Origin of the sequence: Streptomyces sp. GbtcB6, from assembly GCF_019091475.1 — a bacterium.
GTDB classification, from domain to species: Bacteria; Actinomycetota; Actinomycetes; order Streptomycetales; family Streptomycetaceae; genus Streptomyces; species Streptomyces hyaluromycini.
Map to the genome: position 1 here is coordinate 227,928 of NZ_JAGXJL010000007.1, position 97,977 is coordinate 325,904.

90 protein-coding genes, 2 pseudogenes and 1 riboswitch (1 of these 93 cut by a window edge) are annotated in these 97,977 nt (G+C 70.7%); of the genes and pseudogenes, 34 read left to right on the forward strand and 58 right to left on the reverse strand.

What is annotated here, in order from left to right; all coding sequences use genetic code 11:
• Positions 1–690, forward strand: partial view of an SDR family NAD(P)-dependent oxidoreductase gene (locus tag KVT45_RS14865; protein WP_217547625.1) — the 3' portion only. 93 nt of this gene lie to the left of the window's left edge; the window shows 690 of its 783 coding nt (coding positions 94–783); the start codon falls outside the window, past its left edge; the stop codon is at positions 688–690.
• Positions 691–862: 172 nt separating this feature from the next.
• Here the strand turns inward: KVT45_RS14865 and KVT45_RS14870 are convergent, their stop codons facing one another.
• From KVT45_RS14870 to KVT45_RS14905, 8 genes are all read right to left on the reverse strand, one after another.
• On the reverse strand, positions 863–2,890 hold the full coding sequence (locus KVT45_RS14870; protein ID WP_217547627.1) for a hypothetical protein: 2,028 nt from the start codon (positions 2,888–2,890) through the stop codon (positions 863–865).
• A gap of 136 nt (positions 2,891–3,026) precedes the next feature.
• Positions 3,027–3,836 carry an ABC transporter ATP-binding protein gene (locus KVT45_RS14875; RefSeq protein ID WP_217547629.1) on the reverse strand — a complete coding sequence of 270 codons (810 nt, stop codon included), beginning with the start codon at positions 3,834–3,836 and terminating at the stop codon, positions 3,027–3,029.
• Positions 3,833–4,672: an ABC transporter permease gene (locus tag KVT45_RS14880; RefSeq protein ID WP_217547630.1), complete on the reverse strand. Its 840-nt coding sequence runs from the start codon at positions 4,670–4,672 to the stop codon at positions 3,833–3,835. The genes KVT45_RS14875 and KVT45_RS14880 overlap by 4 nt, the downstream gene beginning before the upstream one ends.
• On the reverse strand, positions 4,669–5,445 hold the full coding sequence (locus tag KVT45_RS14885; RefSeq protein WP_217547632.1) for an ABC transporter permease: 777 nt from the start codon (positions 5,443–5,445) through the stop codon (positions 4,669–4,671). Before KVT45_RS14885 ends, KVT45_RS14880 begins: the two co-directional genes overlap by 4 nt.
• Complete coding sequence (locus tag KVT45_RS14890; RefSeq protein WP_217547634.1) at positions 5,442–6,449, reverse strand: ABC transporter substrate-binding protein; 1,008 nt, start codon at positions 6,447–6,449, stop codon at positions 5,442–5,444. The genes KVT45_RS14885 and KVT45_RS14890 overlap by 4 nt, the downstream gene beginning before the upstream one ends.
• A gap of 25 nt (positions 6,450–6,474) precedes the next feature.
• Positions 6,475–7,845: an FAD-binding oxidoreductase gene (locus tag KVT45_RS14895; protein WP_217547636.1), complete on the reverse strand. Its 1,371-nt coding sequence runs from the start codon at positions 7,843–7,845 to the stop codon at positions 6,475–6,477.
• A 235-nt stretch (positions 7,846–8,080) separates the two neighbouring features.
• Positions 8,081–8,920, reverse strand: a complete 840-nt coding sequence (locus KVT45_RS14900) for an amidohydrolase (RefSeq protein WP_217547638.1) — start codon at positions 8,918–8,920, stop codon at positions 8,081–8,083.
• Between the two features lie 67 nt (positions 8,921–8,987).
• Positions 8,988–9,824 carry an SDR family NAD(P)-dependent oxidoreductase gene (locus KVT45_RS14905; protein ID WP_217547639.1) on the reverse strand — a complete coding sequence of 279 codons (837 nt, stop codon included), beginning with the start codon at positions 9,822–9,824 and terminating at the stop codon, positions 8,988–8,990.
• Between the two features lie 164 nt (positions 9,825–9,988).
• Here KVT45_RS14905 and KVT45_RS14910 point away from each other — a divergent pair, with 164 nt between their 5' ends.
• A complete protein-coding gene (locus tag KVT45_RS14910) occupies positions 9,989–11,314 on the forward strand; it encodes a hypothetical protein (protein WP_217547641.1) in 1,326 nt (441 codons plus the stop codon).
• A gap of 71 nt (positions 11,315–11,385) precedes the next feature.
• On the opposite strand, the gene KVT45_RS14915 is transcribed toward KVT45_RS14910, so the two are convergent.
• The 4 genes from KVT45_RS14915 to KVT45_RS14930 form a co-directional block, all read right to left on the reverse strand.
• Positions 11,386–12,147 carry an intradiol ring-cleavage dioxygenase gene (locus KVT45_RS14915; protein ID WP_217547783.1) on the reverse strand — a complete coding sequence of 254 codons (762 nt, stop codon included), beginning with the start codon at positions 12,145–12,147 and terminating at the stop codon, positions 11,386–11,388.
• A 243-nt stretch (positions 12,148–12,390) separates the two neighbouring features.
• A complete protein-coding gene (locus tag KVT45_RS14920) occupies positions 12,391–13,554 on the reverse strand; it encodes a cysteine desulfurase family protein (RefSeq protein WP_217547642.1) in 1,164 nt (387 codons plus the stop codon).
• 141 nt (positions 13,555–13,695) lie between these two features.
• Positions 13,696–13,968: a DUF4190 domain-containing protein gene (locus KVT45_RS14925; protein WP_217547785.1), complete on the reverse strand. Its 273-nt coding sequence runs from the start codon at positions 13,966–13,968 to the stop codon at positions 13,696–13,698.
• A 35-nt stretch (positions 13,969–14,003) separates the two neighbouring features.
• Entirely contained in the window at positions 14,004–14,171 is a 168-nt protein-coding gene (locus tag KVT45_RS14930) for a hypothetical protein (RefSeq protein ID WP_089098627.1), read from the reverse strand.
• Positions 14,172–14,291: 120 nt separating this feature from the next.
• Here KVT45_RS14930 and KVT45_RS14935 point away from each other — a divergent pair, with 120 nt between their 5' ends.
• Positions 14,292–14,921 (forward strand): TetR family transcriptional regulator, encoded by a 630-nt coding sequence (locus KVT45_RS14935; RefSeq protein ID WP_217547644.1) that lies wholly within the window; start codon positions 14,292–14,294, stop codon positions 14,919–14,921.
• A 73-nt stretch (positions 14,922–14,994) separates the two neighbouring features.
• Here KVT45_RS14935 and KVT45_RS14940 read toward each other — a convergent pair whose 3' ends face one another.
• Positions 14,995–15,384 carry a hypothetical protein gene (locus KVT45_RS14940; protein WP_150133373.1) on the reverse strand — a complete coding sequence of 130 codons (390 nt, stop codon included), beginning with the start codon at positions 15,382–15,384 and terminating at the stop codon, positions 14,995–14,997.
• Between the two features lie 227 nt (positions 15,385–15,611).
• Positions 15,612–16,463 carry a thioesterase family protein gene (locus KVT45_RS14945; protein WP_217547646.1) on the reverse strand — a complete coding sequence of 284 codons (852 nt, stop codon included), beginning with the start codon at positions 16,461–16,463 and terminating at the stop codon, positions 15,612–15,614.
• A 165-nt stretch (positions 16,464–16,628) separates the two neighbouring features.
• Between KVT45_RS14945 and KVT45_RS14950 the strand changes: the two genes are divergently transcribed.
• Entirely contained in the window at positions 16,629–17,858 is a 1,230-nt protein-coding gene (locus KVT45_RS14950; RefSeq protein WP_217547647.1) for an esterase family protein, read from the forward strand.
• On the opposite strand, the gene KVT45_RS14955 is transcribed toward KVT45_RS14950, so the two are convergent.
• From KVT45_RS14955 to KVT45_RS15000, 10 genes are all read right to left on the reverse strand, one after another.
• Entirely contained in the window at positions 17,767–18,426 is a 660-nt protein-coding gene (locus KVT45_RS14955; protein ID WP_089098632.1) for a trimeric intracellular cation channel family protein, read from the reverse strand. The two genes, KVT45_RS14950 and KVT45_RS14955, sit on opposite strands and share 92 nt — an antisense overlap.
• A gap of 47 nt (positions 18,427–18,473) precedes the next feature.
• Positions 18,474–19,865, reverse strand: coding sequence for a M1 family metallopeptidase (locus KVT45_RS14960; RefSeq protein ID WP_217547649.1), 1,392 nt, complete (start codon positions 19,863–19,865; stop codon positions 18,474–18,476).
• Positions 19,866–19,965: 100 nt separating this feature from the next.
• Positions 19,966–21,312, reverse strand: a complete 1,347-nt coding sequence (locus tag KVT45_RS14965) for a dipeptide ABC transporter ATP-binding protein (RefSeq protein WP_308310732.1) — start codon at positions 21,310–21,312, stop codon at positions 19,966–19,968.
• A 29-nt stretch (positions 21,313–21,341) separates the two neighbouring features.
• On the reverse strand, positions 21,342–22,433 hold the full coding sequence (locus KVT45_RS14970) for an ABC transporter ATP-binding protein (protein ID WP_217547652.1): 1,092 nt from the start codon (positions 22,431–22,433) through the stop codon (positions 21,342–21,344).
• On the reverse strand, positions 22,430–23,437 hold the full coding sequence (locus KVT45_RS14975) for an ABC transporter permease (protein WP_217547654.1): 1,008 nt from the start codon (positions 23,435–23,437) through the stop codon (positions 22,430–22,432). The genes KVT45_RS14970 and KVT45_RS14975 overlap by 4 nt, the downstream gene beginning before the upstream one ends.
• 72 nt (positions 23,438–23,509) lie before the next feature.
• Positions 23,510–25,267 carry an ABC transporter substrate-binding protein gene (locus tag KVT45_RS14980; protein WP_254646772.1) on the reverse strand — a complete coding sequence of 586 codons (1,758 nt, stop codon included), beginning with the start codon at positions 25,265–25,267 and terminating at the stop codon, positions 23,510–23,512.
• Positions 25,268–25,325: 58 nt separating this feature from the next.
• Entirely contained in the window at positions 25,326–26,312 is a 987-nt protein-coding gene (locus tag KVT45_RS14985) for an ABC transporter permease (protein ID WP_217547658.1), read from the reverse strand.
• Between the two features lie 478 nt (positions 26,313–26,790).
• Entirely contained in the window at positions 26,791–27,588 is a 798-nt protein-coding gene (locus tag KVT45_RS14990) for an enhanced serine sensitivity protein SseB C-terminal domain-containing protein (protein WP_217547659.1), read from the reverse strand.
• A gap of 150 nt (positions 27,589–27,738) precedes the next feature.
• Positions 27,739–28,530 (reverse strand): enhanced serine sensitivity protein SseB, encoded by a 792-nt coding sequence (locus KVT45_RS14995; RefSeq protein ID WP_217547661.1) that lies wholly within the window; start codon positions 28,528–28,530, stop codon positions 27,739–27,741.
• A 42-nt stretch (positions 28,531–28,572) separates the two neighbouring features.
• On the reverse strand, positions 28,573–29,277 hold the full coding sequence (locus KVT45_RS15000; RefSeq protein WP_217547663.1) for an AAA family ATPase: 705 nt from the start codon (positions 29,275–29,277) through the stop codon (positions 28,573–28,575).
• A 201-nt stretch (positions 29,278–29,478) separates the two neighbouring features.
• A riboswitch (glycine riboswitch) is annotated at positions 29,479–29,576 on the forward strand.
• A gap of 158 nt (positions 29,577–29,734) precedes the next feature.
• Here KVT45_RS15000 and gcvT point away from each other — a divergent pair.
• The 6 genes from gcvT to KVT45_RS15030 all read left to right on the forward strand — a co-directional run bounded on the left by gcvT (position 29,735) and on the right by KVT45_RS15030 (position 36,687).
• The gene (gene gcvT, locus KVT45_RS15005; protein ID WP_217547665.1) at positions 29,735–30,862 is read left to right on the forward strand and encodes a glycine cleavage system aminomethyltransferase GcvT; all 1,128 of its coding nucleotides are present in this window, start codon (positions 29,735–29,737) and stop codon (positions 30,860–30,862) included.
• Between the two features lie 98 nt (positions 30,863–30,960).
• Positions 30,961–31,338 (forward strand): glycine cleavage system protein GcvH, encoded by a 378-nt coding sequence (gene gcvH / locus KVT45_RS15010; RefSeq protein ID WP_217547667.1) that lies wholly within the window; start codon positions 30,961–30,963, stop codon positions 31,336–31,338.
• Between the two features lie 39 nt (positions 31,339–31,377).
• A complete protein-coding gene (glyA, locus tag KVT45_RS15015) occupies positions 31,378–32,640 on the forward strand; it encodes a serine hydroxymethyltransferase (protein ID WP_217547668.1) in 1,263 nt (420 codons plus the stop codon).
• 56 nt (positions 32,641–32,696) lie between these two features.
• Positions 32,697–34,064 (forward strand): L-serine ammonia-lyase, encoded by a 1,368-nt coding sequence (locus KVT45_RS15020; RefSeq protein ID WP_217547670.1) that lies wholly within the window; start codon positions 32,697–32,699, stop codon positions 34,062–34,064.
• A 455-nt stretch (positions 34,065–34,519) separates the two neighbouring features.
• Positions 34,520–35,602, forward strand: coding sequence for a hypothetical protein (locus KVT45_RS15025; RefSeq protein WP_217547672.1), 1,083 nt, complete (start codon positions 34,520–34,522; stop codon positions 35,600–35,602).
• A complete protein-coding gene (locus KVT45_RS15030) occupies positions 35,599–36,687 on the forward strand; it encodes a tyrosine-type recombinase/integrase (protein WP_217547674.1) in 1,089 nt (362 codons plus the stop codon). The genes KVT45_RS15025 and KVT45_RS15030 overlap by 4 nt, the downstream gene beginning before the upstream one ends.
• A gap of 127 nt (positions 36,688–36,814) precedes the next feature.
• Here KVT45_RS15030 and KVT45_RS15035 read toward each other — a convergent pair whose 3' ends face one another.
• Both KVT45_RS15035 and KVT45_RS15040 read right to left on the reverse strand, forming a co-directional pair.
• Positions 36,815–37,021, reverse strand: coding sequence for a hypothetical protein (locus KVT45_RS15035; protein ID WP_217547799.1), 207 nt, complete (start codon positions 37,019–37,021; stop codon positions 36,815–36,817).
• Positions 37,022–37,475: 454 nt separating this feature from the next.
• The gene (locus KVT45_RS15040) at positions 37,476–37,760 is read right to left on the reverse strand and encodes a helix-turn-helix transcriptional regulator (protein ID WP_308310730.1); all 285 of its coding nucleotides are present in this window, start codon (positions 37,758–37,760) and stop codon (positions 37,476–37,478) included.
• Between the two features lie 268 nt (positions 37,761–38,028).
• On the opposite strand from KVT45_RS15040, the gene KVT45_RS15045 reads away from it, so the two are divergent.
• Positions 38,029–39,411: a pentapeptide repeat-containing protein gene (locus KVT45_RS15045; RefSeq protein WP_217547677.1), complete on the forward strand. Its 1,383-nt coding sequence runs from the start codon at positions 38,029–38,031 to the stop codon at positions 39,409–39,411.
• Positions 39,412–39,650: 239 nt separating this feature from the next.
• Here the strand turns inward: KVT45_RS15045 and KVT45_RS15050 are convergent, their stop codons facing one another.
• The 3 genes from KVT45_RS15050 to KVT45_RS15060 form a co-directional block, all read right to left on the reverse strand.
• Complete coding sequence (locus KVT45_RS15050; protein WP_254646774.1) at positions 39,651–40,358, reverse strand: hypothetical protein; 708 nt, start codon at positions 40,356–40,358, stop codon at positions 39,651–39,653.
• 276 nt (positions 40,359–40,634) lie between these two features.
• Entirely contained in the window at positions 40,635–40,919 is a 285-nt protein-coding gene (locus tag KVT45_RS15055; protein ID WP_217547678.1) for a hypothetical protein, read from the reverse strand.
• Positions 40,920–40,927: 8 nt separating this feature from the next.
• Positions 40,928–41,725 (reverse strand): hypothetical protein, encoded by a 798-nt coding sequence (locus tag KVT45_RS15060; RefSeq protein ID WP_217547680.1) that lies wholly within the window; start codon positions 41,723–41,725, stop codon positions 40,928–40,930.
• Positions 41,726–42,036: 311 nt separating this feature from the next.
• Between KVT45_RS15060 and KVT45_RS15065 the strand changes: the two genes are divergently transcribed.
• From KVT45_RS15065 to KVT45_RS15075, 3 genes and pseudogenes are all read left to right on the forward strand, one after another.
• On the forward strand, positions 42,037–42,252 hold the full coding sequence (locus KVT45_RS15065; protein WP_254646775.1) for a hypothetical protein: 216 nt from the start codon (positions 42,037–42,039) through the stop codon (positions 42,250–42,252).
• 28 nt (positions 42,253–42,280) lie between these two features.
• A pseudogene (locus KVT45_RS15070) lies at positions 42,281–42,646 on the forward strand (integrase); the annotation flags it as partial.
• A 177-nt stretch (positions 42,647–42,823) separates the two neighbouring features.
• The gene (locus KVT45_RS15075) at positions 42,824–43,303 is read left to right on the forward strand and encodes a hypothetical protein (protein WP_254646776.1); all 480 of its coding nucleotides are present in this window, start codon (positions 42,824–42,826) and stop codon (positions 43,301–43,303) included.
• 138 nt (positions 43,304–43,441) lie between these two features.
• On the opposite strand, the gene KVT45_RS58400 is transcribed toward KVT45_RS15075, so the two are convergent.
• Positions 43,442–43,540 (reverse strand): hypothetical protein, encoded by a 99-nt coding sequence (locus tag KVT45_RS58400; RefSeq protein ID WP_368857551.1) that lies wholly within the window; start codon positions 43,538–43,540, stop codon positions 43,442–43,444.
• Here KVT45_RS58400 and KVT45_RS56280 point away from each other — a divergent pair.
• Positions 43,494–43,787: pseudogene (locus tag KVT45_RS56280) on the forward strand (hypothetical protein); the annotation flags it as partial. The gene KVT45_RS58400 and the pseudogene KVT45_RS56280 overlap by 47 nt on opposite strands.
• On the opposite strand, the gene KVT45_RS15090 reads toward KVT45_RS56280, so the two are convergent.
• The 6 genes from KVT45_RS15090 to KVT45_RS15115 all read right to left on the reverse strand — a co-directional run bounded on the left by KVT45_RS15090 (position 43,693) and on the right by KVT45_RS15115 (position 51,200).
• Positions 43,693–44,319, reverse strand: a complete 627-nt coding sequence (locus KVT45_RS15090) for a class I SAM-dependent methyltransferase (RefSeq protein ID WP_308310731.1) — start codon at positions 44,317–44,319, stop codon at positions 43,693–43,695. The pseudogene KVT45_RS56280 and the gene KVT45_RS15090 overlap by 95 nt on opposite strands.
• 101 nt (positions 44,320–44,420) lie before the next feature.
• Complete coding sequence (locus tag KVT45_RS15095; protein ID WP_254646777.1) at positions 44,421–45,692, reverse strand: protein-L-isoaspartate O-methyltransferase; 1,272 nt, start codon at positions 45,690–45,692, stop codon at positions 44,421–44,423.
• A gap of 34 nt (positions 45,693–45,726) precedes the next feature.
• Positions 45,727–46,119, reverse strand: a complete 393-nt coding sequence (locus KVT45_RS15100; protein WP_217547683.1) for an NUDIX domain-containing protein — start codon at positions 46,117–46,119, stop codon at positions 45,727–45,729.
• A gap of 83 nt (positions 46,120–46,202) precedes the next feature.
• The gene (locus KVT45_RS15105; protein WP_217547790.1) at positions 46,203–48,098 is read right to left on the reverse strand and encodes an ABC transporter ATP-binding protein; all 1,896 of its coding nucleotides are present in this window, start codon (positions 48,096–48,098) and stop codon (positions 46,203–46,205) included.
• Between the two features lie 79 nt (positions 48,099–48,177).
• The gene (locus KVT45_RS15110) at positions 48,178–49,068 is read right to left on the reverse strand and encodes a phosphotransferase (protein ID WP_217547685.1); all 891 of its coding nucleotides are present in this window, start codon (positions 49,066–49,068) and stop codon (positions 48,178–48,180) included.
• A 503-nt stretch (positions 49,069–49,571) separates the two neighbouring features.
• Entirely contained in the window at positions 49,572–51,200 is a 1,629-nt protein-coding gene (locus KVT45_RS15115) for a serine/threonine-protein kinase (protein WP_217547687.1), read from the reverse strand.
• A 157-nt stretch (positions 51,201–51,357) separates the two neighbouring features.
• Between KVT45_RS15115 and KVT45_RS15120 the strand changes: the two genes are divergently transcribed.
• Positions 51,358–52,152, forward strand: coding sequence for an FHA domain-containing protein (locus KVT45_RS15120; protein ID WP_254646778.1), 795 nt, complete (start codon positions 51,358–51,360; stop codon positions 52,150–52,152).
• A gap of 55 nt (positions 52,153–52,207) precedes the next feature.
• Here the strand turns inward: KVT45_RS15120 and KVT45_RS15125 are convergent, their stop codons facing one another.
• From KVT45_RS15125 to KVT45_RS15135, 3 genes are all read right to left on the reverse strand, one after another.
• A complete protein-coding gene (locus KVT45_RS15125) occupies positions 52,208–52,435 on the reverse strand; it encodes a hypothetical protein (protein WP_217547689.1) in 228 nt (75 codons plus the stop codon).
• A 34-nt stretch (positions 52,436–52,469) separates the two neighbouring features.
• Positions 52,470–54,872, reverse strand: a complete 2,403-nt coding sequence (locus tag KVT45_RS15130; RefSeq protein WP_217547691.1) for an ATP-binding protein — start codon at positions 54,870–54,872, stop codon at positions 52,470–52,472.
• An 81-nt stretch (positions 54,873–54,953) separates the two neighbouring features.
• Positions 54,954–55,688 carry a Crp/Fnr family transcriptional regulator gene (locus tag KVT45_RS15135; protein ID WP_254646779.1) on the reverse strand — a complete coding sequence of 245 codons (735 nt, stop codon included), beginning with the start codon at positions 55,686–55,688 and terminating at the stop codon, positions 54,954–54,956.
• 172 nt (positions 55,689–55,860) lie between these two features.
• Here KVT45_RS15135 and KVT45_RS15140 point away from each other — a divergent pair, with 172 nt between their 5' ends.
• From KVT45_RS15140 to KVT45_RS15160, 5 genes are read left to right on the forward strand one after another with little or no spacing between them, the layout of a single operon-like run.
• Positions 55,861–56,604, forward strand: coding sequence for a hypothetical protein (locus KVT45_RS15140; protein WP_217547694.1), 744 nt, complete (start codon positions 55,861–55,863; stop codon positions 56,602–56,604).
• Positions 56,605–56,613: 9 nt separating this feature from the next.
• Positions 56,614–57,030: a hypothetical protein gene (locus KVT45_RS15145; protein WP_217547696.1), complete on the forward strand. Its 417-nt coding sequence runs from the start codon at positions 56,614–56,616 to the stop codon at positions 57,028–57,030.
• Positions 57,027–58,229, forward strand: a complete 1,203-nt coding sequence (locus tag KVT45_RS15150; protein ID WP_217547698.1) for a protein phosphatase 2C domain-containing protein — start codon at positions 57,027–57,029, stop codon at positions 58,227–58,229. The genes KVT45_RS15145 and KVT45_RS15150 overlap by 4 nt, the downstream gene beginning before the upstream one ends.
• Positions 58,226–59,365, forward strand: coding sequence for a hypothetical protein (locus tag KVT45_RS15155; RefSeq protein WP_217547700.1), 1,140 nt, complete (start codon positions 58,226–58,228; stop codon positions 59,363–59,365). The genes KVT45_RS15150 and KVT45_RS15155 overlap by 4 nt, the downstream gene beginning before the upstream one ends.
• A gap of 14 nt (positions 59,366–59,379) precedes the next feature.
• Positions 59,380–60,030 carry a VWA domain-containing protein gene (locus tag KVT45_RS15160; RefSeq protein ID WP_217547701.1) on the forward strand — a complete coding sequence of 217 codons (651 nt, stop codon included), beginning with the start codon at positions 59,380–59,382 and terminating at the stop codon, positions 60,028–60,030.
• Positions 60,031–60,278: 248 nt separating this feature from the next.
• Here KVT45_RS15160 and KVT45_RS15165 read toward each other — a convergent pair whose 3' ends face one another.
• Entirely contained in the window at positions 60,279–61,148 is an 870-nt protein-coding gene (locus KVT45_RS15165; RefSeq protein ID WP_254646839.1) for an ABC transporter substrate-binding protein, read from the reverse strand.
• Between KVT45_RS15165 and KVT45_RS56285 the strand changes: the two genes are divergently transcribed.
• A complete protein-coding gene (locus KVT45_RS56285; protein WP_254646844.1) occupies positions 61,062–61,619 on the forward strand; it encodes an aminotransferase class I/II-fold pyridoxal phosphate-dependent enzyme in 558 nt (185 codons plus the stop codon). The two genes, KVT45_RS15165 and KVT45_RS56285, sit on opposite strands and share 87 nt — an antisense overlap.
• A 252-nt stretch (positions 61,620–61,871) precedes the next feature.
• On the opposite strand, the gene KVT45_RS15175 is transcribed toward KVT45_RS56285, so the two are convergent.
• A complete protein-coding gene (locus tag KVT45_RS15175; protein ID WP_254646780.1) occupies positions 61,872–62,798 on the reverse strand; it encodes a PfkB family carbohydrate kinase in 927 nt (308 codons plus the stop codon).
• A 133-nt stretch (positions 62,799–62,931) separates the two neighbouring features.
• Between KVT45_RS15175 and KVT45_RS15180 the strand changes: the two genes are divergently transcribed.
• Positions 62,932–63,975 (forward strand): phosphatidylinositol-specific phospholipase C domain-containing protein, encoded by a 1,044-nt coding sequence (locus tag KVT45_RS15180; RefSeq protein ID WP_217547706.1) that lies wholly within the window; start codon positions 62,932–62,934, stop codon positions 63,973–63,975.
• A gap of 100 nt (positions 63,976–64,075) precedes the next feature.
• A complete protein-coding gene (locus KVT45_RS15185) occupies positions 64,076–64,636 on the forward strand; it encodes a glycoside hydrolase family 25 protein (RefSeq protein WP_217547708.1) in 561 nt (186 codons plus the stop codon).
• A 58-nt stretch (positions 64,637–64,694) separates the two neighbouring features.
• Here the strand turns inward: KVT45_RS15185 and KVT45_RS15190 are convergent, their stop codons facing one another.
• Positions 64,695–65,357 (reverse strand): NADPH-dependent F420 reductase, encoded by a 663-nt coding sequence (locus KVT45_RS15190; RefSeq protein ID WP_217547710.1) that lies wholly within the window; start codon positions 65,355–65,357, stop codon positions 64,695–64,697.
• 284 nt (positions 65,358–65,641) lie between these two features.
• Complete coding sequence (locus tag KVT45_RS15195) at positions 65,642–66,319, reverse strand: FadR/GntR family transcriptional regulator (protein WP_217547712.1); 678 nt, start codon at positions 66,317–66,319, stop codon at positions 65,642–65,644.
• Between the two features lie 258 nt (positions 66,320–66,577).
• On the opposite strand from KVT45_RS15195, the gene KVT45_RS15200 reads away from it, so the two are divergent.
• The gene (locus KVT45_RS15200) at positions 66,578–68,287 is read left to right on the forward strand and encodes a 2-isopropylmalate synthase (RefSeq protein ID WP_217547713.1); all 1,710 of its coding nucleotides are present in this window, start codon (positions 66,578–66,580) and stop codon (positions 68,285–68,287) included.
• A gap of 102 nt (positions 68,288–68,389) precedes the next feature.
• Here the strand turns inward: KVT45_RS15200 and KVT45_RS15205 are convergent, their stop codons facing one another.
• Together KVT45_RS15205 and KVT45_RS15210 are read right to left on the reverse strand one after the other, a co-directional pair.
• A complete protein-coding gene (locus KVT45_RS15205) occupies positions 68,390–68,602 on the reverse strand; it encodes an EF-hand domain-containing protein (protein WP_089098659.1) in 213 nt (70 codons plus the stop codon).
• Between the two features lie 47 nt (positions 68,603–68,649).
• Positions 68,650–69,564 (reverse strand): MerR family transcriptional regulator, encoded by a 915-nt coding sequence (locus KVT45_RS15210; protein WP_217547715.1) that lies wholly within the window; start codon positions 69,562–69,564, stop codon positions 68,650–68,652.
• Positions 69,565–69,629: 65 nt separating this feature from the next.
• Between KVT45_RS15210 and KVT45_RS15215 the strand changes: the two genes are divergently transcribed.
• Positions 69,630–70,265 (forward strand): GNAT family N-acetyltransferase, encoded by a 636-nt coding sequence (locus KVT45_RS15215; protein WP_217547717.1) that lies wholly within the window; start codon positions 69,630–69,632, stop codon positions 70,263–70,265.
• A 3-nt stretch (positions 70,266–70,268) separates the two neighbouring features.
• Here KVT45_RS15215 and KVT45_RS15220 read toward each other — a convergent pair whose 3' ends face one another.
• The 7 genes from KVT45_RS15220 to KVT45_RS15250 form a co-directional block, all read right to left on the reverse strand.
• The gene (locus KVT45_RS15220; RefSeq protein ID WP_217547719.1) at positions 70,269–70,877 is read right to left on the reverse strand and encodes an ADP-ribosyltransferase; all 609 of its coding nucleotides are present in this window, start codon (positions 70,875–70,877) and stop codon (positions 70,269–70,271) included.
• 77 nt (positions 70,878–70,954) lie between these two features.
• Positions 70,955–72,145 (reverse strand): YncE family protein, encoded by a 1,191-nt coding sequence (locus KVT45_RS15225; RefSeq protein WP_217547721.1) that lies wholly within the window; start codon positions 72,143–72,145, stop codon positions 70,955–70,957.
• Positions 72,145–72,900: a polysaccharide deacetylase family protein gene (locus tag KVT45_RS15230; protein ID WP_217547722.1), complete on the reverse strand. Its 756-nt coding sequence runs from the start codon at positions 72,898–72,900 to the stop codon at positions 72,145–72,147. The genes KVT45_RS15225 and KVT45_RS15230 overlap by 1 nt, the downstream gene beginning before the upstream one ends.
• Positions 72,901–73,058: 158 nt before the next feature.
• Positions 73,059–73,562 carry an ATP-binding protein gene (locus KVT45_RS15235; RefSeq protein ID WP_217547724.1) on the reverse strand — a complete coding sequence of 168 codons (504 nt, stop codon included), beginning with the start codon at positions 73,560–73,562 and terminating at the stop codon, positions 73,059–73,061.
• Between the two features lie 290 nt (positions 73,563–73,852).
• The gene (locus tag KVT45_RS15240; RefSeq protein ID WP_217547725.1) at positions 73,853–74,620 is read right to left on the reverse strand and encodes an enoyl-CoA hydratase/isomerase family protein; all 768 of its coding nucleotides are present in this window, start codon (positions 74,618–74,620) and stop codon (positions 73,853–73,855) included.
• 113 nt (positions 74,621–74,733) lie between these two features.
• On the reverse strand, positions 74,734–75,918 hold the full coding sequence (locus KVT45_RS15245) for an Ig-like domain-containing protein (protein WP_217547727.1): 1,185 nt from the start codon (positions 75,916–75,918) through the stop codon (positions 74,734–74,736).
• Between the two features lie 213 nt (positions 75,919–76,131).
• A complete protein-coding gene (locus KVT45_RS15250; RefSeq protein ID WP_217547729.1) occupies positions 76,132–77,367 on the reverse strand; it encodes an Ig-like domain-containing protein in 1,236 nt (411 codons plus the stop codon).
• Between the two features lie 305 nt (positions 77,368–77,672).
• Here KVT45_RS15250 and glgX point away from each other — a divergent pair, with 305 nt between their 5' ends.
• Positions 77,673–79,859, forward strand: coding sequence for a glycogen debranching protein GlgX (gene glgX, locus KVT45_RS15255; protein ID WP_308310733.1), 2,187 nt, complete (start codon positions 77,673–77,675; stop codon positions 79,857–79,859).
• 106 nt (positions 79,860–79,965) lie between these two features.
• Here the strand turns inward: glgX and KVT45_RS15260 are convergent, their stop codons facing one another.
• Genes KVT45_RS15260 through KVT45_RS15280 form a run of 5 tightly spaced genes read right to left on the reverse strand, consistent with a single transcriptional unit; the run spans position 79,966 to position 84,466 of the window.
• Positions 79,966–80,883: a dihydropteroate synthase gene (locus tag KVT45_RS15260; RefSeq protein WP_217547733.1), complete on the reverse strand. Its 918-nt coding sequence runs from the start codon at positions 80,881–80,883 to the stop codon at positions 79,966–79,968.
• 39 nt (positions 80,884–80,922) lie between these two features.
• Complete coding sequence (locus KVT45_RS15265) at positions 80,923–81,567, reverse strand: response regulator transcription factor (protein WP_217547734.1); 645 nt, start codon at positions 81,565–81,567, stop codon at positions 80,923–80,925.
• On the reverse strand, positions 81,557–82,801 hold the full coding sequence (locus KVT45_RS15270; RefSeq protein WP_217547736.1) for a sensor histidine kinase: 1,245 nt from the start codon (positions 82,799–82,801) through the stop codon (positions 81,557–81,559). The genes KVT45_RS15265 and KVT45_RS15270 overlap by 11 nt, the downstream gene beginning before the upstream one ends.
• Positions 82,802–82,826: 25 nt before the next feature.
• A complete protein-coding gene (locus KVT45_RS15275; protein ID WP_217547737.1) occupies positions 82,827–83,561 on the reverse strand; it encodes an ABC transporter permease in 735 nt (244 codons plus the stop codon).
• Positions 83,558–84,466, reverse strand: a complete 909-nt coding sequence (locus KVT45_RS15280) for an ABC transporter ATP-binding protein (RefSeq protein WP_217547738.1) — start codon at positions 84,464–84,466, stop codon at positions 83,558–83,560. The genes KVT45_RS15275 and KVT45_RS15280 overlap by 4 nt, the downstream gene beginning before the upstream one ends.
• A gap of 192 nt (positions 84,467–84,658) precedes the next feature.
• Between KVT45_RS15280 and KVT45_RS15285 the strand changes: the two genes are divergently transcribed.
• From KVT45_RS15285 to KVT45_RS15315, 7 genes are all read left to right on the forward strand, one after another.
• On the forward strand, positions 84,659–86,578 hold the full coding sequence (locus KVT45_RS15285; RefSeq protein ID WP_217547739.1) for an ABC transporter ATP-binding protein: 1,920 nt from the start codon (positions 84,659–84,661) through the stop codon (positions 86,576–86,578).
• Complete coding sequence (locus KVT45_RS15290) at positions 86,575–88,461, forward strand: ABC transporter ATP-binding protein (RefSeq protein ID WP_217547741.1); 1,887 nt, start codon at positions 86,575–86,577, stop codon at positions 88,459–88,461. The genes KVT45_RS15285 and KVT45_RS15290 overlap by 4 nt, the downstream gene beginning before the upstream one ends.
• Positions 88,462–88,492: 31 nt before the next feature.
• Positions 88,493–90,301, forward strand: coding sequence for an ABC transporter ATP-binding protein (locus tag KVT45_RS15295; protein ID WP_217547743.1), 1,809 nt, complete (start codon positions 88,493–88,495; stop codon positions 90,299–90,301).
• Positions 90,298–92,037, forward strand: a complete 1,740-nt coding sequence (locus KVT45_RS15300; RefSeq protein ID WP_217547745.1) for an ABC transporter ATP-binding protein — start codon at positions 90,298–90,300, stop codon at positions 92,035–92,037. Before KVT45_RS15295 ends, KVT45_RS15300 begins: the two co-directional genes overlap by 4 nt.
• Positions 92,038–92,431: 394 nt before the next feature.
• Positions 92,432–94,480: a M4 family metallopeptidase gene (locus KVT45_RS15305; protein WP_217547746.1), complete on the forward strand. Its 2,049-nt coding sequence runs from the start codon at positions 92,432–92,434 to the stop codon at positions 94,478–94,480.
• A 250-nt stretch (positions 94,481–94,730) separates the two neighbouring features.
• Positions 94,731–96,374, forward strand: a complete 1,644-nt coding sequence (locus KVT45_RS15310; protein ID WP_217547748.1) for a M4 family metallopeptidase — start codon at positions 94,731–94,733, stop codon at positions 96,372–96,374.
• A gap of 71 nt (positions 96,375–96,445) precedes the next feature.
• On the forward strand, positions 96,446–96,958 hold the full coding sequence (locus KVT45_RS15315; RefSeq protein ID WP_217547750.1) for a DUF1990 family protein: 513 nt from the start codon (positions 96,446–96,448) through the stop codon (positions 96,956–96,958).
• A gap of 95 nt (positions 96,959–97,053) precedes the next feature.
• Here KVT45_RS15315 and KVT45_RS15320 read toward each other — a convergent pair.
• On the reverse strand, positions 97,054–97,977 hold a 924-nt coding region (locus KVT45_RS15320; protein WP_254646782.1), incomplete at its 5' end, for an IPT/TIG domain-containing protein.

The following is a 97,977-nucleotide window of genomic DNA, read 5'->3' on the forward strand; positions in this document are numbered from 1 at the left end:
CGGGAGGGTGCCGATGTCGCCGTCCACTACCGCGGCTCCCGCGCGGGGGCCGAGGCGACCGCCGAGCGCGTGACCGCGCTCGGCCGCAAGGCGCTCGTCGTGCAGGCCGACATCTCCGAGCACGCCCAGATCGCCCGGCTCGCGGAGGAGGTGTGGGCGCACTTCGGGCGGCTGGACGTGGCGGTCAACAACGTGGGGGACGTGGCCCGTGAACAGATGTCCTGGCGGGACATCACGGCGGAGTCGATCGACCATGTGCTCGCCGTCGACATCAAGGGCACGTTGCTGTGCACGCACGAGTTCGGGGGGCGGATGCTGGAGCAGGAGGGGGGCGGGGCGGTGGTGAACATCGGGTCGACGGTGGTGGTGCGGGGCAGTGCGCGGGCGCCGCAGTACGCGGCCGCGAAGTACGGGATCATCGGGTTGACCAAGTCCTATGCGCATGCGTTCGCGCCGAAGGTGCGGGTGAACGTCTTCGCGCCGGGGTTCATCGAGACCGCGGCGACGCTGGGGCGCGAAGACTGGAAGAGCGGGCGGGGGGATGTGCTCAGGGCTGCTACGCCGCTCGGCCGTATACCTGGGCCGGAGGAACTGGCGGGGGCGGCTTTGTTCTTGGCGACCGAGGATGCCGGGCACATCACAGGAGGCTTCTTGGTGGCTGATGGGGGATACAACATGATTGGGGCGTAGAACGTCGTGATTCGGGTGCGGGTGGGTGGGGGTCGGTCGCGCAGTTCCTCGCGCCCCTGGGTAAGTTGCCGCGCCCCAAGCTGAAAGGCTCAGGCCCTCCGTCCAAAAGCTCCGGCCCCCGGGATTCGGTTCGCGTCCATCCCCGGGGGCCGGCTCTCTTCTGTCGGTCTTCTTACGACACCGTCAGGGTCAGGGCACCGGTGTAGCTCTGGCCGGGGGTGATGGTCGCTGCCGTACCGTCGACCGTCAGGGTCACCGTCCTGTCGGTCGGGGCCGTTATCGACGCGGTCGATGCGAGGGTGAGGGCGCTGAGGTAGGACGTTCCCGTCACCGTCCAGGTCGACGACTCGCCCAGGGCCACCAGGACGCCGTTGTTGACCACCGCGCTCGGGGTGTTGGTGACCTCGCTGATCTCGCGGTACTCCGTCCTGGTGATCGTGGAGACGCTGTGCTTGGCCGTGCTCGCCGAGATGACGCCCTCGACCGTGGTGCGGGTGAAGGAGAGGGTGAGGTTCTGGCCCTGGAGGCTCGCGTTGCCGCCGCCCCAGACCGAGTTGTAGAAGTCGCCGGTCAGGGCGATGTCGGTGAAGGTTCCCTTCGCGTCGGTGGACTGGGAGGTGGTCGGGTCCCAGCTCGACGACCTGGCCGGGGAGCCGGTCGGCTCGGTGTAGGTGCCGGTCGTCTCGCTGGACCAGGGCTTGCCGGACACCGTGACGCTGCTCGGGCGGTCGGTGTCCATCAGCTGGAAGAGGACGCCGTTGCCGGTGGTGACGGTGGCGCCGTCGGAGCCGTCGACGGTGACGGTGCCCGCGACCGCCTTGCACATGAAGGTGGTCTCGCCGGTGGTGATCCGGGTGCCCCCGTCGACGGCCACCGATCCCGCCGCGTACCACAGGACCATGAAGCGGCCCGCGTCGATGGTGGTCGACTGGACCGGGAGGTCGTCCAGTTCGGCCGAGGTGAGGCCGAGGGAGAGGGAGTCGTTGAGGTCCGAGACGGCGTCCTTGGTGCTGTCGCCGTAGTGCGCCGAGGCACCCCAGTGGATGAGGGCGTAGTCGCCGACGTCGAAGGTGCAGCCGAGGAAGTGCTCGGTGACGTTGCCGATGGCGTAGCTGCCATAGCCCTGGCCGCCGGTGTTGGCGATGGTGCTGTTGATGGCGGTGAGGGTGCAGTAGCTGCCGCCGTCGACCGACAGGGCGCCCCACTTCTCCGAGGAGATCGAGGAGTTGATGTACGACGCCTTGGTGCTCGCGCCGAGCAGGTTGGTGGCGCGGACGTTGCCGGAGATGCCCAGCATCCACGGCACGGTGATCATGTACTTGGTGTCGCCGGTGCCGGCGGCCGGGTACTCGGCGGGGACGACACCGTCGGCGCACTTGATGGTGGAGTTCTTGACGATCACGTTGGCGGTGGCGTCGGCGATCACCGCCGTACGGACCACGCCCACGTTGCTGATGTTCGCGCCGTCGAGGACGAGGGTGGTGCCCGAGCCGGTGCCGACCACGGCGGCGCCGTACCCGACGAAGTCGCAGCGGCCGTTGCCGTCGAAGGCGATGGTCGGGTCGGTGAGGGTGTAGCTGCCGCCACCGGCGACGTAGACGCCGTTGAAGGCCTCGCCGTTGGAGAGCAGGGTGATGTCCGAGGCCCCGGTGTCGGTGACGGTGCCGTCCATCACGTCGGAGGGGACGGACTTGTCCTCGTCCACGCCGTCGGCGTCGACGTAGATGGCCTGGCGGAAGGGGAAGGTGAGGGTGCTGTAGGCGACGTCGGTGGCCTCGGCGACGTTCAGGACGATGGTGCCGGTGTAGGTGCCGGCCGCGATGGCGGTGGCGACGCCGCCGTATCCGTTGGTGAGCGCGGCGAGTTCGCTGCCGGTCTCCACGCCGTTGACGGTGAGGCTGAGGCTGTAGCCGTCGCCGACGGTGATGACACCGCCCTCCTCGATCACCAGCTCGGTCGCGGTGGTGGTCTCGGTGAGGGTGAGGGTCTCGTCGGAGCCGACGGTGATCGTGCTCGCCTTGGCCTTCTTGGCCTTCTTGGCGCCGGCGGCCTGGGCGGTGGCGGGGGCGAGCAGCGTGGGGGCGAGGGCGGCGGCCACCGCGACGATGAGGGCGCGGGGGCGGGCCCGGTTGGCGACGGGCCGGTCGAGCAGGTCGGTGACGGAGGAAGTCTGCTCGTCGTCGGGCCTGTTGGTGGGCAACACTGTGGACTCCTTTGTCTTTCGGTGTTTTCGGGCAGGAGGCATCGCCGGTCGGCGACACGGGGGATGCGCGGGCAGGGGTGAGCCACGCGTGGCGCCCGCGGGCGCACGCCCCCCTGCTCGGTGGTGTGGTGGGTCAGTTGTGGGCGGGCTCGGCGTCCTGGTCGAGGCGCTCGCCGCGGATCCGGGCCAGCACTCTCGTGCGCAGTTCCGCGAAGCGCGGGTCGGCGCGGGTGGTGAGCTGGTCGCGGTCGGTGCCGAACGGGACGGTCAGGGTGTCGAGTACGGCCGTGGGGCGGCCGCCGAGCACGATGACGCGGTCGCCGAGGTAGACGGACTCGTCGATGTCGTGGGTGACCACGACGACGGTGATGCCGAGGCGGCGGCGCAGCTGGAGGGTCAGGTCCTCCAGGTCGAACCGGGACTGGGCGTCGACCGAGCCGAACGGCTCGTCCATGAGCAGCACCGGGGCGTCGTAGGCGAGGCCGCGCGCGATGGCGACGCGCTGCTGCATGCCGCCGGAGAGCTGCCAGGGGTACTTGTCGCCGACGTCCGCGAGGCCGACGGCGTCCAGGCACTCAAGGGCGGTCGCCTTTCGAGTGCCCTTCCTCACGCCCCGCCCCTGGAGCGGGAAGGCCACGTTGTCCCACACCCGCATCCAGGGCAGCAGGGAGCCGCGGTAGTCCTGGGAGACCACGGCGATGTCGGCGTGCGGCCCGGTGAGGCGCTGGTCGCCGTAGCGGACGGTGCCGGAGGTGGGCGGGGTGAGTCCGGCGAGGCAGCGCAGCAGGGTGGTCTTGCCGGCGCCGGAGGGGCCGACGACGCACACGGACTCCCCCGGGTCCACCCGCAGGCTCAGCCCGGCGAGCACCCGGTGCTCCTGCGGGCCGCCCAGGCCGAACGTCATGCAGAGATCCTCGACATGGAGGGCGGATCCGCGGGTCATACGACCACTCCGTTGCTCTTCTTCTCGATGGGTTCCGTGGGCTCGGCGGACTCGGTGGTCACGGTGCGGGTGCGGGGCGCCCGGGGAGCGCGCTGGTGGTACCAGCCCAGCAGTGCGTGCTCGCACAGCAGGAGCAGCACGCTCAGGCCGTAGCCGAGGACGCCGATGAGGAGGGTGCCGGCCCAGGTCTCGGCGACGTGGAAGCTCGATCCGCTCTGCAGGATGAAGTTGCCGAGCCCGATCGGCGAGCCGTAGATCTCGCTGACGACCATGAGGACGACGGCGATGGACAGGGCGACCCGGATGCCGGCGAAGATCTGCGGCAGGGCGCCCGGGAGGACCACCCGGCGGAGCTGGAGATGCCAGGGGACGCGGTAGCCGCGTGAGGTCTCGTGCACGGCGGGGTTGATCTGCCCCACTCCGGCGACGGTGTTGAGCAGGATCGCCCAGAGCGAGCCGAGGAAGATCAGGAAGATCTTGGGGCCCGAGCCGATGCCCAGGGTCAGGATGATGACCGGCACGAAGCCGACGGTCGGGGTGGCGCGGGCGAAGTCCAGGAGGGGGCCGAGGGCCAGGCGCAGGATGCGGACCTCGCCGATCACCAGGCCCGCGGCAACGCCCACGACGGTGGCCAGGGCCAGGCCGAGGACGATGTTGCGGAGGCTGAACCAGAGGTCGTCGAGGAGGCCGCCGCCCGCGAGCTGGTCCCACAGGGTGTGCAGGACCGTGGTCAGGGGCGGGAAGTAGAAGCTGGTGCTGCCCTCGGTCGAGAGCAACAGGATCACGAACACCAGGGCGGGCAGCCAGAGTTGGCGTATCGCCGCACGGACGGTCATGCCGCCTCACCCGCCCTCGCCGGAGGCCGCCGGCGCAGCAGCCGGTGCTCGGCGTACTGAGCGAGCAGGGTGATCGAGTAGCCGATCGCGCCGGCCGTGAGGATGTAGGCGTAGGCCCGGTCGGAGGCGCCTGCCTGCTGCGACTCCATGATCATGTGGCCGATGCCGGGGAGGGTGGTGAGCACCTCGACGCCGATGGCGACCAGCACGGAGGTGGTCGCGGCAAGACGCAGGCCGGTCATCACCGACGGAACGGCACCGGGCAGGACCACCCGGCGCAGGCGCAGCAGGCGGGGGATGCGGTAGGCCCGTACGGTCTCGTGGACGGACGGGGTCACGCTGCGGGCGCCGTACTGGGACTGGAGCAGGATCGGGAAGACACAGGCGATGAAGACGACCGTGGCCTTCATGCCCGGGGTCGAGCCGAGGACCAGGAGGAACACCGGGAGCAGGGCGATGACCGGGAAGGAGCGCAGGATCTCCACCAGCAGCCGGGAGGACTCCTCGGCCGCCGCGTACACCCCGGTGACCAGGCCGACCGGGATGCCGACGGCGACGGCCACCGCGAGGCCGGTGACCGCGCCGTCCAGGGTGTCCCCGACGGCCTGCCAGTAGGTGCCGTTGCCCAGCAGGTCGCCCAGGGCGGCGGCCACGGCGGCGGGGCCCGGCAGCGCGGTCGGACTCACCACGCCCATCCCCGCGATGAGCGCCCACAGGGCCACCGCCGCGACCAGCGCACCGAGTTGGAGGCAGCGGACCTTCAGGACCCTCACGAGGTCACCACGGGCGCCTGGTCCCAGTACACGTCGTCGTCGGTCGGCTCCTTGTCGAGCAGGCCGAACTCGTGCATCTTCGTGATCACCGTGCGCATCATGGTCCTGTCGAGGTTCTTGTCGTAGTAGCTGATGTCGTGTGAGTCGATGAAACCGGCGTCGACCTGGGTGTACTTCTTGTCGATCGCCTTGACGGCGGCCGGGTGCGCGTCGGCGTAGGTGATGGCCTCGGCGACGGCGTCGATGAACTTCCTGGCGGTGTCGCCGTTGGCGGACAGGTACTTCTGGCTGGCGAAGAGCAGGCCCTGGACCATGCCGGGCAGGTCGTTCATGCCGTTGCCGATGGAGCGCAGGCCGCTGTCCTTGGCGGCGAAGTAGAACGGGCCGAAGGAGAACACCGCGTCGGTCTTCCCGGACTTGGCGGCGTCGGTGAGCGAAGTGGTCGGCAGGGCAACGAACTTGATCTTCGAGGGGTCGCCGCCGGCCTTCTGGGTCAGGTACTCGCAGATGAACTGGATGGTGCCGCCGAGGGCGGAGACGCCGACGGTCCTGCCCTCCAGGTCCTTGAAGGAGGTGATCTCGCTGTCCTTCTTCACCAGGAGCCCGTCGGTGGGGTCGGTCCTGGTCGTCGCGGACTGGAGTCCGGTGACGATCCGGACCGGCAGGCCCTGGGCCGCGCCCTTGAGGAAGCCGGAGCTGTCCGTCATCGCGAACTGGGCCTCGCCGTTGAGGACGGAGGGCGCGTTCTGCGAGGTGTCCTGGGCGCCGGCCTTGATGGTGACGTCCAGGCCCGCGTCCTTGAAGTAGCCCTGCTGCTCGGCTATGTAGAGCGGCTCGAAGATGGCGCCGTTGGAGCGCAGCACGGTGATCTTCACCTTGCCGTCGGCGGTCTGGCTGCCGGCGGCCGACCCGCCGCCGCAGGCGGTGGCCGTCAGGGAGGCGGTGGCGGCCAGGGCGGTGAGGAGGACGAGGGTGCGGCGCCGCGGGATTCTCGAAGTGTGCATGAAACGGCTCTCCTTGAGAGGAAGGTCAATGCGTCCGCGCGGGGCCCGCGGCGGCGTAGGCGGTGGTGGACTCGGCGGGGGTCAGGTAGGTGCGGAACAGGCCGTCGGGGTCGTAGGCGCCCCGGATCTCCTCCAGGCGGGCCGCGTTGGCGGGGCTCAGCCCGTGGTCGAAGCGGTCCGCGACGTTGTTGTCGGAGAACTGCAGCCCTTTCGACAGGTGCTGGATCGCGGCGAGTTCGCCGTGCGCCCACCGCTCGTGGCGGAGGTCCTCGGCGGGGTCGGTCCAGCCCGCGTTGGGCGAGAGGTAGAGCTTGGCCTGGCTGGACCAGCAGGCGTCGGGGCGTTCCGGGAAGCCGCCCCACAGCATCCACAGGACATGGCTGGTGGTGCCGGGCACCGAGTCGAACAGCGGCCGGGCCGCGTCCAGGACCTTGTCGACCGGCTCATCGGTCCAGATCCCGTCGAGGGCCCAGCGCATCCCGGCCGGGGTCATCCGGTCGGCGTGCCCGTACAGCTCGGCCATGCTCGTCCGGGCGCTCCCGACCGCGCACAGAGCTTCGGCCCGGAAGGGCGCGGTCTCCAGCAGCGCGAGCGGGTCGGAGTCGTCGTCCTGGGCGAAGGCGGTCGCGGTGACCGACACGGTGTGCCGGTCGAGGCCCTCCACGAAGCCGACCTTGGCCGAGAACTCGACCTCCCTCGGGAGCAGTTCGAGCATGTCGTACGCCCAGGCCAGGACCTCGTCCCGCAGGCTCAGGGGGTAGCTGTGGAGCGTGCGCAGCAGCCGCTTCGGCGCCGGGTGCAGGTCGAGGTGGAAGCGGGTGACGACCCCGAAGAAGCCGGGGCCGCTGCCGCGCGCCGCCCACAGCAGGGCCGGGTGGTCGGTGTCGGTGGCGTGCACCAGGGAGCCGTCGGCGAGGACGACGTCCACGGCCCGGATGCTCAGGCAGGCGGGGCCGAGGTGGCGGGAGTCCCAGCCGTAGCCGCCGCCGAGCAGGAAGCCGCCGAGGCCGACGGTCGGGGCGTGGCCGGTGGGGAAGAACAGGCCGTGCGGGGCGGCGGCTTCGAGCAGGCCGGGTCCGGTGGCCGCCGGCTGTGCGGTCGCCGTCCGGGTGGCCGGGTCGACGGTCACCTCCGTCAGTCGCGAGAGGTCGAGCAGCATCCCGCCGTCGCGGACGCCGTTGCCGACCCAGCTGTGCCCGCCGGAGCGGATGCCGATCCGCCATCCCTCGGTGCGGGCCAGCCGGACGGCGGCGACGACGTCCCGCTCGCTCCCGGCGAGCACGATGACGTCGGGGTGGCGGTCGGGTTTGCGTTCGTTCCAGACGGCGTCGAGACGGGCCCGTTCGTAGGCCGCGTCGCCGCGCCGGATGAGGGTGCCCTGGGGCAGCTGGTGCATGGCCGTCTCCTCACGCGTTTCATCCGGGACCATACTGTCGACACTTTCAGCCTTCAAGGCATCTGCAGCGCAAATATCTGGCATCTCTGGCGACACTAGACGCTTCGCTGGGGAGGCCGAAAAGATGGGTTGGCGGTTGGGAGCGGCGCCGTTGTGGTTGATCGCGCCCACGCGGCGGTAGCCGCACATCAGACACCGCCCCGCGCCCCTTTGGGGCGCGTCACCTGCGGGCGCTTCATCGGATCGCCTCGAAGTCGAAGAGTTCGGCCGGGTTGTCCACCAGCAGTCGGCGCAGGTGGGCGGGGTCGGGTGCGATGTGTTCGAGGAGGTCGACCAGTAGGCCGTCGTCCGGGGGCGTGCCGGTGATGTTGACGTGCGGATAGTCGGTGCCCCACACGATCCGTTCGGGCGCGTACGCGACCAGGGACGCGGCGAGTTCGACGGCGTCGTCGTACGGCGGCCCCTGCACGGAGACCCGGTCGACCCCGCTGACCTTGACCCACACGGTCCCCGTGTCGAGCAGCCCGCGCAGGCTTCGCACGGCCGGACCGTCCCTGCCCGCCGCGAGGTCGACCCGGCCCATGTGGTCGATCACCACCCGGCCGGGCAGAGCGCGTACGACGCCCGCCAGGCCCGGCAGGTCCTCGCCCCGCACATGGAGCTGGGCGGCCCAGCCGAGGCCGTCCACGCGTTCCAGCACGGCGTCGATCTCCGCGCTGGTGGGCCGGCTCCGCAGATGCGGCAGGAAGTTGAGCCGGAAGGCCCGTACGCCCGCCCGGTGCAGTTCCTCGGCCTCGGCCCGGCCGGTCGCCTCGCCGATCAGGGCCACCCCCCGGATCCTGCCCTCCCCGGCCGCGAGGGCGTCGAGCAGCACCCGGTGGTCGTGGCCGTGGCAGGACGACTGCACGACCACCGCCCGCGTCAGACCCAGGTGGGCGTGCAGGGCCCGGAGTTGCTCCTTGGGCGCGTCCAGCGGGGTGAAGGTGCGCTCCGGTGCGTAGGGGAAGACGTCGGCGGGCCCGAAGACATGGCAGTGGGCGTCGCAACTGCCCGGCGGCAGACGGAGCTTCGGCATCCGGGGCGCGGGATGCGGGGGCGGGCAGCCCGGCGAAGGGGGGTGGGGCGGGGCGGTGGCGGCGGGTTCAGTCACAGCGCGCCGTCATTCCGCCGTCGACGACGATCTCGGTGCCGGTGACGAACCGCGCCTCGTCGGAGGCCAGGAACAGCGCCGCGTACGCCGTGTCCCGTCCGTCCCCCATGAAGCCGAGCGGGATCCGGGCCTGGCGCTGGGCGAGCAGCTTCGCCACGTCCCCGCCGGCGCGCTGCCCGGCCAGCCGGGCCTCGACCATCGGGGTGTGCAGTTGCCCCGGGACGACGGTGTTGACGCGGATGCCGTCCGGCGCGTACTGGACGGCCGTCACCCTGGACAGCTGGATGACCGCCGCCTTGGCCGCCGCGTACCCGACCTGCGCGGCCCCGGTCCAGCGCAGCCCGGAGCAGGAGGCGGTGTTGACGATCGCCCCTCCCCCACCCCGCCGCATGACCGGGATGACGTGCTTGCAGGCGAGGAAGGCGCTGGTGAGGTTGGTCCGCAGCTGGCTCTCCCAGTCCGCGAGGCTCAGCTCGGCGACCCCGCCCGGCCGGGAGCCGCCCACGTTGTTGACGAGGATGTCGATGCGGCCGGTCCGGGCGGCCGCATCGGTGAAGTAGGCCTGGACGGCGTCGGGTTCGGTGACGTCCAGGAGATCGGTGCGGACCGTGCCGCCCTCGGCGCGGATCTGGTCCGCGGTGACCTCCAGCGCGTCCTTGTCCCGGTCGGTCAGCAGGACGGTGGCGCCCTCGCGGGCGAAGAGCACGGCGGCGGCACGGCCGTTGCCCCAGCCGGGGCCGGCACTTCCGGCGCCGCCGATGACGGCGACCTTGCCGGCGAGCCGCCCGGAACGGGCACTGAGCGGGTGTTCTGGCGTGTCCTGAAGCACAGGAGCCTCCCTCCATGGGGGTACGGAGCCTGCCGACAGTCATAGCCAAGTGTCGACACAAAGTAAACATGAGGCCTTCGTCGTGCGGATACTCGGCGCCTTCTTGCCAAGGGTGTCGACAGAGGGCTTGTATGGGGCGTACGCGAAGAACCTGGAGGACCCCTGTGCGGAAACCCCCCGTCTTCACCCCGGAGGAGATCGCCCGCTTCCGCGCCGAGCTCGCCGACCGGCGGGAACCCGGCGCCCACGAGCCCGGCCGCTGGTCGGTGAGCCCGCTCAACCGCCGTACGGACGTGGTGGGTTCGCTGCCCGGGACGGTCCGGCTGCGGGACGCGACCCTGCGCTCCCTGGAGACCCTGCCGGGCGTCACGGCCACGGCCGGGGCGAAGCGGGCGTTCCTGCGACGGGTGGTGGCGACCGGGGTGCCGGAGGTCGTCACCGCCGGACCCGGCCGGCGCGCCGAGGACGTGCTGAAGGCGGAGGTGGACCTGGTCAAGGGCGAGAACCCGGAGTGCCGGGTGATCTGCCCGCTGATGCGCTCGACGGACGACATCGACCGGGCCGCGCGGGCCGGTTACGACGCCGTGCAGGTGTGGGTGCAGGGCTTCGGCGAGACGGCACTGCTCTACCGGCCCGAGGTGTACGCGGCGGCATGGCGGGGCGAGGAGTGGCGCACCCCGGACACCCCGCGCGACCGGACCGCAGTACTGGACCGGGCCGCCCGGCTCATCGGGTACGCGCGCTCGCGGGGCCTGGACGTGATCGCGCCGATGCTGATGGTGTCGTACCTGACGGAGGAGGACCACGCCACGACCGTCGCGGCGCTCACCGCGGCCGGGGCCGGCGAACTGACCCTCTTCGACGGGCCGGGCGCGCTGAGCCCCGAGGCGTACGGCCATCTCGTGCGCCGGACCCTGGAGTTGGCGCCGGACGTGGCGGTGGGCCTGCACCCGCACAACACCTTCGGACTGGCCGTCGGCTGCGCGGTCGCCGCCGTCCGGGCCGGGGCCGGCGCCGTCGAACTGTCGGTCAACGGCTACTGCGGCGGCCCCGGCAACGCCGATCTCGCCGCCACCGCAATGGCCTTCGAGGCCGTCTACGGCGTCCGTACCGGCATCCGCACCGAGACCCTGACCGAACTCGCCCGGCACGGAGCCGAACTGACCGGACATCAGCCCGCCAGGAACCACCCGGTCACCGGCCCGGATGCCTTCTGCTGGGGCGGCCTGGACTTCATCACCCAGGAGACTTCGGTCGACCCGCTGCTCCACAACTGCGTGGAGCCGTCCCTGGTCGGCAACGAGCGCCGGATCCCCTTCACCCCGGACAGCGGCCCCTACACCCTGGCCGACCGGACGGCAGCCCTCGGCATCGAGCTGCCGCCGGCCGCCCTGGACCAACTGCTCGATCAGGTGAGGCAGTTGATGTCCCGGGAGAACCGCCTCGCCACCGACGAGGAGCTCCGGGCGCTGGTCCGCGCACTGGGGTGAGCGGCCGGCCCGGCGGCCGTGACGGGTCGGCCACCGGGCCTGCGGTGTCAGGTGCTCCGGGCCCGTCGGCCTCAGGAGGAGCTGACACCCACGGTGAGCGTCGCCGCGTACCCGTCGGAGACGCTGTCACCCAGTGCGGTCAGGGTCAGCAGGCCGGAGGAGGCACCGCCGTCGTCGTAGATCGTGTCGTCGTCGAGCTGGGTCTCCGTGGTGGTGTTGTCGGAGTACGGCGAGGTCGCCTGGATCTCGGAGTTGATGTCCGCGTCGAAGAAGAGCTGACCGGTGTGGATGATCGAGCCGCCCGTGTACGAGTCGTCGGTCAGCGTCACGTCGGTGTGCACCCGCATGTGGACGTGCACGGCCCGGGAGACGTAGTGGCCGGGCCAGATCGAGATGAGGCTCACCTGGCCGTTGGAGTCGGTCGTCTGACCGCCCCGCAGGAAGGTGCTGTCGTCGGTCTCGGTGTGGCCGTTCTTGCCGACGTAGCCGGAGTACTCACCGAGGGCGTCCGCGTGCCAGATCTCGACCAGCGCGTTCTCCAGCGGGGCACAGTCGTTGGCCTGGTCGACGACGGTGAAGGTGTACTGGACCTCGACACCCTCCCGGTCCTCGCGGATGTCCTCGCGGACGAGCGCACCGGCCAGCCAGTACGGGCCCTCGGTGACCTCCGAGGTGAGGGTGCAGACATCGGAGGAGGCGTCGCTGCTGACGGTGGTGGAGGCGTCGGAGTCGCTCTCCGAGGTGGTGGTGTCGGCGGAGGCGAGGCCCGCGGCCATCAGCCCGCCGGCCGCGGCGATGGTGGCGCCGCCGATCAGCACGCGCCGCCGCTTCATGGTGTTGTCCGTGCGGTGACGACCCGACTGGGCGGAGACGGAGTCGACGGAAACGGGCTCGGGGGTCTGCTCGGAGGCAGAGGCGTTGTCTGTCATGTCAGGAGAACTTAAGGACCGACCTGAGGCGGGCCATGGCCACGCACTGTGAGATCCCTGGAGGCAAAACCCCCAACTCACCTTCTTTGGAGGTGAGTCGGTGCGAATTCCGCGTGTCCCGGAGGTGGTCCGGACCGGCCGGTCCGGTCAGCTGAGCCCAGCCGCCCGAGCCCGCTCCACCACCGGGCCGATCGCCTTCGCGACCGCCTCGACGTCGGCCTGGGTCGAGGTGTGGCCGAGCGAGAAGCGCAGGGTGCCGCGGGCCAGGTCAGGGTCGGTGCCGGTGGCCAGCAGGACGTGGCTCGGCTGGGCGACCCCGGCCGTGCACGCGGAGCCCGTCGAGCACTCGATGCCCTGGGCGTCGAGCAGCAGGAGCAGCGAGTCGCCCTCGCAGCCGGGGAAGGTGAAGTGCGCGTTGGCCGGGAGGCGGTCCACCGGGTCACCGCCGAGGATCGCGTCCGGTACGGCCGTACGGACGGCGTCGACCAGCGCGTCGCGCAGGGTACCGATCTCCCGGGCGAACCACTCGCGGCGCTCGGCGGCGAGGCGGGCCGCCACCGCGAACGAGGCGATCGCCGGGACGTCGAGGGTGCCGGAGCGGACGTGCCGCTCCTGGCCGCCGCCGTGCAGGACCGGTACGGGGGTGTACTCACGGCCGAGGAGCAGGGCGCCGATGCCGTACGGGCCGCCGACCTTGTGGCCGGAGACGGTCATCGCGGCGAGGCCGGAGGAGCCGAAGTCCACCGGGATCTGACCGAAGGCCTGGACCGCGTCGGAGTGCAGCGGGATGCCGAACTCGTTCGCGACGGCGGCGAGTTCGCGGATCGGCAGGACCGTGCCGATCTCGTTGTTGGCCCACATGACGGTGGCGAGGGCCACGTCGTCGGGGTTGCGGTCGATCGCCTCGCGCAGCGCCTCGGGGTGGACCCGGCCGTAGGTGTCGACGGGGAGGTACTCCGCCGTGGCGCCCTCGTGTTCGCCGAGCCAGTGGACGGCGTCCAGGACCGCGTGGTGTTCGACGGGGCTGGCGAGGATCCGGGTGCGGGCCGGGTCGGCGTCGCGGCGGGACCAGTAGAGGCCCTTGACCGCGAGGTTGTCGGCCTCGGTGCCGCCGGAGGTGAGGACGACCTCGCTGGGGCGGGCGCCGAGCGCTTCCGCGAGGGTCTCCCTGGATTCCTCGACCGTGCGGCGGGCCTTGCGGCCGGAGGCGTGCAGGGAGGACGCGTTGCCGGTGACGCCGAGCTGCGCGGTGAGGGCCGCGGCTGCCTCCGGGAGCATCGGGGTCGTGGCGGCGTGGTCGAGGTAGGCCATGATGACGTCGATTCTACGGTGGGGCGGGGTGAGGGTCGCCTAGCCGCCGTAGGGGGCCTGTGCCGGTGAGCGGGTGCCGGTTGGGTGTGGCTGGTCGCGCAGTTCCCCGCGCCCCTCGGGGCGCGCTGTCCTGGACCCTGCTTACAGGCTCCAGGAGATCGTGTTCGAGGCCGCCATGGCGATCGCCAGGACCGCGAGGTCGGCCACGCCCAGGGTCAGGCCCAGGTATGCGCGGCCCTTGCGGGCCGTGCCGCGCCACAGGGAGACCAGGGCCAGGATGATCGCGATCGGGCCCAGGAACAGGTTGAGGACCAGGAGGCCCAGGAGGCCCAGGATGAAGGACGCGACGGCCATGCCGTCGGCGTCGCGGGTGCGGGTCTGGGGGCGGGGGGTGGCGGGGGCGGTGAGTTGCATCATGCTCGGCTCCTCAAGTGAGCGTGGGCGGAAGGTCAGTTGGCCGAGGTGTGGCGGCGGCGGGCGAGGCGCTCGCGGAGTGCGAAGACGGCCAGCCAGACGACGATCACGGCGGCCAGTCCTGCGGTGACGTCGAGCGGTGCGTGGGCCACGGTGCCCAGCACCACGCCGAGCAGCATGAGTGCGGCGACGAGGAACAGCATGGGTTCGATCCCCCTCCGTTACATTTGGGTGAACGGTTGTAGTAACAGTTGTTCACTGACTTTGAGTCTAGCAACTCACTCGGCTTTTCAATTCCGGAGAACAGTTGTTAACTGGATGACATGAGTCACACCCTCGGCATCCGACAGGCCCAGAAGCAGAAGACCCGCCAGGCCTTCCTGGACGCGGCGCTCGCCCTGCTGGAGGAGCAGAGCCTGAGCAGCCTGGGACTGCGCGAGGTCACCCGGGCCGTCGGTGTCGCCCCGACCGCCTTCTACCGGCACTTCCGCTCCACCGCCGACCTCGGCGTCGCCCTCGTCGACGAGGCGCTCGGCAGCCTGCACCCGATGGTCCGTACGACGGTCGCCACGGCCGGCGCGGAGCGCATCACCCGGGCCGTGCGGCTGATCGCCGACCATGTGGCCGCGCACCCGGCGCACGTCCGGTTCATCGCCCGGGAGCGGCACGGCGGGGTGCAGCCGGTGCGGGAGGCGATCCGGGACCAGCTCGCCCGGTTCGCCGAGGAGGTCAGGGCCGAGCTGGCCAAGGACCCCGAGGCCGAGGGGTGGAACGAGGACGACCTGCTGATGCTCGCCCACCTCTATGTGGACCAGATGCTCATCACCGCCTCCCTGTTCCTGGAGACCCTGGAGTCCCCGGAACCCTCGGAGGCGGAGCGGCAGCGCGTCGCCCAGGTCGCCACCCGCCAGATGCGGCTGATCAGCCTCGGCCGGCAGCACTGGCTGGACTAGTGCTGTCCGGCAACACGAAGGGGCGGCGCGTCCGTTCACCGGACGCGCCGCCCCTGTCGTACGAGCCGTGCGGTCAGCTCTTCGTCGACTGGGCGGTCGGCGCTCCGCTGGGTGCCGCGCCGCCGGCGCCGGGGCCGCCCTGGCCGCCGCCGCAGCCACCCATGCCGCCGCCGGGGCCGCCCTGGCCGCCGGCGCCGGGGCCGCCGCTGGGCATGCCCGAGGCGTTGCCGGTCGGAGCACCGGTGGGGGCGCCGCTCGGAGCGCCGCTCGGAGCGCCCGAGGCGTTGCCGGTCGGGGCGCCGCTCGGCCGGCCCGAAGCGTTGCCGGTCGGCTGCTGACAGCTCTGCTGGCCGGAGTTGCCGCTGCCGGACGACGACGAGTCGCCCGAACCGCCGCACGCGGTCAGCAGCAGCGGGGACAGCGCGAGCAGAGCCACGGCGGGGACGAGACGTACACGCTTCATGAGAGACAACTCCATTGAGGATGAGGGAGTCCTGAGGAGTGGCACTCAATCAACGGCGCTTAAGGCATTCTTGGGCCCCCGCTGTTCACCGCCTGTCAAGGAGGTAAAGCACTCCCCAAGAAGCGGTGCTGACCTGGCAGTTCACTCCGAGGGGGCGCCTACTCCCTGGTACACGCCCGTGACAGAACGGGGTTCCCGCCGTCGAAACCGGGACGCGCCGGCCGGGTTCAGCCGAGGCGGACCCGGGCCAGCTGGCGGGACTGGGCCACCAGCCGGTCCGCGCTGTCCCAGACCTCGGCGTCCTCCTCCAGGAAGCCGCCGGCCAGGTTGCGGGTGGTGATGGAGACCCGCAGCGGGCCCGGGGCGGGGCGGTGGCGGACGTGGACGGTCAGTTCGACCGTGGGGACCCAGCCCTTGAGGCCGATCTCGAACGCGGTGGGCGGCAGCGCGTCCACCGCCAGCAGGAGGGAGAGCGGGTCGGCGTCACGGCCGTCCGCGAGGCCGAACCAGGAGCGCATCTCGCCCTTGCCGGAGGGCGCGCCGAGGGCCCAGCCGAGGGTGGCGGGGTCCAGCTTGAGCATCAGGCGCTCGGTGATGGCGGAGCTGCCGTCGACCGGGGCCGGGCCGTCCTCCGGGCCGAAGCAGTGCTCCATCGGCGGGAAGGCGGGCGGGGTCGCCGTCGTACGGACGTCGTCGGGGAGGGCGGTGAGGTCGCCGTAGGAGGCGAGGACGCGGATGCGTTCGACCTCGTTGCCCTCGTCGTCGTACTGGAAGAGCGAGGCCTGGCCGGTGGAGAGGGTGCGGCCGGTACGGACGGTGTCCGTGCGGATCACGGCCGGGCCCGGCTGGGACGCGGTCAGGTAGTGCGCGGAGACGGTGAACGGGTCCGGGTGCGGCAGCGTGTCCGCGAGCGCCCGGCCGAGCACGGCAAGCAGGTAGCCGCCGTTGACGGCGCTGATGATGGTCCAGCCGGCCGAGAGGTCGATGTCGTAGACCCCGGGAGCGCGCCGGATGACCGCGGTGTCGCGGTCGAACTCGCTGTCACCGATCACGGCCCGCGTGGATGCTGCTTCAGGCATGCCTGAACAGTACAAGAGTTGATTACTAAGCGGTAGCTTTTGTGATCCACGCACCAGCGGTCGGACCGGTAAGGGATCCCTCCACCGAGTGAGGTTCCGGCAATTTCTAGGTAAGTGTCCGGACACGTCCGTAACCCGGGGCCCCCGATTCCCCTCTATGGGGACATGAGCCTCACCGGGACTCCGTTCCTCTACACGACCATCGTCCTGTCCGTGGTCGCCCTCATACTGCCGCTCGTCCTGTGGTCGAGGATGCGGGGGCCGCAGGCCGTGCGCGCCGCGGCCCGGGTCCTGATGCTGCTGTTCGCGCAGGCCACGGCGGTGACGCTGATCTTCGTGCTGGTCAACAACGAGAACAGCCTGTACGACAACTGGGCCGACCTCCTCGGCACCGGCAACCACGTCCAGCAGGCCGCGAACCTCGGCCAGGACGGTACCGGCGGCATAGCGCTGCAACGGCTGCCCAGGGTGAAGCAGACCTTCACGGCAGCCGACGGACCGGGCATGCGGGCGGCCGGCGGGGTCGAGGTCACCCAGCTCAAGGGCCGGGTCTCGGGCGTCAACGCCGAGGTCTACGTCTGGCTGCCGCCCCAGTACCACGAGGCGAAGTACCGCAACCACCGCTTCCCGGTCGTGGAGCTGCTGCCCGGCTACCCCGGCTCGGCGAAGGCCTGGTTCGGTTCGCTGAAGGTGACCGAGCAGCTGGAGCCGCTGATGAGGAGCGGCAGGGTCGCGCCCTTCATCCTGGTCGCGCCGCGCACCAACCTGCTGGCCGGCGTGGACACCGGCTGCGCCAACATCCCGGGCACGGTCAACGCGGACAGCTGGCTCAGCATCGACGTGCCGAAGATGGTGACCGACAACTTCCGTGCCGCGGCCGCCCCCGCGAACTGGGCCGTGGCCGGCTACTCGGCGGGCGCGCACTGCGCGGTCAAGCTGGCGGTCGCCCATCCGGACCGCTACCGGGCCGCCATCAGCCTGTCCGGCTACAACGACCCGATCGGCGAACGCAACTCGCTCGCGGCGCAGAGCGTGGCCCTGCGCCGGCAGAACAACCCCTACCTGCTGCTGCGGAAGGCGGCCGCCCCACCCCGGATCGCCCTCTACATCTCCGGCGAGTCCGGTGACGGCTACCAGGCCGGTGTGGCACTGGAACAGATCGCCAAGGCGCCGACCACCGTGCACGTGGCGTTCCTGCCGCGCAGCGCGGGCGGCCACAACATGGCGCTGTGGCGGCCCCAGGTGCCGACGGTCTTCGAGTGGCTCACGGTCAACATGGGCCAGAGCCGCGTCCGGGCCGGGACTACTCCTCCCGAACCGTCGAGCGCCGGTTCCACGCACGCGGCGCTCGCCAGTGGTAGCGCATCGCGAGCAGGCGCAGTACGAAAGCGGTGACGACCGCGAGGCCGCTGGTGAACGGGTTGAGCGCGTCGTAACGGATGCACAGCACCACCGTCGTCGCCCCGACGATCGCCGGGACCGCGTACAGGTCGCGGTCCCAGCGCAGCAGCGAGGGAACCTCGTTGGCGAGCACGTCCCGGAGCACACCGCCGCCGACCGCGGTGGCCAGCCCCAGCGCGGCGGAGGCGGTGAGGTTGAGGCCGTAGGAGTACGCCTTCGTCGTGCCGCTGACGGCGAACAGGCCGAGGCCGGCCGCGTCGAAGACCAGGACCGCCGACTGGATCCGCTCGACGTGCGGGTGGAGGAAGAACACCACCAGGGCGGCGATCAGCGGGGTGATGAAGTACCCCAGGTCCGTGAAGGCGGCCGGGGGTACGGCCCCGATGATCACGTCCCGGAAGATCCCTCCGCCCAGCGCGGTCACCTCGGCCATCACGCCGATGCCGAAGACGTCGAAGTTCTTGCGGACGGCCAGCAGCGCGCCGGAGATGGCGAACACGAAGATGCCGATGACGTCGAGCGTGTGCTGGACGGAGGGAGAGAAGAGTTGCTGGAGTTGCACCCTGACATTGTGTCCTGTCAGGGTGCGTGAACCTTACAAACCCAGGCCTACAGGGCAGGTTTCCCTGTGGTGAACAGCCAGGTCTGGAACAGGTCGTCCAGTTGCTGCCCGCTGACCTTCTCCGCGAGGCGGATGAAGTCGGCGGTGTCGGCGTTGCCGTAGCGGTGCAGCTTCGTCCAGGCCGGGAGCAGCTTGAAGAACGCCGTGTCGCCGATGCGTTCGCGCAGCATCTGCAGGGTCATCGCGCCGCGCTGGTAGACGGCCGAGGCGAACATGGTGTCGCGCTGCGGGTCGGCGACGGTGATCTGCCAGAAGGGGTTGTCGGCGGCGCGGGCGTTGTAGCCGGCGAGGAAGGAGTCGTGCGCGGAGCGGGTGCCCTGGTGCTCCGCCCACAGCCACTGGGCGTAGGTGGCGAAGCCCTCGTTGAGCCAGATGTCCTTCCACTGCGCCACGCTCACCGAGTCGCCGAACCACTGGTGGGCCAGCTCGTGCACGATCGTCGTCTCGTTGCGCACCGCCGAGTAGGCCGGCTTGCTCTGCACCTCCAGCGAGAACCCGGCCTCCGGCATGTCGTCGACGATGGCCCCGGTCTCCTCGAAGGGGTACGGCCCGAAGACCTGCGACCAGTAGTCGGTGGCGGCGGCGGTGACGGCGTACACGTCGACGCTGTTGCTGTTCGCGAGGACCGGATCGATGGCGACGTAGATCGGGATGCCGGAGGGGGTCTTCCCGGTCTGCACGTCGAACTTCCCGATGGTGGCGGTGGCGAGGTAGGTCGCCATCGGCTTGGACTCGCGCCAGTGCGCGTACGTCGAGCCGCCCTTGTCGTACGTCGAGACCAGCCGGCCGTTGGAGACCCCGGTCAGGCCCTCGGGCGCCTTGATCCGGATGTCATAGGTGGCCTTGTCGGAGGGGTGGTCGCTGGACGGGAACCAGGTGGAGGCGGCGTTGGGCTCGCAGGCGACGAAGACGCCGTCGGTGGTCTTCATCCAGCCGTAGTCGGAGCCGAACACGATGGGGCCGTTGAGGGGCTCGGGTATCCCGCCATAGGTGACGGAGACGGTGAAGTCGCGGCCCTTGGCCAGCGTGTCCCTCGGGGTGACGGTGATCTCGTCGCCGGTGCGGGTGAACTGGGCGCGTCTGCCGTTCACTTCGACCTTCGTGACCTCCAGCTTCTGCAGGTCGAGGTCGAAGGCGGAGAGGTTCTGGGTGGCCCGGGCGGTGAGGGTGGTGCGGCCGTCCAGGCGGCCGGTGTCCGGGGCGTAGGCCACGTCGAGGTCGTAGTGGCGGGCGTCGAAGCCGCCGTTGCCGAGCTGGGGGAAGTAGGGGTCGCCGATGCCGTCGGCGCCCGGGGTGGGGGCGGGAGCGGCCGCGATGACAAAGGAGGCGGCCGCCGCGGTTGCGACGGCCGCCAGACGTGCCGAACGGGAGAGGCGCATGAGTCGTCCCTTTCGAGCGTGCCGGTCAGTGGACGGACACGGTCGACTCTGCGCTCTCCCGTTAAGACATGTACATGACTTTGCAAAGTCGTGTCATGGGCTACTTGTCGGTTGGCTCCTGTGACTTCTGTGCCTCGGCTGTGGAGTCGGCCGACGGCTCCGCCGGCGACTCGGCAGCGGCCTCCGGCTCCTCCGCCGTGGCGTCCTGCTCCGGCTCCGGGTCCTCCGCCGGGGCGTCCGACTCCGGCTCCGGGTCCGACTCCGGCTCGGCCGACGCCTCTGGCTCCGCGGCCTCAGCCTCCGGCTCCGGCTCCGCCTCCGTGGCTTCGGCCGCCGGCTTCGCCGGCTCGGCCGACTCCTCCAGGACCGCCTCGCCCACCAGCTCCGAGGCCTCCTTCGCCGCGGTCAGCAGGACCGTGTCCTGCGGGGCCTGGTCGGCGAAGTTCTCCGGGTGGTGACAGGCCACCCGCTGACCCGGGCGGAGTTCGAGGAGCGGCGGTTCCGTCGTCCTGCAGATCTCCGTCGCCTTCCAGCACCGGGTGTGGAAGCGGCAGCCGGACGGCGGCGCGATCGGCGACGGCACGTCGCCACGGAGCAGGATGCGCTCGCTCTTCTGCCCGCGGCGCTTCGGGTCCGGGACCGGCACCGCCGACATCAGCGCCTTGGTGTACGGGTGCATCGGCGACTCGTACAGCTTGGTGCTGTCGGCGAGTTCGACGATCTTGCCCAGGTACATCACCGCGACCCGGTCCGAGACATGCCGGACGACGGAGAGGTCGTGGGCGATGATGACGTAGGTCAGGCCCAGCTCCTCCTGGAGGTCGTCCATGAGGTTGACGACCTGCGCCTGGATCGAGACGTCCAGGGCGGAGACGGGCTCGTCGGCCACCACCAGCTTCGGCTTCAGGGCGAGCGCACGGGCGATGCCGATGCGCTGGCGCTGACCGCCGGAGAACTCGTGCGGGTAGCGGTTGTAGTGCTCGGGGCTCAGGCCCACCAGCTCCAGGAGGCGCTGGACCTCCTTCTTGACCCCGCCCTCGGGCTCGACGCCCTGCAGCCGGAACGGCGCGGAGACGATGGAGCCGATGGTGTGCCGGGGGTTCAGGGAGCCGTACGGGTCCTGGAAGATCATCTGGATGTCGCGGCGCAGCGGACGCATCTTCGCGGTGGACAGGTGCGTGATGTCCTGCCCCTCGAAGGTGACCTTGCCGCCGGTCGGGTCCTGAAGCCGGGTGATGACCCGGCCCATGGTCGACTTGCCGCAGCCCGACTCGCCGACCACGCCCAGGGTCTCGCCCTTGCGCACCTCGAAGTCGATGCCGTCGACGGCCTTCACCGCGCCGACCTGCCGCTGCAGGATGCCCTTCTTGATCGGGAAGTGCTTCTCCAGGCCCTCGACCTTCAGCAGCACGTCACGATCGCCAGACGGTGACGCCTGCTGCGGGATGACGGTGTCATCGGTCTTGTTCGTGTCGCTCACAGCTTCGGCGCAATCTCTTCGGTCCAGATCCGCGTACGGTCCTCGGCCGAGAGGTGGCAGGCGGACCAGTGACCGCCGTCGACCTGCTGCAGCTCCGGGCGGACCGTGCGGGTGACATTCCCCTTGGGAAGGTCCGCGTACGGGCAGCGCGGGTGGAACGCGCAGCCCGAGGGGACGTTGATGAGGCTCGGCGGCTGACCCTTGACCGGGATGAGCCGGTCGGAGGTCTCCCGGTCGATGCGCGGCATCGAACCCAGCAGACCCCAGGTGTAGGGGTGCTGCGGCTTCTCGAAGATCTCGTCGACCGGGCCGCGCTCCACGCACCGGCCGCCGTACATCACCAGGACGTCGTCGGCGATCTCGGCCACCACGCCCAGGTCGTGGGTGATGAGGATGACCGCGGAGCCGAACTCCTTCTGGAGGTCGCGGATCAGGTCGAGGATCTGCGCCTGGACGGTGACGTCGAGGGCGGTGGTCGGCTCGTCCGCGATGAGCAGCTCGGGGTTGTTGACCAGGGCCATGGCGATCATGGCGCGCTGGCGCATACCGCCGGAGAACTCGTGCGGGTAGCCGTCGACGCGCTTGGCGGGCTCGGGGATGCCGACCCGGTCGAGCATCTCGATGGCGCGGGCGCGGGCGACCTTCTTGCTGACGTTGTGGTGCACCCGGTACGCCTCGACGATCTGGTCGCCGATCTTGTAGTACGGGTGCATCGCGGACAGCGGGTCCTGGAAGATCATCGACATCTCGCGGCCACGGAGCCGGCGCACCTCGTCCGGGGACGCGTTCACCAGCTCCTTGCCGCCGAGCCAGATCTCGCCGGACATCTGCACGTTCTTGCCGCGGGCGCCGAGCCGGTGCAGGCCCATGATGGCCAGCGAGGTCACGGACTTGCCGGAGCCGGACTCGCCGACGATGGAGAGGGTCTTGCCCTTCTCCAGCGAGAAGCTGAGGCCGTCGACCGACTTGACGATGCCGTCGTCGGTCGGGAAGTGCACCTTGAGGTCGCGGACTTCGAGGAAGGCGTCGGACGGACTGGCCTGCGTGGGCTCGCCCACGGCGGCGCCGGTCTTGGAGAGTTCGGTCACGAGAGCCTCACTCGCGGGTCGGCGGCCGCGTAGAGCATGTCCACCAGGAGATTTGCGATGACGACGAAGAAGGCGGCGAGCAGGGTCACACCCAGGATGGGTGGCAGGTCGTTGTCGTCGATGGCCTGCACCGCGTACTGGCCGATGCCGTGCAGCGAGAACACGGTCTCGGTGATCACCGCGCCGCCGAGCAGCAGACCGAGGTCCATGCCGAAGACGGTGATGATCGGGGTGAGCGCGGCGCGCAGTCCGTGCCGGACGACGACGTTGCGCTCGCGCAGGCCCTTGGCGCGGGCCGTGCGGATGTAGTCCTCGTTCATCGTCTCCAGCATGCCCGAGCGGGTGAGCCGCGCGTAGATGGCCGAATACAGGAGGGCGAGCGAGCACCAGGCGGGGATGAGGGTGTTGGCCCACTGCGCCGGGTTCTCTGTCAACGGGACGTAGGTGCGGCCGAAGATCGGCCACTGGTAGGTGAAGAGCAGGATCGCCAGGTTGCCCGTGAAGAACATGGGCAGCGAGACACCGGCGAGGGCCACACCCATGAAGGTGCGGTCGAAGAAGGAGCGCGGCTTCAGCGCGGAGACCACGCCGATCGCGACACCCGAGACCAGCCACAGCACGGCGGCACCGAGGGCCAGCGACAGGGTCACCGGCATCCGGGAGGTGAGCTGCGGCCAGACGGCCTGGTGGGTCTTGAAGGAGTAGCCGAAGCACGGTGCGTCGCAGTGCACCGTGGTGGGGCCCAGATCATAGGTGGCGCCGGAGACGATCCCCTTGATGAAGTGCCAGTACTGGACGTAGACGGGCTGGTCCAGACCGAGGTTGTGCTTGACCGCGACGATGTCCGCCTTCGACGGGCTCTTGCCGATGTACTGCTGCGCCAGCTGGTCGGCGGTCTGCCCGGCCAGACGTGGGAGCACGAAGAAGATCGCGAAGGTGACCGCGGAGACGACCAGCAGCAGGATCACCGCTGCGAGCGTCCGACGGAGGATGTACGAGATCACGGGGATCGGCGCTGGTGCCCGCGGGCCTTCCGGCCCGCGGGCACCAATGCCTTCACCTGCCTTCCGGGGCTGCTACTTCGACGCGACGCCGATGTTGAGGTAGTCGTACTGGCCGCTGAAGGCCGCCGTGGAGACCAGGTTGGTGAAGGTGGTCGGGCGGGCCAGCAGGACCTTGAAGTAGGTCAACGGCACGAGGGCGGCGTCGTCCATGGTCAGCTTGTCGATCTGCGTGTAGATGCTGTTGCGCTCGGTGTCGTCCTGCGTACCGATCGCCTTGGCCAGCAGGGTGTTGACCGACTTGTTGTCGTACTGCGACAGGTTGGTGTTACCGGACTGGCTGATCGCCTGGCCGTTCAGGATCTGCTGCAGGAAGCCGTAGCCGGAGGGCCAGTCGGCACCCCACTGCATCATCATCAGGCCGACGTTCTGCTTGTTGTCGAAGTTCGGGACACCCGCGTAGTCGGTGAAGTACTTGCCCGACGGGTACTGCTTGAGGGTGGCGTTGATGCCGACCTTCTTCAGCGAGTTGATGATCGCCGTGGCGGCGTCGATCTCCTGCGGGCGGTCCGAGCGGGCCGTGATGTTGGTGTTGATCGACGTCTTGCCGCAGGCCTTCAGCTGCGCCTTGGCCTGGGTCACGTCACCCTTGTTGCCGGTGGTGGCGTAGACGTCCGACTTGGTGTAGCCCGGGATGTCCGGAGGCAGCACCGTGGTGGCGACGTCACCGCGGATCGGGCCGCCCTCGGCGGTCTGCACCGAGACCTTGTCGATCGCGTACTCGACGGCCTTGCGGCAGGCGACGTTGTCGAACGGCTTCAGCTTGGTGTTGATCGCCATGTAGACCAGACGGCCACCGTAGGTGTTGTCCGTGTTGGCCTTCTTGCTGGCGTCGGTGAGCACCTGGGCCTGCGTGGCGGCCTGGACACCCGTGCCGCCGAGGTCGATCGCGTCGCCGGCCTGGACGTCCTTGTCGATCGTCTCGGCGTTGACCTTCAGGTTGACGACGATCTTGTCCGGCAGCTGCTTGCGCAGCGGGTCGGTCTTCGCGTCCCAGTTCTTGTTGCGGACCAGCACGGCCTGCTTGCCGTCCTGGTAGCTCTGGAACTGGTACGAGCCCGAGGACACGATGTTCTTGACGTAGTCGACGCCGTTGTCCTTGGCCTGCGGGACCGGGGCCGTCTGCGGGGCCGAGACCAGGTAGTCGAACTCCTGGAAGGCCTGCTTCAGGTGGAAGACGATCGTGGTGTCGTCCGGGGTCTCGATGGACGACAGGCCCTTGGCGCTCTTGTCCTTGTAGGGGCCCTTGTACTTGTCGCCGCCGACCAGGAACTGCTGGAAGTAGTTCGGGCCGAGGGAGAGCACGTCACGCGCGAAGTTGGAGCGCTCGACGGCGTACTTGACGTCCTTGGACGTGATCGCCGTGCCGTCCTGGTACTTCAGGCCCGAACGCAGCTTGTACGTCCAGGTCTTGCCGCCGTCGCTCGGGACACCCTTGCTCGCGGCGAGGTCCGGGACCAGGGTGTTGCCCTTGGAACCGGGGCCCGGCTCGAACGTCATCAGCGGGCGGGCGTACAGCCGGCTGAAGTTGTACATGTACGCGTAGTACGTGTTACCGGGGTCGAACGAGTCCGGGACGTCGGACAGCTCGTAGGTGACCGTCCCGCCCTTCTTGTCGGACGCGTTGACGACACCCTTGGTAGCGGCGTTGGCAGCGGCGGAGCTGCCGCCGCCGTCGTTGCCGCCGTTGTTGTCATCGGCCTTGCTGCACCCTGCAACCAGCAGGGTGGCGGAGCCGATGGCCGCGATCGCGGCCAGCGCTGACCTTCGCATGATGGGCGGGTTCCCCTCCATTGTCGGAAACTTTTCGGGCTCTCGATGACAGCAGGCGTCAGCGGCTGCGTGGGTCGAGAGCGTCGCGGAGACCGTCACCGAGCAGGTTGAACGCCAGCACGGTCACGAAGATTGCAAGGCCGGGCACGATCATGTACTCGGGATCGACCTGGTAGTACGTCACCGCTTCGCGGAGCATGCCGCCCCAGGACGCCTGCGGGGGCTGGATGCCGACGCCGAGGAAGCTGAGGGACGCCTCGAAGAGGATGTTGGTCGGGATCAGCAGCGTCGAGTAGACGATGATCGGGCCGACCAGGTTGGGCATCAGCTCGCGGAACAGGATGTACGGGCCCCTGGCACCCATGCCGCGGGAGGCGTCGACGAACTCGCGCTCGCGCAGGGCGAGGGTCTGGCCGCGCACGATCCGGCCCAGGTAGGGCCAGTTGAAGAAGCCGATGACGAAGATGAGCACGCTCAGGTGCAGCGGCAGTCCGTTCAGGCCGAACGCGCCGCCCTGCAGGGTGGCGGAGATGGCGATGGCGAACAGCAGGAGAGGGAAGGCGAGGAAGGTGTCCATCAGCCGGCTGATGACCGAGTCCACGCGGCCGCCGTAGTAACCGGCGACGACACCCATGATCGCGCCGATCACGTTGGACAGGATGGTCGAGCCGAAGGCCACCACCAGCGACACCCAGGAGCCTTCGAGGATGCGGGTGGCGATGTCACGGCCGAACTTGGGGTCCACGCCCAGCGGGTGATCGAGGCTCATGCCGCCCCAGCCGCCGTTCGGCAGCGAGGTGTTGGCGTCGATCAGCTCCTGGTGGAAGGCGTTGGGGTCGAGACCGAGCAGGGCCTGGATGGGGCGGGCGAGGATCGCGACGACGATCAGCAGGACGACAACGACGCCGCCCGCGACGGCGACCCTGTCCCTCTTGAACCGGGACCAGGCGATCTGCCCGAGGGAACGACCCTCGATCTGCCCCTTACCGGCACCCTCCAGCACAGCCTCCGGCTGCGCCTCGGTGGTCTCGATCGGTGCGGTCACAGTGACCTGACCCCTCTCACCGGTGGTGACCGGCTTTTGTCCGCCGCGGTGGGCGGCTTGGTTCGCTTGCATGTTGTGCGGTGGCCGCCAATGGTTACGGCCCGACCGCCCACGAGACCCTTCGACCGGTACTGCGTACCGGCTCGCAGGATCACCGACTTCGCATCTGAGAGGCGAGTCTTCAATGCCCCGGTGATCACGCGCCAGGCCTGATGGAGAAAGTATGCGCAACCGTGATGACGATTGGGGTTTCCGGTATCCGGACGGCTGGCCACAGAGGGCGGACGGAACAGAATCCCTCAAAGGTCGTGAACCACGGTAGTTCACCCCTATCTACGCGCGGAGACCAGACCGGAGAGTCAACCGGCCATCACCCACCGCCGCGCCGCTCTGGAGCGGCGAGGCCGGCGTGACCGACGTGACCGCCGAGTAACACGACTTCGGAGAACAACCGCCTGGAAACGGCGACAGAGCACACTCAGTAGGCCCCGGGTCCCGGATAGCCATAGCCGGCCGCCGGGGCCTGGGCGGATGCCTGGGCGTGCGCCTCGCGGTCGTAGAACGGCCGTGCCGTCGCCCTCATCCACATCACGACCGGGTCGTACTCGTCGGTCATCGCCACCGTCGACACCGGCAGCCCGTCCGGCACCGCCCCGATCGACTGCTGCATCATCGCCCGCACCGAGTCCACGGCCGGCGGCGAGGTCTCGTACACGTCCAGGCCGATCGCGAGATACGGCGCCCCGAGGGCCGGCTGCACCCAGGCGCGGCGCAGCGAGCGGACCGCGGGGGTGCGGTGGGCGTTCTGCGCGAGCAGCGCGTAGAACTGCGGGACCTCGATGGCCGGTTCGGCGAGCCGCAGCGGGCCGGCCGGCTGGCGGTCCAGGCCGGTGGCGATGCGGCGCAGGTCCAGCCAGGGGATGCCGACGCCGCCGCCCGGGGCGTGCGGGTTGAGCCAGAGGCCGAAGTGGTCGGGGTAGAGGGTGCGGGCCACGTCGATGCCGTCGACCACTTCGTACGAGCGGTTCCAGCCGCTCGCGGAGAGCTCCTGGGCCGAGGTCACACAGGGGGCGTAGCCGTGGCCGTCGACCTCCATGTTCCCGTACTGGGCGTCGGGGGAGCCGGCCTGGCCGTGCCAGAGCAGCATCCAGATCTGGCCGGAGGAGGGCGTGGCGAGGGCGCGGAGGAGTGCCTCGTAGGCGTCGTAACGCCCGGGGGTTACCTGGCGCAGCATGTGCTCGACCTGTCCGGTCGCCGCGGTGCCGCTGGCGCTCACGTGTTACCGCCCCTTCATCTGGTGCCCCGCGTTTGGAGACAGCTTAAGCGCCAAGGGGGGTGGCGCCGATTGTCCGTCGGCGGGTGCGGGTCGTCGGTGGCCGGTCGCGCAGTTCCCCGCGCCCCTGGGTCGGTTGCCCTCAGGGCGTTTCTAGTGACCGTACTGATAGAAGGGGCGCACGTTTTCGCGCATCCAGTGGCCCACCGGGTCGTCCGCCACGTCCAGGAGGACCAGGTTCACCGGCCACTTCACCGGAGCCTGGCCCAGGGCCTTGCCCAGTGCCTCCAGCGGCAGGGCGCGCAAGTCGCCTTCCCACTGGGAGAGTTCGACCCCCACGAACATCACCGGGTCCGCCGTCTCGACCGCGGCCAGGCAGCGGCGGGCCGTGGCGACCACGCCGGTCCTGGCGAACTCGGCCGACGCCGCGGCCAGGAAGTCCATCGGGTCGTCCTGCCAGTCCGGTTCGAAGAGGCGGACCCGGCCGCCCGAGGCGGGGCCGTCCAGTTCGGTGCGGCCGGTCCGGCAGAGCTGGGCGACCGCCTCCGGCGGCAGCGGGACACCGACCACTCCCCCGGGGTTCACGGCGATGCCGACCTGCGGGGGCAGGCCGCGGACGAACTCGACGGCCGGGGCGATCGTGTACGACAGATGGGAGCCGGCCACCAGGCGGAACTGCTCCTCGGAGCTGAAGACCGGCACGTACACCTGGCCCTCGATCTGCATGGTGGGCAGGTCCAGCGGGCCGCTGTGCGGGCCGCCGCCCTCCGGCAGCGGGATCCAGAGGAAACTCCGGCCCAGTACCTCGATGAGCCGGCCCGCCGCCGCGGGCACGCCGAGGGAGGCCGACAGGACCTCCTCCAGTTCGTTGCCGGGCCACCCGCCGTGCGGGTGGGGGTGCGCCTGTGCCGGGAAGTCCGCGGGAATGTCCGCCGGGAAGTCCATCTGCCTACCGCCTGCTGGGAACCACTACTGAGGCTGGAAAGGCTAGCGGGTGGCACCGACAAAGCCACCCGTGGATTCGGCGTCCGCGAAGGCGATCCGGCGCAGTACGTCCGCCGCGTCCCGGTCCAGGAGCACCGCCGAGCCGACACCCTCGGGCAGTTTCCCCTTCTCCACCGCGCGCAGCAGCCGGCCGGCCGCCCGGCGGTGGCGCACGAAGGCGTACCGGGAGACGCCCCGGCCGCGCTCGCGCTGGCCGTCCAGTGCCGTGCCGGCGGTGACGTCCAGGAGGAGCAGGTGCAGGGTGCCGCCGCGGCGGCGGGCCTCCCGGGCCAGCCAGTCGCGCACCCAGGCCTGCGTACCGCAGTCGTGCACGACCACGCCCTCGCCGGTGTCGAGGGCCCGGCGCAGCCCGGCGAAGTGGGCGAGGCGGACCAGCGGGCGGTACACGGCGTAGGGCAGAAGGCGGGCCAGGCGGGCGTCCCAGCGGTCGCGGGTGTCCTGGGAGTCGATGCGGATGCCCTGGACGGTGCGGTGCATCAGGGTGGACTTGCCGCTGCCGGGCAGCCCGGTGACCACCACCAGGTCACGGGGGCCGAAGAGCAGGCCGTGCGGGCTGCGCCCGGCGCGGTCGCGCAGATCGCGGACGACCGGTACGGGTCGCTCGCCGCACCGCTCGCGGGCCGGGGCCGTCGGCTGCTGGGGCAGGGCGATGCCCGTCGTCGTCGCGTATGCCGTGGTCCTTGTCACCGTGACCGTCCTCCCTGGGGGTTCAGGAAAGGTTCTCCCCAGTTAACGCAAAGAGAAGGTAATGCACGGCGTCTCGCGGTTCCGTGCGCGTCCGGCAACAGCCCGGCTACAAAGAGAGAGGACGGCGGGAGGGACAAGTCCGGCCTGCCATGCGGCCGGGCGGCGTGCAATGATGTCCGCGCCAACTGCATACCGGCCGCTTGAATCCGCGCGGGAGAGTCCCCAGCCGTCTTCGCTGGGGCGCCGAAGGAGCAAGTCCCTCCCTTGAATCTCTCAGGCCCCGTTACCGCGCGGGCGAGGCACATCTGAAAAGCGGGCCGCTGTGTCAGTGGCTCCACCCAAGGTGCAAACCGTGATCACGTCCGTGGTCACGGCGAACCTCTCAGGTTCCGATGACAGATGGGGAGGACAGCCCTCGCCTGTCATGCCCTCGGGACCTCTGGGAGACGACCGACCGATGAGCAGTACCGATTCCGCCGCACCCCGCCGCACCGCGCTCGATGCCCTGCACCGCTCGCTCGGCGCGACCATGACCGACTTCGCCGGCTGGGACATGCCCCTGCGCTACGGCTCCGAGCGCGACGAGCATGTCGCGGTACGGACCAGGGCCGGGCTCTTCGACCTCTCCCACATGGGCGAGATCACCGTGACCGGCCCGCGCGCGGCCGACCTGCTGAACCACGCCCTGGTGGGGAACATCGCCTCCGTCGGCGTGGGCCGCGCCCGCTACACCATGATCTGCCGGGCCGACGGCGGCATCCTGGACGACCTGATCGTCTACCGGCTGGCGGAGACCGAGTACATGGTCGTCGCCAACGCCTCCAACGCCCAGGTCGTCCTCGACGCGCTCGTGGAGCGTTCCGCCGGGTTCGACGCCGAGGTCCGCGACGACCGCGACGCGTACGCGCTGATCGCCGTGCAGGGCCCGGAGTCGCCCGGGATCCTCAAGTCGCTCACCGACGCGGACCTGGACGGGCTGAAGTACTACGCCGGCCTGCCCGGCACCGTCGCCGGCGTCCCGGCGCTGATCGCGCGCACCGGCTACACCGGCGAGGACGGCTTCGAGCTGTTCGTGAAGCCGGAGCACGCGGTGGAGCTGTGGCAGGCGCTGACCGAGGCGGGTTCCCCGGTGGGCCTGGTGCCCTGCGGGCTGTCCTGCCGGGACACCCTGCGCCTGGAGGCGGGCATGCCGCTGTACGGGCACGAGCTGACCACGGAGCTGACCCCCTTCGACGCCGGGCTCGGCCGGGTGGTCAAGTTCGAGAAGGAGGGCGACTTCGTGGGGCGCGAGGCGCTCGCCGAGGCCGCCGCCCGTGCGGAGCAGAACCCGCCGCGCGTCCTCGTCGGCCTGGTCGCCGAGGGCCGCCGGGTACCGCGCGCCGGATTCCCGGTGGTCGCCGGCGGCGAGGTGATCGGCGAGGTCACCTCCGGTGCCCCCTCCCCCACGCTGGGCCGGCCGATCGCCATGGCGTACGTCGACGCGGCGCACTCGGCGCCGGGCACGGCGGGCGTCGGCGTGGACATCCGGGGCAGCCACGAGCCGCACGAGGTCGTGCCGCTGCCGTTCTACAAGCGCCAGAAGTAGCCACTGGGCGTGACCCTGCGCACATCGCCGCTGGTCACGCACGTCTCCAGCCTTCCCCCCTTCATCAGCACTCCCTCGCGTACAGGAGAATTCAGGCCATGAGCAACCCCCAGCAGCTGCGTTACAGCAAGGAGCACGAGTGGCTGACGGCCGCCGAGGACGGCGTGGCGACGGTCGGTATCACGGAGCACGCGGCCAACGCGCTCGGTGACGTCGTCTTCGTCCAGCTCCCGGCGGTCGGCGACACGGTGACCGCGGGCGAGTCCTGCGGCGAGCTGGAGTCGACCAAGTCGGTGTCCGACCTGTACGCGCCGGTCACCGGTGAGATCACCGCGGTCAACGAGGACGTCGTCGAGGACCCCTCGCTGGTGAACTCGGCCCCCTTCGAGGGCGGCTGGCTGTTCAAGGTGCGCGTCGCGGACGAGCCGGGCGACCTGCTCTCCGCCGACGAGTACACCGCCTTCACCGCCGGCTGAGAGCCGCCGCAGACCCCGGCCTAGGAGTCGTAGAAACAGATGTCCGTTCTGAACACGCCCCTGCACGAGCTCGACCCGGAGGTAGCCGCCGCGGTCGACGCCGAGCTGGCGCGCCAGCAGTCCACCCTGGAGATGATCGCCTCGGAGAACTTCGCTCCGCTCGCGGTCATGGAGGCACAGGGCTCGGTCCTCACCAACAAGTACGCCGAGGGCTACCCGGGCCGCCGCTACTACGGCGGCTGCGAGCACGTCGACGTCACCGAGCAGATCGCCATCGACCGGGTGAAGGAGCTGTTCGGCGCCGAGTACGCCAACGTGCAGCCGCACTCCGGTGCCTCCGCCAACCAGGCGGCCCTCTTCGCGCTGGCCCAGCCCGGCGACACCATCCTGGGTCTGGACCTCGCCCACGGCGGGCACCTGACCCACGGCATGCGGCTGAACTTCTCCGGCAAGCAGTTCAACGTCGTGGCCTACCACGTCGACGACTCCGGCCTGGTCGACATGGCCGAGGTGGAGCGGCTCGCCAAGGAGCACCGGCCGAAGGTGATCATCGCGGGCTGGTCGGCGTACCCGCGCCAGCTGGACTTCGCGGAGTTCCGGCGGATCGCCGACGAGGTCGAGGCGTACCTGTGGGTCGACATGGCCCACTTCGCCGGCCTGGTGGCCGCGGGTCTGCACGAGAACCCGGTGCCGTACGCCGACGTGGTCACCTCCACGACCCACAAGACGCTGGGCGGCCCGCGCGGCGGCATCATCCTGGCCCGCAAGGACTTCGCGAAGAAGCTGAACTCGTCCGTCTTCCCGGGCTTCCAGGGCGGTCCCCTGGAGCACGTGATCGCGGCGAAGGCGGTCTCCTTCAAGGTCGCCGCCTCGGAGGACTTCAAGGAGCGCCAGCGTCGTACGGTGGAGGGTGCGCGCATCCTGGCGGAGCGGCTCACCGCCGCCGACGCCCGCGAGGCCGGCGTGAACGTCCTCTCCGGCGGTACGGACGTCCACCTGATCCTCGTCGACCTGCGCGCGTCCGAGCTGGACGGCCAGCAGGCCGAGGACCGCCTCCACGAGGTCGGCATCACGGTCAACCGCAACGCCGTCCCCAACGACCCGCGGCCGCCGATGGTCACCTCGGGTCTGCGGATCGGCACCCCGGCGCTGGCCACCCGCGGCTTCACGGCCGAGGACTTCGCCGAGGTCGCGGACGTGATCGCGGAGACCCTGAAGCCGTCCTACGACGCGGCGGCCCTGAAGGCCCGGGTCGAGGCCCTGACCGACAAGCACCCGCTTTACCCCGGTCTGAACAAGTAGTTCCCTGGTGGGGGCGCCCGACGACGTGTGCCCCCACCCTCTTTGGAGGAGTTCCCGTGGCCATCTCGGTCTTCGACCTGTTCTCGATCGGCATCGGCCCGTCGAGCTCCCACACCGTCGGCCCGATGCGCGCGGCCCGTATGTTCGCCCGCCGGCTGCGCAACGAGGGGCTGCTGGAGTCCGTCGCCTCGATACGCTGCGAGCTGTACGGCTCCCTCGGCGCGACCGGCCACGGCCACGGCACCCCGAAGGCGGTGCTGCTCGGCCTGGAGGGCGCCTCGCCACGCACGGTGGACGTGGAGACGGCGGACGACCGTATCGAGGCGATCAAGGCCACGAAGCGCCTGTCCCTCCTCGGCGAGCACGAGATCGCGTTCTCCTTCGACAACGACCTGAAACTCCACCGCCGCAAGACACTCCCATACCACGCGAACGGCATGACCGTCTGGGCGTACGACGCGTCCGGGGCGGAACTCCTCGCCAAGACGTACTACTCGGTCGGCGGCGGGTTCGTGGTCGACGAGGAGGCGGTCGGCGCGGACCGCATCAAGCTGGACGACACCGTCCTGAAGTACCCCTTCCGCACCGGCGACGAGCTGCTCCGCCTGACGCAGGAGACGGGTCTTTCGATCTCCGCGCTGATGCTGGAGAACGAGCGGGCCTGGCGCACCGAGGACGAGATCCGCGCGGGCCTGCTGGACATCTGGCGGGTGATGCAGGCGTGCGTGTCCCGCGGCATGTCCCGTGAGGGCATCCTGCCGGGCGGGCTCCGGGTGAAGCGGAGGGCCGCCGTGACCGCGCGCCAACTGCGCGCCGAGGGCGACCCGTTGGCGCACGCGATGGAGTGGATCACGCTCTACGCGATGGCCGTGAACGAGGAGAACGCGGCCGGCGGCCGGGTGGTGACCGCGCCCACGAACGGCGCGGCCGGCATCATCCCCGCCGTCCTGCACTACTACATCAACTTCGTCCCCGGCGCCGACGAGGACGGGGTCGTCCGCTTCCTCCTCGCCGCCGGCGCGATCGGCATGCTCTTCAAGGAGAACGCGTCCATCTCCGGCGCCGAGGTCGGCTGCCAGGGCGAGGTCGGCTCGGCCTGCTCGATGGCGGCGGGCGCCCTCGCCGAGGTCCTCGGCGGCTCCCCGGAACAGGTCGAGAACGCGGCCGAGATCGGCATGGAGCACAACCTCGGCCTCACCTGCGACCCGGTCGGCGGTCTGGTCCAGATCCCGTGCATCGAGCGCAACGGCATGGCCGCGGTCAAGGCGGTCACCGCGGCCCGCATGGCCATGCGCGGCGACGGCTCCCACAAGGTGTCCCTGGACAAGGTCATCAAGACCATGAAGGACACGGGCGCCGACATGAGCGTGAAATACAAGGAGACGGCCCGGGGCGGGCTCGCGGTGAACATCATCGAGTGCTAGGGGAATGGGCCCTGACCAGCGCGTTCATGTCTTTCGGCGCTGTCGGGGCCTTCCCTACTTACGCGGCGAAAAGTCCCCAGAAACTCCCCGGGACAGGCATGAAAGTCCCCGGAAAGTCCCCAGGGACTCCCCAGCGAACGTCGTAGTTCACGGCTGGGCAACGGCCTGCTTCAGGGCCGACACGGCGGGAGCCGTAGAGCCCGGCCAGCGGGTTCCCGCAGACCCCTCACGGGCCGCTCGGCATCAACGCCTGTCTCTGCAACCGTGGAGCGAAGGGCGTGCGTTTGGTGGGTAAGCGGATCCGCCAAGCCAACCCCTGACCCACGGCAGTGCCCGCCTTCAGGGGTGGGCCTCGCCACGGGCATGCAGCCCTGACTTTGGGCAGCAAGGTCAGCCGGATTGACCGTCCGGGCGGCCGAAGGAAGGTACAGGATAATTACGGTTATCCTGTGCGTATGTTGACGGAGGATCAGGACCCCGCCCGCACGGGTGAATCGAGCGACACACCGCCGCAGAGTGCACCCCCGGCGAGCGGGCGCCGCTACGTCCCGCCGGGGCGTCCGTCCGGACCGCCGCAGCTGGACTTCCCGCCGGTCCGCAACGGCATCGACTACCTCGCCAGCGTCGTCGAGCACCTGGACGAGAACGAATCAGACGTCGGGCCCCGGGACCTCAAGTACGCCGTGCTGCACCTGCAGGCCGCGGTCGAGGTACTGCTGAAGGCCCGCCTGCTGCGCGAGCACTGGAGCCTGATCTTCAAGGACCCCGGCCGGGCGACCAGGAAGAACTTCGAGAGCGGGGACTTCGAGAGCTGCGGGACCGACGCCGCGGTTGAGCGCCTGCGTGACATCGCGGGGATCACCATCGACCGCAAGGAGGTCGAAGCGCTGAAAGACCTGACGAAGGATCGCAACGCCCTGCAGCACTACGGCCTGACGCACAACGCCGGCGCGGTCGAGGCCCGCGCCGGCCGAGTGCTCGACTTCCTCATGCGCTTCCTGGATACGGAGCTCCTGCCCCTGCTCCAAGGACCGGAGCGGGAGAGAGCGATGCAGGACATGATCCCCGTGGACGCCGGTGTGAAGAACATCAGCTCCTACGTGACGCGGCGCCTCAACCGGCTGCGCGGCGAGCTGGCCGGGCTGGAGAGCCAGACCATCATGTGCCCCACCTGCGAGCAGATGACTCTCGTCGTCGCCCCCCAGAGCGGCGACTGCCGCTTCTGCACCGCATCCTGGGACTCGGCCGAGTTGCTGGTCTTCGACTATCTGGTCTGCTCTGACGGCCAGTTGGCTCGGGCATATCCGTGCCCCCAGTGCGACACCACCACCTTCGTAGAGGGGGTGAACTTCGTGGACGGCCCCAGGCTGTCCGACACCCTGTACTGCTTCGGCTGCGCCGCCCGCCACGAAGCACGGGACCTCGCGAACTGCTCCGGCTGCAGCCGCCCGTGGCCGATCGAGGCGGACGTCGACGGCTCGGACACCACTCTCTGCCCGGACTGCTGGAACCAGGTCTCGCCGGAGGACGTCGCATGACCACGGCGCTGGAGCGTTCCCCGCGGGCGACGCTTGTCACCCTGCGACGCGACCCGCGCGACCTGTGGCCGGAACACGCGCGGAAGCTGTACGACTTCCTCGTCTGCCTGTACGGCGAGGGCGACCTGTTGCCAACCCTCGCGGCCTCCTGGATCGCCCACCAGCGCTCGGCGAATACGCAGAAGTCGTACGCCCGGGGCTTCAAGATCTTCGAGGAGTTCGCCCGGGAGCACGGCGAGTACCCCATGGCGGTGAAGTTCGCGCTCGCCGACACCTTCCGGCTGTACTTGGAGACGACCCCGACGTGGGTACGGGTCAAAGGCGGCCGACGCGGCGAGATGGTCCGGGCAGGGAAGCCGTACAGCGACGCGTCACGCGCGAACGCGCTGTCGGCCGCCTCCTCTTTCTTCACGTACCTGGACGTGGTCAGCGACGAGCCGGTGAAGAACCCGTTCGACGCGGTTGCCCGGCCGTACCTCGATCCGGACTACTCGCCGACCGTCGGCTACACCGAGGAGGAGTGGGTCACCCTCCTGGTCACCGCGCGGGACCACCACAGGGTTGCCGCGTACCGCAAGCGCGCGTACGCGCTGCTGCTCCTCCTCTATACCTGCTGTCTGCGCATCGACTCTCTGCTCAACGCCCGTATCTCGGACCTCGGGTACGACAAGGGGCACCGTGTGCTGCTCCTGGAGAAGATGAAGGGCGGCGGCCGGAAGAAGAAGCCGATACCGCCGGTCGCCTGGGACGCGCTGCAGGACTACCTCGACGGCCGCACGGAGGGGTGGCTGTTCTGCACGGCCAGCGGCGGCCAGCTCGACGAGCCAGCCGTGTGGCGGCTGCTCCAGTCCCTGGCCAAGAACGCCGGACTGCCCCCGCGCGGACCGCACGGCACCAAGGGCGACGCCATCACCCACGCCCTGGCCAAGCCGGATGCCCGCCCCGACAAGATCCAACGCTGGGCCGACCACAAGGACTCCCGCACCACTCAGCGCTACAACCGGCGCAAGGAACTCCTCGACGACAGCCCCGGCTACAGCGTCGGCGCCGACATCGCCGGCGTCCTCGCCCACGAGGACTCCTGATCCACCATCACGGCTGGGGAGTGAGGCCACGCCGCGGCCTCGCCACGTCCTCCCGGCTGAAGGGCCACGACCAGATCGTCATCGCCAAGCAGGGCGGATGGGCCCTGCACTCCAAGGTCCCGGCCTATCAGCCGATCAACTGGTGCAGAGCAATGGTGCTGGCGCCCGTGCAGGCCAGCCCCGCGAGAACGGCGCTGGCGACGTCGCTCGTACTGAGGTACGTGAGCCCGCCGACGACAAGGCCCATGAAACCGGCCGTCAGCAGGACGAGGACCGCGCGCTGGGTCAACAGTGGCTCGTTCTGGGGGCCCGGTGCCGGCGGTGAGGTCGTCATGCCGCCTCCCTCTCTTGCTCGCTGCGCACCGTGTAGGCGTACTTCGGCATGGCGAGAAGTTGCCTAACGATCCATCCCCAGCGGGCTCGGCGGGTTGGCAGGTCAGCCAAGTAGCCCTGCTGTTCCTCCAACCAGTCGGCCTGTTCGCCTCCAGGCAGAAGCAGAGCCAGGAGGCGGAGTAAGGCAGCCCCGAGGGCGGGGTTGTCCCTCTGGTGTCCGTCCATGATCACCTGGGCGTAGGACTCCACGAGCCCTGATTCGAATGTCCAGCTGAACGCAGGGTCGGCTGCCTCGGCCTCGTAAAGGTCTACCCGATACTGTCCCCGGCTCGGCCTGACCTGAGGTCGAAGCTCGATCAAGCGTTCCGGTAGAAGACGCTGAGCCGTCTCGTGCTGCGCCAACTCGATGGCTGCTGTATGCAGAATCGATACGGGAGGAATCGCCTCAAAAATCTTCACATCGCACCCCCGGCGTATCCGGGATGCGCCGTACTTGCACGGCCGGGAGTCGCGGCGGTGGCTGCCGCGAGGGCATACGGAGCGCGCTCGGCGCCCCTATCGGTAAGGCGGAAGAAGCGACGGCGCGGCCGTCCCTCGGCCTCGGCGAGTTCGTCGGCCTCCCAGTAACGCTCCACCCAACCCGCCTGGCGCAGACGCTCCAGGAGGGGGAAGAGGGTCCCGTTTGGCAGGCCGGTCAGCGTTGACAACTCCAGCCCGTAAAGCCCCTCGGCCTGGATCACTGCTCGGCGCTCACCATCGGCGCCCCGGCCAAGTAGGGCGCGCAGCACTGTCTGGGTGTGTGGCGTCATCTTTGGATCTGGCATACCGCCAATCTACCTAGGTCGACAGAGGAATGTCTACCTAGGTAGATGATCAATACTGTGCTGCCCGCCTTGATGACTGTCGGTCTCCGTTCACTTATCGGGGAACCATGACGGACGGACCCGCGACGGTTCCGAGAGGAACGGGCCGCAACCGGCGCAGGGAGCGGGAGTGTCTCAAGGGGATGTGACCGCACATCTGCCCCGGCGCCGGACGGAACGGCGCGGCCTGCGCCTGTGGCCGGTCGGCACCGTTCTCGCCCTGACCTTCGCCACGGCCGTCCTGGTGGCCGCCGCGGTGTTCTACACCGGATGGGACCTGCTTGGCGCCCGGGGGCTCAAGCCCGAGCACCGCCTTGACTCCACGACACTCTTCGACCTGGTGAAGCTGTCCTTCGGGGTGGTCGCCGGGTCCGGCGCTCTGGTCGCCCTGGTGGTGGCCTACCGGCGCCAGCGCGTCGACGAGGACGGCGCCCTGCGCGAGGACGCTCGCCTGCACACCGAACGCTTCACCACCGCTGTCGCCCAGCTCGGCGACGCGTCCCCCGCCGTGCGTCTCGGCGGGGTGCACGCCCTGGCCGGCCTCGCCGACGACGCCCCCACCCAGGCCCTGCGCCAGACGTGCATCGACGTGCTGTGCGCCTACCTCCGCTTGCCTTACACCGCCGAGCCCGACCTTCCGGCGGACGATGCGGAGGCCCGGCACGCCTACCGAGCCCTGCGGGAGGTCCGGCACACCATCATCCGCCTCATCCGCGACCACCTCCGCCTTCCCTCCGAACACCCGCACTCCTGGCAGGGCCACGACTTCGACCTGACCGAGGTCACGTTCGACGGCGGAGACTTCTCCGGCGCGCAGTTCCGCGGCAGCAGGGTCACCTTCGACGGCGCCCAGTTCTGCGGCAGCAAGGTCACCTTCGCTGACGCCCAGTTCTTCTGGGGCAGCAGGGTCACCTTCAACGGCGCGCACTTCTGCGGCAGCAGGGTCACCTTCACCGGCACCCAGTTCTTCTGGGGCAGCAGGGTCACCTTCGACAGCGCACGGTTCTCCGACGGCACGATCACCTTCGCCCGCGCGCAGTTCTCCGACGGCAGAGTCGACTTGGCCCGCGCGCAGTTCTGCGGCAGCAGGGTCACCTTCACTAACGCGGAGTTCTCCGGCGCCAGGATCAACTTCCGTGACGCAGAGTTCTCCGAGGGCAGGGTCTCCTTCCACGGCGCACGGTTCTCCGACGGCACGATCATGTTCACCAGCGCGCATTTCCTCGGCAGCACGGTCGCCTTCAGCAACACGCCGTTCTCCGGCGGTACGGTCGACTTCACCGGCGCACTCTTCTCCGGCGGTACGGTCGAATTCCCCGGCGCACGGTTCGCCGGCGGCACGGTCAACTTCATCCGCGCGCAGTTCTCCGCTGGGACGGTCGACTTCCGCGACGCGTGGTTCCCCGGTGGCACGGTCGACTTCACGGGCGCGGACGGTGTGGCGCCCACTGGCCTGGTTCCGCCGAGCGCGTCCCCCTTTCCCACCGGACTCACCCTGCCTCCGACGTGGTACCTAGCCCCGTCCTGACGCGAGGTGAGACCGCAGCAGCCCCGGGCCACCCTCGGCACGGCCTCGCAGGAGCAGAAACCGATACCGGCGGCGGGCGCGCTGCCAGAATCCGAGGCCATGAGCGAGACCCCTGAACTGCGATACGCCCGCCCCGAACTCGAACCAGAAGGCCAGCCGGAATAGCCGCGAGACCTGAACCCGAGGAAGGTGCGGGACTCGGCGGCGCTCCGGGCTACGAAGCCACTGTCAGTCGCCGGTCACTGGGCCAGCCGCGGACGGGCGTTCTGCTGGGTGACCGGGCCCCCTTGTTCCTCTGCCGCGAGCCAGTCGCGGGCTACGACGACGGCGCGGCGGATCAGCACGTCGTCGGCCCCCACACGGCTGTAGACGCCGATCTCCTGGTTGATCCGTACGTTGACCGTGGCGTGCGGCTGGCCGGTGACGCGGGCGAGCTGGCCGACCAGGGTGTTGAGGTAGCCGCGGGGGTTCGGTCCGAGGTCGACTTCATCCTCGGCCGGGCCGAAGTCGTCGTCCGGGAGGGCGCTCGGGCTGGTGCACGGGGTACCGACGCAGTGGTCCCGCGCTGTGCAGAGGATGCAGACGTGCTCGTCGCAGCAGGCGCAGCAGACGATGGCGCTGTCGCTGTGGTCGTAGGACCGTCCGGGGTTCTCCCGGTCCCACTGATCGGCCAGGGTGATGCACTCCCCGGTGCAGGGCCTCGCCTCCCGGAGTTCCTGCTCGGGCGCGGTCTCGCCCCGAGCCAGGAGCTCGGCGCGCATCTTCTCGAACCGTTCGCGGATCTCCGCGTTCCGGCGGGCGCGGGCGGCCTTGCACTTCTCGCGCTCATCGCCGGTGAGATGCGTCCAGCAGGCTGCCACCGGGACGGGCATGCCGTCGTACGCCGGCCAGTCCGCGATCTCGTGGCGGCACGGCCGCCGGGCGCGGGTGAGACGGGTGCAGAACATGCTGGGCCTCCGGTGGTGCGGGCGCCGGCTCATGCGCGAGACCCGCACCCACGGGGGGAAGGTACGGGTCTCGGCGCTCCGGGCCGTGCAGTGCCCGAGGTGGGTCGGACCCTGCACGGCCCGTACGTCCCCGGGGCGGCGAGGCGGGTCGCCGTTCCCGCAGGGCCTCGCACGACCAACGAGGGGGTGGTCGCGACGTCACGCTCATGACGGCGGGGCCGTGCCGAACTCGGCGTGGACGACGGCGGGTTCGGTCCGCGGTCCAGGGCGCCCGGGTCATCTGCGCCCGCGTGCGCGTCCCGGGTCGGCCGCGGGCGGGGCCGACTCCCTGGTCGTCTGCGGGGGCAGCGCGGCCGGCGGGCGGTCCCGCCGGGCCTGGTATCGGCGCCGGTCCTTCCACCAGGCCAGACGGTCGGCGGAGTCCTGGGGAAACACGCTCTGCACGCCGACGACGACCAGCAGCAGCACTATGCACCCGATGATCGCCCACCACGGAGCTCCGGCAAGGTGGCTGACCAGGACGCCGCCAAGACCTCCGGCGCCCGACAACGCAGTGCGCATTCCGGTGTTCACCGACCGGCCCCCCACGGTCCCGGGTAGTCGATCTTCCCTTCCCGGGCCAGCCGGTGGGCGGTGGCCTTCAGCCGGTGGAGCTGTCCCTCGACGGCCCGGGACGTCATCCCGCCCAGCCGCACGCCGATCTGCTTGTAGGTCAGATCCGGCTCCGTGTACGCCAGCAGACAGATCGCGACGGCGACCGGGGTCGCCTCGGCCAGGATCCGCTCCAGCGTGTCCTTGAAAGCGATCCGCCGGAACGGGTCGGCCCCGGCGCCCCGGGCGGGCGTCTCCACCAGGCCGCCCAGCCCCTCGGCGACCTCGGCCAGGCGCCGCTTGCGCTGCCTGGACCACTTCTTGAAGACGTCGCGGAAGGCGAACAGGCACCGCCCCACGAAGTAGGTGAAGATGCAGGCGCCCTTGTCCGGGTCCCAGCCGCCCTCGCACAGGGCCGCTTTCCGGAAGTCGGGGCCGGCCGACATGACCGTCTCGATCGCGAGGGTCGAGCGCACCTCCTCGTTGCGCTCGAAGATCTCCAGCTCCACGGAGTTGATGGAGATGCGGATACGGCGGCGGGCGCACTGTTCCGAGATCTCGCCGCTGCGCAGCCAGCCGGTGAGGATCCGGATGGCGTAGGTCCACATCTGTCCGGCCCAGACGTCGTAGAGGGGGCCGGCGAAGCCGACCGTGCGCAGCCCGGCGTAGAGCACGCGGTCACGGGTGACCGCCTCCGACTCGGCCTCCGAGCCGTGCTCCTCGGCGGGTTCGCCGTCGACAGGCTCCCCGTCGTACACCGATTTCATGATTGACATGCAACTATCCTCGTACTGGAAGTTCATAATGCTGCGCTCCTAGGGCACGACGAAGTGGAAACCCCACACGGATCCGTGAACTTTTTTTCCGGGAGACTTTCGACCGGACAATGCCGCCGACGAATTGCCGGGCGGCAGCAATGTGTCGGGAGCCTGGGCTTGGGCGCCGGGCCCCGTCGCTGCCCATGGCGCCGTCTCCGGCGTGGCGACCGCCGGGATGTCCCGCGCGCCCGCGCGTAGGGGGGTCCAGAAAGTCCAGAAACCCCTCCCGTCCGCGGCGAGGCATGCCGGAGGTACGCGACAATCGGCCCGTGTCGCAGACGGAGTTCTCCTCGATCACGGCGCTGGACAGGCTCCTCGACGACCTGGTCGCTGGCGGGGCCCGCCGGCGCCAGCTCGACATGGTCCGCAGCGAACTACAGCGGGCCCTGGAGCGCGAGGCCTTGCCGGTGCCCGCTCAGCGCAGCCTCCGGCGGTTGCTGGAGGAAGAGACGTTCGGCACCTACGTCCGCTTCAGTACGGCGTGACGGAGGCCGCATTCGCCGCGTCCCCCTCTACGCCGCCCCGCGCGAGGACATGTTCCACGTACTCCGGCACACCTACGCAAGCGTGCAGCTGGAGGCCGGCGAGTCGATCGTCAGCCTCTCCAAGTGGCTCGGACACTCGACATCGAAGGTCACCCTCGACCACTACGCCCACTTCATGCCCGGCGCGGGCCGGCGCGGCCTCGCCGCCATGGACGCATGGCTGGAGGACCGCCACCAGCCGAAAATCCCCGAGAAGTCCCCACTGGCCGGTTGGATCAAGAAAATCCCAGCAAACCAGCAGGTCAAGGGGCTTGTCACGTCCGGCGCCCGCTTGTCCGTCAAGTACAAGGAGACGGCGCGCGGGGGGCTCGCGGTGAACATCATCGAGTGCTAGGGAAAGGGGCCCTGACCTGTGCGTTCGTCTCTTTCGGCGCTGTAGGGGGTCTTTCCTGCTTGCACGGCGGAAGTCTCCGGGAAGTCCCCATAGAAAGGCCTCTTGACCTGCGGGTTCGCAACACATGATCAACGCCGGATACGCCGCTCGCCCACCACTGGATGTACGCGCTTGGTCATGGAAGCGGAGATAGACGAACTGTCCCGTGGGGTGTACCGGCGGGCAGACGCCCCGGAGACGGCGCACGCGGATCTGCCGGCCGTGTGCGGACGGGCCCCTCGCGCCGTCGTGTGCGGTGAATCCGCCCCGGCCCTGCATGAGCTGATCGACGACATCCCCGCAGCAGTACACATCGCCGTTCCGCGCGGTACACGCCGACCGACGATTTCCTACCCGCCGACCGTGATGGCGCAGTACGCCGCGAAGACCTTCGACCTCGGTATCGAACGGTTCGAAGCAACCCCGCGAGAGACCATCCCCATGTACAACGCAGCCCGCAGCGTCGTCGACGCGATGCGCCACCGCAGCCGCCTCGGCGAGACCCTCGCCCTGTCCGCGCTCGGCCGCCACCTGCGCCGGAACGGACGCGGCGGGTTGGCGAACTACAGCACATCGCACACGAGTTGGACGCTCTCTCCGTCGTCCGCCCCGCCGTAGAGGCAGTGCTCGCCTGATGGCCAACCCCACCCGCGACACCACCGCCGGCCGCGTCTACAACGACCTGCGCAACCTGGCCCGCCGCAACAGCCGGTCCACGGACGAGGTCATGGTCGAGTACGTCCTCGAACGGTTCGTCTACCGCCTGGCCTCCTCGCCCCTGGGCCGGGAGCACTTCGTCCTCAAGGGTGGCCTGCTACTCGCCCAGTTCGGCGCACGTCGAATGACCCGCGACATCGACATCCTCGGCCGCCATCACCGACCTCGGCGAGCGCCGCCAGACCTCCTGCCCCGCCTGGCGCCGCCGACAAGGCACCGCCTCGGAGACGTCGCCCAGCGGGAACTCGTACCCCTCAGCGAGCCACCCCACGCTCAGCAGGGATGTGCCCTCACCCAACCGACCAGGCTCGCGTCAGCGCCGTCCGAGTACTCGTGCAGGCTGAGGTCCTTGCAGTGCCGGGGACGGGGTCGCGCAGGACGATGAACGCGAGCCCGTCGGCATCGTGACGTTCAGCGAGGCGCCATCCCTTGCACAGCAGGCCGAGTTCGTCCTCGTCGAGGGCGATGTCGCGCCGGTCGTCGGGCACGTTCGCGGTGGTGGGGGTGATGACGACGAGGGTGCCGTCGGGGCGCAGCCGTTCGCGCAGCCGGTTCATCACGCGGGTGCGGTCGCGGACGAAGGCCCAGACGAGGCGGATGGTGATCAGGTCGTACGCCCGGTGGGGCAGACCGTCGGTGCCGTCGCGTTCGATGTCGTGGACCAGGTAGGTGACCGCCGGGGTCGTGGGGGCGTGGTTGAGGGCGGCGGGGGCGAAGTCGACGGCGTCGACCGTGTAGCCGGTGTCGGCGAGGTGGCCGGCGAGTTCGCCCAGGCCGCAGCCCACGTCCAGAGCGAGGCCCTGGTCGGGGGCCGGAACGTGTTCGGCCGGCAGCCGACACTCGACGGCGCCGAGGTGCCGGAAGGTCTTGCCGTCTGCGTAGTGGGCATCCCACTCGTCGGGCGTGGTGAAGGCCACCGGAAGGCTCCTTGCCTTGTCCTGTTCAGCCGCCTGCCCGGAAGGGAGCTCACCGCCCGCGCGGTCGGCTCCCGTCGTCGGGGTTCTGGGGGTGGATCGGCTCATCGGGCGTCCCTCGTCCTGTCCGGGCGGTGGTCGGTGAGCTGCCATGACAGCCGGTTGCCGCCGTGTCCGGCGCTCGCCCACTGCGTCCCGTCGGAGGCGAACTCCAGCCGGTAGAGGGCGGGTTCGCCGGCAGCCTGCCAGCGGGCGGCGGTTTCCTCGATCTCCTCCCAGATGGCGCGCGGTCCGGACGAGGTGACGGTGCAGGTGCCGTCGCCTTCGAGGCTGACGCGGACCCAGGACCCGCAGGCCGGAGAGCCGATCTGCAGGCCAGGGGCGCCGAAGGCGCGGACCAGGCCGGGGTGCAGGTGGTCGAGTGCCAGCCACATCCCGCGCGCTTCGGCTTCGGGCGGCGGGCGGTGACCGCGGGTGGCCACTCCGCCCCCGGCGCTGATCTGTTCGCGGAATGCCGCGGACAGGGAGAGGCGGTCCCGGCCCCATCCTGCACGGTGCCCGGACTCCGCCGCCCTCAGCTCGGCCTGGACCACGCCCGCGTCGGTCTTCGTGATCACGGCAAGTCCCGGCCACGACGGCGAACTGGTGCCGACCGTGGCCAGCAGCACCCCCTGTGGTGCGAGCTGTTCGACGGGCGCCACCGGGACGCGCGGCACGGCGAAGGAGACCAGCACACGGTCGTACGGCGCCCGCTCGGGCCGGCCCCGCTCGCCGTCTCCGGTGACCACCGTCGGCCGCAGGCCGAGAGCTGCCAGGTGCGCGGCGGCGCCTTCGGTGACACGGTCGTCGCAGTCGATGCTGACCACGTCCGCGTCCCCGGCGACGAGGCAGGCGACGGCGCAGGTCACGCCGGCGCCCGTGCCGACGTCCAGCACACGCTGCCCCGGGCGCAGGTCCAGCTCGTCGAGAAGGCGGGCGGTCATTCCCATGACGCTGGACATGGCGGTCATCGCGCCGCCCGAGCGGCCGCCGGCACGGCGGTTGAGGAGGGGTTCTCCGTCGTGCTGGACGGCGACGCCGTCGCCGCTGTGCAGCACGCCCAGCAGTTCGGGCCGGTGCTCAGGGTGCGACCAGTCCAGCAGGTCCCAGCGGGGCGGTGTCTCGTCGGGGGCGCTGCGCCGTACGTACGCCTGCGGCATCAGCCGCTGTCGGGGCAGCATGAGCAGAGCGTCGGCCACCGGGCCGGGCGACAGGTCGCCGGACTCGACCAGGCGGGCCACCATCGCCGCCCGCGCTTTGGACGCCTCCGCGTCCCAAGTGGCGCCCGGGGTCGGCGCCATGGCCTCGGCGGCGGCATGTGGTGTGGTTTCGAACATGGCGTTCTCTCCAAAAACGGCGCGGGAAGGCATGTCAGGTCCAGCCCGTCTCGGCGCAGGGACGGCCGTGGCGGATGCCGTCGATCGCGGCGCGGGTGTACGCGACGGTGGGCTCTGGGAGAGCTTCGACGGGCCCCCACTCCCGGCCGCCGCACTTGTCCGGTTCCATGACGCGCGGCTCACCCGACCACTCTCGCGCCCGGAAGGCGAAGGGCACCAGGTCAGGAATGCGCAGGCCGGTCAGTTCCTGCAGTTCGCGGACGATCGCCTCGTCCGGGCTTTCCCCGGGGACTTGACGGCCGTCCGGCAGCGACCATCGCCCCGAGTTGTGGAGGGGCTTGTCCGTATCCCGCAGGTGCAGCGGACAGCAGCCGTCGGGGTGCGCCGGAAGCGCATCCACAGTGATGCGCCGGGGCGGCTCGACCATGAGAACCCTCCATGTGTACAGGAGCGAGGGACGGGGGGAGGGGGCCGCGTCCGGCGGAGCCGGCGTGGCCCCCTCCTTGGGTGTCAGCGGCTGGTGGACAGGGCCAGGAGTTCCGCGAACAGACCGTTTCCGGCGGCGAGTTCGTCGTAGGTGCCCTGTTCGGCGATCCGGCCGTCCTTCATGACGAGGATCCGGTCGGCGATCTTGGTGTTGACCAGCTGGTGGGTCACCAGGACGGTGATGCAGTCGCTGGTGTGGGCCTTGATCTGCCGGAGGATGGTGTACTCGCCGCGGGCGTCCATCTCCGAGGTCGGCTCGTCCAGGAACAGCAGCCCCGCCCGCCGGTACAGCGCCCGGGCGCACGCCAGGCGCTGCCACTGCCCGCCGGACAGTTCGCTGCCGCCCCACAGCTCACGGGCGAGCAGCGTGTCCAGACCGGCCGGAAGGTCCTGGACCGCCTCGGTGAGACCTACCGCCTCCAGCGCCTCCCGCACCAGGTGGTCGTCTTCCTCCCGGGGCTGGCCAAGGGTGACGTTGTCCCGCACGGACAGCGGCCACTGCGCAAAGTGCTGCGGCACCAGCCCGGACACCCTCCACAGACTGTCGGGGTCCAGGTCGGTGACGCTCTCGCCGTTCCAGCGGACCGTGCCCTTGTCGGCCAGGAAGATTCCGGCGAGCAGCCTCACCAGGGTCGACTTCCCTGAGCCGTTCTCCCCCACCAGGGCGAGGACCTCGCCCCGGCGCACCGTCAGCGAGACACCGTCCACGGCCGGCTTCTCCTTGCCGGGATAGCGGTAGACGGCCTCCGTGACGGTGAGGTCCTCCAGCTGCCCGCCGACCGCCGACGGGCCTCGTTTCGGAGCGTGTTGGGCGGCATAGTCGAGGAAGGAGTCCGAATCGGCGAGGTAGAGCGACGTGTGGAACATCGCCGCGCCGTAGATGACCAGCTGGGACAGGGCGCCGAGCGTGGTCTGCACAGCGACGACCGCGGTCCCGGCGATCGCCGGCTCGATCCTTCCCGTGGACACGAGCCAGGCCAGCGCAGCCCAGGTGGCCACGAGAAAGGCTCCGCTGATCGCCGAACTCGCCAGGTTGATCTTCAGCATCCTGGGCGCGGCGGCGAGGGTGCGCGCGTCGATCCGCTCCGAGATGGCCCGGTACCAGAAGGTCAGGTAGCCGGTCATCGTGTTGGCCCGGATCTCGTCGGTGAACTTGGCCGAGGTGGCCCAGCCTCGCAGATTGGTCCTCACGTTGCGGTCGCCGACGTTGGCGTAGTGGGTTTCGTAGGTGACCCGGGCCTGGAGGACCGCGCCGGCACCGGCAGGGACGACGGCGAGCAGCAGCAGGGGCAGCAGCAGCGGGTGCAGTACGGTCAGCACTCCGCTCGCGGTGACCAGGCGGATGACGGCGGCGGTGAGCCGGTTGGCGTCCTGGATCATGACGTGGCTGCGGACCACCCCCATCTCCGCGGCCTCCTGCCGGTCGGCGCAGCCGTCCTCGGCACGGGCGGCGGCCTCGATCCCGCACACCGCCGCCACCAGGGCACTGTCCGCCTCCGTCGTCAGCCGGGGCGTGATCCGCCCGTCCGCGTACGAGGACAGCGCACTCGCCGTCCGCCCGGTGATCGCGGCCAGCGCGATCACCACCAGGGCGGGCAGCGCGTGGTGGAGCCGGCCCGCGACCGCCCCGGTGCCGAAGACCGCACGCATCGCGTGCGCGGTCGCCGTCAGCTGGACGGCGGAGCCGACACCGATGGCCAGCTGACAGCCGGCCAGCAGCAGCACGGCGACGCGGTCGATCGCCCACGCCATCCGCGCGGTCCGCGCCAGCACCGACGGCAGCCGCCGGACCAACTGCGCGAAGCCCGTCTCTTCCAGCGGGTTCTTGCTGTACTTGCCGCCGTAGTGCAGTTGGGCGGGCGGTGGGGGCGGCACCCGGCCGGCCCCCACCGCGCCGCTCGCCTGCTCCGGCCGGGACATGACGCTCACCGGCTCCCTCCTCGCGCACGGTCCGGGCAGCGGCCCTGATCGTCTGTGAAGCCGAGCGGGGGTACGGGCGTCACACGCTCACCTCGTCGTTCACCCGGTCGAGTACGGCCTCGCAGGTGTCCACCGCGACCTGGTCGCCGAGGGCGTGCGCTGCTGCCAGCCGGCGTGCGGCGGTGAGGGCCGTCAGACAGCTCAGTGCAAGCCGTTCGTCGGGGCCGAGGGTGCGGCCGTAGCCGGCGAAGAATGCCGTGCGCAGGGGTGGCTGGGCGATCCAGGGCCCGCAGGCGAGGTGGACGAAGTCGAGGACGACGGGGGCGAACCGTGCCGACTCGAAGTCGCGCAGGGCCAGTTGCGCGTCGGCGGACCGGAGGAGACTTGAGCCGAGAGGGCCACCGTGGATGTAGCCGAGGGGCAGCCGGCCGACGAAGCGCAGCCGGTCGGCGAGGGCCAGGACCAGCTTCTGTTCGTCAGTCGACAGGCGGTCGCTGACCGTGTCGAGGTGACGGGCCGCCTCGTCGGCGAGACGGGTCAGGTCCGTCGGCGCATCGTGGTGCGCGGTGCCGGTGTGCCTTCCGGCCTGGTGCAGCCGGGCGAGCAGGGAGCCGGCCCGCCAGTGGACCGTCCTGAGCGTGGCCTCCCTCAGCCGCAGCCGGTCGAGTGGCGTGCCGGGCAGGGCCGTCACGATCAGAGCCAGGTGCGCGGCGGAGGTGGCCAGCAGGCGTGGAGCCGCACCGGGGCCGAGGGCCGGCACGGCGTGCCGGTGGGCGAAGGTCTCCCGGGTGAAGGCGCCCGGGTTCAGGGCGATCTTGACGTGGTGACGGGCACCGTCACCGGTGCGTACGACGTGCCACGTATGTGCGAGCGACGGGTCGGCCGCGGCGCCGCGCAGCACGGCGAGCGGGCCCAGGGTTCGTTCTGCCCAGGCCATGACGGGTGCCGGTGGTGATTGCTGTTCGGTCATGCCCCCCACCTCGGTGTCAGGCGTGGCGTATCCAGGGCGTACGCCGGGGTGCTGCCGGTCGCGGCCACCGCGTGGTCCCGATGGGCTGCCCGGACGGCCTCGGGGCGCGCGGCAACCGGATGAGCGAGCAGGGGTACAGGGACGGGATTCATGATTCCTCCGATGGTTGGCCGAGCGACGACACGACGGGACGACAGAGGCATGCCGGGGCGCGAGCGTCCCGGATACCGCCAACAGCGCGGTATTTGAACCGCGTTGGAGATGACTGATGATGACCGGGACAACGACCCGACGGCCCGACTCGAACACGCGTGTTTGAGTCGGATCCCCAGCCGCGTGAATTCGGGGGTCGCGTCTCGCCGACCGCCGTCCAGCACGCTTCCCGGGCCGCGGAACATGGCCGAATCGCCGCTACCGGATACGCAAGTGACCCAAGGGGCTGAAGTCGCTGAGGGGACGGGCCCTGCCCGACTCGGGGGGACCCGCGGGTTGTGCCCTCTGCTTCACTGCTTGACGGGGGTGTGTCCGTTCATGCCGAAACGGGCGGAGCACTGCTCGTCGGACCGGTCGCTCGCGTTCCAGACGCAGATCCACATCGTGTGGCCGACGTCCGAGATGAAACTCGTCTTGGCGGCGCCCCAGCGGGCCTGGAACGTGTACGCGATGCCGTCGCTGCGGTAGAGCTCGGCGCCGCAGCTCTGGTTCAGGGAGGTGTTGAGCACGCCGGCGAGCTCTCCGGAGCCGTTGTCGTCCAGCCAGGCGGAGCAGGCGGCGTCGTTGCCGAACCAGGAGGTGTCCGCCTCGGAGCCCTTGACCTGTGCCGGGTCGTCGCTGCCGTTGACTCCGCTGATCGACGACGAGGTGAGGTGTTCGGGGGGTGCGGAGGACGCGGCGGTCGCGACGGTGCCGGAGGGCGAACTCGTGCCGGCCGCGCTCGGTGGGACGGTCGTGTGCGTGCCGGCCGGTACGTCCGGGGTCGGGCGCGAGGACGTGGCGGTGGGCGAGGCCGAACGGCTTGGGCTCGCGGAGGAGGTGTGTGCCGTCCCGGCCGCGGACTCGACGGTGGCCGACGCGTTGCCGGACGGTTGCGCAGTGCCGTGCCGCGGGGCATCGGACGGGGTGAGTACGAACGCCGCGACGGCGCCGAGGGCGATCACCGCGGCGGTCGAGAGCAGGAGCAGGCGTTTGCGTGCGGGGCGAGGTGACGCGGCGGACGGGGGCGCGGTCCCGGGCGCCGGATCCGCAGCCAGGTCCGGCGGCGGGACGGTCTCCAGCTTGCCGACCGGCGTCGCGGCGAAGGCACGCCGCGAGGCGATGCGGGACATGACCTCGGAAGGCCAGGAGGGCGGCGGAACGGGCAGGTGCGCGCGGGCCGCCTCCGCCATCTCGCCGGCGGTGGGGCGGGCTCCGGGGCCGGTCGCGAGACAGGACTCGACGACGGCGGCGAGGCCGGCGTCCACGGCGCGCAGCGGCTCGACGTCGGGGACGACGCCGGGCGTGCGCCCCGAGGCCGCGAAGAGCAGGAGTGCCCCGAGCGAGTAGACGTCCGCGGGCGCGCCCACGTCCTCGTCCCCGGCCTGCTGTTCCGGTGCCGAGAATCCCTGCGTTCCGTAGCTGCCACCGCTCTTGGTGAGCCTCGCCTGGTCCGCGGCGCGCGCGATGCCGAAGTCGATGAGTTTCACGCCGTCCCGCACCAGCATGACGTTGCCGGGCTTGACGTCGCGGTGCGCGATCCCGCACGCGTGCACGGCCGACAGCTGGGCGGCCGCCTCGGCCAGCAGCAGCCACAGCGCCTCGGCGGGCAGCGGACCGCGCAGCCGGACCGCCTCGTCCACGGTGAGTCCGGGTACGTACTCGGTGGCGAACCAGGGACGTTCCGCCGTACCGTCGCTCGCCAGCACCCGCGGCCCGACCCCGGCCGGCACCCGGTAGAGGATGCCGACCTCGCGTTCGAAGCGCTCGCTGGAGACCAGCCGTGACCGGACGCGCTTGACGGCGGCGTAGCCCTTGTCGGACGCCCCGAGGTAGACCTCGCCCATGCCGCCGACGCCGAGCAGGCCGATGATGGTGAAGCTGCCGATCTCCTGCGGATCGTCCGGGCCGAGCGCTTCGGCGATCGTGCTATCCACCATCAGCAGTTCCCCGGCCGCTCGCGCTCACGGCGGGCAGGCTATCCAACAAGTCAGGCCCCTGCAATGCGAGTTGACAGCGGCCATGCCCCAGGTACGGGAGGACCGGTCCTCGGGGTGCGCTCCTACACTGACGCGATCCGAGCCGGAGGTATGCGATATGGCGTACGGAAACTTCCCACCCCAGATGCTGCCGCCGGGCAGCCCCTCCGACAGAGTGCCCTCGGCGCCGCCGGGGACGATCTTCGTCCTGGGTCCGGAGGGCGGTTATGCGGTGCCGCCGCGCAGGTACACGCTGCTGTTCGGGCGCGACCGCGAGGACGTGCATGTGCCGGTCGGTGTCGACGACCCGACCGTCAGCCGTCGGCACGGCGTGTTCACCTGCACGGGCACGGACGGCGACTGGTGGCTGCTCAACACCGGCAACCTGCCGGTCGAACTGCCCGACGGCGTGCTGATGCTCACCGGCCACAAGCGGCTCATCGAGTCCGGGTACACCCCGCTGGTGATCAACTCGTCAAAGCGGCGTTCCCACCTGGTGGAGGTACGCGTCGTGGACGAGGACGACCGGCACCCCCGTTCCACCAGCGGTGCGGAGACCGTGGATCCCGAGACGGTCTACGAGCTCTCTCCGCAGGAGCGGCTGGTGCTCACCGCGCTCGCCCGGCGCTACCTGGAGGGACACGACGCCTTCCCGCTCCCGCTGGCCTGGGAGGACACCGCCCGTCTGGTCAACGCGTCCCCTTACGCGACCAAGTCCTGGACCTACAAGTCGGTCGCGAACACGGTCGAGGACGTGCGCGAACGGCTGCACCGCCGGGGCGTGCGCGGACTGCTGCGCGACGAGGTCGGCGAGCCTGTCGGCTCGACACTCAGCGTCAACCTGATCAGGGAACTGCTGAAGACGGCGACGCTGAGTGCTCAGGATCTGGAGTTGCTGGCCGGCAAGGACTGAGCGGATCGCAGGGTGCGTGCCCCGGCCGATCGTCGGCCGGGGCACGCGGCGTTTCTCAGCGTTCCGCTTCCGCCTCACGCTCGGCTGCGGCGTTGTACGTGACGTGCATGGTGCCGTCCTGGACCGCGAAGACGGCTGCCTGGTCCTCCGCCGAGATCTGCTGCTGCGGCTGCGGCCGTTCAGGGTGACGCGTCGTGTTCGTCACGCGGTTGTTGTCGCCTACGACGAAGGTGCCGGAGACGTCCCCGGTGTGGATGTCTCCGTGTGCGGATTCCTTGGGCATGGCCTGCCTTTCTTCTGGTCGGTCTCGGGGGAGGTCAGGCGCCGCAGTCGGTCTGCAGGCTGTCCGCGGCCGAGTTCATCGACGAGGACTGACTCGACGTGTCGACCGCGGAACCTCGCGGATCGTTCTCGTACGACTGATACAGGCTCGCGATCTGCTGGGTGGCGGTCAGCATGTCGTCGAGGTCCGATACCACGGAGCTGTCCTGGGCTTGCGAGACGGCCCCCTGCAACGTGGACTCGACGGAGTTCAGGTCGCTGATGACGGTGCTGACGTAGGAGAGCAACGTGCTGTCGTCGGGAGCGGTGGACGTCTCGCCCGAGTTGTAGGCGTTCATATCGCTGTTGTACGAGTCGACCGCATCGGACGCGATGGCGGCATCGGTGTTGAACTGCTGGATCTCCGACGTCAGGTCGGGGATCACGGTCGCGCACACGGGATCGACGGTGGGCGTGGGCGAAGTGCTGTCGTCCGGGCCCGGCGTACTGATGGGGCTCGACGCGACGGCGGGAGACGCGTTCGTCTGATCGTTCGCGTAGACCATGGCACCCACGCCCAGCACGGCCGCGAGGCCCAGCGTGCAGGCGAGGGCCAGTCCCGATATCCCGGTCTTGACACCTACCGCACCGGCGCCGGCGACCCCCGTGTGGCCTGCGCTCGCCGTGGTCGTCGTGGTGCTCACGGCGTGCGTCGGCGGGGTGACGGAAGAGTGCGCCGCCGAGAAGTCGATCCGCGGGGGCGCCGGTACGGCTGAGTGGACGCCGGCCGCGTGAGCGGCGGCGTGCGGCTGCGCGGAGGCAGCGGAGGCATGGGACAGGTCGACCACCGGTCTCGCCGCGTGGGCGGGCAAGGCTGTGTGCGCGGGAGCAGAAGCGGTGGACGTGGAGGCGGTCGAGTGGGTGATGGCCTGCGTGTGGACCGCGCCGTGCGTCGGGGTGACCGGGTGGACCGGCGGTGTGGTGATCGGCGGGGCGGTGGCCGACGCCGCGTTGGTGACCTGGTGGGCCGCCGAGTGCGCGTGCAGAGCCGTGAGTTCCCGCCACAGCACCTCCGCCTCGAGCACCAGGGCCGTCGTCTGCGCGGCCCGCCCGAGCGCCCTGCGGCGGGTGCGGGCCTCGCGCAGGAAGAACTCCTCACCCTGCTCGTCTCCCGCGCTCTTCGCCGCTGCCCAGCCGACACCGAGCAGGCTGCCCCACGCGTCGAACTGCCGGGACAGCGCCAGTTTCGGCGAGGCGGCACGGGCCAGCGCCGCGCCGAGCTGCGCGTGTCCGCTCTTCTCCGCCCGCAGCACCGCGACGTCCAGGGCCTGGAAGTGTGCCGCGACGTCGTCCGGAGTGGTGTCCCTGGCCTCGACCCACGCGGTGAGCGCCCGGCAGAGCCGATCGGCGGGAAACACCGTCTTCCGCATGTTCAGCACGCACTCGGCGACGTCCGGCGGACAGCTGTAGCCGGTCTCCGAGGCGAGCAGCAGGCCGTGTCGCACCAGACCGCCGGCGAGCGCGTCGGTGTCCGGCAGGCCCAGCAGATCATTGAGATGCCGGGCGGCCAACTCTGCACCCGGCAGCGAGCCGAGCAGGTACAGCAGGTCGCGCTCCTGCGGCCGGAGCCTGTTCAGCAGCGCGGGAAGGAGTTCGGGGAGATCGGCGATGCCCGGCAGGCCCTTGCCGGTCGCGGCCGACAGGGCGATGCGCCGCAGCCGGAGCGGGTTGCCGTCCACCGCGTCGCACAGCGCGTCCACGATCGGCGCCTCGTCGGGCCGCAGCTCGCGCGGCAGCAGCGCCGCCACCAGTTCCACCGCCGCCGGGGCCGTCAGCCCTTCGAGCTGGATCGCGTGCACATCGTCGACCGCGGACCGCCGCTGCGCGGTGAAGACGAACGTGGACTGCCCGGCCATGTCGAAGAGCCGGCGCAGGTCCTTCTCGCCGAGTCCCGCGTCGTCCAGGTAGATCCGCAGCCGCAGGGTCTTCAGATGCTCCTTCAGCACCTCCGGCGACGGCTTGTAGTTCGGTGCGTCGAAGCTGATGTCGAATATCGCCTGCGCGATGTCGTCGGCCGTACGTCCGCCGGCCTCGATGTAGGCCGCGCCGTCGGGCCCGTGCGCCATCGTGCACGCGAGGAGGCGCAGCAACGCACTCTTGCCGACCCCGGACGCGCCCCAGACCTGCACCAACTGGCGTGTGGCGATCGCCTCTTGCAGTACGTGCACATCCCGCTCTCGCCCGATCAGCGGCTCGGCGGCGGACCGCGGCAGCTGGGAGATCGGCCGGCGCTTGACCGGATGGGGCAGTGGCCCCGAGTACACGGTGACGCTCGCACCGTACTCGGCGGTGAACCGCACGTTGCTCACGGTGTTCCCGTTGCCTACGACCATCGCTCCGGACACGTCGCCGGCCCGGATCCCCCCAGCGGCGTCCGGAGCACCGTTGTTCTCTGGCATCTGTCTCCCCCGTCCTCTCCCATGCTCGGGTCCCGGCACTGGGTCATGCTGGCGCCGACCCGTCGTGCGAACCCGGCGCTATTACGTGTTCGGCGAGATCGCCGGCGATCCGGCGGGCCCGGCCGCGACGGCGATCCGGGCGAGGTGGTCCAAGTCGGTGATCGTGATCCTGCGGTAGCCGGTCACGACCGCGCCCGACTCCCGCAGTGCCCGCAGGGCCTTGTGGATCGACGACTCGGCCGCGCCGACCAGGGTGGCCATCTCCGGCTGCGACAGCGGGAGTTGGGCTTCGTTGCGGCCGGGACGCCCGTAGGTGACGGCCAGGTGGTGCAGGATCCTGGCCAGCCGCCCGAGCACGTCGCAACCGGTGAAGTCGACGATCCGGCCGGTCGCCGTGCGCAGCTTGGCCACCACGCTCGCGCTGAGTGCGAGTCCTATCGCGGGGTGCTGGTTCGTGCACGCCAGTAGTTCGGAGCGCAGTATGTAGCGGGCCAGGACCCTGCCGCAGGCGGTCACGGTGCCGATGCGCGGCTGACCGTCGATCCCGGCGAACTCCCCGACCAGGTCACCGGCCATCCGCACGGCCAGCAGCGCCTCGCGGCCGTCCTGCGCGTGCGCGGTGACCTTCACCGTGCCGCCGAGCAGGAGCAGCGCGAAGTCCGAGGTGTCGGCCTCGCGGATGGTGATCTGACCGGCCGGGTAGACCACGCGGTGGCCGAGTCCCAGCAGGATCGCGCGGTCGGCCTCGGTGACCTGGCCGAGCAGCCCGGCCGGCGGCCAGTAGGCCACGGCCCCGCGAACCCGTGTGTTGTTCATCGGCCACACCTCTCTCCTCGTTCGGCCGAAACCGCACAAGCCGTATTAGTAGCCGTTCTACCCGAGGACCCCTCCTCTACGGTCTCGTCAATCATCTTGTCGACACCGGATAAGCGGGCGACAGCAAATCGATCTTCGAATTGCCGGACCTCGTCGTGATCGCGGAGGGATTGTGAATCCGAGGTATGAATACCGAGCCCTGCTGACTTGCGACATCGCGGGCTCCGCGGGCCGCGGCCAGCAACGGCTGCACGAGATCCGCAGTGTTCTGCGGTCCGCGCTGTCGGGCGCCCTCGACAGCGCGGATCTGGACTTGCGGGACTTCGGGTACGTCGACACCGGCGACGGCTGCCGGCTCGTCGCCCCGGCCGCGTTGCCCAAGGCCAGGCTGCTGTTCCCGCTGCTCCCGGAGCTGAGTTCACGGATCCGCGAGCACAACCGGCACGCCGACCCGGACACTGGGCTGCGGGTGCGGGTCGCAGTGCACGCGGGAGAGATCCTGTTCGATCCGGAGCTCACCGTCTCCGGCAGCCCCTTCGAGGCGCTGGCCCGGCTGCTCGACTCGGCCCCGCTGCGGCACGCGACCCTGGCCGGTACCAGCGGCACCCCGGTGGCCGCGATCCTTTCGCACCACTTCTACGAGGAGACGGTCGGGCACGGCTACGAGGGGCTCGAAGCCGACGCCTTCACCGCGGCCGACGTCCGGGTCAAGGAGTACGCCGCGCGGGCCTGGCTCTGGTACCCCGGCAGCCCCGTCGGGCCACGCGTCGATCCCGGCCGGGACTCCGGCTCCGGCGAGCGGCCCGCGGAACCCGGGCCGCGGAACCCGGAGCAGCTCGTCCAGGCCATGGGAAACGGCACGGTCTTCGCCGTCCACCGGGGCGTCCAGCACATCCGCCACAACGACCGAGGTTGACACCCGCCGATGAACGAGGAACTCACCGAGCTGGCCGCGAGCGGCGCCACCGCTCTGGTCTCCGCAATGGGCACGGATCTCTGGCTGGAGGCGAAGAGGCTGATGAGCGGCGTCGTCGCACGGGCTCACAGCAGTCGCCGCAGCGAGCTGTCCGCCGCGCTGGACCGGCAGTCGACCGCCACGAGGGGAGCGGTCGACGCCCGGGCGGTGGACTACTGGACCGAGGCCCTGTCCCAGCTGCTCGACCGGAACCCGGATCTCGCCCAGGACGTCACGGCCCTGGCTTCGCTGCGAATCCCAGAAAGGCCGGACATCGCGATCCAGGTCAATTCCGCCACCGATTCAGGCGAGGTATTCGCGGTGCAGCACGGTAATCAGCACTTTGCCTCCGGGCCGAATTCCCGCGATTCCGGGGAACGGCCGTGAGCCGGGGCGACAGCCGGCGGGACGACCTCATGGACGGACGGGTGCGGGCGGTGCTGCTGGTGGCCGTCGTCATCGGGGCCTTCATCGAGGTCGGCACGGAGCATCGGCGATACGGCCTGCTCGTGGACGTGTTCGCCCTCGCGGCAGTGGGTGTCGTCGGCGCGGCGGCCGCGCTGGGCTCCGAGTCCGCCGCGACGCTCGCCCGGCAGCGTGATCGGCTCGAACAGGAACCCCAGCCCCGTACGACGGTTCCGATCTGCCGCTACGTCACCGGCCCGGCGGCGCCGCAGCACCAGTCCCCGCGGCCCCAGCCGTTCCTGCGCGAGCGGCCGACCGACCTGAGCGTTCCGCGCTTCGGCGACGGCGCCCGTGCCCAGGGCTACCCCTGGCTGCTGCCGGAACGCACGGCACAGAACGGGATCGCCGCCGACGAGGCCACGGTCGGTGCCTTCGCCATCCGCGCGGCCTCCGTCATCGGGCCCGGCCACCGCTGCGCCCGGCCCGCCGAGCCACGGCAGGACTCCTACCGGATCGGGCGGAGCCGGGACAGCCGGTACGCGATCGTGGCCGTGGCCGACGGCCTGTCCAGCGCGGCCTGGTCCGACGCCGGGGCCACCACGGCCTCCAGCCAGGCCGTCACCCTGCTGCGCGAGCAGATCGAGACGGCGGGCTTCGGCGGGCTCGATGCCAAGGAGCTGTACGGGCGGATCGCCGAATCGGTCGCCGCGCACGCGGCCGGACGCGGCGTCGGCACCTCGCACGTGGCCACCGTGCTGATCACCGCGGTACTCGCCGAGCCGGACGCGAACGGCGTCGCGGAGGCCTGGGTCTCGTGGCTCGGCGACAGTTCGGCCTGGACACTCGATCCGCGCGTCCCGCTGTGGCGGATCTCCGCCGGCGATGCCAAGGACCGCGCGGCCGCGGTGGTCTCGAACGAGGTCGCCGGGCGACTGCCGGACACGCCGCAACTGGCCAGGGACCACTACGTCACGCTGGCTCCCGGCGCCGCCCTCGCCCTGGTCACGGACGGGATCGGCGACGCGTGGGCGGACCCGGCGGGCAACGTCAACGAGTACTTCGCGAACGCCTGGCGCTCTCCGGTCCCGGCCACGCGGTTCACCGCCGACGTCGGCTTCGACGCACCGCAGTGCCTTGACGACCGCACCGCCGTAGTGATCTGGAACGGTGACCGGACATGACAGAACCGCGTCTCATCGACGGCGCCGATGACCATGCCGGCGACGGCGACGGCCCGGCGGCCGACCCGCGGGGCTGGGTGCTGCCACGGACCGTGAGCGTCAGCGATCTCGGACCGATGGCCCAGCCGATCTCCGAACACAACGGCCAGGCCATCGCCGTGAAGCCGCTGGAGAACCATCCGGGCTGGCTGGCCAAGCTCTACCGGCCGGACCAGCACCCGGAGGACGCCCACCGTCTCGACCAGCTGATCTCGGCTCCGGGCACGCTGCCGGAGACGGATCGTGCGGTCCTGTACGCCGGGACCTGCTGGCCCGCGGCCCGGATCCACGCGCCCGGCAACCCGGCTGTCGGCTGCGTGATCCCGATGGCACCCGAGCAGTACCGTTCCGAGCTGCGGCGCGGCAGGTTCGGCGAGCGCCGCTTCGTGGAGATCGACTGGCTGGCGAAGTCCGACGAGTCGAACCTGGGCGTCGGACTGCCGCCCCCCGGCCTTGCGGGCAGGCTGGCCGCCTGTCGCCGACTCACGGAGCTCGCCGCGGCCCTGGAGAGCCTGGGCCTGGTCTACTCGGACTGGTCGTTCTCCAACGCCTTCTGGAGCCCGGATCAACGTTCTGTCTACCTCATCGACGTCGACGGCTGTCAGCCGAAGAAGATGCCTGACATCCACCAGCCGAACTGGGCCGACCCGCTCACGCCACCCGGCACCGACGCGGACGAGTACACCGACCGCTACCGGATCGGACTGCTCGTCGCCAAATGCATGACGGGCCAACGTGACGCGCGCGCCTTCCACACCGTCGCCGCGTCCCCCTGGGAGAACCAGCCCGCTGTCTCCGAAGTACTGCTCGACATGCTGTTCGCGACCGACCGCGAGCGACGGCCCTCGGCCGCTCAGCTGAACCAGGCGCTGAACGGCGGGCCCTATCTCAGGACCGTGCCCCGTCCGACGCGCACCGAACTGCCCCCGCTGCCCCCCGCCGGCACCGCTACGGCCGTGGAGACACACGAACCGAAGCCCCCCGAGGAAGTAGAGAAGCCCGGCGGGAACACACCCGAGGCCCCCTCACACGACGGGTGGGTCGTCGTGCTCGTCATAGCCGTGATCCTGCTCTTCGTCATCGCCGCCAACCACTAGTTCCGAGGTGCAAAATGTCACTCTGTCTGCCCACCTACGTGGTGATCGACGCGTCCACGTCGATGAAGGACCACGAGGCAGTGCTCAACGCGACCCTCTCCCGTCTGCACTACAGCCTGGCGACGAATCCCCGCGTCTCGGAGTTCGCCCGGGTCTGCGTGATCGCCTTCTCCACCGACGTGCACGTGGTGATCCCGATGTCGGACATGGAGCAGGTGCCGGTCATGCCCGAGGTGATCTGCGGCGGGCGCACGGAGTACGGCAAGGCCTTCGACCAGGTACGGAAGTGCATCGAACAGGATGTCGACAACCTGAGGCTGCAGAACTTCAGCGTGCTGCGGCCGACGGTCTTCTTCCTCACCGACGGCGGTCCGACCGACGCGAACTGGCAGAACTCCTTCCGCGAGCTGGTGGACGGGGACTGGCCGCGCCACCCGCACGTGATCGCCTACGGCTTCGGCGGTGCGAAACGCGACGTGCTGGAACAGGTCGCGACCAAGGCGCTGTTCATCGCCGACGGTTCGGACACCGAGTCGGCGCTGAGCGCGGCGATCACCGGACTGCTCAACACCCTGATCGCCTCGTCGAAGACCGGTCAGATGCAGATCGCCACCGACGTCGAGGGCTTCGAGTACATCCAGGTCGCGCAGGAGTACGTGGACTGATGACGGTCGTCGACTCGCGTTCCACGGCGTCCCGGTCACTGCGCGCCTCCGTCGGACTGACCGCCCTGGCCGTGGCGCTGCTCCTGTGCGGCGCCGCGGTCGAGGCGACGGGCAATCTCCGCGACTCCTCAGCGAACGGGAACAGCGGCAGCTCGCACCCGGCGACGACCGCGCCCCCGACCCACGCCCCGTCCCGCGCCCCGTCCCGTGCCCCCGAGGTGCCGCCACCACACCGTTCGCCCCCGGCCTCACCCACCAACCTGCCCACGGCCACCCCTACGGCCACGACCACGGCCACGGCCACGGCGAGTGCTGACGGTCACCGTCCGCAGGTCGAGTTCCGCGTTGTAGTTCATGACGACGTCGGTGAGACGGGGTGAGTGTCCGGCCGTGGCCCATTCCTGCCAGAGGGGGATGTGGGGCATGTCGTCGGTGAGGAGGCGTTCGGCGGCCTGGTAGCGGGCGGTTGCCGTCGCGGGGTCGGGGGCCGCGTCGGCTTTCGACAGGAGGGCGTCGAAGCCGGGGTTGTGATAGCCGCTGTCGTTGAACGGACTGCGGCTGTGGAAGAGCGGGCGCAGGAAGTTCTCCAGGGCCGGGTAGTCGGGGGCCCAGTCGGAGCGGAAGACGCCGGTGACCTTCCGCCCTTCCACCGCCTCGGCGTAGTCGCGGACCCTGTCGTAGAGGACGACACGGCACTCCAGCCCGAGGGCCCGCGTCACGCTCTCGGCGATCGCGCCCAGCCAGCCCCTGGCGCTGACCGGCGAGTGGAACTCCACAGCGCCGGTGAAGCCGGAGCGGGCCAGGTGGGCACGGGCCGCCTCCGGGTCGTAGGCGCAGTACGGGGCGGCCTGGCCGGGAACGTGGCCGGGGACGCCCGGCACCGGGAAGCCGTCGGCGGGGCGCTGGTTGCCGCCGAGGGCCCGCTCGATCACGTGGGCGCGGTCGATGGCCAGCGAGACCGCCTTGCGCAGGTCGGGATCGTCGTAGCCGGGCAGGTAGGTGGGGAAGGCGAGGGCGTTCAGCTCCAGCCCGTGACGGCCGGTGACGCGGCCGTCGAGGTCCCGCGCGCAGCTGCCGTCGGCCACGCCGGCCAGGGGCAGTGCGTCGAGGAAGTCCAACTCGCCGTCGAGCAGGGCCCGGTACGCCGAGTCGCGGTCGGACCCAGCATCGGGCTGCGGGTGCTGGAGTCGAACGACGAGCTCCTTGACGAGCGCCGGGAACTGCTGGTCAAACGCCGCCAGGTACTGGTGGACCTGCTCCGGGAGCACTTCCCGGACTGGCGCTTCACAACGCCGGGCGGCGGGTTGTCGCTCTGGGTCGACCTGGGCGCCCGGCTCGGGCCGGCGCTGGCCCAGGCGGCCGGGCGGCGGGGGGTGCGGATCTACTCGGGCGGGCGGTTCGGGGAGGACGGGACGCTGGACAACCACATCCGGGTTCCGTACGTCGCGGACGAGGAGTCACTGTCGGAGGGGTGCAAGCGGCTGGCGGAGGCCTGGGGGGAGGTGTGTGCTCGCCGGGTGGACCGGTCCGGCGGCCGGGCCGAGGCGCCCGCCGAGCGGGCCGGCCGGTCAGCGGGGGCGCCGACCTGACCGCCGGTCCCGACTGTCGAGTGGTCAGCCGTTCCCCGGGACGAGGCGACCCTCGGGGACGAGGCGTCCCTCGGGGGCAGTCCGGAACGCGTTCGCGGACACACCTGACGACGGCGGCCTCGTCGGGGAGTTGTCCGCGGGTTCGGGCGGCCTTGCGGATGCGGGCGCCGACGCCAAGGGCCGGCGGTGAACATCATCGAGTGCCGAGTGAGCGGACCGGCGCCGGCCTGTGCGTTCGCCGGCGGTCGCCGGTCAGTCCGCGGTCAGCCACGCGCGCGTGCCGAACGAGGCGCACGCGCGGGAGGCCACCGCCGCGGCCCGCGCCAGGGCTTTCGCGAAGACCGGCCCGTCGATGCGGTCGTGCCCGCTCAGGTGATAGGCGAGGGCACCGTGCAGGACGTCACCCGCGCCCAGCGTGTCCACCACGCGGGTCTCGGGAACGCCGACGAGGCCACCGCCGTCGGGGCCCGCCCACAGGATCGGCGCCCCGCCACCGGTGACCGCCGCCCAGGTCACCCCGTGGTCCTGGAGGAACTCCAGGATCTCGGCGGGCGTGGCGGTACCGGGCGGGTGGAAGTCCGCCGAGCACACGGCGACGTCGGTCGACGCCAGCAGCTTCTCCGTGCCGTCCTTCCAGCTGCCCGCGTCGAGGACGGTGCGGCGGCCGGCCGAGCGGGCGAGGTGCGCCACCTCGACGGCCAGGTCCATGTGATGCCCGTCGAACTCGGCGATGTCGCACGACACCACCAGCTCCTCCAGGTCGGCCGGGACCCGCAGCCGGTGCCCGGTCGCGTTGGTCGAGGCGACCGCACGCTCTCCGGTCGACGCGGTCACCAGGACCGAGGACACCGCGGGCGGGTCCATACGCCCGGCGGCCAGGTCCCGGATGCGTACGCCGAGCGCGTCGAGGTCCGCCCGGACGCCCAGTGCCAGCGGATGGGAGCCGAGGCCCGTGAGCAGCCGGGGCAGGCCGCCCAGACGGCCGAAGGCCACGGCCGCGCCGGTGGCCGGACCGCCCGCGGCGGCCAGCTGGTCACGGGCCGTCAGCTTCTCGTCCGGCCCCGGTACATGGTCCACCAGCTGGATGACGTCCAGGGTGCACAGCCCCACGAACAGGCCCTCGGGCCGCCGCCCCGCCACCGGCCCCATCGCCACCAGCGCCTCCTCCGGCCTCGGCATGCGCCCAGCGTACGTGCGGCCTCCTGAGTCCTGAGCGGGTTCCGGAGGCGGATGTTCCCCCAGGGGCTACCGATCAGTAACCGATTGCTTCTACGCTGCCGCCAACTCACCATCAACCCAAGGGAGTTGGGTCATGCGCATACTGAGACGACTGGCGGCGGTCGTGGGTGCCGGGGCCCTGTTCGTGATGGCGGGCTCCGCCGCGCACGCGGACACGGGCCTGAACGCGGCGAAGTTCTCCGAGAGCACCAGCATCGGCACGCACAACGCGTACGACAAGGGCAAGTACACCTACTGGGCGCAGGCCCTGGACTCCGGGGCCTCGCTGCTGGAGCTGGACGTGTACGTCGACAGCATCAGCAAGCGGTGGCGGGTCAGCCACAGCAACCCGTGGGGCGACGACAACAACTGCGAACACGCCAACACCCCCAGCCAGCTGTACAGCCAGGCCACCAGCCAGGACCTCGGCAGCTGCCTCGACAACATGGCGGCCTGGGAGCAACTGCACCCGGACCACGCGCCCATCGTCGTCAAGGTCGAGATGAAGGTCGGGTTCAACCAGACCATCGGCCTCGGGCCCACCGCGTTCGACACGCTGGTGTCGCAGAAGCTGGGCAGCAGCGTCTACAAGCCGGCCGACCTGCTCGGCTCGTCGTACTCCACGCTCGACGCCGCCGCGAAGGCCAACGCCTGGCCCACCCGTGACCAGCTCAAGGGCAAGTTCATCTTCGAACTGATCCCCGGCACGGTGGAGCAGGCCAACCCGTTCGACCACTACTGGACGGACCAGGAGTACGGGGACCACCTGCGGGACCTGTACGCGGCCGGGAACATCTCCCAGGCCCAGGCCTTCCCGGCCGTACTTGGCGCCGCGAACGGGGATCCCCGGACCAGCAGGTACGACGCCTCGATCCAGCCCTGGTTCGTGTTCTTCGACGGGGACGCGGCAACGTACGTGAACAACGGCTACGACACGTCGTTCTACTCCGCGAACCACTACATCCTGATCATGACGGACGCCTACAACGTCTCACCGGCGATCTCCTCGACCGCTCCGACCGACGCCGAGGTCGCGGCCCGGCTGGCGCTGCTCGCCGCCGACCATGCCAGCATCATCACCTCCGACTGGTCGACGAAGTCGGCGGCCGTGCTCAGCGGGGTGGCGGCCCGGAGCTGACAATTCACGCGCCCACGCGGATCCCTCACGGCGCGGCGGGGAATACGACATACGCAGTTGCAACTCGTGTCACCCCACTGGCACCCAGGGAGCCCCCCACATGCTGCACGGAATCGACGTGAGCGCGTACCAGTCCTCCGCCTACGACACGGACGGCCTCTCCTTCGTCTTCATCAAGGCGACGGAGGGGCACTCGTACGTGAACCCCAAACTCGCCGCCCAGACCAAGACCGGACGCGACGCCGGACTGGTCGTCGGCTTCTACCACTTCCTCTGGCCCGGCAACCTCACCGCCCAGGCCGAGTACTTCGTCCGGCACGCCCCCGAGAAGGCGGGCGAGATCCTCGCCGTCGACTGGGAGACCACCGGCGACGGCACCCACGCGAGCAACGCCGAGAAGGACTCCTTCATCCGCAAGGTGAAGGAACTGCGGCCCAGCCACCGGGTCGTGCTCTACGCCAACCGGAATTTCTGGCTGAGCATCGACACCACCTCGTACGCCGGCGACGGCCTCTGGATCGCCGACTACGTCAGCGCCGGCCACCCCCGCATCGAGGCCGACTGGCGTTTCCACCAGTACACCAGCGACCCGCACGACAAGGACGTCGCGGACTTCGCCGACAAGGCCGCCCTCAAGGCCTGGGCGTCGAAGGAGGACTGAACCCCTCCCTCCGGCGGATCAGGGCGGCCCGGGCCCGCGACTCGATCCGGGCGTGGCGTCAGCCGCGGAAGCCCTCCGGACGCTCCGGGGACGCCTCCGCCAGGGCCTTCCGGACTCCCTCGGCATCCGCCCGCAGGCCGTAGACCGGGGTGCCCGGCTGCTGGCGCCAGGAGTCGTCGATGCCGCCGTTGTCGACCGTGTCGAAGCCGAGTTCGTCGATCAGGGCGCGGACGACCCGCTTGGCCGCCTCGTCGTCGCCGGAGACCGGGACGGCCTGGCGGTCGGGGTCCCCGGCGGGGAGGTGGCGGTCCAGGATGTCCTGGGCGAAGGTGCCGTTGAAGGCCTTGATCACGGGGTGGCCGATCTTCCGCTCGGTCCAGCGGCTCTCCGTGATGCCCTCGTCCTCGATACCGGCGATCCGGCCGTCCCGCTCCCGCGGGTAGTAGTTGCCGGTGTCGATCACGGCGACGTTCTCCGCGGCGCCGTCCAGGAGGCCGGACGGCAGGCCGGGGACCGCCTTCACCGGGACCGTGACGACCACGACCTCCGCGCCGCGCGCCGCCTCCTCGGCCCGTACCGCCGTCGCCCCCGTCTCCCCGGCCAGTTCGGCGAGCGTCTCGGGGCCCCGCGAGTTCGCCACGGACACGTCGTGCCCGAGGGCGGTCAGCCGCCGGGTGAGATTGCCGCCGATGTTGCCCGCGCCGATGATGCCGATCTTCATGACACGCCTTTCGAGAGTTCATGCACTTGCATGCACATGCCGCTGTGTGCCAGCAACCTCGGCCGTGCGTGACCTATTCCGCCGTTGAGCCAACCGGGTGAGGCCCTTTCCCGGCCCTCGAACGGCGCCGACCGACCAGGTCGGGTGAAGTCCGCTGCCGCTCGGCAGCGCCCCGGAGGGGCGCGGGGCCGTATCGCCTGTGCGGCCACCGCCGCGTGGGCGCGACCAGCCACGACGGCGCCGCGGACGGCAGACGGCGCATCGCGGCGATTCCAGCGGAGCGCTCAGCCCCCGAACGGATCCGCCAGCTCCACCCGTAGCACCTCCGCCGCGGTGTCCGCGTCGCCCTCGGACACCGCGCGTGCCAGCGCCTCGTGGGCCGCGTCGCCGGTGTCCGGGTCGGCGGTGCGCAGGCCGGTCAGCGTCAGCAGCTCGATCAGTCCGGCCCGGAGCACCGGCCTGAACTCGGCGAACAGATCGGTGAGCACGGGGTTGTGCGCGGCGGCGACCACGGTGGCGTGGAAGGCGATGTCGGCGTCGACGAAGGCCGCGTCGTCCGCGCCCCCCGCCGCCCGGCGGCCCGCCAGCGCCGCCTCGATCGCCGCCACGTCCTCGGCCGTACGGCGCTCCGCGGCCAGCCGGGCCGCGTGCACCTCGACCGCCGTCCGGACCTCGTACACGTCGGTCACCGCGGCCCGGCGCAGCCTCGTCGGCCAGTCCTCGGCGGCCTCGGTCGCGATGACGAAGACGCCCGAGCCCTGCCGGGGCCGCACAAGCCCGGCCCCGGCGAGCGCGCGCAGCGCCTCGCGGACGGTGGAGCGGCCCACGCCCAGCTCCTTCGCCAGGGTCGTCTCGCCGGGCAGCCGGGTGCCGACGGGCCAGGCGCCGCCGGTGATCTGCTCACGCAGCCGGGCGGCGGCCTGTTCGACCAGGGGGCTCGGACGGACGGGACCGAGGGCCATGCGGTGTCACCCATTCATCTACGGACATTGCTGCTGCGGACATTGCTGCTGCGGACATTGCCTCTGCGGACCAGGACGCTCTCACAGGAATTCTCACTTGTCTGAGGACCTGAGGACTCGCTAGCGTACCGGCCATGACGTTCCGCGGTCTTCTTCTCGGCTGCCGCGGCGGGGCCTGACGCGACCGGCACCCCGCCGCGGGGCGCCGTGCTGCCGGTCACCGTCCGACCGACGCACCCCCGAGAGGCCCCGGCACCGATGACCCTCCTGTGGAACCCGCAACGCCCCAGCCCCATGCCGTACCACCGCTACCGTCCCTTCCACGAACGCGTGGACGTGCCGGTGGCCGAGCGGGGCTGGCCCGCCGCCCGGATCGAGCGCGCCCCGCTGTGGGTGCCGGTCGACCTGCGGGACGGCAACCAGGCGCTCGCCGAACCGATGGACACCCCGCGCAAGCGCCGCCTCTTCGATCTGCTGGTCCGGCTGGGCTTCAAGGAGATCGAGGTCGGCTACCCGTCCGCGAGCCGGACCGACTTCGACTTCGTACGGCACCTGGCGGCCGGCGGGGCGGTGCCCGACGACGTGACCCCGGTGGTCTTCACCCCGGCCCGGCACGATCTGATCGACCGGACCTTCGAGGCGATCGAGGGGATGCCCCGGGCCGTCGTCCACCTCTACATCGCCACCTCGCCCGTGTGGCGGGAGGTGGTGCTGCGCCGCGACCGCGCCGAGGTGTGGCGGACGGTGCGCGAGGCGGCCGCGCACATGGCCCGCCGGGCCGGGGACACGCCCGGCGTCCGCTTCCAGTTCTCCCCGGAGACCTACAACCTCACCGAGCCCGACTTCGTCCTCGAACTCTGCGACGGGCTCACCGAGTTGTGGGACGCATGCCCGGACCGCCCGGTCACTCACAACCTCCCGGCGACCGTCGAGATCGCCACCCCGAACGTCTACGCCGACCAGATCGAGTACGCTCACCGCCACCTCGCCCGCCGCGACTCGGTGATCCTCTCCGTGCACCCGCACAACGACCGCGGCACCGGCGTCGCCTGCGCCGAACTCGCCGTGCTGGCCGGCGCCCAGCGAGTGGAGGGCTGCCTGTTCGGCAACGGCGAGCGCACCGGCAACGTCGACCTGGTCACCCTCGCCCTCAACCTGTTCGCCCAGGGGGTCGACCCCATGGTCGACTTCGGCGACATCGACACGGTCCGGGAGACGGTCGAGGCCTGCAACCGGCTCCCCGTGCACCCGCGCCACCCCTACGCCGGCGAGCTCGTCCACACCGCGTTCTCCGGCACCCACCAGGACGCGATCAGCAAGGGATTCGAGGAACACGCCCGCCGGGCCGAGGAGTTGGGGGTGCCCGGCTCCCAGGCACCCTGGTCCGTCCCCTACCTGCCGGTCGACCCGGCGGACCTCGGCCGCTCCTACGAAGCCGTGATCCGCGTCAACTCCCAGTCGGGGAAGGGCGGTTCGGCGTACCTGCTGCGCACCCACCACGGCATCGACCTGCCGGAGGGGATGCGCCCCGAGTTCGCGCGCCTCGTCCAGGAGGTGACGGACGCGAGCGGCCGGGAGGCCACGCCGAAGGAGCTGTACGACCTCTTCCGCGCCGCCTACCTGTCCGAAGGCGCCGGCGGCGAGGTCCGGCTGGACTCCTGGTCGGTGCACGAGGAGGCGCCGGGCCGGCACCGCTTCGTCTGCACCCTGCGCACGGCCGACCGCACCGGCGACCACGAGGGCACCGGCCCCGGCCCGCTCACCGCGTTCGCCGACGCGCTGACCGGCGCCGGACACCCGACACGGATCCTGACCGTCACCGGCAGCGGGCCGTACGCCTTCGCCGAGTGCCGGGTGAGCCAGGCGAACGGTCCGGCGACCGCCTGGGGCGCGGCGGAGGATCCCTCCCCGCTCGCCGCCTCGGTGGGCGCGGTGCTGTGCGCGGTGAACCGGGCGGCGGTGCGATGAGCGTCGTCCTGCGCGCCGTCCGCGTCGAAACCGGGGTGTGAGGGCGCTCCGGGCACGAGAAAGGGGGCCCGCGGTCCGGCGGGCCCCCTGCGCTCCTGGCGCCTACTTGCTCAGGTAGGCCCAGAACTCGTCGAACGACAGGACCTTGTCACCGTTGAGGTCCCGGGTCTTGATGATGGCCTCCGCGACCGTGTCGGTCACGTTCCAGTCGCCCCCCTGCGCCAGGGCGGTCTTGAACTCGGCCGCGGTGATGACGCCGTCACCGTCCGTATCGATCCGCTCGAACTGCTTGCGTGCTTCCTCGATGTCCGCCACCGGATCCGCCCCTTCGTACGCTTTACTGCCTGTTGACGGAGGTCAGATTAACCGGCCGCGCGAGCACGCAGTGCGGCGACCACCCAGGCGAACTCCTCACGGTGTGCGGCCGCGGGGCTCCCGCCCTTCAGCGTGGACAGCAACTCCCGGTACCGGGCGAGCCGGTCGTTGGAAGCCGCCTCCATACGTTCGAGTACGACGGTCAGGTCGCCGCCCCCCAGCACCTCCCGCACGATCGCCTCCGCCTCCGGCGACTCGGGGGCGATACCGCGCTCGCGGGCCTCCGCACCCAGCTGCACCAGCCGCATGGGAAACCACGTGGACCGCCCGCGGACGGCACTGCGGTCCTGGTCCGACACGTTGAACTCGAAGACCTTCCGCATCTCCGCCCGGAACTCCGGGTCCTGGACCATCTCCGCCAGCTCCACCCAGGCGTCCACCTGCTCGGGGGTGGGCTCCTCCGGCAGGTCCACCGCGATGGAGCGCATCCGCTCCTCGATGGCCGGGTCCACGGCGTCGAGCCCGTGGAACAGCTCCGCCACGAACTCCTCCATGATCCGTTTCCGTTCGGCTGCCGACAGCCGTGCCAGCTTGTTCATCAGGGTCATCTCCTCCGCACTCGAACCGCGTCGCGCCACCGTCGACAGCACCGCACGGGTCACCTTCAGCGAGCGGATCTGCGCGTCCAGCGCCGCCACATGCGCGGCCGCGACCTCGGCCACGGTCTGCTCGCCGGAGAGCACCGCCCGCACATGCCCGAGGCCGAGCCCCAGCTCGCGCAGGGTGCGGATCAGCTCCAGGCGGGCGAACGACTCGGCGTCGTACAGCCGGTAGCCGCCCGGCGACCGGGTCACCGGGGTGAGCACACCCTCGTCGGACCAGTAGCGGATGGTGCGCACGGTCAGCCCGGTGGCCTTCGCCAGCTCGCCGATGGTGAAAAGTCCGGTGCCGTCGTCGATCATGTGTGTGAGTGTGGGCCTTCCAGTGGGTGGAGACTCAAGGAGTCCTCCAGGAGTCGAGGAGCACGGTGACAGAGACCCTGCGGGACATTCTGGACGCGGCGGCCCAGGGTGTCTTCCCGCCGCCCGACGGCCGCACGACGGTCGTACCGCAGCCGTCCCCGCGGGACGCCGGGGTCCTCTCCTTCACCGCCCACTCGGTCGTCTTCGTCGACGAGGACCCGGAGTGGGTGTACGACACCCTGCGCGCGACCCCCAGCGACCCGCTGGCCGCGACGATGAACTCGCGTTTCCTGACCGCGCTGATGGACCGCACGGGCCGTGAACAGGAGACGATCGACGCGCTGCTGGTGACCGGCCCGCTGCCCGGCCGCCCGGAGCTCGCCCTGACCGAGCTCACCGGCCCCGACCACTCCCGGGTCGCCTACGCCCGGGCCCGCCGGGACGAGGTGCGCGCCTGGGCCGTGGAGGGCGGGGTGGTGACCCTGGGCCGGGGGGTCGCGGGGCGCCTCGAGGTCTCCGCGGAGGTGGACGAGGGGGTACGGCAGCGGGGGCTGGGCAGGGCCCTGGTGACCGCCGCCCGGCACCTCACCACGGAGCCCCTGTGGGCGCAGGTCGCCCCGGGGAACGCCCGCAGCATGCGGGCGTTCCAGGCGGCCGGCTATGTGCCGGTCGGCGCCGAGGCGCTGCTCCTCAAGGCCTGAACCTCAGTGCCAGGGCACGTAGTTCGGGTTGTCCTGGCAGTCGTCCATGATCTCGGTCTTGGTCTTCTTGTCGACGGGGCAGACCCCGATGACGTACTGCCGCAGGATCCCGCCGGGGAAGGCGACCTCGACCTGGTCGGCCCACTTGTGGGTGTCACCGATGGTCTTGTTGACGTCGACGCCGCCGGGCGCGTCGATGTAGTAGTTGTAGCCGGACTTGTACCAGGTCTTGTACAGGTCGTGGTCGTAGGTCGTGGAGACGTACGGCGACGGCTGGTTGACCAGGACGTACTGCGCCACGTCGTACTGCCCGTTCACCACGTCCTTGGGCAGGAAGCCCTCCGCGAAGATGACCGAGGGCGCCCGGCTGTCGCTGCGGTAGAGGGTGCCGCAGGTGGTGCGCCAGACGGGGGTCGGGGTGATGCGGTCGACGTCGACGCGGCGGTCGGCGGCCGCCTTGATCTTGTCCTCGAACTGGGGGCAGGCGGGCGCGGCGGCCTTCGCGGAGACGGCGGGCGCCGCCGTCGACGGTACGGCTGCCGTGGTCGCGAGGACGGCGGCGAGGGACAGGACGGCGGCAGCGGCACGCCGCCGCAGACGAGTGGTGATCATGGGCAGCACGATGTCGGTTCGATGACGGCGTGCCGGGGATCGTCACTCGATCGGCGGCGTGTCCGACCGGCTCGCGGTCAGCGGAAGATGCCGGTGTGGCCGAGCGAGTACCGGCCCGGCTGCGGGTAGACGGCGAGGCCGTGCGGGCCGCTGCCGACGCGGATGCGGGCCAGTTCGGTGCCGGTGCCCGTGTCGATGGCGTACACCTCGGAGTTGTACCGGCCGGACAGCCACAGCACCTTGCCGTCCGCCGACACCCCGCCCATGTCGGGGCTGCCGCCGCCCGGCAGCCGCCACTTCGCCGTCAGCCGGTTCCGGGCGAAGTCGAAGACGGAGATGGTGCCCTCGCCCCGGTTGGAGATGTACATCACGCGCGAGTCCCGGCTGACGTACAGCCCGTGGGCGCCCTTGCCGGTGTGCAGGAAGGCCGGCTTGGCGAAGGTGTCGCCGTTCAGGATCCACAGCCCGTCGGCCATCATGTCGGCGATGTAGAACCGCTTGCCGTCCGGCGAGACCTTGACGTCCTGCGGCATGGCGCCGTGGAACGGCAGTTTCTCGTGGCGGAGCACCTTCATCTTCTCCGTGTCCACCTTGAGCAGTTCGCCGCTGAACTCGCAGGAGACGATGAAGTACCGGCCGTCGAGGGAGAAGTCGGCGTGGTTGACGCCGTAGCAGCCGACCGGGACGGCCTTGACGGTCTTCATGGTGTGCGCGTCCCGGAAGACCAGCTGGCGGTCGTTGGACGCCATCACGATCGCGTACCTGCCGTTGGGCGTGAAGTACAGGTTGTACGGGTCGTGCACGGCGACCGGCTTGCCGGCCCGGCCGGTCCGCGGGTCGATGGGGGTGAGGCTGTTGCCCAGGTCGTTGTTGACCCACAGGGTCTTCAGGTCCCAGGACGGCACGACGTGCTGCGGCTGCCGGCCGACCCGGATGGTCCCGATCACCTTGTACGTCTTCGGGTCGATGACCGAGACCGTGTCGGAGTTGGTGTTCGGGACGTAGACCAGGGACGGGAAGCCCTTGACCACGGGTGAGAGGTTGCCGGGGCGGTCGGCGGCGTACACGTCCTTCGGATCGAGGACCGGGGGCATGCCCGGCAGCCCGACGGCGACCGGCTCCGCCTTCTTCGCCGGCGGCTGCACGGCCGCGGTGGTGGCGGCCGGTGTCGCCGGGCTCTCGGATCCGCCGCTGCACGCGGGCAGCAGCGCCAGGGCGGCGAAGAAGGCACCGGCGGACAGCAGACGGGCGGAGTTCGTGGTTCGCATCAGCTGAGCAGCTCCGTGGTGGTGACCGCGCGCAGTCCACGGCGGTGGAGTTCTTGGAGGACGGCGGGGAGGGCGGCGACCGTGTCCGGATACCCGAAGTGCATGCTCACCACCGAGCCGCCCGTGACCTCCGCGAGCACCTTGCGGGTGATGGCCGGCGCACCGGGCCGGGTGTAGTCGAGCGAGTCGACGTCGTACGACAGCACGTGCGGGTAGCCGGCTTCGGCCGCGAGCCGGGCGACGAGCGGCGAGGCGGTCGGCGCCCTGGAGGGGCGGAACCAGCTCCCGATCGATCCGGTGAGCCGCTTGAGCCGCGCCGCGCAGTCGGTGATCTCCTTGCGGGCGTCCGCCTCCGCCATGGCGTTGATGGAGATGTGCCGCTGGGTGTGGTTGCCCAGGTCATGGCCGCCGTCGAGGATGCGGCGGGCCATGGCGGGGTACGCGTCCAGCCAGCTGCCGACGGCCAGGACCGTGAGGTGGGCGCCGTGCTGCTCGGCGGTGGTGAGGAGCCGGGTGGCGAGGGCGGGGTCGCCCTGGCCGTGGAAGGTGAGGGCGACGGACGCGCGGGTGCGGGGGCCGTGGGTGACCTGGAAGGGCAGCCGGTCGGGGGAAGCCGACGGTGACGTGGGGGCGGGGGTGGTGGCGGGCTGTGCTGCAGTGGCCGTACCGGTGTTGCCGCAACCGGTGGTGAGCGCGCCTCCGGCGGTGAAGGCGGCGCTCGCACGGAGGAGGTCGCGTCGGTTGGTGGGGGTCACCTGCACTATTTAAGGGTGCATAGGTAAGAAAGTTGGCTATTGACCCGATAAGGGTTGTATTTGCGGCCGCGGGCCGGTGGGGGCTGGTCGCGCCCACGCGGCGGCAGCCGCAAATCGATACAGCCCCGCGCCCCTGAAGGGGCGCGTTTCGCTGGCCCCTATCGGTCAGCTACCCGCATCTCGAACCACGTCGTCTTGCCCCGGGGCAGCAGGTCCACGCCCCACCGGTCCGACAGTTTGTCCACGAGGAACAGGCCGCGGCCGCTGATGTCCGTCTCCTGAACCGGCATCAGACAGGGCAGCCCGCGCGACGGATCGCGCACCTCGACCCGGATCCACCCGGGGCGGCGGCGCATCCGCAGGCCGAACACCCGGGCACCCGTGTGCCGTACGGCGTTGCCCACCAGTTCCGAGACGAGTAAAACCGCGTCCTCCGTCATCTTGGGGCTGAGCCGCCACTGACGGAGAACGACGACCTGCGCGAGCCGGCGGGCGGTGGCCGCGGACTCGGGGCGGGACGGCAGCGGAACCTCCGCGTCCGTGGGATTGCCGAACAGTTCGATCGCCTTGAGTGCCCGCTCGTCCTCGACCGCAGGCGACCAGCGCGCCGCGGCCGCACGGCTGTGTCCCCGCGGCTGTTCGATGCCCTCCAGCCCCGCCATGCCCCCATCATGGCCGCCCAGGGCGCCCTCCGGGGCCGTTCCCGAGGAATACGCCCCCGGGAAACTTCCGCCCGATGCCGGGCGACCGGCATATGCCGAAGGCATTACGGAAGTCTCAACAGCCGGTCCGACCTGCGAAGACGTCCCATCTCCGGGCAATCGCCAGACCCCCTCGACAAGGCGGACTTAGGGCTGCCTTAAGGCTCCCATAATCCGCCCCATCGGGGGACCTGGAATCAGACACCGCGTCAATTGCAAGTGGTTCGGAGGCATTCACAGCAGGGCGAAGATCACAGGAACTTGGCCTTGCCCGGCCCCTCCTCCACGAAGCTCCGCATCCCGCGCTCCCGGTCCTCGGTGGCGAACAGCCCGGCGAACCAGTTCCGTTCGACGGCGAGCCCCGTCTCCAGGTCGGTCTCGACGCCGGTGTCGATCGCCTCCTTGGCGGCCCGCAGCGCGATCGCCGGCCCCTGCGCCAGCTTCGCCGCCCACGCGTGCGCCTCGGTGTAGACGTCGGCGGCGGGCACGACGCGGTCGACGAGGCCGATGGCGAGCGCCTCGTCCGCCTTGACCATACGGCCCGTGAAGATCAGGTCCTTGGCCTTGGACGGACCGACCAGACGGGGCAGCCGCTGGGTGCCGCCGGCCCCCGGGATGAGCCCGAGCAGGATCTCGGGCTGCCCGAGCTTGGCGTTGTCGGCGGCGATGCGGTAGTCCGCACAGAGGGCGAGCTCGCAACCGCCACCGAGCGCATAGCCGGTGACGGCGGCGACGACCGGCTTGGGAATCCGGGCGACGGCGCTGAAGGAGTCCTGGAGGTCACGGGAGCGCAGAACCATGGCGGCATGGTCCATGTTCTGCATTTCCTTGATGTCGGCTCCCGCCGCGAAGACCTTCTCGCCGCCATAGATGACGACGGCACGAACGTCTTCGCGACGGCCGGCCTCTCCCGCCAGCTCCTTGATCCGGTCCTGGGTGGCGACGTCCAGCGCGTTCATCGGCGGACGGTCCAGGCGCAGAGTGCCCACGCCTTCAGAGACTTCGAGGGTCACAGTCATGCCCAGCAGGTTAACGCCGGTTCATCAGCGCCCCGATAGGGGCGCGGGGCTGTATCGATTTGCGGCTGCCGCCGCGGGGGCGCGACCAGCCCCCACGCACCCGCAGCGACGAACTACTTGGTCCATTCCTTCCAAGACATGTTCCACCCGTTGAGCCCGTTGTCAGGCGAAACCGTCTGGTCATTGGAGTGCTTCACCGTCACCACGTCCCCGACGATCGAGTGATCGAAGAACCAGGCAGCAGGCAGCGCACGGTCACCCCCACCCCGGATGTCGCGAAGCCCCACGCACCCGTGGCTCGCGTTGTAGTTGCCGAACGCGTCGCCGCCCCAGTAGTTGCCGTGGATGAACGTCCCCGACGTGGTCAGCCGCATCGCGTCCGGCACGTCCTTGATGTCGTACTCGCCGCCGTAGCCGACCGTCTCGCCGTTCATACGCGTCACGCGCAGCTTCTCGCTGATGACCATCTGGCCGTTCCACGTGTCGTAGCCCGGCTTGCCGGTCGTGACCGCGAGGGTCTTCACGACCTTGCCGTCCTGCATGACCTTCATCGTGTGCTTCTTGGCGTCGACGATCGACACCTGGTTGCGGCCGATCGTGAACTTCACGGTCTTGGCCTGCTCGCCGTACACCCCGTCACGGCCCTCGACGCCGTTGAGGTTGAGGGAGACGGAGACCTTCGTGCCGGACTTCCAGTAGTTCTCGGGGCGGAAGTCGAGGCGGTCGTTGCCGAACCAGTGGCCCTCGACGTCGACCGCCGGCTCGGTCTTGATCGTGATCGCCTTCTCGACCGCGGCCGGGTCGGTGATGCCCCGGGTGAAGTGGACGGAGAACGGCATGCCGACGCCGACCGTGGAACCGTCCTCCGGCGTGAAGTAGCCGATGAACGTGTTCTTCGGGGTCAGCGTCGTGAAGCTGGAGTCCTCCGCCGACTCGCGGCCGTCGGCGTCCTTCGCGACCGCGTGCACCGTGTACTTCGTGGAGTTGGCGAGGTGCGTCGAGGGCGTCCAGCTGGCGCCGCCCGCCGCGATCGCCCCGGCTATCTCCTTGCCCTTGGCGTCCTTGACCTCGACGTCGGTCAGCTTGCCCTTGGCCGCGGTGACCTTCAGCGCACCGCTGGTGTCCACGCCGGTCGCACCGGACTTGGGGCTGATGCTGACGGTGGCCACGGACTGCTTGCTGGCCTGGGTGGTGGAGTCCTTGGCCTTGGCGTTGCCCTCGTCCGTCCCCTTGCCGGAGGAGGAGCCGCCACCGCAGGCGGTGACGGCCATGAGCAGGACTCCGGCGACGACCGCCATCCCCTGCTTCCGCCGCGTCCCCCGAACCGACGCCCCCGATATCGGCCGCTCGTTCAAAGTGGTTCTCCCCTCCCAGGGCCAGGTCAGGCCCACCCCGGCGCGTCAGGCGCGCGCATCTGGCGCATAGTAACCGCAGGGTTTTGAGCTTGGTGTTGGGCGAATGTCACCGTTGCGTCGCAACTTCTCGCCCCCACCGACCCGCCCCCCACCTGGTTACTTGACCGCGCTGCCCGCCTTCCACTCCTTCCACCCCATGTTCCACCCTCCGAGGCCGTTGTCCGGAGAGACCGTTTTATCCTTGCTGTTGACGACTTCGACCACGTCCCCGATCAGGCTGCGGTCGTAGAACCAGCCCGCGGGCGTGTCCGAGCTGCCGCCCTTCACGTCGCGCAGACCCACGCAGCCGTGGCTGACGTTGACGTGGCCGGGGGCGTCCGGTGCCCAGTAGTTGCCGTGCAGGAAGGTGCCGGAGTCGGTGAGTTTGAGGGCGTGCGGGACGTCGGGGATGTCGTACTCGCCGCCGAAGCCGACCGTGCGGCTGTTCATGCGGGTCACGTCGTGCATCTCCATCACCACCATCTTCCCGTTGTAGGTGGTGTGCTCGGGCGCCCCCGCGGTGATCGGCACGGTGGCGAGCAGTGCGCCGTCCCGGCGGACCTGCATGGTGTGGGCGGCCGCGTCCACGAGGGAGACCTGGCTGCGGCCGACGGTGAAGGTGAACGTCTTGTACTGGAGGCCGTAGACACCGCGGGCGCCCTCGACGTCGCGGAGCCCGAGGCCGACGGTGACGACCGTGCCGGGCTGCCAGTAGTGCTCGGGGCGGAAGTCGAGGCGGTTCTTGCCGAACCAGTGCGGGCGGATCTCGACCGCGGGCTTGGCGGTGACCTGGACGGCGCGTTCGACGGCGGCGCGGTCCTCGATCTCGCGGCTGAAGGCGAGGGAGACGATCATGCCGGTGCCGACGGTGGCCCGGTTCTCCGGGGTGACGTATCCGATGAAGCGTTCGTCGGGGACGAGCGTGGTGAAGGTGGTGTGCCGGGCGGAGCGGTGGCCCTCGCCGTCCAGGGCGACCGCGTCGACCGTGTACTTGGCGGCCAGCGCGAGTTTCGGATCGTCGGGCCGCCAGGTCGTGCCGTCCGGGCCGATGTGCCCGGGGACCGGGGAGTCCTGGGCGTCCTGGGACCTGACGACGCTGACGGACTCCAGGTGGCCGTGGGGCACCCGTACCGTCAGCCGGTCGCCGGGCCGTACGGCCTTGGTGCCGTCGTCCGGGGAGATGCGGATGACGTCCTCGGGGGCCGGCGGTTTGCCTCCGAGGACGTGGTCGAGGCCGAGCCCGCCCGTGTCGTCCGAGGAGCAGCCGGCGGCTCCCGCGAGCAGTCCCGCCCATGTCAGTACCGCCGCCAACGCGGCCCCCGCGCGCCGTGCGCGCCCTTGTGGATGCCTCACGTGCGGCTCAACGAGCGTGCATGCCCCGGGGAAACGTGAGTGCGACGCCGGCACTGGGCAGAACAGAGGGAAGGACGACGAGCTGGGGAGCCGCCGTGCCCGCGAGAGCCGTCGCGGGCACGTCCGTAGCGAGCCGCCGACCGTGCCCGGGACCGGGAGTCCGGGCGCCGTCGGCCGCTCGGACGCGGGTGGGTGCGCCCCGGTGGTCGGCGAGCCGCGGGACACGAATAAGGGGCCGACAGGTGACGAGCGCAGCCGAGCAGCAGGGGGCACGGGCGCGGGCCCCGAGGGCGGACGGCCCCACGGTGGACGCCCCGGCGGTGAACGGGACGCCGCTTCCCGTCCCGTCGGCGTGGCCGGGGGCGTCGACACCGCTCGGAGCCCGGTTCCGGGTGGGCCCGGACGGGGTGGCGGGCACCAACTTCGCGCTGTGGGCGGCCGGGGCGGAGGCGGTCCGGCTGTGCCTCTTCGACGAGCAGGGGCGGGAGACCCGCATCCCGCTGACCGAACTCACGCACGAGATCTGGCACGGGTTCGTCCCCGGTGTGCTGCCGGGACAGCGGTACGGCTACCGGGTCGACGGCCGCTGGGACCCCTGGACCGGCGCCCGCTGGAACCCGGCGAAGCTGCTCCTGGACCCGTACGCGCGGGCGGTGGACGGCGAGTTCGCGCTGCCGCCCGAGGTGTACGGGCATGTGCGGGACTGGCCGGACCAGCAGGTCGCCGACACCGTCCGCGACGACCGCGACTCGGCGCCGTACGTCCCGAAGGGCGTCGTCGTCCACGATGACGACGACTGGTCCGACGACCACCGCCCGAAGACGCCGTGGGCGGACTCCGTCATCTACGAGCTGCACGTGCGCGGCTTCACCAGACTGCACCCGGGGATACCGGAGGAGCTGCGCGGCACCTATGCCGGACTGGCCCACCCGGCCGCCGTCGACCACCTCGTCAACCTGGGCGTGACGGCCGTGGAACTGCTCCCCGTCCACCAGTTCGCCCACGAGGACCACCTGCTGAGGCGCGGCCTCAGGAACTACTGGGGCTACAACTCCATCGGCTACTTCGCCCCGCACGCGGCCTACGCCGCCGCCGGGACGACGGGACAGCAGGTCGGCGAGTTCAAGCGGATGGTGCGGGCACTGCACGCGGCCGGGATAGAGGTCATCCTCGACGTGGTCTACAACCACACGGCGGAGGCCGGCGAGCTGGGCCCGACGCTCTCCCTGAAGGGCATCGACAACCGGGGCTACTACCGCCTCCAGGACCACGACGCCCGGCGCTTCGCCGACTACACCGGCTGCGGCAACACCCTGCACGTGGTGCGCCCGCACGTACTGCGTCTCATCACCGACTCACTCCGCTACTGGGTCACGGAAATGGGCGTGGACGGCTTCCGCTTCGACCTCGCGGCCGCGCTGGCCCGCTCGATGCACGACGTCGACATGCTCTCCCCCTTCCTCGCCGTGATCGCCCAGGACCCGGTGCTGCGCCGGGTGAAGCTGATCGCCGAGCCGTGGGACGTGGGCTCCGGCGGCTACCAGGTCGGCGCCTTCCCACCCCTGTGGACCGAGTGGAACGACCGCTACCGCGACGCCGTCCGCGACTTCTGGCGCGGCGCCCTGCCGGACGTGCGCGACCTCGGCTACCGCCTCTCCGGCTCCAGCGACCTCTACGCCTGGGGCGGCCGCCGCCCCTACGCCTCCGTCAACTTCATCACCGCGCACGACGGTTACACCCTGCGCGACCTGGTGTCGTACCAGCACAAGCACAACGAGGCCAACGGCGAGAACAACCGGGACGGCTCCGGCGACAACCGCTCCTGGAACTGCGGCGCGGAGGGCGAGACGGACGACGAGGGCGTACGGGCCCTGCGCCGACGCCAGTTGCGGAACCTCCTCACCACTCTTCTCCTCTCGACGGGTGTCCCGATGCTGGTCGCGGGCGACGAACTGGGCCGCACCCAGCGCGGCAACAACAACGCCTACTGCCAGGACAACGAGATCAGCTGGCTGGACTGGAGCCTGCTGGACGACCCCGCCTGGCGGCCGCTGTTCGACCTCACCTCCCGCCTCATCCGGCTCCGCCACCGCCACCCGGTGCTGCGCCGCCGCGCCTTCTTCTCCGGCCGCGCGCACTCGGCGGACGGCCTGCGCGACCTGGCCTGGTTCACGGCCCACGGTGAGGAGATGACCGCGGGCGACTGGTACGCGCCGGCCGCCACCCTCGGCATGTACCTCTCCGGCCGGGACATCCCCGGCCGCGACGAACGCGGCGCCCCGGTCCTGGACGACAGCTTCCTGACCGTCCTCCACGCCGGCGACCGCCCGGCGGAGTTCCTGCTGCCGGGGCCGCCATGGGCGGAACGCTACGAGGTGCTCGTGGACACCTCACTGGAGGAGCAGGGCACGGAGCCGGGGGTGGTACACGAGGCGGGGACGGTGATCACGGTCCCGGGGCGGGCGGTGCTGTTGCTCAAGGTGACCGGGTGACAGAAGCCGGCGAACAGGCCGATCCCACCCCCGACAAACCGGAGTTGCCGACGGAGCTGAAGGCGTCCTGGGAGAGGATCGCCGCCGGGCTCCTGCCCTACCCTGGTTAGGCTCTGGGAGCGAAGGATTGAGGGCCGAGTGCTCGGAGGGCAGCCAGTACCGCCCTTATCCGAGGAACTTCGTGAGTACGGTAGACACCCGTTCCCCCTAGATGCGCCAAAACCGTGAAGAAGCCTTCGGCGGTGCGGAACTCGTCCTCGAAGAGACTGAAGGCATGCGGCAAGGCATGGCAGATGGGAAGACCTATCCGTCGAAGCCGGAACGTGTTCAAGAGGGCACGGCTCTGATAGTGAACACGGGCATCAGCGGATATGTGTCTGTCGTGAGAGAAGCCGATCCCGGGGTCGATGACGATTCGATCGACCCCGGCCGAGCGAGCGTGATCCACACGCCTCTCGAAGTAGTCGAGCATCCTGGGGATGGGATCTTGGTCGATGCCCTTGGCGCGCACGTCCCGGGAGTTCTTCCCCTCTACGTGGCACAGGACAACTGTCGCTTCATGGTCGGCCAGCATGGGGAATATCTCACCGTCCGATGCCAGCCCGCCGGAGTAATTGATCAGGAGCGCCCCCGCGTCCAGGCACGACCGGGCAACGGCAGGCTCGTAGGTCTCGATCGATACGGCGATACCTTCCGAGGCGAGCCCCTTCACGACCGGCACCAGGGCGGCCACCTGTTCCTGCACGGAGACCTGCCCAGTGCGGGGATTGCTCGACTCGGCGCCGATGTCGACGATATCGGCGCCTTGTGCCGCGAGGATGCGACCTCTCCTGACGGCGGACTCGGTCGAGGTCGCGACGCTCTCTCGATAGGTGGAGTCCTGAGAGAGGTTGATGCATCCCATGATGGCGGGGGTGGTGTCGACGTCGATTTCTCGATCCCCCACTCGAAGTGGTTCGACGGGTAAGGAAAGATCACCCTCGAATCGCCGCGCGAGATCTGTCAAATGGGCAAGGGAAATCATCCGACCTCATTCCTGTACGACCGCCTGAGAAGCACCGTGCTAGCCCAGAATCCCCCGCTGGTACGCCGTCGCGACCGCCGCCGCACGGTCGTTGACGCCCAGCTTGGTGTACAGGTGGGTGAGGTGGGTCTTCACCGTGGCCTCGCTGATGAAGAGTTCGCGGGCGATCTCGCGGTTGGAGGTGCCCCGGGCGACGAGGGCCAGGACTTCGCGTTCGCGGGTGGAGAGGGGCTCGTTGGCGGGGGCGGTGGGTGCGCGGACGGCGGAGACCAGGCGGGAGGCGACGGCCGGGGAGAGGACGGTGCGGCCCTGGGCGGCGGCGCGGACGGCGGTGAAGAGCTCCTCGCGCGGGGCGTCCTTGAGCAGGTAGCCGGTCGCGCCCGCCTCGATCGCGGGGAGGGTGTCGGAGTCGGTGTCGTACGTGGTGAGGACCAGGACCTGGGCGCGGGCGCCCCGCCGGGTCAGTTCGCGGATGGCGTCGACCCCGCCGCCGCCCGGCATCCGCAGGTCCATCAGGATCACGTCCGGGTCGAGGGCGCCGGCGAGCGTGACGGCTTCGGCGCCGTTCGGCGCCTCGCCGAGGACCGTGAAGCCGGCGGCGGACTCGAACATGCCGCGCAGGCCGTCGCGGACGACGGGGTGGTCGTCGACGATCAGCAGCGTGATCGGGGGCTCAGTTGTCATGGCGGACCAACGGTACGCGCGCCGACAGGGCGGTGCCGAGCCCCGGTTCGGACTCCACGGTCAGGGAGCCGGCGATGCGTTCGGCGCGGGCCCGCATGCCGTCCAGGCCGAAGCCGCCGGCCCGGCTGCGGGCGGGCACGGTGAGCAGGTCGAAGCCGGTGCCGTCGTCGCGGATGTCGAGGATGACCTCCTCGCCCAGGTAGGAGAGGGTGACGCCGACCCGGGAGGCGTGCGCGTGCCGGGCGGCGTTGGAGAGGGCCTCCTGGACGATGCGCAGGAGGGTGGCCGCGACCTCCTCGTGCAGTTGCTCGGCGGTGCCGGTGAGGGTGAAATCGGCGCGTGTGTCCGTCCGTTCGCCCCATTCGGCGACCGTCTTCCGGAGCGCCTCGGGCAGCCCGTCGTGCTCCAGGGCGACCGGCGCCAGGTTGTGCACCGAGCGGCGGGCCTCCCCCAGGCTGTGCCGGGCCAGGGCCAGGGCGCGGCCCACATGCTCCTCGGCCACCTCCGGATCGGGGGTGTTGATGACGACCTGGAGCTGGGCGATGATCCCGGCCAGCCCCTGGGCGATGGTGTCGTGGATCTCGGCGGCGAGGCGGCGCCGCTCGTCGGCCACCCCGGCCTCCCGGGCCTGGAGGAGGAGCTGAGCGTGCAGGGCCGCGTTCTCGTCCAGGGCCTGGCGCAGGGCGGCGATCGTCTCGGTGCGCTCGCGGGTCCGCTGTTTCTCCTGGTCGTTGAGATGGGCGATCCCCACCTGGAGTGCGGAGTTGGCGGCCAGCAGCACGGCGAAGAGGAGCCACTGGAGCACGTTTCGCAACGGCATCCCGCCCGTCTGCGCACCGGCCACGGTGACCGCGCTCGCCAGCAGCCCGAGCCGCCGCCACCGGCGCGGCAGCAGCTCGTCGGCGTCCATGTAGCCGGTGGCCGCGTAGAACGCGAAGAACGGACTGAGCCAGGTGAGCACGAAGGCGAGGGCCCAGCGGACCACGTAGTACGCCGTCCCGGCCGGGGAGGGCGTACGGCCGCGGTCGGGGCGGCGGAACCCGGTGGCGTGCCACCACAGTTGGAGTACGACCGCGGCGCCGACCAGGGACCAGGCGGTGAACCACTCGGCCTGGGCGGTGTGGGGGTCGGCGGAGACGACCCCGAGGACGATGCTGATGCCGAGGAACCCGTACGGCCCCCAGGTGTGCAGTTGCTCCCAGCGCCGTTCGATCTGGCTGTCCTCCACGGTCATGTCCCCAGTCTGCCCGGCCGGCCGCCTACTCCCAGCGGAACCAGCGGGCGGCACCCGCCGTCAGCAGGACCGTCCAGAGGGCGAGCACGCCCAGGTGCTCCCAGCCGGGCCACTGTCCGGCGGCCGCCCGGTCCAGGGCGCGGGCCGCCGCGCCGAACGGGGTCAGCTGCACCACCCGGGCCATGGCGTGCGGCATCTCCCGCACCGGGATCCACACGCCCGCACAGAACATCATCGGGAAGAACACCGCCGAGCCGATCGCGCCCGCGATCTTCGTGGTGCGGGACAGCGCCGAGACGACGGAGCCCAGGGCGAGGGCGGCCGCGGCCGCGAGCAGCAGCGCCAGCAGGTATCCGCCCGGCTGCTTCGGCAGTCGTACGTCGAAGGCGAGCCGGCCGACCAGGAGCGCGAGCAGCGCCGAGCCCAGCGCGACCGTGCCCTGCACCACCATCTGAGCGGACAGCAGCGCGGAGGGCTGTACGGGGGTGAGCCGCATCCGGCGCAGGATGCCCCGCTCCCGGTAGCCGGTGAGCGCCTGGGGCAGGATCTGCACCCCGGACATGATCAGGGCGATCAGTACGGCGATGGGCACGTAGGCGTCGATCGGCCGCAGCCCGCCCAGGGACTTGTCGGCGTCCCGGAAGGAGGGGATCGAGCCGAGGATCACCAGCAGCAGCGTCGGGAACAGGAAGACCCAGAAGACGGCGCCCGGTTCGCGGCGGAACAGCCGGAACTCGGTGCGCAGGACGGCGGTGTTCATGCTGCTTCCTCCTTGGTCAGGTCGAGGAACGCGTCGTCGAGGGTCGCGTCCACGACCCGGAGCTGGTGGGCGGTGATGCGGTGCCGGGCGAGCAGGGTGATGACGGCGTTGACGGTCTCGTCGGTGCCGGAGAGCGTGATCCGGCCGTCCTTGCGCTCGACGGAGGCGAGGGCCGGGAGGGCGGCGAGGTCGTGGTCGTCCAGGGGGGCGGACGGGGTGAAGCTGATGACGGTGGCGCCGGCGCTGCGGCGGATCAGCCCGGCCGGGGTGTCGAGGGCGGCCACCCGTCCCTTGTCGATCACCGCGATCCGGTCGCAGAGCCGCTGCGCCTCCTCCATGAAGTGGGTGACGAGCAGGACGGTGACCCCGCGGTCCCGGACGTCCTCGATCAGCTTCCAGGTGTCGCGCCGGGCCCGCGGGTCGAGCCCGGTGGTCAGCTCGTCGAGGACGACGACCCGCGGGTTCCCGATCAACGCCAGCGCGATGAACAGGCGTTGCTTCTGCCCGCCCGACAGCTTGCCGAACCGGGTGGCGAGCTTGCCGGTGAGCCCGAGGCGCTCGGCGAGCGGCGCCCAGTCGAGCGGGCTCGTATAGAAGGAGGCGTACAGCTCAAGGGCCTCGCGGACGGTGAGCTTGGCCTGCAGCTCGCTCTCCTGGAGCTGGGCGCCTAGGACGCGGGCGACCCTCTCGTGGTCGGCGACGGGATCGAGCCCGGTGACCCGCGCCCTTCCCCCGTCGGGCACCCGCAGCCCCTCCACGCACTCCACGGTGGTGGTCTTGCCGGCCCCGTTCGGCCCGAGGATCCCGAAGATCTCGCCCTCCTCGACGGCGAGACTCACCCCGTCGACGACGGCCCGGCCGCCGTACGACTTCCGCAGGTCTGTGACTTCGATGACGGTTGGCATGCTCCGAGGGTCCCGTCCGGGCCTGGTCCGCCACATCGCCCGCCCCGCTGGAACCGGCATCAACCGATCGGCCGATGCCGCGAATCCACCTGTACGACCCCTCGAACGCGCTGGTCGTAGGTCCAGCGGCGGATTCCGGTCCGGCCAAAACTCGGTGGGCGTTGTCAGTGCCGATCCGTAGGCTCGCCCCTGATGCCTCCGACACGTGCAACCACCAAGGAACGCTCCGCCGTCCGCACCCTGCTGCGCCTGTGGCCGTACGTACGGCCGGTGCGGGTACGGCTGTCCGTCGCCGCGCTCGTGGCGATCGTCGCCTCCTGTACGGGGCTCGTGATCCCCCTCGTCCTCAAGTGGATGGTGGACGGCCCGGTGGCCGACCGCGACCCGGCCGGGGTCTGGCTCGGTGCGCTGTACCTGCTGCTGCTCGGCATCGCGGAAGCACTGCTCTTCGGCCTGCGCCGCTGGCTGGTCGCCAGACCTCTCTCGCGTGTCGAGGCGGGGATGCGCGCGGACCTGTACGGCCATCTCCAGCGCCTGCCGGTCGCCTTCCACGACCGCTGGGCCTCCGGCCAGCTGCTCTCCCGGGCCACCACCGACCTGATGCTGCTCCGGATGTTCCTCGCCTTCCCGCTGACCTTCCTGCTGGTCAACGGGGTGACGATCCTCGTCGGCGTGCTGATCATGCTGGCGCAGGACTGGACGCTGGGCCTGGTCATCCTCGGCCCCACGATCCCCGTGGTCTGGACGTGCGTGATCTTCGAGAACCGGTACGCGGACGTGGCCCGGCTCGCCCAGGACCAGGTCGGCGACCTCACGACGGTGGTCGAGGAGAGCGTGCTCGGCATCCGCATCATCAAGGGCTTCGGCCGCCACCGCAGCCAGGCCCGCGCCTTCCGCGACCTGGTACGGACCCTGCGGGGCACGGAGCTGCGCAAGGCGCGGATGCTGGCGATGATCTGGGGCGTCATCGTGACGCTGCCCGAAGTGGCCATCGGAGCGGCCCTCTTCTGGGGCTCGGTACAGGTCGCGGAGGGCGACCTCAGCGCGGGCACGCTGGTGGCGTTCCTGTCCACGGCACTGGCACTGAGATGGCCGGTGGAGTCGATCGGCTTCCTGCTGGCGATGAGCCAGGAGGCGGCGACGGCGACAGAACGCTTCTTCGAAGCGCGGGACGCGTTGACGGAAGACGCCGATTCGTCTTCGGCTGCGGGTGCGTGGGGGCTGGCCGCGCAGTTCCCCGCGCCCCTTACGGGGCGCCTCAGCGCAGCGCCCCAAAGGGGCGCGGGGCGAGACAATATGCGGCTCCGCCGCGCGGGCGCGACCAGCCCCCACCGGCCCGCACCCGACGACGGACCCACCTCATCGGCACCCGACGGGATCCGCTTCGAGAACGTGCAGTTCCGCTACCCCGACGCCGCCCCCGATTCCGCCCCCACCCTCACCCGCATCGACCTCCACATCCGCCCCGGCGAGTCCATGGCCCTCGTCGGCGCCACCGGCAGCGGCAAGACCACCCTCACCGCCCTCATCCCCCGCCTGCACGAGGCCACCTCGGGCCGGATCACCCTGGACGGCCGGGACATCACCGCGATGCCCCGCGAGGAACTCCGCTCCCTCGTGGCCATGGCCTTCGAGGAACCCACCCTCTTCTCCGCCTCCGTCGGCGAGAACGTGCTCATGGGAGCCGAGGACGGCGCCGGCGAGCCCGAGCTGGCCCGTGCCCTCGCCGTCGCACAGGCCGACTTCGCACACGCCCTCCCCCAGGGCACCCGCACCCAGGTCGGCGAGCAGGGCCTCAGCCTCTCCGGCGGCCAGCGCCAGCGCCTCGCGCTCGCGCGGGCGGTCGTCGGCCGGCCCCGCTTCCTCGTCCTGGACGACCCGCTCTCCGCCCTGGACGTGCACACGGAGGCCGCCGTCGAGGCCGCCCTGCGCGACGTGCTCGCCGACACCACCGCGCTGATCGTCGCCCACCGCCCCTCCACCGTCCTGCTCGCCGACCGCGTCGCCCTGCTCTCCGGCGGCCGGGTCACCGCCGTCGGCACCCACCACGAACTGCTGCGCACCAACGCCGAGTACGCCCACCTGATGTCCGGGGAGGATCACCGCCGATGACCGCCGCCACCTCCCTCCCCGCCCCGGACGAGGACGACGAACGCCCCCGCCGGGATCCGGCCGAAGCCACCGACTCGACCGAACCGGCCGCCGGCGACCCCTTCGACCGGGACGTCCTGCCCACCCCGCCCGGCGCCACGGCCACCCTGCTGCGCTCGCTCCTCGCCCCCATGAGGGGCCGGGTCGCCGTCACCACGCTTCTGCTGCTGCTCCAGCAGGCGGCGGTCCAGGCGGGCCCGCTGCTGGTGGCGTACGCCATCGACACGGCCGTACCGGCGTTCCGCCGCCACGACCACGGCCCGCTGATCGCGGTGGCGGTCGGCTACGGCCTGAGCGCGCTGCTCTCCGGCGGCCTCCAGTACGCGTTCGTCCGGGCGTCCGCGCGCGTCAACCAGGACGTCCTCCTCGACCTGCGCGGCCGCATCTTCCGCCACGCGCAGGCACTGAGCCTCGACTTCCACGAGCGCTACACGTCCGGCCGCCTCATCTCCCGCTCCACCACGGACGTCGAGTCGCTCCGCGAACTCCTGGCCGAGGGCCTCCAGGAGCTGGTCACGGTCATCCTCTCCTTCCTCTACATCTCGGCGATGCTGCTCTGGCTGGACCCGGGCCTCGGTGCGGTAGCTGTGGCGAGCTTCGTACCGCTGTACCTGCTCGTGCGGCTGTACCAGCGGCGCGCGGTACGGGTGTACAAGGCGCGGTCCACGGCGATCGCGGCGGTCATCGTGAAGTTCGTGGAGACGATGAACGGCATCCGCCCGGTGCGCGCGTTCCGCCGGGAGGCCGCCAACGACGCCGAGTTCGCCGTACTGAACCACCGCCACGAGCGGACGAACGGCGACGCGCTCCTCGAGATGGCGCGGTACGTGGTCGGTTCCCGGCTGGTCGCCAACACCTCGGTCGCGGTGATCGTGCTGTGGGGCGCCTACCGGGTGGCGTCCGGCTCGCTGGAGCTGGGTGTCCTCGCCGCGGCCGTCCTCTACCTGCGGCGGCTGTACGACCCGATCGACCGCCTCGGCATGTTCCTCAACTCGTACCAGTCGGCGTCCGCCTCGCTGGAGAAGATCGCGGGCCTGCTGGCCCAGACCCCGTCCGTGCCGGAGCCCTCGGTCCCCAGGGAACTGCCCCCGCTCCCGACCGAACTCCCCGGCCGCGAGGTCGTCTTCGACGGTGTCCGCTTCGCCTACCGCACCGGCGGCGAGGTGCTGCCCACCTTCGACCTCGGCCTCCCGGCCGGGCAGACGGTCGCGGTCGTCGGCTCCACCGGCGCCGGCAAGTCGACGCTCGCCAAACTGCTCGCCCGCTTCTACGACCCGTCCGACGGCCGGGTCCTCCTCGACGGTGTGGACCTGCGCGAACTGACCGTGCCCGAACTGCGGCGCGGGGTCGTGATGGTCACCCAGGAGGCGTTCCTGTTCTCCGGCACGGTCGCCGAGAACATCGCCATCGGCCGGCCGGACGCCACCCGTGAGGAGATCGAGCAGGCGGCCAAGGCGATCGGCGCCCACGAGTTCATCGCCGCGCTGCCCGACGGCTACGACACGGACGTCCGCAAGCGCGGCGGGCGCATTTCGGCGGGGCAGCGCCAACTGGTCGCGTTCGCACGCGCCTTGCTCGCCGACCCGGCGGTGCTGATCCTCGACGAGGCGACCAGCTCCCTGGACATCCCCGGCGAACGTGCCGTGCAGCGCGCGATGTCGACCGTGCTCAAGGGCCGTACGGCGGTGGTGATCGCACACCGGCTGTCCACCGTGGAGATCGCCGACCGGGTGCTGGTGATGGAGCACGGCCGCATCGTCGAGGACGGCCGCCCGGCCGAACTCATCGCCGGTACGGGCCGGTTCGCGGATCTGCACCGGGCATGGCGGGACAGTCTGGCCTAGCCGACCAGGCCGGGAGAACAGGGGTCGCAGGGTGATCGACGCGTACGAGGATCCGGGCACGCCCGACACGCGAGGCGGCTGGTCCTATCTGTGGTGGCTGGTGGCCTGCCAGCCGGGCCGCTCGCTCGCCGGGGCGCTGCTGGGCAGTGTCTGGCTGACGCTGATGGCCGGGACGCCGTACATGATGGCCCGGGCCGTGGACGACGGCCTGGTGCCGGGCCATATGGCGGTGCTGGCCGGCTGGTCGGCGGCGATCTTCGTCCTCGGGGCGGTCAACGCCTGGGTCAGCATCATGCGCCACCGCACGATGACCCGGGTGCGGATGGACGCGTACTTCCGCACGATCAAGGTGCTCGTCGGGCACACGGTGCGGCTCGGCGCCGAACTGCCGCGCCGGGCCGACGCCGGGGAGGTCGTCACGATCGGCGTCGGCGACGTGCACACCATCGCCCAGGCGCTGACCGTCGTCGGGCCCGGGGTGGGCGCGGTCGTCGTGTACGCGGTGGTGGCCGGCCTCCTCATGACGATCTCGCCCCTGCTGACCGGCGTGGTGCTGCTCGGAGTGCCGGTGGTGGCCCTCCTCGCTGGCCCGCTGGCCCGGCGGCTGCAGGGCAGGGAGACCGAGTACCGGGAGCGCCAGAGCGTGCTCACGGCCCGCATCGGCGACCTCGCGGGCGGCCTCCGCGTCCTCAACGGCCTCGGCGGCAAGGGCCTGTTCGCGGACGCCTTCCGCCGCGACTCCCAGCACCTGCGCGCCCAGGGCTACCGGGTGGGCGCGGTGGCCAGCTGGGTCCAGGCGCTGGGCATGGGGCTGCCGACGGTGTTCCTGGCGGTGGTCACCTGGATCGCGGCCCGGATGGCCGCCCACGGCGACATCACGGTGGGCCAGCTGGTGTCGGTGTACGGCTATGTAGCGGTCCTGGTCGGCCCGGTGGCCTTCTTCCTCGACATGGGCTACCAACTGAGCCGGGGCGTGGTGGCCGCCCGCAGGGTCGTACGCCTCCTGCGCCACGAGCCGACCCCGGACGAGGGCACGCAGCAGCCCCCGGCCGGCCCGGCCGTCCTGCACGACCCGGAGTCGGGGGTACGGGTCCGGCCCGGCCGCCTGACGGCCCTGGTGAGCGCCGCCCCGACGGAGGCAGGATCGGTCGTGGACCGCCTGGGCCGATACACCCGCTCGGACGTGACGTGGGGAGGGGTACGACTGGACGCCGTACCCCTCCCGGAGGTACGCACCCGCATCCTGGTGGCCGACAACGATGCCCACTTTTTCGCCGACACTCTCCGCAACTCCCTAAGGGGCGCGGGGCTGTATCAAACGGGCGGCCACAACGCGCCCCATAGGGGCGCGGGGAACTGCGCGGGCAACCCCCACGCACCCGCACCCGCCGACGCACCTCCCGCCGCACCCCCTGACGCGCAAACAACCCAAGCCCTCCACGCAGCCGCAGCCAGCGACATCGTCCAGGCCCTCCCCCACGGCCTCGACTCCCAGATCGACGCCCAGGCCCGCAACCTCTCCGGCGGCCAACGCCAACGCGTCCGCCTCGCCCGCGCCCTCCTCGCCGACCCCGAGGTCCTCCTCGCCGTGGAGCCCACCTCCGCCCTCGACGCCCACACCGAGGCCCTCGTAGCGGAGCGCCTCCGCTCCGCACGCGACGGCCGCACCACCCTCCTCACCACCACCTCCCCCCTGGTGCTGGCCCACGCCGACGAGGTGATCTTCCTGGTCGACGGCAAGGTCTCCGCGACCGGCACCCACGAGGGGCTGCTGGAGTACGAACCCGGATACCGCGCCCTCGTGGCCAGGGACACGGAAGAAGAGGAGGTCGTCAGGTGACGACGAGTCAACTCCCGGTCGCCGACCGCGCCGACGTACGCCGGGCCACCCTCCGCCTGGTGGCGGCGGACCGCGGGGCCTTCGCCGCCGCCCTGCTGCTGAACGCGGCGGCCGCCGCCACCGGCCTCGTCGGCCCCTGGCTGGTCGGCCGGATCGTGGACGAGGTACGGGCCGGCCGCGGGGTGGACGCCGTGGACCACCTCGCCCGGTGGATCCTGCTCTGCTCCCTCGCCCAGCTGCTGCTCGCCCGCTCCGCCCGCTACCTCGGCCACCGCTTCGGCGAGCGGACCCTGGCCCGGGTCCGCGAGGAGTTCGTGGACCGGGCGCTGGCGCTGCCCGCGTCGGTCGTGGAGCGGGCCGGCACCGGCGACCTGACCGCGCGCGGCACGGGCGACGTGAGCACGGTCGGCACCACCCTGCGGGACGCCGGGCCGGAGCTGCTGGTCAACACGGTGCAGGCGCTGTTCGTGATGGGCGCGGTGTTCGTCCTGGACCCGGTGCTGGCCGCGTTCGGGGTGCTCGGGCTGACCCCGATCTGGATCGCGCTGCGCTGGTATCTGCGCCGGGCCCGGGACGGCTATCTCGCCGAGGGGGCCACCACCTCCGGCGTCGCGGAGATCGTCACGGCGACGGTGACGGGCGCCCGCACGGTGGAGGCGTTCCGGCTCCAGGAGCAGCGGATCAAGGCGAGCCGGGACGCCCTGGAGACCAACCGGAAGGCCCGGTTCTACACCCTGTGGCTGCGGACGGTGTTCTTCCCGGCGGTCGAGGTGTCGTACACGGTGCCGGTGGCCGGGATGCTGCTGGTCGGCGGGCTGCTGCACGCGGGCGTCGGGGTGGTGGTGTCGGCGGCGCTGTATCTGCGGCAGTTCACGGAGCCGCTGGACCAGATCCTGATGCGGGTGGAGCAACTGCAGTCCAGCGGTGCCTCGTTCGCACGGGTGGAGGGGCTGGCACAGGCCCCGCGGGCGGCGGCGGACGGCGGGGCACCCGCTCCGGCGGACGACCGGATCGACGTGCGTGAGGTGCGGTACGCCTATGAGCGCGGCGGTGAGGTGCTGCGCGGGGTGGACCTCACGGTGCGGCCCGGGGAGCGGCTCGCGGTGGTCGGGCCGTCCGGCGCCGGGAAGACGACGCTGAGCCGGCTGCTGGCGGGTGTCGACGCGCCCGGGTCGGGCACGGTGACCGTGGGCGGGGTGCCGATCGCGGGGCTGGAGCCGGAGCGGCTGCGCCGCCAGGTCGTCCTGGTCACCCAGGAGCATCACGTCTTCCTCGGCACGGTCCGGGACAACCTGCTGATCGCCGAACCGGCCGCGGCCGACGCCGACCTGTGGGCGGCGCTCACCGCCGTCGGCGCCGACGACTGGGTGCGCGGCCTGCCCGACGGCCTCGACACCCGGCTCGGCACGGGCGGCACGGCCACCGACGGTTCGCGGGCCCAGCAGCTCGCGCTGGCCCGGGTGGTGCTGGCCGACCCGCACACGCTGATCCTGGACGAGGCGACCGCGCTGCTGGACCCGGCGACCGCCCGGCACACCGAGCGCGCACTGGCGGCCGTACTCGAAGGCCGTACGGTCATCGCCATCGCCCACCGGCTGCACACCGCCCATGACGCCGACCGGGTGGCGGTGATGGAGGACGGCCTCCTCACCGAACTCGGCACGCACGAGGAGCTGGTGGCGGCGGGCGGGGCGTACGCGGCGCTGTGGGCGACCTGGCACGGAGACCCCTCCTGACGCACCCGCGCCGCTCCCCTCCGCACCGGGCGTCCCCTCCTCACAGGGCGTCCGGAGGTACCGGCGGCGAGGTGGATGACGTATCCGCCGGAGTAGTCGAGGGCGCCCTCGCCGGCAGCACCGGGCAACGGTCCGCATACCGGACGTGAACATCCGGTCAACGAACGATTTCCGGCCAAGTTTCTGACGCGGTCCTGACAGGTGGCGTTTTCTGCTGCCACTCTTCCCACGGCCGACTCACAGCAACCCCACAGCTTCACCCCGCCGCTGCTGTCGAGTCCGGTTCTGCACACGCACACGGTTCCGCGCTTCGCCCAGTTCTGCCCGGCCGGCCCACCCGCCGTCCGGATCTCCCCTGGCCGTGTGACCCGCGGCCACGCAGAAGGAGTCAGTGTTGAGCAGCAGTTCCTCTCGCAGACGCACCCCCCACAGCACGTACCGCCGCACCGCAGCAGTGGCCCTCGCGGGCGTCACCGCCCTGATCGCCGCGGCCGTCCAGTCGGGCGCCGCCAGCGCCGCCCCGGCCGCCCCGCAGCTCGGCCGGGTCAACCCGGCCCACGCGGCCGTCAAGCTCTCCCCCTCGCAGCGCGCGGAACTGCTCCGCGACGCGAGCGGCGAGCGGGCCGCCACCGCCAGGGCGATAGGCCTCGGCGCCAAGGAGAAGCTGGTCGTCAAGGACGTCGTGAAGGACGCCGACGGCACCCTGCACACCCGCTACGAGCGCACCTACGCCGGTCTGCCGGTGCTCGGCGGCGACCTGGTCGTGGACACCGCCAAGTCGGGCGCCACCGAGCGGGTCATCAAGGCGAACAACGCCACACTCAAGGTCGCCGACCTCACCCCGGCCAAGAGCCCGGCGAGCGCCGAGAAGGCGGCCCTCGCGGCCGCCAGGACGCTGGGCTCCACCAAGTCCGCCGCCGACGGCGCCCGCAAGGTCGTCTGGGCCGGCCACGGCACCCCCGTCCTCGCCTACGAGACGATCGTCGGCGGCTTCCAGGACGACGGCACGCCCAACCAGCTGCATGTCATCACCGACGCCGCCACCGGCAAGAAGCTCTTCCAGTACCAGGGCATCGAGAACGTCACCGGCACCGGCAACACCCAGTACAGCGGGACGGTGTCGCTGTCGACGACCCAGTCGGGTTCGACGTACAACCTGACCGACGGCGACCGTGGCGGCCACAAGACGTACAACCTGAACCACGGCACCTCGGGCACCGGCACGCTGTTCTCGCAGTCGAGCAACACCTGGGGCAACGGCACCACGTCGAACGCCGCCACCGCGGGTGCCGACGCGCACTACGGGGCCGCCGAGACCTGGGACTTCTACAAGAACACCTTCGGCCGCAGCGGCATCAAGAACAACGGCGTCGGCGCCTACTCCCGCGTCCACTACGGCAACTCGTACGTGAACGCCTTCTGGGACGACGGCTGCTTCTGCATGACCTACGGCGACGGCTCCGGCAACGCGGACCCGCTGACCGCCCTCGACGTGGCCGGCCACGAGATGAGCCACGGCGTCACCGCCAACACCGCCGGCCTCAACTACAGCGGCGAGTCCGGCGGCCTCAACGAGGCGACCTCCGACATCTTCGGCACCGGCGTGGAGTTCTACGCGGCCAACTCGACCGACGTCGGCGACTACCTCATCGGCGAGAAGATCGACATCAACGGCGACGGCACCCCGCTGCGCTACATGGACAAGCCGAGCAAGGACGGCGGCTCCGCGGACAGTTGGTACTCCGGCGTCGGCAACCTCGACGTGCACTACTCGTCCGGCGTGGCGAACCACTTCTTCTACCTGCTGAGCGAGGGCAGCGGCGCCAAGGTCATCAACGGCGTCAGCTACAACTCGCCCACGTCGGACGGCCTTCCGGTCACCGGCATCGGCCGGGACAAGGCGCTGCAGATCTGGTACCGGGCGCTCACCACCAAGTTCACCTCGACCACCAACTACGCGGCCGCCCGCACCGGCACGCTCGCGGCGGCGGGTGAGCTGTACGGCACCACCAGCACCGAGTACAAGGCGGTGCAGGACGCCTGGGCGGCCGTGGCCGTCGGTGCGCGCTCCGGCGGCGGCGGTGGCGGTACGGGCACCTCGTACGAGAGCAACACGCCTGTGTCGATTCCGGACAACGGGCCCGCGGTCACCTCGTCGATCACGGTCTCCGGCCGGACCGGCAACGCGCCGAGCAACTTGCAGGTAACGCCGAATATCAGCCACACGTGGCGTGGCGACCTGGTGATCGACCTCGTCGGTCCGTCCGGGACGTCGTACCGCCTGAAGAGCTTCAGCTCGTCCGACTCGGCGGACAACGTGACGGACACCTACACGGTGAACGCCTCGTCGGAATCGGCCAATGGCACCTGGAAGTTGAAGGTCCAGGACCAGGCCGCACAGGACGTCGGCACGATCAACGGGTGGAAGGTTACCTTCCCGTAACCGCAGGTGACTGAGCCGGGCACCGGGCGCCGTCCGGGGGGATCCTCCCCTCGGGCGGCGCCCGTTTTACATGCCCGCAACGTTCACCCAACACCTGCTTTTCGGCCAACATCACTTCAGGGTCCTGACATGTACGCGACCTTGATGTCACTCTTCCATCACCCGTCGCACAGCACAGCAACTTCACATCCCCACAGCCGGGCCGGTAACCCCACTCCGCCCGGACTCCCCACACCATGAAGGAGCTTGAGTGAGCCCCCTCTACGCGCGTCACAAGCGCACCACGCTCGCCATCGCCACCGCTGTCGCCGCCGGCGCCCTCCTCACCACCGGTATGACCGCGAACGCCTCGGCCGTCGACAAGCAGCCGCTGGCCGCCGCCCCCACGCTGCTCTCCAACTCCGCCCGCACCGCCCTGATCCAGAAGGCGGACGCGAACGTCGCCGAGACGGCCAAGCAGATAGGCCTCGGCACCAAGGAGAAGCTGGTCGTCAAGGACGTCGTGAAGGACGTCGACGGCACGGTCCACACGCGCTACGAGCGCACCTACGCGGGCCTGCCCGTCCTCGGCGGCGACATCGTCGTGCACACCTCCAAGGCCGGCAAGACCGAGGGCGTCACCAAGGCGGTCAAGGCGACCATCAAGGTGGCCTCCCTGAAGCCGCAGCTCACCGTCGCCAAGGCGGAGAAGGCGGCCCTCACCGCCGCCAAGACGCTGGGCTCCACCAAGTCGGCCGCCGACGGCGCCCGCAAGGTGATCTGGGCCGGCTCGGGCACCCCCGTCCTCGCCTACGAGACGATCGTCGGCGGCTTCCAGGACGACGGCACCCCCAACCAGCTGCACGTCATCACCGACGCCGCCACCGGCAAGAAGCTCTTCGAGTACCAGGGCATCGAGAACGCCACGGGCACCGGCAAGACCCTGTACTCGGGCACCGTCAGCCTCGACACCACCCTGTCGGGCTCGACGTACAGCCTGACCGACGCCACGCGCGGCAGCCACAAGACGTACAACCTCAAGCACGGCACGTCCGGCACCGGCACGCTGTTCACCGACGCGGACAACGTCTGGGGCACCGGCGCGGCCTCCAGCTCCACCACCGACCAGACCGCCGCCGCGGACGCCGCCTACGGCGCCCAGGAGACCTGGGACTTCTACAAGAACACCTTCGGCCGCAGCGGCATCAAGAACAACGGCGTCGGCGCCTACTCCCGCGTCCACTACGGCAGCTCCTACGTCAACGCGTTCTGGGACGACAGCTGCTTCTGCATGACCTACGGCGACGGCTCCAGCAACACCCACCCGCTGACCTCGCTCGACGTGGCCGGCCACGAGATGAGCCACGGCGTCACCGCCAACACCGCCGGCCTCAACTACAGCGGCGAGTCCGGCGGCCTCAACGAGGCCACCTCGGACATCTTCGGCACGGGTGTCGAGTTCTACGCCAACAACGCCTCCGACCCCGGTGACTACCTCATCGGCGAGAAGATCAACATCAACGGCGACGGCACCCCGCTGCGCTACATGGACCAGCCCAGCAAGGACGGCGGCTCCGCCAACTACTGGTCCTCCTCGGTCGGCAACCTCGACGTGCACTACTCGTCGGGCGTCGCCAACCACTTCTTCTACCTGCTGTCCGAGGGCAGCGGCGCGAAGACGATCAACGGGGTGTCCTACAACTCCCCGACCTACAGCGGCTCCACGGTCACCGGCATCGGCCGGGACAAGGCGCTGCAGATCTGGTACAAGGCGCTGACGACGTACTTCACGTCGACCACCAACTACAAGTCGGCCCGCACCGGCACGCTGTCCGCGGCGGCCGCGCTGTACGGCTCCGGCTCCACCGAGTACAACGCGGTGGCGGCGGCCTGGACGGCGGTCAACGTCAGCTGACCCCGCCCCCAGCAGCACAGGCGGGCCCCCGGGGAGAAGGCGTCCCGGGGGCCCGCCCTACGCTCTCTCCCATGTCCTTCACGTACGAGGCGGTCGGCGCCACTCGCGAGAACCTCGCCGCCTGCCCACCGGGCTTCCACCCCCTGCACGTGCGCACGCGCATAGGCGAGGGCCAGGAAGTCTTCCACCGGGCCGCCGAGGCAGTCCTCACCTGGGAACTCCACCGCGCCCTCGGCGTGGGCATCGACGCCACCGCCGACCGCGCGGCCCCGGGCGTCGACGTCACCGTCACCCTGGCCGGCCTCATCAAGGCCCCCTGCCGCATCGTCTGGACGGCCGAGGAGTCCCGCCGCGCCGGCTGGGCCTACGGCACCCTCACCGGCCACCCCGAATCCGGCGAGGAGGCCTTCGTGGTCGACCGCACGGGGGACGGCACGGTCTGGCTGACGGTCGCGGCCTTCAGCAAGCCTGCCAAGTGGTACGCCCGCGCGGGCGGCGCGGCGACCCGGGGACTGCAGCACGCGTACGCACGGCGGTGCGGGGCGGTGCTCAGGAGGCTGTGCGCAGAGGCGGCCGAGGACTGACCGGCGTTTCACGTCCGTCGTCGCCGCGAAGAGATCGCCGTGCGGGGCCGCGGCCCGCCGCTCGGTCGGTTGTCCCTGCCCGCCCACCGTGTGGGTCAGATGTAGGTGAAGGGGACGGCGTTGCTGTTGCCGGCCGGGGTGTGGACTTGGACGCTGACCGTTCCGGCCGCGTGGGCCGGTGCCGTCGCGACGACGACGCTGTCCGAGACCACGACGAACGCGGCCGGGATTCCTCCGAAGGTCACGGAGTCGGTGAAGGTGAGGTTGGAGCCGCTGATGGTGACGGAGTCACCGCCCGACGTCGAGCCCTCGTTCGGGATGAGAACCGTGATCGTGGGGGTGCCCAGGTATGTGTAGTACGGGTTGCCGGGGCCCAAGGTGCTGGTGCCGCCGGGTGCGGTCACGGTGACCACGACCGTGCCGATTCCGGCAGGGGCGATCGCTGTCACCTGACTGTCGGAGACCACCGTGAAGCTGGTGGCGGGGTTCGCGCCGAAGTCGACGGCGGTGGCGAGGGCCAGGTTGCTGCCGGTGATGACGACGGTGGTACCGCCGGACTCCGGACCAAAGTGCGGCTCCACGTCGATGACGACGGGGGCGGCGACGTAGATGTACGGCAGTGGGTTACTGGTGCCCCCCGGCGTGGTCACGGTCACGTTCACCACGGACGGTGGCCCTGCGGGGGCGGTGACGGTGACCTGCGTGGCAGTGACGTTGGTGATCGTGGCGGGACTCGCACCGAAGAGAACCAGCGTCGTACCGCCCAGGTTGGTACCGGTGATGAGGACGCTGTTGCCACCCGCCGTGGGCCCGTTGGAAGGACTGAGACCGACGATCGAGGGCGCCGGAACGGCAGTGTAGGAGTAAGGCAGCGCGTTGCTGACACCCCCCGGCGTGGTCACCGTGACGTTCACCGTCCCACTGCCCGCCGGCGCGGTCACCGTGACCTGCGTGGCAGTGACGTTGGTGATCGTGGCGGGACTCGCACCGAAGAGAACCAGCGTCGTACCGCCCAGGTT

Bases quoted from the DNA above. Each gene is read 5' to 3' on its own strand.
- KVT45_RS14875 (WP_217547629.1), bottom strand. From the start codon at position 3,836: ATGACCCGCGGATCCGCCCTCCATGTCGAGGATCTCTGCATGACGTTC.
- KVT45_RS14880 (WP_217547630.1), bottom strand. From the start codon at position 4,672: ATGACCGTCCGTGCGGCGATACGCCAACTCTGGCTGCCCGCCCTGGTG.
- KVT45_RS14890 (WP_217547634.1), bottom strand. From the start codon at position 6,449: ATGCACACTTCGAGAATCCCGCGGCGCCGCACCCTCGTCCTCCTCACC.
- KVT45_RS14895 (WP_217547636.1), bottom strand. From the start codon at position 7,845: ATGCACCAGCTGCCCCAGGGCACCCTCATCCGGCGCGGCGACGCGGCC.
- KVT45_RS14900 (WP_217547638.1), bottom strand. From the start codon at position 8,920: ATGCCGAAGCTCCGTCTGCCGCCGGGCAGTTGCGACGCCCACTGCCAT.
- KVT45_RS14915 (WP_217547783.1), bottom strand. From the start codon at position 12,147: ATGAAGCGGCGGCGCGTGCTGATCGGCGGCGCCACCATCGCCGCGGCC.
- KVT45_RS14920 (WP_217547642.1), bottom strand. From the start codon at position 13,554: ATGGCCTACCTCGACCACGCCGCCACGACCCCGATGCTCCCGGAGGCA.
- KVT45_RS14925 (WP_217547785.1), bottom strand. From the start codon at position 13,968: ATGCAACTCACCGCCCCCGCCACCCCCCGCCCCCAGACCCGCACCCGC.
- KVT45_RS14930 (WP_089098627.1), bottom strand. From the start codon at position 14,171: ATGCTGTTCCTCGTCGCCGCACTCATGCTGCTCGGCGTGGTGCTGGGC.
- KVT45_RS14935 (WP_217547644.1), top strand. From the start codon at position 14,292: ATGAGTCACACCCTCGGCATCCGACAGGCCCAGAAGCAGAAGACCCGC.
- KVT45_RS14940 (WP_150133373.1), bottom strand. From the start codon at position 15,384: ATGAAGCGTGTACGTCTCGTCCCCGCCGTGGCTCTGCTCGCGCTGTCC.
- KVT45_RS14945 (WP_217547646.1), bottom strand. From the start codon at position 16,463: ATGCCTGAAGCAGCATCCACGCGGGCCGTGATCGGTGACAGCGAGTTC.
- KVT45_RS14950 (WP_217547647.1), top strand. From the start codon at position 16,629: ATGAGCCTCACCGGGACTCCGTTCCTCTACACGACCATCGTCCTGTCC.
- KVT45_RS14960 (WP_217547649.1), bottom strand. From the start codon at position 19,865: ATGCGCCTCTCCCGTTCGGCACGTCTGGCGGCCGTCGCAACCGCGGCG.
- KVT45_RS14980 (WP_254646772.1), bottom strand. From the start codon at position 25,267: ATGCGAAGGTCAGCGCTGGCCGCGATCGCGGCCATCGGCTCCGCCACC.
- KVT45_RS14995 (WP_217547661.1), bottom strand. From the start codon at position 28,530: ATGGACTTCCCGGCGGACATTCCCGCGGACTTCCCGGCACAGGCGCAC.
- gcvT (WP_217547665.1), top strand. From the start codon at position 29,735: ATGAGCAGTACCGATTCCGCCGCACCCCGCCGCACCGCGCTCGATGCC.
- gcvH (WP_217547667.1), top strand. From the start codon at position 30,961: ATGAGCAACCCCCAGCAGCTGCGTTACAGCAAGGAGCACGAGTGGCTG.
- glyA (WP_217547668.1), top strand. From the start codon at position 31,378: ATGTCCGTTCTGAACACGCCCCTGCACGAGCTCGACCCGGAGGTAGCC.
- KVT45_RS15025 (WP_217547672.1), top strand. From the start codon at position 34,520: ATGTTGACGGAGGATCAGGACCCCGCCCGCACGGGTGAATCGAGCGAC.
- KVT45_RS15030 (WP_217547674.1), top strand. From the start codon at position 35,599: ATGACCACGGCGCTGGAGCGTTCCCCGCGGGCGACGCTTGTCACCCTG.
- KVT45_RS15035 (WP_217547799.1), bottom strand. From the start codon at position 37,021: ATGACGACCTCACCGCCGGCACCGGGCCCCCAGAACGAGCCACTGTTG.
- KVT45_RS15050 (WP_254646774.1), bottom strand. From the start codon at position 40,358: ATGTTCTGCACCCGTCTCACCCGCGCCCGGCGGCCGTGCCGCCACGAG.
- KVT45_RS15055 (WP_217547678.1), bottom strand. From the start codon at position 40,919: ATGCGCACTGCGTTGTCGGGCGCCGGAGGTCTTGGCGGCGTCCTGGTC.
- KVT45_RS15060 (WP_217547680.1), bottom strand. From the start codon at position 41,725: ATGTCAATCATGAAATCGGTGTACGACGGGGAGCCTGTCGACGGCGAA.
- KVT45_RS15075 (WP_254646776.1), top strand. From the start codon at position 42,824: ATGGAAGCGGAGATAGACGAACTGTCCCGTGGGGTGTACCGGCGGGCA.
- KVT45_RS58400 (WP_368857551.1), bottom strand. From the start codon at position 43,540: ATGTCGCGGGTCATTCGACGTGCGCCGAACTGGGCGAGTAGCAGGCCA.
- KVT45_RS15095 (WP_254646777.1), bottom strand. From the start codon at position 45,692: ATGTTCGAAACCACACCACATGCCGCCGCCGAGGCCATGGCGCCGACC.
- KVT45_RS15100 (WP_217547683.1), bottom strand. From the start codon at position 46,119: ATGGTCGAGCCGCCCCGGCGCATCACTGTGGATGCGCTTCCGGCGCAC.
- KVT45_RS15105 (WP_217547790.1), bottom strand. From the start codon at position 48,098: ATGTCCCGGCCGGAGCAGGCGAGCGGCGCGGTGGGGGCCGGCCGGGTG.
- KVT45_RS15110 (WP_217547685.1), bottom strand. From the start codon at position 49,068: ATGACCGAACAGCAATCACCACCGGCACCCGTCATGGCCTGGGCAGAA.
- KVT45_RS15115 (WP_217547687.1), bottom strand. From the start codon at position 51,200: ATGGTGGATAGCACGATCGCCGAAGCGCTCGGCCCGGACGATCCGCAG.
- KVT45_RS15120 (WP_254646778.1), top strand. From the start codon at position 51,358: ATGGCGTACGGAAACTTCCCACCCCAGATGCTGCCGCCGGGCAGCCCC.
- KVT45_RS15125 (WP_217547689.1), bottom strand. From the start codon at position 52,435: ATGCCCAAGGAATCCGCACACGGAGACATCCACACCGGGGACGTCTCC.
- KVT45_RS15130 (WP_217547691.1), bottom strand. From the start codon at position 54,872: ATGCCAGAGAACAACGGTGCTCCGGACGCCGCTGGGGGGATCCGGGCC.
- KVT45_RS15135 (WP_254646779.1), bottom strand. From the start codon at position 55,688: ATGAACAACACACGGGTTCGCGGGGCCGTGGCCTACTGGCCGCCGGCC.
- KVT45_RS15145 (WP_217547696.1), top strand. From the start codon at position 56,614: ATGAACGAGGAACTCACCGAGCTGGCCGCGAGCGGCGCCACCGCTCTG.
- KVT45_RS15155 (WP_217547700.1), top strand. From the start codon at position 58,226: ATGACAGAACCGCGTCTCATCGACGGCGCCGATGACCATGCCGGCGAC.
- KVT45_RS15160 (WP_217547701.1), top strand. From the start codon at position 59,380: ATGTCACTCTGTCTGCCCACCTACGTGGTGATCGACGCGTCCACGTCG.
- KVT45_RS15175 (WP_254646780.1), bottom strand. From the start codon at position 62,798: ATGCCGAGGCCGGAGGAGGCGCTGGTGGCGATGGGGCCGGTGGCGGGG.
- KVT45_RS15180 (WP_217547706.1), top strand. From the start codon at position 62,932: ATGCGCATACTGAGACGACTGGCGGCGGTCGTGGGTGCCGGGGCCCTG.
- KVT45_RS15185 (WP_217547708.1), top strand. From the start codon at position 64,076: ATGCTGCACGGAATCGACGTGAGCGCGTACCAGTCCTCCGCCTACGAC.
- KVT45_RS15190 (WP_217547710.1), bottom strand. From the start codon at position 65,357: ATGAAGATCGGCATCATCGGCGCGGGCAACATCGGCGGCAATCTCACC.
- KVT45_RS15195 (WP_217547712.1), bottom strand. From the start codon at position 66,319: ATGGCCCTCGGTCCCGTCCGTCCGAGCCCCCTGGTCGAACAGGCCGCC.
- KVT45_RS15200 (WP_217547713.1), top strand. From the start codon at position 66,578: ATGACCCTCCTGTGGAACCCGCAACGCCCCAGCCCCATGCCGTACCAC.
- KVT45_RS15210 (WP_217547715.1), bottom strand. From the start codon at position 69,564: ATGATCGACGACGGCACCGGACTTTTCACCATCGGCGAGCTGGCGAAG.
- KVT45_RS15220 (WP_217547719.1), bottom strand. From the start codon at position 70,877: ATGATCACCACTCGTCTGCGGCGGCGTGCCGCTGCCGCCGTCCTGTCC.
- KVT45_RS15225 (WP_217547721.1), bottom strand. From the start codon at position 72,145: ATGCGAACCACGAACTCCGCCCGTCTGCTGTCCGCCGGTGCCTTCTTC.
- KVT45_RS15235 (WP_217547724.1), bottom strand. From the start codon at position 73,562: ATGGCGGGGCTGGAGGGCATCGAACAGCCGCGGGGACACAGCCGTGCG.
- KVT45_RS15240 (WP_217547725.1), bottom strand. From the start codon at position 74,620: ATGACTGTGACCCTCGAAGTCTCTGAAGGCGTGGGCACTCTGCGCCTG.
- KVT45_RS15245 (WP_217547727.1), bottom strand. From the start codon at position 75,918: ATGGCGGTCGTCGCCGGAGTCCTGCTCATGGCCGTCACCGCCTGCGGT.
- KVT45_RS15260 (WP_217547733.1), bottom strand. From the start codon at position 80,883: ATGATTTCCCTTGCCCATTTGACAGATCTCGCGCGGCGATTCGAGGGT.
- KVT45_RS15265 (WP_217547734.1), bottom strand. From the start codon at position 81,567: ATGACAACTGAGCCCCCGATCACGCTGCTGATCGTCGACGACCACCCC.
- KVT45_RS15270 (WP_217547736.1), bottom strand. From the start codon at position 82,801: ATGACCGTGGAGGACAGCCAGATCGAACGGCGCTGGGAGCAACTGCAC.
- KVT45_RS15275 (WP_217547737.1), bottom strand. From the start codon at position 83,561: ATGAACACCGCCGTCCTGCGCACCGAGTTCCGGCTGTTCCGCCGCGAA.
- KVT45_RS15280 (WP_217547738.1), bottom strand. From the start codon at position 84,466: ATGCCAACCGTCATCGAAGTCACAGACCTGCGGAAGTCGTACGGCGGC.
- KVT45_RS15285 (WP_217547739.1), top strand. From the start codon at position 84,659: ATGCCTCCGACACGTGCAACCACCAAGGAACGCTCCGCCGTCCGCACC.
- KVT45_RS15290 (WP_217547741.1), top strand. From the start codon at position 86,575: ATGACCGCCGCCACCTCCCTCCCCGCCCCGGACGAGGACGACGAACGC.
- KVT45_RS15315 (WP_217547750.1), top strand. From the start codon at position 96,446: ATGTCCTTCACGTACGAGGCGGTCGGCGCCACTCGCGAGAACCTCGCC.